115 protein-coding genes and 3 pseudogenes (1 of these 118 cut by a window edge) are annotated in these 114,526 nt (G+C 66.9%); 60 read left to right on the forward strand and 58 right to left on the reverse strand.

Features of this window, described 5'->3' with window-relative positions:
* From RDU83_08635 to RDU83_08665, 7 genes and pseudogenes are all read left to right on the forward strand, one after another.
* Positions 1-959, forward strand: a 959-nt coding sequence (locus RDU83_08635) for an ABC transporter permease (protein ID MDQ7841077.1), incomplete at its 5' end; no start/stop codon positions are given.
* On the forward strand, positions 952-1,824 hold the full coding sequence (locus RDU83_08640; protein MDQ7841078.1) for an ABC transporter permease: 873 nt from the start codon (positions 952-954) through the stop codon (positions 1,822-1,824). The genes RDU83_08635 and RDU83_08640, both read left to right, overlap by 8 nt.
* A 42-nt stretch (positions 1,825-1,866) precedes the next feature.
* Positions 1,867-3,066: a Xaa-Pro peptidase family protein gene (locus tag RDU83_08645; GenBank protein ID MDQ7841079.1), complete on the forward strand. Its 1,200-nt coding sequence runs from the start codon at positions 1,867-1,869 to the stop codon at positions 3,064-3,066.
* Between the two features lie 48 nt (positions 3,067-3,114).
* Positions 3,115-3,415, forward strand: a pseudogene (locus tag RDU83_08650) (tyrosine-type recombinase/integrase).
* A 321-nt stretch (positions 3,416-3,736) separates the two neighbouring features.
* A complete protein-coding gene (locus RDU83_08655) occupies positions 3,737-3,961 on the forward strand; it encodes an addiction module protein (protein ID MDQ7841080.1) in 225 nt (74 codons plus the stop codon).
* Positions 3,958-4,254 carry a type II toxin-antitoxin system RelE/ParE family toxin gene (locus RDU83_08660; GenBank protein ID MDQ7841081.1) on the forward strand — a complete coding sequence of 99 codons (297 nt, stop codon included), beginning with the start codon at positions 3,958-3,960 and terminating at the stop codon, positions 4,252-4,254. Before RDU83_08655 ends, RDU83_08660 begins: the two co-directional genes overlap by 4 nt.
* 175 nt (positions 4,255-4,429) lie before the next feature.
* Positions 4,430-4,723 carry a hypothetical protein gene (locus RDU83_08665; GenBank protein MDQ7841082.1) on the forward strand — a complete coding sequence of 98 codons (294 nt, stop codon included), beginning with the start codon at positions 4,430-4,432 and terminating at the stop codon, positions 4,721-4,723.
* Between the two features lie 100 nt (positions 4,724-4,823).
* On the opposite strand, the gene RDU83_08670 is transcribed toward RDU83_08665, so the two are convergent.
* The 3 genes from RDU83_08670 to RDU83_08680 all read right to left on the reverse strand — a co-directional run bounded on the left by RDU83_08670 (position 4,824) and on the right by RDU83_08680 (position 6,841).
* The gene (locus RDU83_08670) at positions 4,824-5,933 is read right to left on the reverse strand and encodes a hypothetical protein (GenBank protein MDQ7841083.1); all 1,110 of its coding nucleotides are present in this window, start codon (positions 5,931-5,933) and stop codon (positions 4,824-4,826) included.
* 141 nt (positions 5,934-6,074) lie between these two features.
* On the reverse strand, positions 6,075-6,311 hold the full coding sequence (locus RDU83_08675) for a hypothetical protein (GenBank protein MDQ7841084.1): 237 nt from the start codon (positions 6,309-6,311) through the stop codon (positions 6,075-6,077).
* Positions 6,312-6,385: 74 nt separating this feature from the next.
* Entirely contained in the window at positions 6,386-6,841 is a 456-nt protein-coding gene (locus tag RDU83_08680; protein MDQ7841085.1) for a response regulator transcription factor, read from the reverse strand.
* Positions 6,842-6,979: 138 nt separating this feature from the next.
* Between RDU83_08680 and RDU83_08685 the strand changes: the two genes are divergently transcribed.
* From RDU83_08685 to RDU83_08695, 3 genes are read left to right on the forward strand one after another with little or no spacing between them, the layout of a single operon-like run.
* Positions 6,980-7,630 carry a response regulator transcription factor gene (locus RDU83_08685; GenBank protein ID MDQ7841086.1) on the forward strand — a complete coding sequence of 217 codons (651 nt, stop codon included), beginning with the start codon at positions 6,980-6,982 and terminating at the stop codon, positions 7,628-7,630.
* Entirely contained in the window at positions 7,627-9,120 is a 1,494-nt protein-coding gene (locus RDU83_08690) for a histidine kinase (GenBank protein ID MDQ7841087.1), read from the forward strand. The genes RDU83_08685 and RDU83_08690 overlap by 4 nt, the downstream gene beginning before the upstream one ends.
* A 40-nt stretch (positions 9,121-9,160) precedes the next feature.
* Entirely contained in the window at positions 9,161-9,514 is a 354-nt protein-coding gene (locus tag RDU83_08695) for a cupin domain-containing protein (protein ID MDQ7841088.1), read from the forward strand.
* On the opposite strand, the gene RDU83_08700 is transcribed toward RDU83_08695, so the two are convergent.
* The 3 genes from RDU83_08700 to RDU83_08710 are packed head-to-tail and all read right to left on the reverse strand — an operon-like array spanning position 9,468 to position 13,255.
* Positions 9,468-11,051 (reverse strand): DUF4129 domain-containing protein, encoded by a 1,584-nt coding sequence (locus RDU83_08700; GenBank protein ID MDQ7841089.1) that lies wholly within the window; start codon positions 11,049-11,051, stop codon positions 9,468-9,470. The two genes, RDU83_08695 and RDU83_08700, sit on opposite strands and share 47 nt — an antisense overlap.
* Positions 11,023-12,246, reverse strand: a complete 1,224-nt coding sequence (locus RDU83_08705; protein MDQ7841090.1) for a DUF58 domain-containing protein — start codon at positions 12,244-12,246, stop codon at positions 11,023-11,025. Before RDU83_08705 ends, RDU83_08700 begins: the two co-directional genes overlap by 29 nt.
* Positions 12,247-12,277: 31 nt before the next feature.
* On the reverse strand, positions 12,278-13,255 hold the full coding sequence (locus RDU83_08710) for a MoxR family ATPase (protein ID MDQ7841091.1): 978 nt from the start codon (positions 13,253-13,255) through the stop codon (positions 12,278-12,280).
* 93 nt (positions 13,256-13,348) lie between these two features.
* Here RDU83_08710 and RDU83_08715 point away from each other — a divergent pair, with 93 nt between their 5' ends.
* Genes RDU83_08715 through RDU83_08730 form a run of 4 tightly spaced genes read left to right on the forward strand, consistent with a single transcriptional unit; the run spans position 13,349 to position 17,104 of the window.
* Positions 13,349-14,053, forward strand: a complete 705-nt coding sequence (locus RDU83_08715; protein MDQ7841092.1) for an esterase — start codon at positions 13,349-13,351, stop codon at positions 14,051-14,053.
* Between the two features lie 17 nt (positions 14,054-14,070).
* Complete coding sequence (locus tag RDU83_08720; GenBank protein MDQ7841093.1) at positions 14,071-15,027, forward strand: hypothetical protein; 957 nt, start codon at positions 14,071-14,073, stop codon at positions 15,025-15,027.
* Positions 15,024-16,865, forward strand: a complete 1,842-nt coding sequence (locus tag RDU83_08725; GenBank protein ID MDQ7841094.1) for a bifunctional UDP-sugar hydrolase/5'-nucleotidase — start codon at positions 15,024-15,026, stop codon at positions 16,863-16,865. Before RDU83_08720 ends, RDU83_08725 begins: the two co-directional genes overlap by 4 nt.
* Before the next feature lie 14 nt (positions 16,866-16,879).
* Complete coding sequence (locus RDU83_08730; GenBank protein ID MDQ7841095.1) at positions 16,880-17,104, forward strand: hypothetical protein; 225 nt, start codon at positions 16,880-16,882, stop codon at positions 17,102-17,104.
* A gap of 17 nt (positions 17,105-17,121) precedes the next feature.
* On the opposite strand, the gene RDU83_08735 is transcribed toward RDU83_08730, so the two are convergent.
* Genes RDU83_08735 through RDU83_08750 form a run of 4 tightly spaced genes read right to left on the reverse strand, consistent with a single transcriptional unit; the run spans position 17,122 to position 22,004 of the window.
* Positions 17,122-17,607 carry a hypothetical protein gene (locus RDU83_08735; GenBank protein ID MDQ7841096.1) on the reverse strand — a complete coding sequence of 162 codons (486 nt, stop codon included), beginning with the start codon at positions 17,605-17,607 and terminating at the stop codon, positions 17,122-17,124.
* A complete protein-coding gene (locus RDU83_08740) occupies positions 17,604-19,001 on the reverse strand; it encodes a GMC family oxidoreductase (GenBank protein ID MDQ7841097.1) in 1,398 nt (465 codons plus the stop codon). Before RDU83_08740 ends, RDU83_08735 begins: the two co-directional genes overlap by 4 nt.
* Positions 18,998-20,758, reverse strand: coding sequence for an alkaline phosphatase family protein (locus tag RDU83_08745; protein ID MDQ7841098.1), 1,761 nt, complete (start codon positions 20,756-20,758; stop codon positions 18,998-19,000). The genes RDU83_08740 and RDU83_08745 overlap by 4 nt, the downstream gene beginning before the upstream one ends.
* A gap of 28 nt (positions 20,759-20,786) precedes the next feature.
* Entirely contained in the window at positions 20,787-22,004 is a 1,218-nt protein-coding gene (locus RDU83_08750) for an alanine racemase (protein ID MDQ7841099.1), read from the reverse strand.
* A gap of 117 nt (positions 22,005-22,121) precedes the next feature.
* On the opposite strand from RDU83_08750, the gene RDU83_08755 reads away from it, so the two are divergent.
* The gene (locus RDU83_08755) at positions 22,122-22,784 is read left to right on the forward strand and encodes an SdpI family protein (GenBank protein MDQ7841100.1); all 663 of its coding nucleotides are present in this window, start codon (positions 22,122-22,124) and stop codon (positions 22,782-22,784) included.
* 16 nt (positions 22,785-22,800) lie between these two features.
* Positions 22,801-24,444 carry an aldehyde dehydrogenase family protein gene (locus tag RDU83_08760; GenBank protein ID MDQ7841101.1) on the forward strand — a complete coding sequence of 548 codons (1,644 nt, stop codon included), beginning with the start codon at positions 22,801-22,803 and terminating at the stop codon, positions 24,442-24,444.
* Between the two features lie 211 nt (positions 24,445-24,655).
* Here the strand turns inward: RDU83_08760 and aroA are convergent, their stop codons facing one another.
* The 15 genes from aroA to RDU83_08835 form a co-directional block, all read right to left on the reverse strand.
* Entirely contained in the window at positions 24,656-25,930 is a 1,275-nt protein-coding gene (gene aroA, locus RDU83_08765) for a 3-phosphoshikimate 1-carboxyvinyltransferase (protein ID MDQ7841102.1), read from the reverse strand.
* Entirely contained in the window at positions 25,927-26,325 is a 399-nt protein-coding gene (aroH, locus tag RDU83_08770; protein ID MDQ7841103.1) for a chorismate mutase, read from the reverse strand. Before aroH ends, aroA begins: the two co-directional genes overlap by 4 nt.
* Positions 26,310-27,431, reverse strand: coding sequence for a 3-dehydroquinate synthase (gene aroB / locus RDU83_08775; protein MDQ7841104.1), 1,122 nt, complete (start codon positions 27,429-27,431; stop codon positions 26,310-26,312). Before aroB ends, aroH begins: the two co-directional genes overlap by 16 nt.
* 4 nt (positions 27,432-27,435) lie before the next feature.
* On the reverse strand, positions 27,436-28,002 hold the full coding sequence (locus RDU83_08780; protein MDQ7841105.1) for a GNAT family protein: 567 nt from the start codon (positions 28,000-28,002) through the stop codon (positions 27,436-27,438).
* Positions 27,996-29,117: a chorismate synthase gene (gene aroC / locus RDU83_08785; GenBank protein ID MDQ7841106.1), complete on the reverse strand. Its 1,122-nt coding sequence runs from the start codon at positions 29,115-29,117 to the stop codon at positions 27,996-27,998. The genes RDU83_08780 and aroC overlap by 7 nt, the downstream gene beginning before the upstream one ends.
* A gap of 272 nt (positions 29,118-29,389) precedes the next feature.
* Positions 29,390-29,701, reverse strand: coding sequence for a DUF5615 family PIN-like protein (locus RDU83_08790; GenBank protein ID MDQ7841107.1), 312 nt, complete (start codon positions 29,699-29,701; stop codon positions 29,390-29,392).
* The gene (locus tag RDU83_08795) at positions 29,647-29,871 is read right to left on the reverse strand and encodes a DUF433 domain-containing protein (GenBank protein ID MDQ7841108.1); all 225 of its coding nucleotides are present in this window, start codon (positions 29,869-29,871) and stop codon (positions 29,647-29,649) included. Before RDU83_08795 ends, RDU83_08790 begins: the two co-directional genes overlap by 55 nt.
* A gap of 63 nt (positions 29,872-29,934) precedes the next feature.
* A complete protein-coding gene (locus tag RDU83_08800) occupies positions 29,935-30,219 on the reverse strand; it encodes a DUF3024 domain-containing protein (protein ID MDQ7841109.1) in 285 nt (94 codons plus the stop codon).
* 107 nt (positions 30,220-30,326) lie between these two features.
* Positions 30,327-30,677, reverse strand: a complete 351-nt coding sequence (locus RDU83_08805) for a BrnA antitoxin family protein (protein ID MDQ7841110.1) — start codon at positions 30,675-30,677, stop codon at positions 30,327-30,329.
* A complete protein-coding gene (locus tag RDU83_08810; protein MDQ7841111.1) occupies positions 30,655-31,029 on the reverse strand; it encodes a BrnT family toxin in 375 nt (124 codons plus the stop codon). The genes RDU83_08805 and RDU83_08810 overlap by 23 nt, the downstream gene beginning before the upstream one ends.
* A 110-nt stretch (positions 31,030-31,139) precedes the next feature.
* Positions 31,140-31,430 (reverse strand): DUF86 domain-containing protein, encoded by a 291-nt coding sequence (locus tag RDU83_08815; protein ID MDQ7841112.1) that lies wholly within the window; start codon positions 31,428-31,430, stop codon positions 31,140-31,142.
* Entirely contained in the window at positions 31,420-31,728 is a 309-nt protein-coding gene (locus RDU83_08820; protein MDQ7841113.1) for a nucleotidyltransferase domain-containing protein, read from the reverse strand. Before RDU83_08820 ends, RDU83_08815 begins: the two co-directional genes overlap by 11 nt.
* A 146-nt stretch (positions 31,729-31,874) precedes the next feature.
* Positions 31,875-32,189: an integrase core domain-containing protein gene (locus tag RDU83_08825; protein ID MDQ7841114.1), complete on the reverse strand. Its 315-nt coding sequence runs from the start codon at positions 32,187-32,189 to the stop codon at positions 31,875-31,877.
* A 217-nt stretch (positions 32,190-32,406) separates the two neighbouring features.
* Positions 32,407-32,832 (reverse strand): hypothetical protein, encoded by a 426-nt coding sequence (locus tag RDU83_08830; protein ID MDQ7841115.1) that lies wholly within the window; start codon positions 32,830-32,832, stop codon positions 32,407-32,409.
* A gap of 199 nt (positions 32,833-33,031) precedes the next feature.
* On the reverse strand, positions 33,032-34,024 hold the full coding sequence (locus RDU83_08835) for a hypothetical protein (protein MDQ7841116.1): 993 nt from the start codon (positions 34,022-34,024) through the stop codon (positions 33,032-33,034).
* A 410-nt stretch (positions 34,025-34,434) separates the two neighbouring features.
* On the opposite strand from RDU83_08835, the gene RDU83_08840 reads away from it, so the two are divergent.
* Positions 34,435-35,727, forward strand: a complete 1,293-nt coding sequence (locus RDU83_08840) for an MFS transporter (protein ID MDQ7841117.1) — start codon at positions 34,435-34,437, stop codon at positions 35,725-35,727.
* Positions 35,728-35,742: 15 nt separating this feature from the next.
* Here RDU83_08840 and RDU83_08845 read toward each other — a convergent pair whose 3' ends face one another.
* Positions 35,743-36,360 (reverse strand): histidine phosphatase family protein, encoded by a 618-nt coding sequence (locus tag RDU83_08845; GenBank protein ID MDQ7841118.1) that lies wholly within the window; start codon positions 36,358-36,360, stop codon positions 35,743-35,745.
* 116 nt (positions 36,361-36,476) lie between these two features.
* Here RDU83_08845 and RDU83_08850 point away from each other — a divergent pair, with 116 nt between their 5' ends.
* The 4 genes from RDU83_08850 to RDU83_08865 are packed head-to-tail and all read left to right on the forward strand — an operon-like array spanning position 36,477 to position 40,461.
* A complete protein-coding gene (locus RDU83_08850) occupies positions 36,477-37,415 on the forward strand; it encodes an ABC transporter permease (GenBank protein ID MDQ7841119.1) in 939 nt (312 codons plus the stop codon).
* Positions 37,381-38,265, forward strand: coding sequence for an ABC transporter permease (locus tag RDU83_08855; protein MDQ7841120.1), 885 nt, complete (start codon positions 37,381-37,383; stop codon positions 38,263-38,265). The genes RDU83_08850 and RDU83_08855 overlap by 35 nt, the downstream gene beginning before the upstream one ends.
* Before the next feature lie 34 nt (positions 38,266-38,299).
* The gene (locus tag RDU83_08860) at positions 38,300-39,853 is read left to right on the forward strand and encodes an ABC transporter substrate-binding protein (protein MDQ7841121.1); all 1,554 of its coding nucleotides are present in this window, start codon (positions 38,300-38,302) and stop codon (positions 39,851-39,853) included.
* The gene (locus RDU83_08865; GenBank protein ID MDQ7841122.1) at positions 39,850-40,461 is read left to right on the forward strand and encodes a hypothetical protein; all 612 of its coding nucleotides are present in this window, start codon (positions 39,850-39,852) and stop codon (positions 40,459-40,461) included. The genes RDU83_08860 and RDU83_08865 overlap by 4 nt, the downstream gene beginning before the upstream one ends.
* A gap of 215 nt (positions 40,462-40,676) precedes the next feature.
* On the opposite strand, the gene grdA is transcribed toward RDU83_08865, so the two are convergent.
* The 7 genes and pseudogenes from grdA to RDU83_08900 form a co-directional block, all read right to left on the reverse strand.
* A complete protein-coding gene (gene grdA / locus RDU83_08870) occupies positions 40,677-41,129 on the reverse strand; it encodes a glycine/sarcosine/betaine reductase complex selenoprotein A (GenBank protein MDQ7841123.1) in 453 nt (150 codons plus the stop codon).
* Positions 41,130-41,134: 5 nt separating this feature from the next.
* Complete coding sequence (grdC, locus tag RDU83_08875) at positions 41,135-42,610, reverse strand: glycine/sarcosine/betaine reductase complex component C subunit beta (protein ID MDQ7841124.1); 1,476 nt, start codon at positions 42,608-42,610, stop codon at positions 41,135-41,137.
* A gap of 73 nt (positions 42,611-42,683) precedes the next feature.
* Positions 42,684-43,658 (reverse strand): FAD-dependent oxidoreductase, encoded by a 975-nt coding sequence (locus RDU83_08880; protein ID MDQ7841125.1) that lies wholly within the window; start codon positions 43,656-43,658, stop codon positions 42,684-42,686.
* Positions 43,659-43,671: 13 nt separating this feature from the next.
* The gene (grdB, locus tag RDU83_08885) at positions 43,672-44,988 is read right to left on the reverse strand and encodes a glycine reductase complex selenoprotein B (protein ID MDQ7841126.1); all 1,317 of its coding nucleotides are present in this window, start codon (positions 44,986-44,988) and stop codon (positions 43,672-43,674) included.
* Between the two features lie 31 nt (positions 44,989-45,019).
* Positions 45,020-46,291: a glycine/sarcosine/betaine reductase component B subunit gene (locus RDU83_08890; protein ID MDQ7841127.1), complete on the reverse strand. Its 1,272-nt coding sequence runs from the start codon at positions 46,289-46,291 to the stop codon at positions 45,020-45,022.
* A gap of 250 nt (positions 46,292-46,541) precedes the next feature.
* Positions 46,542-46,841, reverse strand: a pseudogene (locus tag RDU83_08895) (ATP-binding protein).
* A gap of 544 nt (positions 46,842-47,385) precedes the next feature.
* The gene (locus tag RDU83_08900; GenBank protein MDQ7841128.1) at positions 47,386-48,996 is read right to left on the reverse strand and encodes a bifunctional shikimate kinase/3-dehydroquinate synthase; all 1,611 of its coding nucleotides are present in this window, start codon (positions 48,994-48,996) and stop codon (positions 47,386-47,388) included.
* A gap of 395 nt (positions 48,997-49,391) precedes the next feature.
* Here RDU83_08900 and RDU83_08905 point away from each other — a divergent pair, with 395 nt between their 5' ends.
* On the forward strand, positions 49,392-49,742 hold the full coding sequence (locus RDU83_08905; GenBank protein ID MDQ7841129.1) for a DsrE family protein: 351 nt from the start codon (positions 49,392-49,394) through the stop codon (positions 49,740-49,742).
* A gap of 234 nt (positions 49,743-49,976) precedes the next feature.
* Here RDU83_08905 and RDU83_08910 read toward each other — a convergent pair whose 3' ends face one another.
* The 23 genes and pseudogenes from RDU83_08910 to RDU83_09020 all read right to left on the reverse strand — a co-directional run bounded on the left by RDU83_08910 (position 49,977) and on the right by RDU83_09020 (position 73,132).
* Positions 49,977-50,420 (reverse strand): hypothetical protein, encoded by a 444-nt coding sequence (locus tag RDU83_08910; protein ID MDQ7841130.1) that lies wholly within the window; start codon positions 50,418-50,420, stop codon positions 49,977-49,979.
* Between the two features lie 121 nt (positions 50,421-50,541).
* Positions 50,542-50,943, reverse strand: a pseudogene (locus tag RDU83_08915) (DUF4143 domain-containing protein).
* A gap of 113 nt (positions 50,944-51,056) precedes the next feature.
* Positions 51,057-51,914, reverse strand: a complete 858-nt coding sequence (locus tag RDU83_08920) for a citryl-CoA lyase (protein ID MDQ7841131.1) — start codon at positions 51,912-51,914, stop codon at positions 51,057-51,059.
* Positions 51,911-53,113, reverse strand: a complete 1,203-nt coding sequence (locus tag RDU83_08925) for a CoA transferase (GenBank protein ID MDQ7841132.1) — start codon at positions 53,111-53,113, stop codon at positions 51,911-51,913. Before RDU83_08925 ends, RDU83_08920 begins: the two co-directional genes overlap by 4 nt.
* On the reverse strand, positions 53,097-53,840 hold the full coding sequence (locus RDU83_08930) for an IclR family transcriptional regulator (GenBank protein ID MDQ7841133.1): 744 nt from the start codon (positions 53,838-53,840) through the stop codon (positions 53,097-53,099). The genes RDU83_08925 and RDU83_08930 overlap by 17 nt, the downstream gene beginning before the upstream one ends.
* Before the next feature lie 2 nt (positions 53,841-53,842).
* Positions 53,843-55,570, reverse strand: coding sequence for a thiamine pyrophosphate-binding protein (locus RDU83_08935; protein MDQ7841134.1), 1,728 nt, complete (start codon positions 55,568-55,570; stop codon positions 53,843-53,845).
* A 17-nt stretch (positions 55,571-55,587) separates the two neighbouring features.
* Entirely contained in the window at positions 55,588-56,607 is a 1,020-nt protein-coding gene (locus tag RDU83_08940) for an alcohol dehydrogenase catalytic domain-containing protein (GenBank protein ID MDQ7841135.1), read from the reverse strand.
* Positions 56,607-57,404 (reverse strand): type I 3-dehydroquinate dehydratase, encoded by a 798-nt coding sequence (gene aroD, locus RDU83_08945; GenBank protein ID MDQ7841136.1) that lies wholly within the window; start codon positions 57,402-57,404, stop codon positions 56,607-56,609. Before aroD ends, RDU83_08940 begins: the two co-directional genes overlap by 1 nt.
* A 27-nt stretch (positions 57,405-57,431) precedes the next feature.
* The gene (locus RDU83_08950) at positions 57,432-57,827 is read right to left on the reverse strand and encodes a cupin domain-containing protein (protein MDQ7841137.1); all 396 of its coding nucleotides are present in this window, start codon (positions 57,825-57,827) and stop codon (positions 57,432-57,434) included.
* A gap of 35 nt (positions 57,828-57,862) precedes the next feature.
* The gene (locus tag RDU83_08955; GenBank protein MDQ7841138.1) at positions 57,863-59,272 is read right to left on the reverse strand and encodes an aldehyde dehydrogenase family protein; all 1,410 of its coding nucleotides are present in this window, start codon (positions 59,270-59,272) and stop codon (positions 57,863-57,865) included.
* On the reverse strand, positions 59,272-60,807 hold the full coding sequence (locus tag RDU83_08960; protein MDQ7841139.1) for a tripartite tricarboxylate transporter permease: 1,536 nt from the start codon (positions 60,805-60,807) through the stop codon (positions 59,272-59,274). Before RDU83_08960 ends, RDU83_08955 begins: the two co-directional genes overlap by 1 nt.
* 12 nt (positions 60,808-60,819) lie before the next feature.
* Positions 60,820-61,263, reverse strand: coding sequence for a tripartite tricarboxylate transporter TctB family protein (locus RDU83_08965; protein MDQ7841140.1), 444 nt, complete (start codon positions 61,261-61,263; stop codon positions 60,820-60,822).
* Between the two features lie 8 nt (positions 61,264-61,271).
* Positions 61,272-62,312, reverse strand: coding sequence for a tripartite tricarboxylate transporter substrate binding protein (locus RDU83_08970; GenBank protein ID MDQ7841141.1), 1,041 nt, complete (start codon positions 62,310-62,312; stop codon positions 61,272-61,274).
* 193 nt (positions 62,313-62,505) lie between these two features.
* Positions 62,506-63,162 carry a site-2 protease family protein gene (locus RDU83_08975; protein MDQ7841142.1) on the reverse strand — a complete coding sequence of 219 codons (657 nt, stop codon included), beginning with the start codon at positions 63,160-63,162 and terminating at the stop codon, positions 62,506-62,508.
* 39 nt (positions 63,163-63,201) lie between these two features.
* On the reverse strand, positions 63,202-65,655 hold the full coding sequence (gene gyrA, locus RDU83_08980) for a DNA gyrase subunit A (GenBank protein ID MDQ7841143.1): 2,454 nt from the start codon (positions 65,653-65,655) through the stop codon (positions 63,202-63,204).
* A 21-nt stretch (positions 65,656-65,676) separates the two neighbouring features.
* The gene (gyrB, locus tag RDU83_08985; protein ID MDQ7841144.1) at positions 65,677-67,584 is read right to left on the reverse strand and encodes a DNA topoisomerase (ATP-hydrolyzing) subunit B; all 1,908 of its coding nucleotides are present in this window, start codon (positions 67,582-67,584) and stop codon (positions 65,677-65,679) included.
* Between the two features lie 109 nt (positions 67,585-67,693).
* Positions 67,694-67,981 carry a hypothetical protein gene (locus RDU83_08990; GenBank protein ID MDQ7841145.1) on the reverse strand — a complete coding sequence of 96 codons (288 nt, stop codon included), beginning with the start codon at positions 67,979-67,981 and terminating at the stop codon, positions 67,694-67,696.
* Positions 67,978-68,304, reverse strand: a complete 327-nt coding sequence (locus tag RDU83_08995; GenBank protein ID MDQ7841146.1) for a DUF721 domain-containing protein — start codon at positions 68,302-68,304, stop codon at positions 67,978-67,980. Before RDU83_08995 ends, RDU83_08990 begins: the two co-directional genes overlap by 4 nt.
* Positions 68,277-69,386, reverse strand: coding sequence for a DNA replication/repair protein RecF (locus tag RDU83_09000; GenBank protein ID MDQ7841147.1), 1,110 nt, complete (start codon positions 69,384-69,386; stop codon positions 68,277-68,279). The genes RDU83_08995 and RDU83_09000 overlap by 28 nt, the downstream gene beginning before the upstream one ends.
* On the reverse strand, positions 69,346-69,612 hold the full coding sequence (locus RDU83_09005) for an RNA-binding S4 domain-containing protein (protein MDQ7841148.1): 267 nt from the start codon (positions 69,610-69,612) through the stop codon (positions 69,346-69,348). The genes RDU83_09000 and RDU83_09005 overlap by 41 nt, the downstream gene beginning before the upstream one ends.
* Complete coding sequence (gene dnaN, locus RDU83_09010) at positions 69,602-70,711, reverse strand: DNA polymerase III subunit beta (protein MDQ7841149.1); 1,110 nt, start codon at positions 70,709-70,711, stop codon at positions 69,602-69,604. Before dnaN ends, RDU83_09005 begins: the two co-directional genes overlap by 11 nt.
* 212 nt (positions 70,712-70,923) lie before the next feature.
* The gene (gene dnaA / locus RDU83_09015; GenBank protein ID MDQ7841150.1) at positions 70,924-72,297 is read right to left on the reverse strand and encodes a chromosomal replication initiator protein DnaA; all 1,374 of its coding nucleotides are present in this window, start codon (positions 72,295-72,297) and stop codon (positions 70,924-70,926) included.
* A gap of 43 nt (positions 72,298-72,340) precedes the next feature.
* Positions 72,341-73,132, reverse strand: coding sequence for an ATP-binding protein (locus RDU83_09020; GenBank protein ID MDQ7841151.1), 792 nt, complete (start codon positions 73,130-73,132; stop codon positions 72,341-72,343).
* Positions 73,133-73,648: 516 nt separating this feature from the next.
* Here RDU83_09020 and rpmH point away from each other — a divergent pair.
* The 21 genes from rpmH to RDU83_09125 all read left to right on the forward strand — a co-directional run bounded on the left by rpmH (position 73,649) and on the right by RDU83_09125 (position 90,080).
* Positions 73,649-73,789, forward strand: coding sequence for a 50S ribosomal protein L34 (rpmH, locus tag RDU83_09025; protein MDQ7841152.1), 141 nt, complete (start codon positions 73,649-73,651; stop codon positions 73,787-73,789).
* Positions 73,790-73,798: 9 nt separating this feature from the next.
* A complete protein-coding gene (gene rnpA, locus RDU83_09030; protein MDQ7841153.1) occupies positions 73,799-74,158 on the forward strand; it encodes a ribonuclease P protein component in 360 nt (119 codons plus the stop codon).
* A complete protein-coding gene (gene yidD / locus RDU83_09035) occupies positions 74,158-74,367 on the forward strand; it encodes a membrane protein insertion efficiency factor YidD (GenBank protein ID MDQ7841154.1) in 210 nt (69 codons plus the stop codon). The genes rnpA and yidD overlap by 1 nt, the downstream gene beginning before the upstream one ends.
* A 21-nt stretch (positions 74,368-74,388) precedes the next feature.
* Positions 74,389-75,099: a YidC/Oxa1 family membrane protein insertase gene (locus RDU83_09040; GenBank protein MDQ7841155.1), complete on the forward strand. Its 711-nt coding sequence runs from the start codon at positions 74,389-74,391 to the stop codon at positions 75,097-75,099.
* Positions 75,096-75,719, forward strand: coding sequence for an RNA-binding cell elongation regulator Jag/EloR (gene jag, locus RDU83_09045; protein ID MDQ7841156.1), 624 nt, complete (start codon positions 75,096-75,098; stop codon positions 75,717-75,719). The genes RDU83_09040 and jag overlap by 4 nt, the downstream gene beginning before the upstream one ends.
* Positions 75,716-76,501, forward strand: coding sequence for a 16S rRNA (guanine(527)-N(7))-methyltransferase RsmG (gene rsmG, locus RDU83_09050; GenBank protein ID MDQ7841157.1), 786 nt, complete (start codon positions 75,716-75,718; stop codon positions 76,499-76,501). Before jag ends, rsmG begins: the two co-directional genes overlap by 4 nt.
* The gene (locus tag RDU83_09055; protein MDQ7841158.1) at positions 76,486-77,262 is read left to right on the forward strand and encodes a ParA family protein; all 777 of its coding nucleotides are present in this window, start codon (positions 76,486-76,488) and stop codon (positions 77,260-77,262) included. Before rsmG ends, RDU83_09055 begins: the two co-directional genes overlap by 16 nt.
* Entirely contained in the window at positions 77,234-78,133 is a 900-nt protein-coding gene (locus RDU83_09060; protein ID MDQ7841159.1) for a ParB/RepB/Spo0J family partition protein, read from the forward strand. Before RDU83_09055 ends, RDU83_09060 begins: the two co-directional genes overlap by 29 nt.
* Positions 78,130-78,723, forward strand: coding sequence for an HDIG domain-containing protein (locus RDU83_09065; GenBank protein MDQ7841160.1), 594 nt, complete (start codon positions 78,130-78,132; stop codon positions 78,721-78,723). The genes RDU83_09060 and RDU83_09065 overlap by 4 nt, the downstream gene beginning before the upstream one ends.
* A gap of 41 nt (positions 78,724-78,764) precedes the next feature.
* Positions 78,765-79,481 (forward strand): DUF554 domain-containing protein, encoded by a 717-nt coding sequence (locus RDU83_09070; GenBank protein ID MDQ7841161.1) that lies wholly within the window; start codon positions 78,765-78,767, stop codon positions 79,479-79,481.
* A gap of 85 nt (positions 79,482-79,566) precedes the next feature.
* Complete coding sequence (locus RDU83_09075) at positions 79,567-80,025, forward strand: DUF4446 family protein (GenBank protein ID MDQ7841162.1); 459 nt, start codon at positions 79,567-79,569, stop codon at positions 80,023-80,025.
* 13 nt (positions 80,026-80,038) lie between these two features.
* Entirely contained in the window at positions 80,039-80,668 is a 630-nt protein-coding gene (locus tag RDU83_09080; protein ID MDQ7841163.1) for a phosphoribosyltransferase, read from the forward strand.
* Positions 80,665-81,765 carry a glycine cleavage system aminomethyltransferase GcvT gene (gene gcvT / locus RDU83_09085; GenBank protein ID MDQ7841164.1) on the forward strand — a complete coding sequence of 367 codons (1,101 nt, stop codon included), beginning with the start codon at positions 80,665-80,667 and terminating at the stop codon, positions 81,763-81,765. Before RDU83_09080 ends, gcvT begins: the two co-directional genes overlap by 4 nt.
* A 45-nt stretch (positions 81,766-81,810) precedes the next feature.
* Positions 81,811-82,197, forward strand: coding sequence for a glycine cleavage system protein GcvH (gene gcvH / locus RDU83_09090; GenBank protein ID MDQ7841165.1), 387 nt, complete (start codon positions 81,811-81,813; stop codon positions 82,195-82,197).
* Positions 82,194-83,570, forward strand: a complete 1,377-nt coding sequence (gene gcvPA, locus RDU83_09095; protein ID MDQ7841166.1) for an aminomethyl-transferring glycine dehydrogenase subunit GcvPA — start codon at positions 82,194-82,196, stop codon at positions 83,568-83,570. Before gcvH ends, gcvPA begins: the two co-directional genes overlap by 4 nt.
* Positions 83,567-85,030, forward strand: a complete 1,464-nt coding sequence (gene gcvPB, locus RDU83_09100) for an aminomethyl-transferring glycine dehydrogenase subunit GcvPB (GenBank protein ID MDQ7841167.1) — start codon at positions 83,567-83,569, stop codon at positions 85,028-85,030. Before gcvPA ends, gcvPB begins: the two co-directional genes overlap by 4 nt.
* Complete coding sequence (locus RDU83_09105) at positions 85,027-85,995, forward strand: threonine/serine dehydratase (GenBank protein ID MDQ7841168.1); 969 nt, start codon at positions 85,027-85,029, stop codon at positions 85,993-85,995. Before gcvPB ends, RDU83_09105 begins: the two co-directional genes overlap by 4 nt.
* A 126-nt stretch (positions 85,996-86,121) precedes the next feature.
* Positions 86,122-86,751 carry a transcriptional repressor LexA gene (gene lexA / locus RDU83_09110; GenBank protein MDQ7841169.1) on the forward strand — a complete coding sequence of 210 codons (630 nt, stop codon included), beginning with the start codon at positions 86,122-86,124 and terminating at the stop codon, positions 86,749-86,751.
* Positions 86,748-86,876, forward strand: coding sequence for a hypothetical protein (locus tag RDU83_09115; protein MDQ7841170.1), 129 nt, complete (start codon positions 86,748-86,750; stop codon positions 86,874-86,876). The genes lexA and RDU83_09115 overlap by 4 nt, the downstream gene beginning before the upstream one ends.
* A 74-nt stretch (positions 86,877-86,950) precedes the next feature.
* Positions 86,951-89,515 (forward strand): magnesium-translocating P-type ATPase, encoded by a 2,565-nt coding sequence (gene mgtA, locus RDU83_09120; GenBank protein ID MDQ7841171.1) that lies wholly within the window; start codon positions 86,951-86,953, stop codon positions 89,513-89,515.
* A 40-nt stretch (positions 89,516-89,555) separates the two neighbouring features.
* The gene (locus RDU83_09125; protein MDQ7841172.1) at positions 89,556-90,080 is read left to right on the forward strand and encodes a tetratricopeptide repeat protein; all 525 of its coding nucleotides are present in this window, start codon (positions 89,556-89,558) and stop codon (positions 90,078-90,080) included.
* Here the strand turns inward: RDU83_09125 and RDU83_09130 are convergent.
* On the reverse strand, positions 90,077-91,189 hold the full coding sequence (locus tag RDU83_09130; protein MDQ7841173.1) for a site-2 protease family protein: 1,113 nt from the start codon (positions 91,187-91,189) through the stop codon (positions 90,077-90,079). The two genes, RDU83_09125 and RDU83_09130, sit on opposite strands and share 4 nt — an antisense overlap.
* A 111-nt stretch (positions 91,190-91,300) precedes the next feature.
* On the opposite strand from RDU83_09130, the gene trxA reads away from it, so the two are divergent.
* Positions 91,301-91,648: a thioredoxin gene (gene trxA / locus RDU83_09135; protein ID MDQ7841174.1), complete on the forward strand. Its 348-nt coding sequence runs from the start codon at positions 91,301-91,303 to the stop codon at positions 91,646-91,648.
* On the opposite strand, the gene trxB is transcribed toward trxA, so the two are convergent.
* Entirely contained in the window at positions 91,645-92,565 is a 921-nt protein-coding gene (trxB, locus tag RDU83_09140) for a thioredoxin-disulfide reductase (GenBank protein ID MDQ7841175.1), read from the reverse strand. The two genes, trxA and trxB, sit on opposite strands and share 4 nt — an antisense overlap.
* Positions 92,566-92,723: 158 nt before the next feature.
* Here trxB and RDU83_09145 point away from each other — a divergent pair, with 158 nt between their 5' ends.
* The 16 genes from RDU83_09145 to RDU83_09220 all read left to right on the forward strand — a co-directional run.
* On the forward strand, positions 92,724-93,053 hold the full coding sequence (locus RDU83_09145) for a MerR family transcriptional regulator (GenBank protein ID MDQ7841176.1): 330 nt from the start codon (positions 92,724-92,726) through the stop codon (positions 93,051-93,053).
* A 155-nt stretch (positions 93,054-93,208) separates the two neighbouring features.
* Positions 93,209-95,116 carry a molecular chaperone DnaK gene (gene dnaK / locus RDU83_09150; GenBank protein ID MDQ7841177.1) on the forward strand — a complete coding sequence of 636 codons (1,908 nt, stop codon included), beginning with the start codon at positions 93,209-93,211 and terminating at the stop codon, positions 95,114-95,116.
* 9 nt (positions 95,117-95,125) lie between these two features.
* Positions 95,126-95,668 carry a nucleotide exchange factor GrpE gene (locus tag RDU83_09155; protein MDQ7841178.1) on the forward strand — a complete coding sequence of 181 codons (543 nt, stop codon included), beginning with the start codon at positions 95,126-95,128 and terminating at the stop codon, positions 95,666-95,668.
* 1 nt (position 95,669) lies between these two features.
* Entirely contained in the window at positions 95,670-96,611 is a 942-nt protein-coding gene (locus RDU83_09160) for a DnaJ C-terminal domain-containing protein (protein ID MDQ7841179.1), read from the forward strand.
* 19 nt (positions 96,612-96,630) lie between these two features.
* On the forward strand, positions 96,631-99,231 hold the full coding sequence (gene clpB, locus RDU83_09165) for an ATP-dependent chaperone ClpB (GenBank protein ID MDQ7841180.1): 2,601 nt from the start codon (positions 96,631-96,633) through the stop codon (positions 99,229-99,231).
* A 21-nt stretch (positions 99,232-99,252) separates the two neighbouring features.
* Positions 99,253-100,761, forward strand: a complete 1,509-nt coding sequence (locus RDU83_09170; GenBank protein MDQ7841181.1) for a fused MFS/spermidine synthase — start codon at positions 99,253-99,255, stop codon at positions 100,759-100,761.
* Positions 100,762-100,828: 67 nt separating this feature from the next.
* A complete protein-coding gene (locus tag RDU83_09175; protein ID MDQ7841182.1) occupies positions 100,829-101,044 on the forward strand; it encodes a DUF951 domain-containing protein in 216 nt (71 codons plus the stop codon).
* A gap of 43 nt (positions 101,045-101,087) precedes the next feature.
* Positions 101,088-104,765, forward strand: coding sequence for a GAF domain-containing protein (locus RDU83_09180; GenBank protein ID MDQ7841183.1), 3,678 nt, complete (start codon positions 101,088-101,090; stop codon positions 104,763-104,765).
* Positions 104,766-104,774: 9 nt separating this feature from the next.
* Complete coding sequence (ychF, locus tag RDU83_09185; GenBank protein MDQ7841184.1) at positions 104,775-105,869, forward strand: redox-regulated ATPase YchF; 1,095 nt, start codon at positions 104,775-104,777, stop codon at positions 105,867-105,869.
* Positions 105,870-106,677: 808 nt separating this feature from the next.
* Positions 106,678-107,586 (forward strand): serine dehydrogenasease, encoded by a 909-nt coding sequence (locus tag RDU83_09190; protein ID MDQ7841185.1) that lies wholly within the window; start codon positions 106,678-106,680, stop codon positions 107,584-107,586.
* 450 nt (positions 107,587-108,036) lie between these two features.
* Complete coding sequence (locus RDU83_09195; protein MDQ7841186.1) at positions 108,037-108,456, forward strand: IS630 family transposase; 420 nt, start codon at positions 108,037-108,039, stop codon at positions 108,454-108,456.
* A gap of 233 nt (positions 108,457-108,689) precedes the next feature.
* A complete protein-coding gene (istA, locus tag RDU83_09200; protein MDQ7841187.1) occupies positions 108,690-110,225 on the forward strand; it encodes an IS21 family transposase in 1,536 nt (511 codons plus the stop codon).
* A complete protein-coding gene (istB, locus tag RDU83_09205; GenBank protein ID MDQ7841188.1) occupies positions 110,225-110,974 on the forward strand; it encodes an IS21-like element helper ATPase IstB in 750 nt (249 codons plus the stop codon). Before istA ends, istB begins: the two co-directional genes overlap by 1 nt.
* An 864-nt stretch (positions 110,975-111,838) precedes the next feature.
* On the forward strand, positions 111,839-111,997 hold the full coding sequence (locus RDU83_09210; GenBank protein MDQ7841189.1) for an SPW repeat protein: 159 nt from the start codon (positions 111,839-111,841) through the stop codon (positions 111,995-111,997).
* A gap of 365 nt (positions 111,998-112,362) precedes the next feature.
* Positions 112,363-113,325 (forward strand): hypothetical protein, encoded by a 963-nt coding sequence (locus RDU83_09215; GenBank protein MDQ7841190.1) that lies wholly within the window; start codon positions 112,363-112,365, stop codon positions 113,323-113,325.
* A gap of 901 nt (positions 113,326-114,226) precedes the next feature.
* A protein-coding gene (locus RDU83_09220; protein MDQ7841191.1) for a hypothetical protein crosses the window boundary here: on the forward strand, positions 114,227-114,526 show its 5' portion. 30 nt of this gene lie beyond the right edge of the window; only the first 300 of its 330 coding nucleotides appear in the window; it begins with the start codon at positions 114,227-114,229; its stop codon lies off the right edge, out of view.

The raw sequence follows: 114,526 nt of genomic DNA on the forward strand, positions 1-114,526 counted from the left end.
AGCCCGTCGGTCTGACGGGCTCGCCCGCCGGCAAGTTTCGCATGCTTCAGTTCGTTGCGCGCCGTCTTGTGGAGGCCCTGGTGGTGGTGTTCCTGGCCCTCACCGTGGTCTTCGCTATTCAGTTCCTCGCGGGCGATCCGGTCAAGCTCTTCCTGCCGACGGACACGACACAGAAAGAGATCGAAGAGTTCCGCGAGCGCCTCGGGTTCAACGACCCCTGGCTGGTGCAGTACGTGCGATTCCTCAGTGGAGCACTCCGCGGTGACTTCGGCAACTCGCTCCGGCAGCAGGAGCCGGCGCTGGGCCTGGTGTTGCTCCGGTTACCGGCCACGCTTTCGCTCTCCGGTGTGGCGATGTTGCTGGCCCTGGCAATAGCAATACCCGTGGGCGTCATCTCGGCGGCGCGGCGCAACTCGTGGTTCGACCACCTAGGGATCGGCGCCACGGTGCTCGGCCAGGCCATCCCAGGATTCTGGCTGGGACTGATGATGATATACGTCTTCTCGGTCTGGCTGCGCGTGCTGCCGACAGGCGGGCGCGGCACCTGGCTGCACTTCATCATGCCGTCGATAACGCTGGCGGCGTTCGTGGCGGCCCGGTTCGCGCGGTTGACGCGCTCGATGATGCTGGATGTCCTCGGGCAGGACTACATCCGCACCGCGCGCGCTAAGGGGCTGGCCCCGATGCGGGTTCTCTACAAGCACGCGCTCAAGAACGCGTCCTTGCCCATCGTCACCCTGCTCGCGCTCCAACTCGGCCAGTTGCTGGGAGGCGCGGTCATCACCGAGACGATCTTTGCCTGGCCCGGGGTGGGGCGGTTCCTGGTGCAGGCGCTGCTGAACCGCGACTTCCCCGTCGTGCTCGTAGGCGTCTTCCTCACCGCGGTCCTGTACTCGGCGCTGAACCTGGTGGCCGACATTGCCTATGCGTGGTTAAACCCAAGGATCCGGTATGAGTAACGCCGCCGTGACCCTGGCACCGGCGCTGGCGGAGCCCCGACGCGCACGGAGGCGGCTGCCCCTGAACCGCTCCGGCGCACTCGGGTTGATCGTCGTCGTGCTGGTAGCGGGAGCAGCGGTGCTGGCTCCACTGATCACGCCCTACGGCCCCGCGGACAGCAACCTGGTCAAAACGTTGCAGCCGCCGTCGCGCGCTCACTGGATGGGCACCGATCAGCTCGGCCGCGACCTGTTTACGCGCATCCTCTACGGCGCGCGGGTCTCGCTGACGATCGGACTGGTCACGGTCGGCATCTCAGGGGTTATCGGGCTCGCCGTCGGCCTCATCTCGGGCTACCTGGGCGGGCTGACCGACGTGATCCTGATGCGGCTGGTGGACGTGCAGCTCTCCTTCCCATTCATCCTGCTGGCGCTCGTCGTAAACGCCATCCTGGGCATTGGACTGCAGAACATCATCCTGACGCTGATCATCACCGGGTGGGTCGTCTATGCGCGCCTAGTTCGGGGCGAGGTGCTGGCGCTCAAGACCCTTGACTATGTGGAGGCGGCGCGGGCGCTGGGGGCTCAGCAGATGCGGATCGTCGTCCGCCACCTGCTGCCCAACCTCTGGACCCCGGTCATAATCCTGTCGTCGCTTCAGGTTGCGCAGTTCATCGTGGCCGAGGCGGCGATCAGCTTCCTGGGGTTCGGCGTGCAGCCGCCCATGGCATCATGGGGCAACATGCTCAACGAAGGGAAGACGTACATCTACAATGCATGGTGGATGACCACGTTCCCGGGCGTGGCGCTGGTGCTGACCGCGCTGGGTGTGAACCTGGTGGGCGACTGGCTTCGGGACACGCTGGACCCTAGACTGGGTCCGTAGGATCACGCGAGAGAACCGCGAGAGAACAAAGGAGGCAACGCGATGCCGTTCGTACCGGCGGAGGTGTTCGCAGACCGACAGCGCAGGGTGCGCGAGTATCTGGCCGAGCACGACTACAAGGCGCTGCTCGTTACCGACCCACACCACTTCTACATGCTCACCGGCTTTCATCTGGACGTGGAGCCGTGGGAGCGGCCGGTGGCCGCGGTAATCCCCTCCGAGGGCGGGCCGTTCTTGGTTATGAACGAGCTCTCCACGCATCACCTGCTGATGGCCCGCGAGCGCGGCAGCCTGCACATCGCCGACTACGCTCTCTACGTGGAGCATCCGCGCGCCGTGAACCGAACCTACACGCGGGACCGCTGGCTCCAGTTGCTGGCCGCGAAGCTGCGGGAGTGGGGAGGGTTCAGGCGCGGCCGGCTGGCGGCGGACCGGATCTCGTCTTTCCGGGGTCTGCGCGCGCAACTCCCCGGGCTGTCCGAGTTCGGCAGCGCCTCGCGGTTCCTGGTTGAGATGCGTCAGGTCAAGTACCCGCAGGAACTGGAGATTATGCGCCAGGCCGCGGGGTTGACCGATTGGGGGCAGGATCGGTACATGGAGACCGTCCGGCCGGGCATGCTGGTGGCGGAACTCGATCTGGAGATCGCCCGGCGCATGGCCGTCGAGGGCGCCGCGCGGTTTCCTCAGGACCGGTTGGAGGTGCGCGTCTGGTCGCTGTCCGGCGCGGCCTCAGCGTCGCCCCACGGCACCGGCGCCGACTGCGGGGCCCGCTTCGAGAAAGGCGACGGCGTGGTCAACATCATCATCGTGCGCCTCAGCGGCCTGGTGGTGGAGAATGAGCGGACCCTGTTCCTGGGCGAACCGCGCAGTGACGTCCAGCGGCGCGCCTACGCCGCGGCCACCGAGGCCAACCTAGCCGCGCTCGAGAAGTTCGTCGCCGGCACCCTGGTTGCCGAGGCGGACGCAGCGGCCCAGCGCGTCATCGAGCAGCACGGCTTCGGCGACCACATCATGCACCGGACCGGTCATGGGATGGGCATCGCCGGCCACGAGTTCCCCGAGGACATGGCGTTCAACTACCGCCCGATGGTGGAGAACGAGGTCTACTCGTGCGAGCCCGGGGTCTACATCTACGGGGTGGGAGGGTTCCGGCAGGACGATACCGTGATCGTCGGCAAGACCGCGCCCGAGGTCATCACACACCGCAGCAAGCGGCTGGAGGATCAATTGGTGCCTGTCTAGCCCGGCAGTGGACCGGACGCTCGACGGGTCGCCACACAAAACCAGGCGCTGAGGGCGCTGCTCCTGTATTGAGCAGGGGTGCGCGTACTCGAGTGCGCCCGGCTTCGCGTGAAGGATGTCGACTTCGCGTCGAACCCGATGGCCGTGCGGGCAGGCAAGGGCGACAGGGATCAGGTGACCGGTCAGCGGCGCCGGCAGCGCAGGGCGTGCGACCTGCCACACCTTCCGCCATTCGTTCGCCGCCCACCTGCTCGAGGATGGGCACGACATCCACACTGTTCAGGAGTTCCTCGGACACCGAGACGTGCGCACGACCATGATATACACGCATGTGCTGAGTCGCGGCCCCGGGGCGGTCCGGCGCCCGGCCGATCGGTTGTCCGGGCCAAAGCGGAGGTGGGATAGCCATTATGGGGCGGCGGCGGGCGAAGGATCTCCCAGGGTTGCAGAGGCATCGCGGGCGCGAAAGAATGGGGACAAAGGGTAACCGGCGTGCTGGAGGGGGTTGCCGCGGTGGCGGCGTACAAAGGAAGCTGGATGGGTTAGGGGGGGGTAGGATGTTCTGCCCAGTTCTTGTTCGCCCCAACCCCCGCGGCGCCAGGCGGGCAGTGGCATACGAAGAGCGTAGACTCGTGCGTGGGCGATGCAGTGCGATTGCGGGGTGGCTGCGATGACGATCGAGGAACTCAAGAAGGAAGTCCTTCGGCTCGCCCCTGAGGCGCGTGCCCATCTCGCCCATGAGCTGCTCAGCAGCCTGGACAAGCTGAGCGCGGCTGAGGTCGAGAAGCTGTGGCTCGAAGAGGCCGCTCGTCGCGATGAGGAGATCGACACCGGCGCGGTCGAGGCGTACTCATTGGACGACGTGTTCGCCCGCGCAAGGGCACGCCGGGGATGATTCGCTCGGTCCTGATCCATCCCGGCGCCGAGGCGGAGATCAACGAGACCGCTGACTTCTACGACCTCGAGAGCGTGGGCCTGGGTGGCGTCTTTCTCGATGAGGTGGAACACGCCATCAGGGGCATCCGCGAGCTCCCCGATGCCGCTCCGCCCTTCGTCGGCCGGGTGAGAAAGCGGGTTCTTGCGAAGTTCCCGTACTCCCTTCTGTACTCCATCACAGATGACGAGATCCGTGTCCTGGCGGTTGCGCATCACAAGCGTCGGCCGTTCTACTGGCGCGGCAGGCGGTGACGAGAGCGGTGGGGGTATGAGAAGAGAGTACGACTTCTCGCGAGGCGTTGGGGGGCGAGCTCGAGTGCGCCCTCCTGGTGAACGGGGAGCAGCCTCCGATAGGACGACGTACCGTGAGTCCGATGCAGTCGACGACGAGCTGACACCTGCACAAATCCGCGAGCTGCGGCGGCGAATGGCGGATCTCGATGACGGCACTCGATACCTGCTCGTGTCACAGATGGGGCCGAGGTTCGCGCTGTACTACAACGTGTCTGACGATGTCTACGTGATGAATGACCCGCGCACTGCGACGTTGTTCAAACGACGCAAGGCCGCCCTCGCGGTGAAGGCGTTGCTGGGAGGGTCGATCCGCATCCTCCGCTGCAAGAGCAAGCGGGTCAACGGCGTTCAGGTCCCCGTGCTGGGCACCACGCGACGTGGTAGGGCGACCGTACGGCGTTCGTCGTCGAACCAGCGTCTGCGGTAGTGTCCCAGCAGGTGTGTAGAATGCCGGGCCCTTGACTAGGCCGGCCATCGTGCTGCGCGAATCATAGCCTGCTGGTTGCGAAGGCCCGCCCCTCTCGCGCCTACCGCCCCACACCCAGGAGCGTCATCACCGTACCCTTCACCCGCACGCGCACGGCCCACTCCTGTTCCCACGCCACCCTCGGGTCGGCCGGCCGCGGCGGGTGCACTAGGTTCAACTCCTGCCCGTATGCGATCATGCGCACCATCGCGCCGTCCGTGCCCCCAAAGATGCCCCTGGGCACCGCGCACTGCGTCGCGGAGGCGGGCAGGAGCACACGCTCATTTGTCCATCGCTCGATGTTCGCGTTTGACAGGTAGTCGAACAGGCCCATCCCCGCGTCGGGCAATTCGGACGAACTCCAGATGATGAAATCGCTGCCCTTGGCGCCAAAGGCGTTGATGAAGTAGGCGCGGGCAGCCTGAATCTGCCTCCACCGCAGCGGGATGCTCGCCTGCGGATCGCCCTGCGCGGACAGGTCGATCGCAGGCATCAAGTCCTGGTTCGGCCCGATCGCGAATCGCAGTCCCGCCGGAACGCCCTCGCCGGTCACCGCATGGTCGCCCTGAAGCGACGCTCCGTCGGGCAGCATCCGGCGGTCGCGCTCGTTGGGCCAGATCGAGTAGCCGGGCTGCGCGCGGGCGCCCCGCTCAGGCGCGAAGCGTCCCTCCCAGACCGCCGCCCAATCCTGAGGCGATGCCCTTGCGAAATCCAGCACGCGAGGCTGCCCTGCGCGCACATCAGCGCCGCAGCCCCAGTAGAACAGCAGTCGGCCCTTGGGCTGCTCCACCTCGCCCGGACCGCGGGCTTCAGGGCCGCCGGTCGCCGGCTCAGCCCTGACCGGCTCCAGCGGCAGGCTGGCTCCCATGCGCATAGCGGCAGGGATGGTTTGGGAGGCCTGCGTGCCCTGGGGGCGCGCGCGGGTGTGGAGGGCCACGTCCACATAGCGCCCGATCGCGGAACGCGTGTTGCCGAACGCGTTCCCTGCCTGACCGCCGGGCGGTACGGGAATCGGCACCGGCACCCCGGGCATTGCGAAGGTGTTGGTCGCCACGTCAATCCACAACTGCGCGATCGGCGGCCTGACTTCTTGCTGCTGCGCGCCAGCCGCGGTAGTCAGTACAAGAAGGGAAACAGCGGTCGCAAGAAGGCGGACAGATTTGCTACGCATGTTAGAACCCCCTGCCGGATCTTGACCTTATAACTACGCAGCCCTGCGCGCTATTCCTGTCTGGGACGCGCCAGAAACCGTCGAGGGCGAGCGGTTGCTCCGCTCGCCCTCGGTTTGGGTCAAAGGACCCCGGCTTGATCTCTACGCAAACCGGGCTTCGGTCGGAAACCACTGGTCGTCAACCTCGGCAAACCGGGCTTCGGTCGGAAACCACTGGTCGTCAGCCTCGGCAAACCTGGCCTCGGTCGGAAACCACTGGTCGTCAACCTGGGCGGAGCGAGCCTCCACCGGCAGAAGCTGATCCTCGGTCGGCAGCAAGTACGCGGATCCCGCGATGAGCGCAATTCCCGTTACCAGAGCAATCAAGGTCTTCTTCATTTTCGTTTCCTCCTTAGAAGTGTGGTTCAGAATCTCTTCTGATGTCATTACACCGCTTCCACGCTATCCGTACATCACACCAACGGCCGGTTGGCGCCTCCGACCTTCGACGGACCGCCTCGATCGGCCGAAAGACCGGCCGGACCCTCGCGGTCATCGCGCGGCTGGCCCCCAACCGCCCGGCGGATCGCGGTAATCAGGTCCCCACCGCACTTCTGCTTGACGACGAAGGCCGCTGCCCCAGCCATCTGGGCGCGCCTGCGGGTGTTGGGGTCGTCGTGAACTGTCAGGATCACGACCTGGGTGTCGGGCGCCGCCACGCGTACGGCGGCCGCCGCCTCGATACCATCCATACCGGGCATGCCGACGTCCATGATCACCGCGTCGGGCGCCAGGTCGGCGGCCAGGCGCAGTGCGGACGGTCCGTCGGCGGCCTCACCCACGACGGCAATGTCCGGCTCCAGCGCGAGCCGCATCCGCAGCCCCTGCCGGACTCCTTGCTGGTCATCCACTACGAGAAGTCGTATCATGGCTACATCAAATAATGCGCGCGCCCGGTGCCACGCGCCTCAGACTCTGGGAGTGGACTCTTGTGGGACCTTGAGCGGCGGTGCGCCTCCGCCCGAGGGACGATGCAGGGGAAGTATTTCGGACAGGAGAGGGCCGCGATGCCGATCCGAATCCTGATTGCCGATGACCACAGCGTTGTCAGACAGGGCCTGCGGATGTTCCTGGGGCTCGACCCCGAGCTTCAGGTGGTGGGAGAAGCCGTGGACGGCGCCGAGGCAGTCCGGATGGCCAGAGAGCTGCTCCCGGACGTCGTACTGATGGACCTCCTCATGCCGGTCATGGACGGGATTGCGGCCACAGAGACGATCCGCAAAGAACTGCCCGACGTCGAGGTCATGGCCCTCACCAGCGTCCTCGAGGATGCCAGCGTCGTGGCCGCGGTGCGGGCCGGGGCGATCGGATACATGCTCAAGAACACCGAGGCCGACGAACTGATCCGCGCCATCAAGGCGGCGGCCGAGGGGAGGGTTCAGCTCTCCCCGGAGGCGGCCGCGCGGCTGATGCGCGAGGTACGAGCACCCCAGAGCCCTGAGGCGCTCACCGAGCGCGAGACCGACGTGCTCCGGTTGATGGCCCAGGGACAGGCGAACAAGCAGATCGCCCGGGCCCTGCACATCGGTGAGAAAACCGTGAAGACGCACGTGAGCAACATCCTGGCCAAGCTCGGCGTGCAGAGCCGAACGCAGGCGGCGCTCTTCGCCGTCCGGATCGGGCTGGTTTCCCTAGACCATCTGGGCGAGGGAACGTGACCGATCGCCTGGCCGCGCTCTTTGGTGCGGCCCTGGACGGGATCGTTGTTGCCGACACCGCGCGCCGTTGCCTCTACGCCAATCCGGCGGTCTGCCAGACGATCGGCTGCGGCCCTGAGCACATGGTGGGTCGCGACGTGCTGACGCTCTTCCCCACCCCCGTCCGCCCCGGCATCCAGGAGGCCATCGAGGCGGCTCTCAAGGGACAGGCGCGCCGCCTGATCTCACCGGTATTGCGCATGGATGGCGAGGAGCACCAAATCGAATCCACCGCGTGTCCCATCTCCCTCGACGGGCAGGAGTTGGTGGCCGTCTTCTTGCGCGACGAGACCGAAACCCAACGCCTGGCCCGGAAGGCGGAGGCCATGGTGCAGATCGTCTCCAGCATGGCGCTGGCCGGATCCCTGGAGGCCACGCTGGATGCGCTGGCACGCACGGTCGTACGCGCGACCGGTGGCATGGCCTGCGGCGTTGTCCTTATGGACGAGGATTCGCAGAGAGTTCGCATGACGGGAACGTATGGGCTCTCGCCCCAGCATGTAGCCGGAATGCGCGCCGCGGTTCGTGCCGGGACTCCTCCGCCAGGCCTGCAGGCGGTACAGACGAAGCAGCCGGTGGTGCGGCTTAACGCCCGCAACGAGATGCTGGCCGACCCGCGCTACGCCCCTGTTCACGACGCCGCGCGCGAGGCGGCGTGGGATGCCATCGTCTCCGTGCCGCTCCGGTACTGGGGGCGCGTGATCGGAGCGCTGAACATGTATTATCCCAGCGGCCGGATCCCCGGACAGTCGGAGGTGGACTTCCTGGCCACCATCGCGGACCAGGCGGCCGCCGCCGCGGAGAACGCCCGTCTATTCGTGGAGGCCCGCGACAAGGCCGCGCTGGAGGAGCGGCAGCGGCTGGCCCGTGAATTGCACGACTCTGTGTCTCAGGCGCTCTATGGCATTGTCCTGGGCGCCCGCACGGCCCAGACATGGCTGGAGCGCGAACCGGCCAGGGCGGCTGAGCCGATGGGCTACGTGCTGTCGCTCGCCGAGGCCGGCCTGGCCGAGATGCGCGCGCTGATCTTCGAGTTGCGTCCTGAGGCGCTCGAGACAGAAGGACTGGTGGCGGTCCTGAACAGGCAGGTGGAGGCCATTCGTGCCCGCCACGGACTCGATGCCCGTGCCGCCTTGCCCGATGAGCCCGACGCCCCGCTCGACGTCAAGGAGGCGATCTACAGGATCGCCCAGGAAGGACTCCACAATATCGTCAAGCACGCGAAGGCCACCCGGGTGGATCTCCGGCTCAGCCGCGATGACGGGGGGTTCTGGGTCGAGTTGGACGACGACGGCCAGGGATTCGACTCGGAGGGGACGTTCCCCGGACACCTCGGCCTGCGCTCAATGCGCGAGCGGGCCGAGCACCTGGGAGGCTCCCTGGGGGTCTCCAGTGCTCCGGGGGAGGGAACACGCATACGCGTCCACATCCCCATCGCAGGCCCCACCTAAACCCCGTCTGGTGGTAGTATGCGGAAGAGGTGACGCAGCCATGGAGATCTTCCGACCCGAGGACGTCCCAGCCGAAGAGCCCGAGAACCTACCCGGGGTCAAGATCCGCTGGGTCATCGACAAGAAGCGCGGCGCAGAGAACTTCGCCATGCGCGTTTTCGAGGTCGCGCCCGGCGCTGAGACGCCGCTGCACGACCATTGGTACGAGCAGGAGATGTACCTCCTCGACGGCCGCGGCGTGATGGTGGGCGAGCAGGGCGAGTGGGCGCTGGAACCCGGCATGGTGATGTGGGTGCCGCCCCACGAGCGGCATCAGATCAAGAATACCGGCGCGGGGCCGCTCAAGTTCATCTGCTGCGTTCCTCAGAAGAAGCCGAACCCGCAGGCTCCGTAGCCGGCGCCGGAGCGGCCGCCTTCGCGCGCTCCAGCGCCTCCTCTGCCTCCCGCACTTCCACTGTGGCCGGACGCCACGTGCCGTAGCGCACCCGCTCATATGCCGCGGTGAGCATCTCTACCTCACCTTCGGCCCCGGGCAGCACCCCGCGCAGCCGCGGTTCGTGCTCGCGCGGCGTAGCCCAGGCATGGCGCGGCGCACCCAAACCGGCGCCGAGGCCGAGCAGCTCGCGGTATATCCGCCGGATCGCTCCAACCGCCGGCGCGGCCGGCCCGTCGTCATCTTCCTGCCGGCGTCCCAGCCGCGGCAGCCGGCCGGCCAGAGCGCGCAGAATTTCACGCACCGACCATACCGACTCGTGATCGTCCTCGTCGGGCCTGCGCTCGCGCCGCCGCCGTAGCACGACGGCAAAGGCCATGCCGACGACCAGGATCGCGATCACGGCCAGCACCATGCCCCACCGCGCGCCTGAGACCACCTGAGGGTGCATCTCGATCTCGCGCAGGCGGCGGATCAGGTCGTCGAAAACCATGGGGGCAGGACCGATCTCAGGTATCTCGCGGCGCGGCAGGCGCGAGAGGATCGCGATGAGCACCCTCACGACAAGGCCCGCCACCACGAACAGCACCACGAACAGCGCCTCTACCACGGGTATCAGCGGCCGGAGCACTACGCCGAGGTACTTGAAGACATCGGCGGTGGCCATACCGGCCATCATGCCCGCCGCCAGCATTATCAGGCCGACGACGCCCGTGATCAGCAGCAACCAGGCACGGCCCGGGACCTGGCTGCGCTCGTCCGGCCGGCTTTGCTCCCAGATGGCGGCCAATCGCGCCAGCGCCAATGCCGAGAGCCCCAGGAAGAAGAACGCCAGCATCATCGGCGGCATCTCGGACCCGGCGGCCGCAAATCCCTGCGCGTCGGCATAGACCACGGCGGCAGCAAAATAGACGACAACCATTCCCACGCCGGTCTTGTACGCCTCCTCGATCTCGATGGCTCCGACGTGACGCGCGCCCAGCACCAGCCCGCGCCACCACAGGCACGCGGCGACGAGCGCGGCGGATGCGGGTTTAGGAACCTCCGGCAGGACATCGTGGGCGGCCTGGAGCAGAATCGCCACCCAGGTGGTATGCCAGAGTGGAAGATGGGAGTAGTACTGCTCATGGACGGCCGCAAACCCCAGAACGGCCCCGGCGCCGACCAACAGGATGCGCGCATGCCGCAGCGAATCGCCGCCGACCGCCCTCCACGGCAGGCTGTCCCGGTCTGCGATCTGCCGGGCCGCCACCTGCGCGCCCACCAGCAGCAGGAACGCCCACCCCGCCGACAGTAGGGGACCGGTGGCGCCGTAGAACCCCCCACCGGCCACGATGAGCCATGGGTAGAGCCAGCAGAACTCCATCACCACGCGTGCGACGGGCAGCAGCCGGCCCACGCCCTCCCAAAACCCGTCGGGACGGCGGGGCGCATCGCGGTGCTCCGCCACGCCAGGAGCACGCTGGCTCTCAGACGAGTCGGATCTCGTCCATCGCACGCCAGCCCGCCTCCCCTCTCACGCGATGCGTGGGAATGCCGAGTTGTGGATCGGCCACCCGATCGCCGATGAGCACCAGGACCGCGCTGTGCCCGGCCTCCTGGAGCCGGGCGATGCCGGCCAGCAGCGGCGAATCTACAACGGCGGTAACGACGATCGCGGTCGTGCCCCACGGAAGCGCCCCTGCCTCGAGCGCCATCAGGTCGCCCAGCGGCATGACGGGAGTGGAAAACACCTTGGCCAGCGCCTCCAGGATCGCCGTAAGGTGCACCGCGCCCAGCGCCGGCGCCAGCCGCACGCGCCGCAGCCCCTCGGGCAGGTATCCGTTTGCGTGCAGCCCGACGGGGATCCCCTGCTCCTCCGCCCAGGCCGCGAGCGACGCCGCGACCATGATGTTGAGCTCCAGCAGCGGGCGGATGAAGCCCCGGTACTCGGCGTACTCGCCCAGGGTGTCCATGTTGAGCAGGATCGCCAGCCGCTGGGTCGTGGTGGACTCGTACTGCCGCGTCTGCAGGCGTCCAATGCGCGCGGTGGCCTTCCAGTGGACGCGGCGGACGGGATCGGTAGTCTGGTAGATGCGCACTCCGATGGTGCGGGTCGGGTCCTCAAGCAGCGGACGCGGCGCGCGGTGGTCGCCGATCGGATGAAGCGCGGGAATCCCCAACGCCTCCAGCGGCACGATCTTGGGATAGACGGTCAAGTAATCGGCCCCCTCCAGGGTGCGGCCCTGCGAGGTGAGCCCGAACAGATCGCCCGAGCGCAACCGCGCCGGTCCCAGCGGGAAGTACCCGCGAGCCATGCAGGTGATGGTGACGCGCCGGCGCACGCGCTCGTACCACCGCAGCGAGAACAGGTGCACCAGGTGCTGGCGACGCTGGCGCAGGCTGGGGATGATGCGGCCGCGCCTGGGCACGACCTCTTCCGGCAGTTCGTCGGTGACCTCGAGCCAGGCAAGAGGGAGCGGCTTGCGGTTGGTGACCTCCAGCGTGAGGGTGATCTCTTCGCCGTGGAACGCTCTCCGCGGTACAAACGATCGGCGGAACGCCACGCTGTGGAGACAGTACCGGTGCGACAGATAAGAGGTCCCGGCGCCCAGCAGCACAACCAGACCAACCAGGAACGGCCCTCCGCTGTGCACGGCGAGGCCGAGGATGAGCAGCAGGATCCCAACTATCAGCCATCCCTGCGAGAACATCTCTGCCTATCCCGCGGCAGGCGCCGTGCCGCTACGGCCGCGCTTCGCGCTCCACGGGTGCCGGCACGCCGCACAGCACCTCGTCTGCGATCTCACGTGCGGTCCGGTCGCGCAACCGCGCGCCGCTGCCCAGGATCAGCCGGTGGGCCAGCACCAGCGGCGCCATGGCCTTCACGTCGTCGGGCAGCACGAACTCCCGCCCCCGGATCGCCGCCAGTGCCTGCGCGGCGTGATGGAGCCCCTGGCTGCCGCGCGGGCTCATTCCCAGTTCGACCTCGGGATGCACCCGCGTCGCCCTGGCGATGGCGACGACGTAGGCCTCCACCGCCGGGCTGACGTGCACGGCGCGGACCGCCTCCGCCATTGCCAGCACGGCGTCGGGAGTCGTCACCGGCTCAAGATCTTCCAGCGGCCGGCCGGTCCTGTAGCGCCGCAGGATCTCCTGCTCGTCCTCTGCCGACGGGTAGCCCAGTGCCAGGCGAAGCAGAAACCGGTCGAGTTGCGCCTCTGGAAGCGGGAACGTGCCCTGCAGCTCCACCGGGTTCTGGGTGGCCAGCACCACGAACGGCCGCGGCAGCGTCCGCGTCTGCCCCTCGACCGTGACCTGCCGCTCCTCCATGCTCTCCAGCAGCGCCGACTGGGTGCGGGGCGTGGCGCGGTTGATCTCGTCGGCCAGCACGATCTGGGCAAAGACCGGGCCCGGCCGGAACTCGAAGGCCGCCGTCCTCTGGTTGAAGAACTCCAGTCCGGTGATGTCCGAAGGCAGCAGGTCCGGGGTGCACTGGATGCGCCGGAACGAGCATCCCAGCGAGCGGGCCAGGGCCTTGGCCAGCATCGTCTTGCCGATGCCCGGGACATCCTCGATGAGGACGTGCCCTTCGCAGAGCACCGCGACCAGCGCCTGCTCGATGACGTCGGGCTTGCCGACGATCACCCGCTCGATGTTGGCGCGCACGCGGCGCGCCAGCGTCGCGACCGAGGCGATCCCCGCAGCGGCCGGCACGTCCATGGGGCGGCCTTCGGCACGACCGGGTGCGGCCCCTCCTGCAGGATGATTTAGGCGGCGGACGTCGAACAGTCGAACAGCAGACCGGAGGCGCCGATGAACCGCGAGTATCACCACTGGATCAGCTCCACCCTGGGCCGGACCATGGAGACGCTGGTCTACGGCCATGCCGGTGCGCCGGTACTGGTCTTCCCTACCACAATGGGTCGGTTCTACCAGTACGAGGACTTCGGTATGGTGGCGGCGCTGGAGCGAAAGATAGACGCCGGATTGATCCAGCTCTTCTGTCCGGACAGTGTGGACGCGGAGTCGTGGTACAACCGTGCGGTGCCACCGCGACAGAGGATACTCCGGCACCTGGACTACGAACGGTACATCCTGGGCGAATACCTCCCGTTCATCCGCAAGCACAACCCCGGACCGTTGCTGGTCACCGGCACCTCGTTCGGCGCCTACCACGCCGCCAACCTGGCGTTCCGCCACCCCTCCCTGGTCGCCAAGCTGGTTGCGCTGTCCGGCCGGTACGACATCAAGGGGTTCCTCGACGGCTACAACGACGATGACGTCTACTACAACTGCCCGCTGGACTTCCTCCCAAGCCTGACCGACGAGACCTACCTGCGTCCGATGCGGCGCATGCAGATAGTGCTGCTCTCCGGCGAGCACGACATCGCACTGGCTTCCACCCGCGCCCTTTCCGCAACGCTCAGCGAGAAGGGCGTGGAACACCAAATGGCCACATGGTGGGAACGCACGCACGACTGGCCGCTCTGGCGGGAGGCGATCCCGCACTACCTGTAGCAGCAGGAGCCCCGCGCATGAACCAGACGCGCAAGATCGGTTTGCTGGTCGGTCACGAGGAGTCGTTCCCTGCCGCGCTGATCGAGCACATAAACCGGCGCGGCGCCGACGGAGTGACCGCGGAGTTGTGCTGCCTGGGCGGAACGCGCCTGGACGATCCACGGCAGTACGCGGTCGTCATTGACCGGATCTCACACGAGGTCCCCTACTACCGTACCTACCTCAAGTACGCGGCGCTGGCGGGCACGGCGGTCATAAACAACCCCTTCTGGTGGTCGGCCTCTGAGAAGTTCTTCGGGACCGCGCTGCTGGCGCGCCTGGGGATCGCGGTGCCGCGGACCGTGGTGCTGCCCAACAAGGCCTACGCCCAGGACGTGGCGCCGGAGTCGCTGCGGAATCTGCAGTACCCGATTCCCTGGGAGCAAATCGCCGAGTACGTGGGCTTCCCGGCGGTGCTGAAGCCCAACACCGCGGGGGGGTTCAAACAGGTCTTCAAGGTCCACTCCCTCGAGGAACTGTGGCGCTGCTACGATCAGAGCGGCCTCCAGACGATGATCCTGCAGGAGTACGTCGAGTTTGACCACTACGTCCGGTGCGTCTGCGTCGGCCGGCGCGAGATCATGCCCATCCGGTGGGATCCGCGCCTTTACTGGACAGAGCGGTACATCGTGGACCACCAGCACCTCACGCCGGAACTGGGCGCACGGGTGGTGCACGACGCGCGCCTGGTCTGCGAGGTTCTGGGCCTGGACATGAATACCGTCGAGTTCGCGATACGGGACAACGTGCCCTACGCGATCGACTTCGTAAATCCCGCGCCGGACTTCGAGCGCGCCCGCATCCGGGACGTCTATTTCGAGTGGGTCGTCGAGAAGATGGCCGACCTGGCGATCGCCTACGCGCGGGGAGCGGAAAGGCCGCCGGGACGGCTGCGATGGGACCGGTTCCTCCGCGAGGCCGGAATCGAGGAGTGAGGCGACCGCCACGGCGCACGGCGCTGGCGCTCCTGGCCGCGCTGGCGCTGCTGGCGACGCCGGCGCTGTGGACCACTGACTCTGCCGCCCCCGGCCCCGCGGCCGCTGCGGCGGCAGGATCTGCCCGTCCTTGGGCCCGCGCGATTGAAACCTTCCCCATCTACGGCCGGACGGTGACCTACGAGGCGCTGCGTGCCGGTACGATCGAGGAGACGGTCTTCGTCCGCGCTGAGGTGGCGAAGCTCTCCTTCGTCAACCAGGGACTGACCGGTCTTGTGGTCGCGGTCAACGGCCATGAGCTGCCGCTGGAGGATAGGCCGGGAGCGGTTCTTGACCTCAGCGGCCTGGTCCGATGGGGACCGAACCGGATCCGCATCGCGGCGCGCGCTCCACCCGGCGCCTCGGCCACCTTCGGCATCGAGATCCCTCGGTTCATCCGCGCGGTGTTCTTCCACACCAACGACGTCCACGGCGCGCTGGAAGGCCTGGCCGCGCAGGCCGCGGAGGTCAAGCGGGTTCGCGCGCACAACCCGAACGCCTACTTCGTCGTCGCAGGGGACATCTTCTCGGGTAACCCGGTGGCCGACCTGACCGCCGGCAGGTCGGTAATCGAGGCGCTCAACGCGATGGGCGTCACCGCGCTGGCCACAGGCAACCACGAGTTCGATCACGGACCGGCAGAGACCCAGTCTCGCAGAAGCGAGTCGGCCTTCCCCTGGCTGGGCGCCAACATCCGGATCGTCAACCGCACGGCAACGCCCATAGCACCCTTCGATCCTTACCTGATACTGACCACCGACCTGGGGCAGCGCGTCGCCCTCTTCGGCCTCACCGAGACGCCGCCGTCCACGCGCCGACAGAACGTCGTCGGCCTGGAGTTCCTCGAACCGGTGACGGTCGCGCGCGTCATGGCCGCGCAGCTGCGGCAGCAGGCAGACCTCGTGGTGGCCGTCACGCATCTGGGCGTGGAGGTGGACCGCGAGGTCGCCCGGGCCGCCGGAGACCTCGACCTCATCATTGGCGGGCACTCCCACACCGTGCTGCGCGTCCCGGTGGTCGAAAACGGAATACCGATTGTGCAGGCCGGCGCCAACAGCCTGTTCCTGGGACGGGCCGATCTGGTCCGCGACCTGACCGTGCGGCGAAGCAGCGTGGTAGCCGCTCTGATAGAGACCAGGGCCCTGCGGGAGGAAGACGCGGCCGTGCGTTCAATCGTGGAGAGATGGAACGCGCGCCTGGCCGCCGAGCTCGACCGGAGGGTAGGCCACGCCGTGGCCCCGCTCGGCCGCGATAACCGTACCACCCGTGATGTCAGCATGGGGAATCTGATCGCCGACGCGACCCGGGCCGCCTTCGACCGGGCCGACGTCGGGATGACCAACAGCGGCGGCATCCGCGCCTCGATCCCGGCCGGGCCGATCACGCTGCGCAACCTGTACGCGGTGATGCCATTCGCCAACTACCTCCTGCTCTTCGAGATCACCGGCGAGCAACTGCGCGAGGTCGTGCGCACGTCGTACTCGCGGCGCAACCAGGTGGACCTCCAGGTATCGGGGATGACCATCCGGTACCTGGTGGACGCGGAGCGCTGGCTGCTCGACGCCGAGATCACCGTTGCCGGCCGGCCGCTGGATCCATCCCGGCGGTATCGCGTGGCCGTCAACGACTACATGGGCACGGGCGGAGGAGGGTATCCCTTCCCTGCCTTCGGCCCGCCTGTTGACACCTCGTCCGGCACCGACGTCCTGGAACTCGCGGCGTTCATCGAGAAGACGCTGCGGGGCGTGGTTAACTACCCGCCTGCCGAGGGTCGGATCCGCGTAGAGGTCAGGCGGTAGATCGTGGGGGGCCGATGCCACCACAGCGGCTGACGGTCCTGGTCAACAGCGCTCCGGTGACGCTGTGGCAGGGCGCTCACGTGAAGGACGCCCTGGTCGGCGCCGCAGGTGGCCGCCATCTGGTGCGGAAGGTCGAGGCCGGCACCCACGTGGTCCTGGATGAGAATGTCGGGGCCGAGGTGGATCTGGGCGGAGCGTTGTACGCCGGGCAGCGGTTGTGCGTCGAGGCCCGCCGGTAGAAGTCTCTCTAAGGTGGTTACCCGGTGGGCGGCGGGGCTGGCGGATTCCAGCCGCTCCCGGGAATCACCCGCGGCCTGTACCCGATCACGTCCACGGTCGTCCGCCCGAGATAGCCCGGGGCGGTCTTGCCCGAGTAGTACAGCGAAATGACCAGGCCCTTGAGCCCGATCTCAATCATTCGCAGCACCGCGCCCAGGGGCCCCCTCCAGCGATGACCGGCTCGGGCCAGAGCCAGGATGAACCGGATGCCGGACGTCGGCTTGAGGGAGAGGATCCGCAGCAGCAGCCGGATATCGGCGACGTCCCCTGGGGGCATGTAGCGGAGCAGGTCGTCCACGTAGCGGACGCACCCGGTGGCGGAGAAGGCCGGCAGTGGCCCGTGGGCCGGGGCCACTATGTCGCCCACCCTCTCCAGGGCCCGTACCTCCCGCGGCGTGAGGATCGGCGTGCGGATCGCGGAAGGCGCCTCCGAAGGCGGTATGCGCGCGGGATCGGAGATCACTCGATCACCCCTTTGAGGATCTCTTCGCTTGCCCTGTGGCTGAGCGCCATGATCGTCAGCGCAGGGTTGATCCCTGGCGCGGCAGGGAAGATGCTCGAGTCGGCGGCGTAGATGTTGGGGAAGCCGTGGAGGTTGAATCCTCCGCCGACCGCGGAGCGCTGCGCGTCCTGGCCGATCGCCAGTCCTCCCATCAGGTGCAGCCCGAAGGTCATCGGGCAGTGCAGGATGGTCCGGGCGCCCACGCTCTCGAGGATCTCCCTGACCGCGAGCAGCCCTGCCTTTCCGCGGCGGACGTCTTCGCCCTCCAGGCGCTTCGCTATCTGGAGCCTGCCCCGGGCATCCACGCTGATCCGGCCGGGAACCGTGTCCTGCACGGCTACCTCTACCGAAGCCAGGTGCCGGTATCGAAGCATGAACGCCTGGAGGCGCGCGCCGATCCCCGGATAGAGCATGGCCACGGAGGTCGGCGGGGCGAAGACGTTCTCAAGCTTGAACCCCGCCTTCCTGAACCGCGGATCGTCGGACTTGCAGGCCTGGAAGGCGCCCTTGTGGGCGTCCACCGGTTCGTCGAACTCGGCGAAGGTCATCAACTGCGGGTGGCAGTAGAATCCCTTGCCCAGCGACGGCAGGCGCTTCTCGAATCCAGAACGCAGCAGGAGGCGCGCGTTGCCCAGCGCGCCGGCCGCTAGGACAACCCTGGGGGCGCAGATCTCTTGAGGCCGGCCGTGGTGGGTGCCGGACAGCCGCACCCCGTCAGAGGAGGGCTCGATGTGCTCTGCCTGAAACCCTGGCCACACCTGCAGCCCCAGCGCCTGCGCCCATCGGATGAAGGTAATAAGGGTGCTCTGCTTGGAGTCGCGCCGGCACCCGTTCAGGCAGGCGATGCAGTCATTCCCCTCCTCTATCGCGCAGTCGGTCTCCCCGCGGCGCAGCGGCGCCCACCTGTATCCTCGCTTCTCGCAGCCCTCGACGAACAGGCGGGCGTTGCGGTTGTGGTGCGTCGCGGGGACCTCCCTGATGTTGAGGCGGCCCTCGACCTCCGCGTAGTGCCGGGCCATCTCCTCCCCGGACAGGAACCCGATCCCGGACGCCGCCTGCCAGGCCGCCCACGCGTGCTCATCAAAGCGGTCGAGCAGGCACTGGTTGACGACCGAGGTGCCGCCCAGGCAGCGGGCCCGCAGGAACGCCATCTCCGCTGTGGTGCTGAGCTCGAGCCCGCCTCCCCAAAACATCCGGGCAGAGCCGTCCATGTCGTTCTCGGGGAAGGTATCCGCGCCGTAGGCGTCGCCGGCTTCCAGCAGCAGACACCGCATGCCCCCCTCCGTCAGATAGTAGGCGATGACCCCGCCGGATGTCCCGGAGCCGACAATGACGCAGTCAAACCGGCCGCTCATGTGCGGAACGCTCGGCGCAACGGGCAGAACGCAGGCACGCGCGCCGCCACCCAGCGGGCGCCGAGCGCGGCAAACGGCAGGACGATGAGCAGCGGGGCAGGGGTAAGCGGCCAGAACGCGCCGGTCTGCAGCACATCGAGATAGTACTTGAAGCCAATGGTCAAATCGGGCAGGTACCAGGCGAAGCTGGTGTTGTAGAGGACGTAGAAGATCCCAATCTGGAACGCCAGCCACCAGGCAACCATGAACGACATGGTGACCGCGTTGACCGCAACCGCCAGCGGTGCCCTGTGGCGACTCAGCACGCCTACGACGATGGCGGCGAGGAGCAGCGCGATCATCGCGTCCACAGTGCGCTCCGTGAAGAACCGCATTATCTGTTCCTCGGTGTTGAACGCGCTCAACGACCACTTGTAGCCGCGGCCGAAGTACAGGCCTTGATAGATCAGGGTGTATACGGCCGTGCCGGCCAGCGGCGCGCGCCAGTCCCAACGGGCTCTGACTACGACGGCCATGTAGGCCGCGAACAGTAGCATGACCAGCAGCGCGATGGGCAACCGTGCCAGCCGTTCACGTGTCAGGCGAGCGGCCTTGACCGAGGCGGCCTGCTTCCAGGTGGCCTCTGTGTCCGCGTCCGCGGCCTGGTACGCTTTCTCGGTCTGACCGGCGGCAAGGGCCTCTCTGGCCTGCTCCAGTTGCAGGTGGGCGAACGGGGCCGCGCCGATCACCCGCGCATACTGGGCATAGCGCTCGCGCAACTGCGCTGCGGCGTCCACCGCGCGTCGGGCGCGCAGGCCCTCCGGCAGGTCAAGCATATCGAAAAGCGGCCGGCCCTGGTTGTGAGCAGGGATGCTCGTACCCAGGAGCACGGCCACGGTGGGCGCTATGTCCGCCTGGGCCGCTTCCGCGTATCGGCCTGGCCGGATTCCGGCCCCGGCGGCTACCAGCGGAATGGTGAGCACCTCCCTCTCCCAGCCGCCGTGCCCGCCGCGTTCCAGCATGCCGTGGTCGCCGGTGACCAGTATGGTGGTGTCGCGCAGATCGAGCGCGGCTACCAGGCGACCGATGCGCGCATCAATCGTGGCGATGGCGTCCGCGTACTCTCGGCTGGCCGCGCCGCGGGCGTGCCCGGCGTTGTCCGGCTCGGCCAGGTGTATGAGCAACAGATCCGGCTTCTTCTCGGCCAGGACGCGCAGCGCCGTCGCCTCTATCTGATCGTCCTGCCGGCGCACGCCCTGCAGGTCGGAGTACGGGTCGCTCGGCCCCTCGATCCCAATGTTGATGTCAACCCCGCGGGCGTAGAGCTGCGGCCACCCGGATCCCGCGCCGACGATTGCCGTGGTGAGCCCCTTGCGCTTGGCCGCCTCGAAGATCGTGTCCACCAGGATGTCGCGTTTGTAAAAGTTAGTTGTGACCCCGTTCTGCTCTTGCCATGCGCCGGTGCCGATGGTCGTCCAGGTGGGATACGAGAGCGAGGGCTGACCGGCGCGCGCGGTGCGCTCTGCTCCGATCTCGCGCAGTCTGTTGATGGCGGGCAGGGTCCTCGAGGCGTCGGCGCGCAGGGCGTCCACCACGACCACCACCACCCGGCGGGAGACCGCGTCGCCCTCCTGGCCCGGCGCAATAGCGCTCAGGTATGGACTCTGGTATTTTGCGACGGCGTCCCAGGAGTAGAGGGTGAGCTGCGGCGCGCCCAGGCGCGCCCACGCCAGCAGGACGATCGGAACGAGCAGCAGGTGTGCTATCTCTTTTCGCACGGTCGCCTCCTCTTGTCGAGTTCGCTCTTCACAACTGGCACCGGCCGTATCCCCGATATGTGGGTGCCCGATGCTCGACGCGGTCTCCGCGGACGAACAGGTACTCGTTGAAGTGCTCGGCAGGCTCGCCTGCCTTGGCATGCCGGAAGAAGACAGGGTCGCCCAAGCCCAGTGTCACTCCCGGCGGGACGCGCAGGGGGGTCTGCACCTCCCCGGCGCCCTCGAAGGGCAGGAGCTTCATCCCCGCGGGCAGGGCAGGCTGGGGCAGCCGATCGCGGCCGGCCTCGCCCGAGGCGATGTAGCCGCCGCCGTGGCAGGTGACGATCCCCGGATCCGGCCGGCGCACAATCTGAAGAGCGAAGAACAGCGCCGGAACCAGATCGAGCCGCGGATAGTAGTCAAATAGGTGGCCGGTCAGGAAGCCCGATCCTGCAGTGACCTCGGTCACGGGGGCCTCTGTCACGGTGGAGAACAGGCTCCCGGTCCCGCCCCCGTTGAAGACCTCGATCCGTATCCCCCGGTCGGCGAGCAGGCCGGCGATGCGCGCCCGCGCCTCAGCCACGCGCGGCACCGAAAGCCGCTTGATCAACCGCCTGGCAGGATTGAGCAGGGGCGAGTGCGGGTTGGCCTCACCCACGCCCGCGATCTGGCCTTCGTAGCCCATCACACCCCTCAGCGACAGGTGCGGAAACGCCGGCACGCGCTCCGCCATCCCAACGACCGCCTCCGAAGTGCGCAGCGGGCTGCGCCGCACTCCCAGGTGCAGCATCCCTCCCAGCGGTCGGTACGAGAGATCCGCCTCGACCACGACGGGGATGATACTCTGCGCCTCCCGGGCAGCGCTGTCGGCCCGCTCCAGGTGCTCCACGCAGTCCACGACGACCGCGGCGCATGGCCGCTCCCGGTTGACCGCCGCCAGGAGCCGCATGTCAGAGTCCTGGACCGTGGGGTAGGCCACCAGGAGATCATCGAAGCCCTGCTCGAGCAGGAACGCGGCCTCCTCCACCGCGTAGGACATCAGTCCGCGGATCGTGCCCTGACCGCGATCTAGGATGTAGCGAATCAGAGCAGGACAGCGGACGGACTTGGTGGCCAGCCGGAGCGTTTTGCCGGCCCGCCGCACCGGAGCGACCATCGTCTCCACGTTGCGGTCCACCGCGTCCATGTCCACCAGCGCCAGCGGCAGTCGTTCGCCGTGGATTGCCTGGGAGTACCTCTGGTAGAGGCCGGCGTCAATCGTGGGCATGGGTTTCCACCCGCTACCAGTTTCCCACCTCCCCGCGGTTCTCCTCTTGTGGCCGATGGGTCTGTTCTTCGTGGGCCTAGCGCCGCAGAATAGGAGGGGGAAAGGGGGGCAACGATCGTGAGGATCTCGTGGAGAAGCGAGGTATTGAGCCTTGCGCTCATCGCGGCCATGCTGGTGCTGGCAGGGCTGACCTGGGGCGCAGCCCCGGAGCGGCTGCCGGTTCACTGGGACATCAAGGGGACGCCCGACCGGTTCGGCGGCAAGGCAGAGGGACTTCTTGCCATCCCGGCAACCGCGGTGGGCATCTATGTCCTGATGCTCGTCCTGCCTCGCTTCGATCCCCGGCGCAGGCACTACGAGCTCTTTGCAGGCGTTTACAACCTCATCCGAACGCTGCTGGTCGCGTTTCTGTTCGCCCTGTACCTGGTAGTCGTGCTCTGGGCGCGCGGAATCCCGGTCCGCGTGGAGAAGATCACGCCCCTGCTGGTCGGCGCGCTGTTAATTGTCCTGGGGAGCTACATGGGTAAACTGCGCTCAACATGGTTCGTGGGAATCCGCACGCCGTGGACGCTTTCCAGCGAGGAGTCGTGGAACAAGACCCACCGGCTGGGGGGAAAGGTGTTCATCCTTGGCGGCGCGGCATCAATTCTGGTAGGGCTACTGCGCTCGGAGTACGCGGTGTGGGCGATGATCGCGCTTCTGGCAGGGGGAATGCTCGCTCTGACGGTCTTCTCGTACATCTGGTGGAAGCACGACCCGAACCGGCAGGAAATCCCGTGACAGGGAGGAGACTGCCATGCGCGAGGGCAGGCTGTGGATCGGCGGCGGGTGGTCCGAGAGCGGAAACTGGGCAGTGGGCCAGGACCCCTGCACCGGTGAGGACGCCTATCGGTACGCGGTAGCCGGGCCAAACGATGTCCGGCAGGCGGTGGATGTGGCCCGCCGGGCCCAACCGGCCTGGGCAGAGAGCTCCTGGTCCACCCGGCGCAGCGTGCTGCGGCGAGCCATGCACTTGATGGTGGATCGCATCGACGAGATATCGGCGACCATCCTGCTGGAGACCGGCAAGCCTCCCTGCGAGTCTGTCGGCGGCGCGGAGATCCCGACCGGCCTTGAGTGCCTGGCATACTACGCGGCGGAGGGGGATCGGGTTTTGCGCCCGCGCGCACTCCGGACGCGCTTCCGGCCCTACTTCTTCGGCAAGTCCGGCCGGGTGTACCGGAAGCCCCTGGGCGTGATCGGGGCCATCACGCCGTGGAACCTGCCCTTCTCGCTTGCGATGGGCGCCATCGTGCCTGCCCTGGTGGCCGGGAACGCGGTGGTCGCCAAACCGTCGGAGTATGCTCCCCTGACCGTCCTGGAGATCGCGCGCGCCTTCGCGGATGCCGGCCTGCCCGCCGGGCTGTTCAATGTGGTCCCCGGCGGCCCCGAGACCGGAGCGGCACTCGTGGCTTCACAGACCGATCGCATCGTGTTCATCGGCAGCGCCGCCACCGGGGCTTCGGTCGCGCGCGCCCTGGCGGATGCGGGCAGGAGGCCCCCGCTGCTCGAGTTGGATGGCAAGGATGCCATGGTTGTCTGCGCGGATGCGGACGTGGCCTACGCGGCGCAGGGCGCGGTGTGGAACGCGTTCAGCAACACCGGACAGCTTTGCTGCTCGGTGGAGCGGGTCTACGTCGTCCGCGAGAGAGCCGAAGCCTTCGTTGATCGGGTGCTACAGGCCACCGCGCGCCTGACAGATCTGGCCGGGTTCACCGAGCACGCGGGCCGCCTGCACGCCCCGGCCACGCACTGGGCCTTCGGCCCGCTGATCAGGGAGTCGGCGCGGCAGAGGGTGCACCGCCACGTTACCGACGCGGTCGAGCGCGGGGCTCGGCTGCTGACCGGGGGCCGCATCCCCGAGGGGCCGGGCTTCTGGTACCCGCCGACCGTCCTGGCCGACGTGACCGATGAGATGCTCGTAATGCGCGAGGAGACCTTCGGACCGGTCCTGCCCGTGGTAGCCGTGGCCGACGAGGAGGAGGCGGTCGCCCGTGCCAATGCGTCGCCCTTCGCGCTGACCGGCAGCGTGTGGACGCGGGACCTGAAGCGCGGGAGGCGACTGGCAGACCAGATGCGTGCAGGCCTGGTCATGGTGAACGATCACGCCTCGGCCTACGCGATGCTGGATTGCCCGTGGGGCGGAAGCGGCTCCGGCGGGTGGGGCCGGCTGCACGGACCCGATGCCCTGTGGGAGGTGACCGAGGCGCGCGCGTGCGTGGTGGACCGCGTACCAACGCCTAAGGTGTGGTGGTACCCATACACGCGGCCGGCCTATGAGTACTTCCGCCGGGGGAACGAGCTGCTGTTCGCCGGGAGGCTGCGCCAGCGGCTAGGCGCCGTCGGCCCGGTCGTCCGCGCGCTCCTGGCCGGCCGACGCCAGCCGGGCCTGGGCGGCTAGGCACGCAGGAGTTCGGCCCGCGGGCCCGTAAGGATTCCCCAGAAGAGAGGAGGACGACCATGGGCATGAAAGGCGCATCAAGGTGTCCGGGGTGTAAAAGTACGCACCTCGAGTACCAGGGTGTGGACGAAACAGGCAGTCAGAAGTGGCGCTGCCGCAACTGCGGTACTCGGTTCACGTTCAAGCCGACGCCGACTGAGACCAAGTAGGGCTAGACAGGGACTGGGCGGAGGTCTTCCAACCGCTCGAAGAAGTCCGGGAAGGTCTTAGCCACGCACCCGGGGTTCGCAATAGCGATCCCCGGAGCCCGCAGGCCGGTGACCGCAAAGGCCATCGCGATGCGGTGGTCATCGTATGTCTGAACCACCGCCGGCCGCAGAGGCCTCGGCATGATCACCAGGCCGTCGTCGCGTTCCTCCACCTCTTGACCCAACCGCCGCAGTTCGGTGGCGGTGGCCGCCACCCGGTCGGACTCGTGGTGTCGGATGTGCGCAACGTCACGTATGCGGGTAGGACCGTCGGCGAAGGGCGCAATCGCGGCCAGCGTCATGGTCTGATCACTCATCTCGGAGAGGTCCGCCTCGATTCCGCGCAGCACCCCGCTGCCCGAGACCTCAAGGAAGTCCTCGCCGCGCACTACCCGGCAGCCCATCTCCTCGAGCAGGTCCACGAAGCGCGCGTCCCCTTGTAGCGAGGATGCTGAGAGCCCCGGCACCCGCACCCGGCCTCCGGTGACGGCCGCGGCCGCGAAGAAGTACGCGGCGGCGCTGGCATCCGGCTCGATGGCGTAGTCGCGCGCGCGGTAGCACCCTCCGGACCGGAAGAAGAACCGCCGCAGACCCTCGCGCTCAACGCGGATTCCAAACGCCTCCATCACGGCCAACGTCATCTCAACGTAAGGGGCCTCCACCAGGCGGCCTTCCAGGACCACCTCCACATCGTCCTGTGCGTACGGCGCCACCATCAGCAGCGCGGAGAGGAACTGGCTGCTGGTATCGCCGCGCACCACCGCGCGTCCGCCGCGCAGGCCGCGGGCATTCACCACGACCGGCGGCGTTCCGCGCTCTGCAACGGCCTCCACACCGAGCATCCCAAGGGCGTCGAGCAGGTCCTGGATCGGCCGTTCCCGCATCCGTTCCGTGCCGTCAATCGTGTACCTGCCGCTGCCCAGACCCACCATCGCCGTCAGGAACCGAGCCGCGGTCCCGGCGCCCCCGACGAACAGATCGGCGCTCTCCGCCGGAATTTCCCCGCCGCGGCCCTCCACGGTCATCAACAGTTCCGGCTGGTCAACTTGAACTGCGAAGCCCAGGCGCCGCAGGCACTCGACCATGACGCAGGTGTCGTCGCTGAACAGGACATCGGTCAGTCGCGACCTGCCGCGGGCCAGCGCGCCCAGCAGCAGGGCCCTGTTGGTCAGACTCTTTGAGCCGGGGATACTAATGGACGCATCCGGGGGAGCCCCCAGAGGATGGATCTCTCTCACGAATCACCGGCGGGGGCCGCGTGGCGGAGGTGAGGGTTGAGGTCGGGCCTTAGCGCCTCGGCTCCGCGCAGGTAGACGTGCGTGATCTCGCCCTGCGACCTGGACGTATTCACCAGCATGAGCACGCGCAGGCACCGCTCCAGCGCGCCCGGCACGGCGATCTCCGTGGACGAGAGGAGCGGTACCGCGGTCCAGCCCATCTGCCGGGCGCCCTCGGCCGGAAAGGCGGCATTGAGGTCGGTCGTCAGCGTGAAGATCACCGCGGCGATTTCGTCTGTTTCAACATCGTTGGCGCGCACCATCTCAGCCAGCAGCGTGCGCGTTGCCTCGCGGATCGCCTCCGCGGTGTTGGACTCCACCGTGATCGCGCCGCGTACGCCTAGGATTCTTGGCACTCTTCGACGACCTCCTGCATCAGGGAGTCAGGAACCTCTACTCCCAGCCGAGCACGGCCGATGCCTTCGGGAAGGGTGCAGTGAATCCTGCCGCCACGCCGTTTCTTGTCCAACTGCATCGCCTCGAGCAGCGGGGCGATGGGGCCGGCCGGCACCGTCACCGGCAGCCCCAGCCGCTCCAGCAGGGCGGCCTGACGGGCTGCGTCCGCCTCCTCCAGCAAACCGAGCCTCACCGCTGCGCAGGCCTCCACGCGCATCCCGATGGCGACCGCGGCGCCGTGCGGGAAGCGGCCGGGGAGCGCTACCTCGATGGCGTGTCCCACCGTGTGCCCATAGTTGAGCGCCTCGCGCGGACCGCGATCGAACTCATCCTCTTCGACCACGCGGGCCTTCAGCGCGGCAGCGCGATACACGATCTCTTCCAGACTCTCGGGGGTGAAATTCCTGGGGGTAAAGCCCTCCAGAATCTCGAACAGCACCCGATCCATCGCCATGCCGTACTTAACGGCCTCGGCCAGCCCAAATCGCAGTTCCGCGGGCGGCAGCGACCACAGCGCGTCGGGGTCGGCCACCACCAACGCCGGCTGGTGGAAGACCCCGATCAGGTTCTTGGCGCGCGGGTGGTTGACCGCCGACTTCCCACCGATGCCACTGTCAATCTGGGCCAGCAGGGTGGTCGGCACCTGCACCAGGCGGATGCCCCGCATGTAGGTGCCGGCGACGAAGCCGGCCAGGTCGCCCACCACGCCCCCGCCCAGAGCAATGAGCGTGTCGTCGCGGTTGAATCCAGCCAGGCTGAGCGCATCGTAGATGCGCGCGACCTGACGGAGGCTCTTGGATTTCTCCCCTGGGGGAACGGTCAACGTTTGAACCGCGAAGTCGCATCCCTCCAGAGACCGCACCAGCGCATCACCGAAGCGGCGCAACACGCCCCGGTTGGACAGCACCGCGGCCTGGCGGCCCGCGCCCAGCCGTTGCATCTCGTGCCCGGTCAGGGAGATCGCGCCTGCGCCCACCACGATATCGTACGATCGGGGGCCTAGGTTCACGCGCACGCGACGACAGGCGACCTCTGAAAGTCGGGCGCTGCGGCTAATCGTCCGCATCAGGCTACCCAGGCCAGGAACGCCGGGCCCGCTGCCACTCCCGCCTGAGCAGGCCTAAGGCAACCCGGTCGTAGGCGCGGTCCGCGGTGGCGTAGGCCTCCCGGAAGACGGCCTCCCTCCGGAACCCCAGGCGGAGGGCAAGGCGGACCATCCGCTCGTTCCCGGACCAGGTGCGCAGGCCGATGCGCCGCAGTTCCAGGGCTTCGAAGAGGTGGTCCACCCACAGCCCAAGCGCCGCCGGTCCAAAGCCCCGGCCCCAGTTGCGCGCCGCGTAGATGCCCACGCCTACTTCCAGCCACTGGGTGCGCTCGTCCACCCAGTAGCGGGAGACGGTGCCGATGGGAGATCCAGCCCGCGTCTCGATTATCATGCGCCTGGGCGGCGAGGCAGCCTCGCGGATCATGGCGGCAATCCGCACGGGCACCCGGCTCAGTTCGTCTTCGGAAGGAGAACCTTCCCACGGCGCATCCCACCTCCACCACGTGCCGCGCGCCATCGTCCGGACCAGCCAGGCGGCGTCTCCTGTCCGGAACTCCCTCAGGTTAACGCGCCGACCGATGATGGTCAGCACCGCCGCACTTCCTCCATGTACCGGTCGAAGGACTGCCTGATGTGCGCCATCGCGTCGCCGCCGAACTTCTCCAAGAAGGCCTCCGCAAGCACGAACGCTACCATCGCCTCGCCCACCACGCCGGCGGCCGGCACCGCGCAGACGTCGCTGCGCACCACGGCTGCCTCCACCGTTTCCTTCGTCCTCAGGTCCACGGAGCGCATCGGTATGCGCAGCGTTGAGAGCGGCTTCATCGCCGCCCGCACGACCAGGGGCTCGCCGTTCGTCATGCCTCCCTCCATGCCCCCTGCGCGGTTCGTCTCCCTGTAGAAACCGCGCGCCGGGTCGTGGAGGATCTCGTCGTGGGCGCTGCTGCCCGGCGTGCGCGCCGCCTCAAACCCAAGCCCGAACTCGACGCCCTTGACCGCGTGGATGGACATCACGGCCGCGGCGATGCGGCCGTCGAGCCTGCGGTCCCAATGGACGTGGCTGCCGAGCCCCGGAGGCAGGCCCAGCGCTACGACCTCGAACACGCCGCCCAGCGTGTCCCCACGCGAGCGGGCCGCGTCAACCGCCGCCTTCATGCGGACTTCGGCCTCGGGATCCGCGCAGCGCACCGCCGAGAGCTCGGCCAGCGTCGGGATCTCCTCCCAGCGAGCGGGACGCTCGCGAATCGCCTCGCCGCCGATCTCAGTAACGTGGCTGAACAGGCGCACCCCGAACTCGTCCAGGAGCCGACCGCAGAGGGCGCCGGCGGCCACGCGTGCGGCGGTCTCGCGCGCGCTGGACCGCTCCAGCACGCGGCGCACCTCATCGAAGCCGTACTTGAGCGCGCCGGCCAGGTCGGCGTGGCCGGGCCGGGGCCGTGTAATGTCCGGCTCGTCCCGGCGCCAGTCGCGGTTCTCAATCCACAGCGCCACGGGCGCGCCGATGGTCTCGCCGCGGATCAGGCCGCCGACGATCTCAACCCGGTCCTGCTCGAGCTGCATCCGGCCGCTGCGGCCGTACCCCTGCATGCGCCGCGCCATCTGGGTGTTGAACCAGCCCTCGTCCACCCGCAGCCCCGCCGGCAGGCCCTCGACGATGGCGACCAGCGCCCGGCCGTGCGATTCGCCCGCCGTCAGATAGCGCAGCATAGTTCCTCCCCCGCTTTGCGATGACTAGATAATACGACGGCCGGACGCCTTACCCTGTGCCCGGGCCACGCGCCCAGGAGGGAGGCGCAGCGTAACCCGCCGCCGTCCTCCTGGGCCTGGTGCTGGGGGCCTTGGGCTACCGGGTGGGGCTGGGGGTGGTACCGCCGTGGGCCACAGCGGTGTCGGTCTAACGACCGGGCGTTGAGCGGCCCGCGGTCGCCACCGCCTGCAAGAGGCCGCCCGTTTCCAAGCGGGTCTGCTCCATCGGCGCGTTAGACCGTGCCTTCAGAGAGCGGGAAGTGAAAGCCAGCCTCCGTCCCGGCGTTGCCGACCGACAGCCAGATGACCTTGGGCGGAGCGCCGTAGAGGAAACTGAGTTGTCGAAAGTCATTGTCCTTGGAGACGATGGCATAACCCTCATGCCGGGCCTGTTCCCAGATCGCCTCGTCTGTCGCGCCCCTCAGGCCAAGCGTGCGGACATGGGCACTGCCCGGATACTCCGGTTCGAGAGCGTGGACCAGCCTGGGGCTCAGGTTCTCGTCCCCGCGAGCCGGCGTTCGCGGGTGGCAGCGAAGGCCAGGCAGGCACGGATGTCCTTCGGCGTGAGGTCAGGAAAGTCGGCCAGGATCTGTGCTTCGGTCATGCCACCAGCAAGGTATTCGAGGATGTCACACGCGGTGATGCGGGTTCCCTTGACGCAGGGTCTTCCGCTCCGCACCCCGGGAGTGACCCCAATGCGATCCTGCCAGCGCATACCCATCTTTGAGCACACCGTCCTGGCGCCCTGTCTGCTGGACGCGCCGGTTAGGTGACCACGCTATCCGAAGAACGCCCCGTAGCTATCTTCCTCGACGACTCGCACCTGGGTGCGCAGGTCGCGTTTCCTCGTCTCAGGGTCGTAGATGTGCCACTTGAGGTCCCGGCGCATCCAATACAGAGTCCACTCGTCACGGGAACGGAAGTACCGGAACCTCGCGACTCCCATGCGTGTCCATTCGCCGGGACGCCCGTCCCAAGGAGGACGCTCTTCGAACACGGAGATGCCATGCCCGTCGATCTCGTAGACGAACCGCAACTCGTCCGCGCATCGTGCCGGCGACATGCGCCGACACAGGTCTCCTACGGTCGCGTCGATCCGTTTCTGTTCGCTCTCGCTAAAGGCCATACGGCAGTCTCCGGGGCCTCGTGTGTCACCTAGCGGCCTGCCGCTCAGTGGCGGGCCGTGCGCGAAGGCGCACGAACCGTCCGCTGCCGCGGCGTGTTTGGCATCGCCCCTCGACGAGTCGTCCGTTCGCGGGCGACCCGCTCTGCCAAGAAGACCTTGAGGAGCGACTGGTACGGAACGTCACGCTGGTTCGCCAATGTCTTCAACTCCGCAAGGAGGCCCGCCGGCACCCGAAGCGAGATCGTCTCGGTCGACGGCTTCAGGTCGGGAAACACCCCCAGCCGGGCTTGGCTCCAGTCCACATACTCCGCCGTGTCGTGCGTCTCCCAGAACGCCCTCTCGTCCGCCTCCGAGGCGAACTTCGGAATCAGCTTAAGCGCGCTGCGCTTGGCCATAGACCCTCCCCTCGCGACGGCTCATCGGCCGGGCCGAAATCACGCGCAGCAACGAACCGCGCAGCGTGAAGGTGACGGCGATTTTCCGGTCAACATCCGTTCGCCCCAAGGCAAAATAGCGGACCTCGAACCCCGAGTGCTTCGGGTCGCCGCTCACGAGCACCGGCCGATTGAAGAACACCTGTTCGGCCTCCGCCTGGGTCACTTGGTGCCGACGCCAGTTCTTCTCAGAGTTCCCCTCGTCCCACTGGAACCCCATGATGCCCGGGAGGAACTCCGGAAGAAGTGCCATCTCTTGCAGTATACGACCATCGTATACGGCCTGCAAGGTCTGCCCTGCCCACCGCCCCATGCCTCCGGACCCTCCCCTCGCGTTGGAGATCAGCCTCGGATTGCGGTTGCGATGCCTAACGCTATGCAGATGACCAGCGCCGCGAAGCGGCGTCTGTCTTGATCCGCGGGTTAGTCCGCTTCGCCTCCGGCCTCCATGCTCCTCATCAGTGCTGAGCACTCAACCCGCAGCACAGGAACATCGCGGTCCGCTATCGCCCACACCAGAGCATCGTCGACGGTCGGATACTCGTGCGTGAGCTGGTTGCGGAAGTCGACGATGCGGCGAGCGCGCGTGATGGATGCGAAGGCATCAGGTGTGACACGTGATAGTGCCGAAACCGCCTCGCCGAGAAGCGCCGCGGTGATCGCGTCGCACGCCTCGATAATGTCGGACAGATAGGCGCGCGCGTCACGCGGCATAGAGCGCCTGCTTCGTGCGTTCGATGTCGGCTGCGATGTAGCGGTTCTTGACCGCATCCACCATCACCAAGCCCACCTCGGTGCCGAGGATGCCTCTGAGCTCATCGAGCAAGCCGAAGTAGGCATCGATGCGAGCGTAAGCGTCCATCGGGCCGAACTCGAGTAGAAGGTCGATATCGCTGTCGCCCGGGCGGAAGTCCCCACGGACAGCAGATCCGAACGCATCGAGGCGCAGCACCCCATGGCGCGCGCATGCCGCTGCGATCTGTGCTCGCTTACTCTCGAGAATTCCGGCCATGACGCACCTCCCACCTCATCGTACCCGCGTGAACTGCGACACGCCAAGGCGACAACCGGCACTCGCGTGCTCGAAGGCCGTAGAACGTGGCGCTCAGCCGCGCCCGCTTAAGGACGGGATCTTCCCCCGAATAAGTGGAAACGGGCTCACGCCACTAGTCTCTCATACTCTTTGGGCGTGTGGTAGCCAATGCTAGAGTGCAGGCGTTGGTGGTTGTAGAGGCGGATGTAGGCCTTGAGGGCCACTTCGAGATCAGAGAATGTCGCGAAGGTCCGGCCGCGGATCCACTCGGTCTTCATGGTGTGGAAGAAGGACTCCACGTGGGCGTTGTCCTGGCAGCAACGGGGTCGGTTCACGCTGCCTACCCACTGCTGATTGATCGCCGTGGGAGGAGCGGTGGCCACCCTGAGGTTGTTGGTGGCCTCGAAGAAGCGATGCACGCCCGGGGCCCGGCGGGTCACCTTCACCACACGGCCCTGGAGTCCCGCCGCGCGAATGAGCCGTGCCGCGCGATTCTCGCTCGCGACGACGCCCCGTTTGTGCAGGGACTTGACCACCCGGGGGCTGCCATATGTGCCGTGGGAGCGGCGATAGATGCGCTCGCTGCGATGCAGGAGCGCGTCGTTGGCCTCCGCTCGCGCGCTCGGATATCCATAGGCTTCAGGGGGGGAGCAACATCTACTTCCTGAGTACGCCACGCCTGACAAGTTCGTTCACGAGCTCGCGAACCTTACGCATGTCAAGAACCGGAGGTCCGCCTGGCCCATACCCCAACTCAAGCCTACCGCCACGCCGGTTGCGCAGGTCCTTGTAGTACGAGAACCACACCGAGTCGACGCGGCCGCGCTTTGCGTGGCTTACCATGAAGACGAAGGGTTGGTAGGAATCACTGGGATCGCCCAGGGGTATGATACCTCTCAGGAACGGCTCCCAGGTCTTGCCGAGTTCCTGAAGCTCAAATGACTTCTCGATGAATCCGCGTTTCCCACAGCCGCACAGGAAGTAGCCCTCCTTGTCGCAGTGATTGCGGATCAGGTCGACGATGTTTGCTGCCCGTCCTCCCGCTGCGCAGCGGCTGCTTGTGCATTGGATCTTCCACGCCATCTTGTGACTCCGTCGGGTGTTCTCTCTGCCGGTCTAACACATTGGAAATTGAGATGCGGGCGGCGTGGCCGCCAGATACAACCATTCTTACCTTAGCCGAGCATCGGCACCAGCCGAATCCGCTCGATCTCCTGGCTAGCGCACTCAGCATGGACCACTCTTAGAGCCGGCTACGAAGTGGTGCGCCGGAGGAGTGGGGTCAGGAAGTGCCTCGTGAGAGCGATGAGCCGGGCACAAGCCGCAGTCCCAGGGCTGCCCAAGCGATGATCGGGGGCAGGAAAAGGAATCCCCAGTAGCCGGTGTATGAGCCGTCCTGATAGGTTCCTGGGGTCCCCGTGAGCACGAGCAGTGCGAGAAGCCCGAGAGTCGTCCCCCCGACAAGCACGCGAAGCCGCGTCTTCCGCAGCGTCCACGCTCCCGCAACCGCCATCATGCAGAAGAGCACGACCACCGGCACCAGCACCGGGGTTGTACTCACCCACCGCACGCATGCGGACAGGAACGCCAGGCCCGGATGGAAGTACGAAGCCAGGAGTCCACCCTGCGTGATCGGGGGAGCAGGATCGCCCTGTGAAACGGCCTGGACTCGGGCGGCGTGCACAGCGTAAAGAGCGGCCCACACAAGAAGGCTTCCGGCCCAGGGAATCCACAAGCGCCTTGCTCTGGCGACGCGGTCGAATGACAGCGCTGCGAGCATGATAAGTACAGGGATGGCTGAGGGCTCTCTTGTCGCCATAGCGAACAGGGCGCTAGTCGCTCCAAGAGCACTGAGCGCCTTCGCCCGCCTGCTGTTGGAGTAGGCCAGCTCAGGGTTCTCTAGCACCAGAACGCAAAGAGCGCCGGCGATGACCACCATGGGCGCCGCCCACATCTCGGTGTATAGAACTCGAGGCGGGTGGAGGATTGCCGCGGTGTACACGACGCCCAGAGCGAAGGGTGTGAGTATGGCGGAAACTGGCCGGAGCAGGGGCGTTGTAGCCGAGTACGCGGCGAGCATGCTAATGCCCGCGAGCACCCCGTACACGAAGCCAATCACAGCTCCGGAGCCGAGTGCTAGCCAGAGGTATGTCAGTAACGGCTGGCGGTAGGTGAGCGGGGAGTAAGTGTTCCAGCGGCCCGGGTTTGAGTTGAACATGTCGTTCTGGGCCCGGTAGAAATCGACGCCCCGCCTAACGCCCTGTAACGTGCCCAAGTAGATCCCCTCGTCAATCAACCTCGGGGTGTTTGGCCGAGGCGCCATTTGAAACAGGGTAACAGTTGTTACGGGCCACGAAGGTCCCCAGACCGTAGGTTGTTTATGGATGGTCGCGGGCACATTGGCCATAAGAACGCTCGAGAGGACAACGACGATTGCGAGAATAATGACCACGGAATGCGCAAGCCGGGCATCATGAGACCAAGCTGACTCGCGATTCGCTTTGCCAGTACTTGGCCATCCGGGTCATGTATGCGCTTGAAGGTCGGGCAACGCCACCTCTCCCTTCTGGGAGCTTGAATCCCGGCCCCGGCCCTGTTCTGTCAGACTATCATTCCTTCACATTCTCCACCTGCGGATGGCGACTGAACAAGGAATGCGGCGTGGCCTGCGTGGAAGCATCGTGCGTGCTCACTCCCGCCCGGCGCATCCTCTACAGTCTCGGCCCCTTCGGTTCCAGTCTGCTCCAGCAGACCGTCCTCCTCTGGGTCTTCTATTTCTATGCGCCGCCGCCGGATCAGGGCCTGCCCCAGCGGGTGGCGCCGGCGCTTCTGGGCCTGGCCATGGGCATTGGGCGTGCCGTGGATGCGCTGGCAGATCCGCTGGTGGCCCACTGGAGCGACCGGCTGCGCTGGCAGATCGGCCGCCGGAGGCCGTTCATCCTGGCCGGCGCGCCGCTGCTGGCGGTCTCGTTCGCGCTGCTGTGGCGGCCGCCTCACGAGGTGGTCTCGGCGGCGAACTTCTTCTTCCTGGCCGCGGTGCTGGGCGCCTTCTTCTTCATGCTGACGTTCGTGCTCAACCCCTACATGGCGCTGCTGCCCGAGGTCACCCAACCCGGAAGGGATCGCGTGGTCACCTCGGCCTGGCAGAGCGCGTTCAGTTTGACCGGCACCGCGTCGGCGTTCCTCGCTTCGTCGGCGCTCGCTGCGCGGGCCGGCTATCCGGCCATGGGGCTGGTGCTGGCGCCGCTGGGCCTGGTCCCGCTCCTTGTGGCAGGGCTGGCAGTGCGCGAGCGGCCGATCGCCGACGCACGAGTTGACTTCTGGCCGGCGATGCGCATGGTCTTCGGCCATCGGGCGTTTCGGATCTTCATCGTGGGGTTTGCGTTGCTGTGGCTCGGGCTCTCGATGGTGAACCTCTCGATGGCCCTGATGGTGACGGTCCTGATGGGCCTGCCCCGGGCGGCGGTCGGCAGTGTGCTGGGCGCGAGCGTGGCCGCAACGCTGCTCGGGCTGCCCGCGGTCGCTGCCATGGCCGGCCGGCTTGGCAAGCCGCGGGCGTTGCTGCTGGCCATGGCCGCGTCCGGCGTGATCCTACCCATGCTGGCATCGGTCGGCCTGTGGCCGGTGCCGTTCGGGCCGGCGGCCCAGGGCTACTTGGTGGCCGCGCTGGCCGGACTGCCGCTGGCCGCGCTGTTCGTGCTGCCCAACGCGATGCTTTCCGACATCACACAGCAGGTAGCCCGGGAGCACGGGCAGCGCCTAGAGGGGATGTTCTTCGCGTTCCAGGGTCTCATCCTCAACGGCGCGACAAGCGTCGCGGCCGCCGCGCTGGGCGCCGTGCTGCAGATCTTCGGATACGCTCTTGGGCTACGGGTGGCGCCTCTGCTGGCTGTGGCCTGCGTGGTCGCAGGAATCGCGGTGTTCAGCCGATTTCCCGAGGGTGAGCAGGGGGCTACCGGGCTAAGGCCCGCCGGATAGGAACCCGCCGCATAGTCACTCGGCGTCCAGGTGCACGGTGCTGTTCAGCGCCGTCACGCGGGGCAGCGGACCGCCTAACTCTATGATGTTGATGCACGCGCCGCCCTGTGCGATCCGGGCATGATGGCCCAGCGGCGCGCCCAGGCACGATAGTAGTAGCGTCTTGTTCACCCCACCGTGGGCGACCACCGCGATGGCCTCGCCCGGATGCCGCTCTGCCAGCAGGTGCAGCGCGGCGACGGCGCGCGCCGCTACCTCCTCCATGGATTCGCTGCCGGGGAGGCGCGACTCGGCGGGCGAGTCGTGCCTCGCCTGAATAGGCCTGCCGTCCCCATCCCTGACCTCTGAGATCAGGCGGCCCTCCCACTCTCCCTGGTCCATCTCCCGTAACTCCGCGACCGCGCGCAGCGGGATCCCGTGCGCGGCGGCTATCGGAGCGGCCGTCGCGCAGGCCCGGCCGAGCGGGCTGGAATACACCGCGGCAAGCGGGACCGCGCCGAGCGCCTCGACAAGCCGCCGCACCTGCTCCTGCCCGCGCTCGCTCAGCGGCGCGTCTAGGGTCCCCTGCAGGCGCCCTTCGGCGTTCCAGGTGGTCTCGGCGTGGCGGATGAGGTAGATCACTGTGGGATGCATTGGGCACACGCTATAATAGCAGGTTCCGTCCTGTTGGCAGCGTATATAATGCCAAATAGTGCTCGCCGCGCCGCGAACTCGGCGCACCACTGGAGGGATGTCGCCTGGCCTCATACTTGGCGCGACGGCTGCTGCTTGCCGTTCCCACCATGCTCGGCGTGCTGCTTGGGGTCTTCTTGCTCATTAGGCTGGTCCCCGGCGATGTCGTAACGCAGATGATCGGGCTCGAGGGGAGTCTCCCTCAAGGACGGGCTGAGGAGCTGCGGACGTTGTTCGGCCTGGACAAGCCCTTGCCGGTCCAGTTCGCGGAGTACATCGCGAAGATCGGTCGGGGCGACATGGGCAAGTCGCTGCGTACCGGCCGGCCCGTTGGGCCGGAGCTTGCCCGGCGCTTCCCGGTGACTGTGCAACTGGCGTTTATGGGCCTGCTCGTCGCGTTGATGATAGGCATCCCGGTTGGGATAACGGCCGCGCTGCAGCGCGGCAGGGCGGGCGATTACCTGGCCACGGGTTTCGTGATGCTGGGACTCTCGGTCCCCTCATTCTGGCTGGGGGTCTTGCTCATACTGCTGTTTGCCCTCCGCCTGGGGTGGCTGCCGCCCACCGGCTACATATCCCCTGCCGAGAACCTGACCGCGAACCTGCGGCACATGGTGCTGCCGGCGCTGTCGCTTGGGATGGTGCTGGCCGCCGCCATCACCCGCATTATCCGGAGTAGCCTGCTCGAGGTCCTGGCGCGCCAGTACATCAGGACCGCGCGCGCCAAGGGGTTGCGCGAGTCGGTGGTCATCCTCAAGCACGGCCTGCGCACCGCGCTGATCCCGGTGGTGACCGTCATCGGCCTGCAGTTCGGCACGCTGCTGGGCGGCACCGTCATCATAGAGCAGATCTTCAGCCTGCCGGGCATTGGCCGATTCGCGCTGGAAGGGATCAACCTCCGCGACTACCCGGTGATACAGGGAGCGGTGCTGTCCATATCACTGTCCTTCGTGCTGGTAAATCTGTTTGTGGATCTCCTCTATGGATTCCTCGATCCCCGCATCCGTTACCAGTAGCTGGTTTCCGGCGCGGAGGGCCGGAGTCGGGCGACGCCTTGCGCGGCACGCGGGCGCCCGCGTCGGCGGCGTCCTGCTGCTTGCGGTGATGATCGGCGCCTTAGCCGCCCCGCTGCTGGCAAAACACGATCCGCTGCAGATCGCGCCGGCGCGCAGGCTGCAGGGCCCAAACTCCGCGCACCCGCTGGGCACCGACATGTACGGCCGCGACACCTTCTCTCGCGTGCTGCACGGCGGGCGCATCTCGCTGTCGGTCGGGGCGCTCTCCGTCGGGCTGGCGCTGGCCGCGGGCGGCAGCGTAGGCGTCGCATCCGCGTTCATGGGTGGATGGGCGGACACGCTGGTCATGCGGCTGTCGGACGTCCTGCTGGCCTTCCCGGCGATCCTGTTGGCCATCGCGCTCCTGGCCTTTCTGGGAGGCGGGTTCTGGAACGTGGTGCTGGCCATCGCCATCGTCTACACCGCGCCGTTCTCGCGCGTGGCGCGGGCCGCCGTGCTCACGGTCCGGCACGAAGAGTACGTGGATGCTGCGCGCGCCGTCGGCGCAGGGGACGTCCGGCTCCTGCGGATGCACATCCTTCCCAACGCGATCGCGCCCCTCATCGTCGAGTGCACCCTGCGCCTGGCGCTGGCTATACTCGCCGAGGCCGCGCTGTCGTTCCTCGGCCTGGGCACCCAACCGCCGGCGCCTACCTGGGGGCAGATGATCGCCGAGGGCCGGGCGGTGATGACCTTCAGCTCGTGGCCGGCAATAGGGCCGGGGATTGCAATCAGCGTGACGGTACTGGGTTTCAATCTGCTGGGAGACGGCATTCGTGACGCGATTGACCCGCACACGCACGGTGCGTAGCAAGACATACTGCAACTCTAGGGAGGGAATCGCAATGCGTACTCTGATTCTGCTGTTATGCGCCGGACTGCTGGCCGCCTCCGGGCTCCAGCCGTCCGCGGCCCAGACCTCGGGGCCGCGCTACGGCGGCACGCTGCGCGCCGGGATGCAGACCGACCCCGTCGGTCTTGACCCGCACCTCACCACGGCCACGTCCAGCCGCAACATGATGGAGAACGTCTACGACACGCTGGTGTCCTACAGCGCGGACGGCCGGTTCGTCCCGAGCCTGGCCGAATCGTGGAGCGCGTCGCCGGACAATCTGGTGTGGACCTTCAAGCTCCGGCGCAACGTGAAATTCCACAACGGGAGGGCGATGACGGCCGAGGACGTCGTCTACACCATCAACCGAATACGCGATCCGAGGACCCGGGCGCCGCGCGCCGGTGACTTTGCGGATGTGGACACGGTGACCGCGCCGGATCCGTACACCGTGGTGTTCAAGCTCAAGAAGCCCTACAGCCCGTTGATCGCCAAGCTCTCCCACTCGGTGTGGGCCGCGATCGTGCCGCGCGAGGTAGTGGAGAGAGACGGGGACCTGCACGCCAACCCCACGGGCACCGGGCCGTTCCGGTTCATCGGCTACACCCCGCAGCAGCGGCTCATTCTGGTCCGCAACGGCGACTACTGGGGCTTCGACGAAACGGGCCGCCGGCTGCCCTACCTCGACCGGATTGAGTTCGTGTTCTTCCCGGACGCGATCGCACGCACCACCGCGCTGCGCACGGGCACGGTGGACTTCATCGAGTACATCCCGTCCTCCGAGGTGCGCGTCCTGCGCGCCGACCCGAACATTGATGTCCTGGGTGGGCCGTCCGCCAACTTCCGGGCGATCTACATCAACAATGCGGTTGCGCCGTTCAACAACGTGAAGGTACGCCAGGCGCTGGCCTGGTCCATCAACCGCAAGGAGATCATTGACACCGCTCTCTTCGGCGTGGGAGGCATGGATGCGACCGCCAGCGTGATCCCGCCGGGCAACTTCTACGCGCTCTCGCGCAACGTCTATGACAAACCCGACATTGACCGCGCGAAGCGGCTGCTGGCCGAGGCCGGGCACCCCAACGGGATAGACGCCGACCTCTACGTGACCAGCACCTACGACTTCCTGCGCACGCCCGCGGAGGTCATCCATGCTCAGGTGGCCAGGGCCGGTATCCGGCTGCGCATCGTGACCGCGGACTGGAGTGTATACCTCCCCACGGTGTTCGCGAAGCGGTACGTGCTCACCATCCTGGGGACCTCGGGGCAGGTTGACCCGGACGACTACGTCTTCAACAACTTCAGGACCGGCGACGCGCGCAACTACGTGAACTTCTCGGACCCGGTGTTCGACAAGCTGGTCGAGGAAGGCCAGACCGTATCCGGCGAGGCGCAGCGCAAGCGTATCTATGAGCAGGCGCAGATGCGGCTGCAGGAGTTGGTGCCGATGGTCTTCCTCTTCCACTCGACGACGTACGAGGCCGTGCGGAAGTCGGTTCAGGGCTTCGAGCACTGGCCGAACCAGTCATACTACGGCCTGCGACGCACCTGGATGGTGGCGCGATGAGATCCGTCACGCGGGCACTGGCACTGGTGCTGGCCGGCACGCTGGTATTCGCCACAGGCGCGCTGGCCGCCCCGAAGCTCGTGGTCAAGGGCGATGCGAAGGCGTGGGCAGAGATCGCTGCCGCGATGACAAAGCTAACGAAGCTCAAGTCCTATCGCGCCAAGGGGACGGTGGCAGGGCCGACGGGTCCCATGGTCACCCTGATGGACGTGGTGAACCCCGGCAGTTTCTACTCGAAGACGACGGTAGGCGGAAAAGTTGTTGAAGTGATCCAGGTCGGGACCGCGGTCCGTATGCGGACCGGAGGGGGGGCGTGGATCTGTGACACGCAGACGCAAGACCAGCTCGGCATGGACCCAGAAAAGATGTGGGGTGAGGTAACCGCATCCCGGGGCCCTGCAGAGACCATCGCGGGCGTCCAGACCCAGTCCTACACCTACGTGTGGAAGAACGACATAATGACCACAAAGAATCGGGTGTTCGTGGCTGCTACGGACGGCCTTCCCCGGCGAGCGCAGGTTCTGGAAGAGGACGGCTCGGTGATGATGGCGACGGACTACTTCGACTTCAACGCGGCGATCAAGATCACCCTGCCCTCGTGCAAGTAGGGCGGTGAATGAGCGGTGGGGGGGGCGTCCCGCCCCCCCCACCGTCGCTACTAGGAGCTCGGCTCCCGTTCCTCCAGGAATCCCAGGATCCTGCGCACGGCCCCCGTCTACGGCCCGTCCTCCGAGGTGCGCGTGCTGCGCGCCGACCCGAACATTGACGTCCTGGCCGGGCCTTCCGCCAACCTCCGGGCTAAGTCACCCAAGTACTTCGGAGGCTAGCTCTTACGTATCTTGTCAAGCACTTCGCTGATCTTCTCCACATCCAGGGCGATTTCCATGAGCCCCAGGTGTTCGGCAGCGACCGCGGGGTCAATCTGCTCCTTGATGACCGGCTCCATAATGTGAAAGACGGGTAACCCCAGCGCAACACCTGCCAGCACCCCCGCCCAACTTGGATCTCCCTTCGTGACGGTCTCGGCATAGAGTCCAGCGCTATCGGCATCGGGCGCGCCCAGCACGACGACGACATCTTTGCCGTGTTGTTCGATGTAGTGCTTGATACTCTCTTGACCCTCCAGGTCAAAGGCGCCGGCCGATGTTCAGACAAAACACTGAGTTTGCGTGATGACCGGCTCGGCGCCGGCGCTCCTCACGCAGGCCTCGATGGCCGGACCCTGCACTCCATCGCGTTCGCCGATAATGATGACCTTCTTCGACTTCAGCAGCATTCTGGCTACACACCTCCTTTGTTCCTCTCCAACAGGAACGACATACCGTCGGCGAGCTGGGTCATGCGTCCCAAGAAGAGGCTCCCCTTCGCCACAAACATAGTGTTGTCCATCTCACCCGACATCATCTTCCTTACCGAGTGCCCCAGCACAGGCACAGCGGAGGCGATATGCCCCTGGGTAGAAGAGAACCCAAGCATGCCGTGCTTCTCAACGAAACGGTCAAGATCCGCGCGTTGGATCTCTCCGCGCAATACCGCAAAGCTGCCGATAATACGGTAATTCGTCCTGGGTACATTGCCGCTTCCCTGTGGCTCGGTGATCTCAGGATTGTGCATTTCCGTGGCGTACTTGTCGATCTGCGTAAACTTGAGTCCCAGCCGGTCTAATGGTTGTGCGATCAACTTGTCGAAGATGGCCTGCTGGCTGGAACCTGAGCCGATCTCGTGTTTTCCTATGGAATCGAGCCGAATGACCGGGCTCTTGCCGTCGTCCAGCCCCACCCTAACCGCGACCGCAGCAATCACGTCCTCCAGGATCGGCATGTCGTGGCGAAGATGACCTTGAAACTTCATCCCGAGCTTGGCAAAGGAACCGCCGGCCACGACAACCACATCGTTGAAGATTCCCGACGCGACTAGGCCCGCGGCCACCACGATGGCATGAACCGTGCCGGAGCAGAACGCCTTGATATCGGCGCCCCCTGCTCTCGAGCACCCGCATAGCTCTCCGATGGCCTTCGCCATGTTGCCGCCGCCCCGGTTATAGCGATCTCCGACCGCCTCCTCGCCGCCCCCCAGGAGAAAGTCCACGGCCTCGGCCTCCCCCGTCGCCGCGACCTGGTGCCGCAACGCCAACGCGCCGGAGGCCCTGACGGACAGATTCTCCAGCAGAATCTCCGCCGTGAGGTTGGGGTCTTCCTCATGCCCGGATCGAACACACCCGACGAGCCGACCGCCTCGATCATACACGGGGAGGGTCACCCCGTCGGCGAGCTGCTGCTCGATGTCGGCCAGAGAGACGCCGTTGCCCAATCTCAGAAGATCCGCGTCCGAAAAGAGGGGATGCTGCCTCAACTTCACGGCGACGTCGCGTACAAAGCCTTCTTCCAGCAAGACCAGTTGGAATTCATCGCAGATCTTCATCATGCCGTAGAACTCGTCTTCGGGCATGATCTCCCCAAAGAGACCCCACCGAGAGCCGTCACGCACAGGATGCTTGTACCAGGGAGACGGAACACGCGTCAGGTCATCAGGATCAAGATTACCAATGAATACCTGGTTCGGTGGGTAGGCGACGGCCTCTTCAAAGGTACGCAGGTGGCTCCGGAACGACTCGAGCAAGGGAGGATCCTTCTTTATCTCCCGCGAGGGTTTGGAGCCGTGACCGGTCAGTCCGGGCACATGGGCCAAGAAATACGAAACTCCCCGCACGACGGGGTTCGCAGGTTGGTGGTTCGCCGAAGAGCTCACAATGTACACCTTCCTGTCGGCCCCGCAAAGGCACCCTAGCTCAGGGCGGCCTGCGCTACGGCCGCGGCCCCACTCGCATCGCCTACGCGTCTATACCTGCCGGTCGAGAGGCATTGGAACTCCAAACCAAACTGCACATCTTGTGCGCCGAGAGCGCGGCGGTCACGCCATCGCCGACGGCGGTTGCGATTTGTCTGTCTGAGCCGTGCCGTGTGTCGCCGGCGGCGAAGATCCCCGGGACAGACGTTTCCAGTCTCTCGTCCACCAACACGTATCCCTTATCGTCCAACGACACCAGGCCTTTGAGATAGCCCGTGTTGGGCTCGAGGCCGATTCGAACCAAGACGCCGCCTACGGGCAATGTTGTTCTCGCGCCTGTCAGGGCATTGACTAACTCCACCTCTCTCACCTGATCGTCGCCCCTGATGGCTTCAAGCCTGGTCCCGCAGCGGATTTGGATCTTGGGATCGGCCAGGGCCCTGTCATGAAGAATCTTCGTGGCCATAACATGAGGCATAATCTCCACCACGATGATCTCAGAGACGAGTCGCGACAGATACAGTGCTTCGCTCAGCCCGCTATCGCCCCCGCCGGCCACCACGACGACACGATCCTTGAACTGCGGGGCGTCGCATACGCCGCAGTAACTCACGCCCTTCCCCAAGAACTCGCTCTCTCCGGCCACCCCCAATTTTACCGGCGACGCGCCACCTGCGAGGATCACGGTGCTCGCCCGATAGGCGACGTCTCCCCCTCGGATGAGCGTGGCCCTGACGGCCTTGTACTCATCGTGCGGCTCGATGCCCTCAACCCGAGCCAGCTTGAACTGCAGGCCGAATTTCATCGCCTGCTTCATCATATCCAGGCCTAGCTTGGCGCCGGAAACACCGTCGGGGAACCCGGGGTAGTTCTCCACCTGCCAGATGCTTCGCATCCCGCCCCCGGCGGCTTCGTCCCCCAAGAGAAGAACGCTCAGGCCACCTCGACTCGCATAGAGGCCCGCCGCCAATCCCGCGGGGCCGCACCCTACGATGATGACCTGGTAATCCTCGTCCATCTCCCGTTTCACCCTACCCGTCGAACACGGTCTGTTTCTCCACGTCGGTCCCCAGGGCGCGCAGCCCTTTCTTGACCAGGCGCAGACGCAACTCCCTCTCGTCGCGCTCCGGCAACGCGGGATTCCCCAGCGGATGCGGGATCGCGACCGCCGGCACGATGCGGTTGGCTCCCACGGTCATTGATATCGGCACGATCGCCGCTATGTGGACGACGGGCAACCCTATCCGGTCGATCTCCTTTGCCAGCGTTGCGCCGCAACGCGTATCGGTCCCTCAGGTTGAGGTCAGGATCACGCCATCGACGCCGGCCGCCAGAAGCCTTTCCGCGATCGCTTTGCCAAACTTCTGCGCGTTGGCCACCGAAGTGGCATTGCCGACCGTGACGTAATACTCGTTGTGAAGATGGCCGATGATGCCTTCTCTCTCCAGGGCGCGCGCCGCGTCCAGCGGCAGTACTCTATCCGGGTCTTCATTCGCGTAAACCGGATCATAGCCGCCGTGACACGTCTGGTAGGCGTCCGCGGTCAGGTCATCCGTACCGGCGATGCTGTACGCGGCAAACTTGGAAGCGCTGGCGGCCTCTATGCGGTCCGGGTTGCCTCGGGGGACAATGCCCCCTGTCGTTACCAGGGCGATGGTCGCCGCACTCAGTTCCTTGATCGCGGGGCTGGGGGGAATGCGCTCAAAGGTGGGCATCCGATACTCGGTCTGAAATGCCTCCCCCTTGAGTTTGGCCAGCAGCATGTCGACCGCTCGCTGCGCTCCGGTTCGCTCGACAAATGCGTTGACCCGTATGCCGCGGGGCAGGTATCCGTCCACCTGGGGAAGGCCGATGGGCTGTCCGAGGCCGAGCTTCCGCACGAAGCCGGCCAGCCTGGGAATCGTCTCTCTCATTCCTTGAACCGAGCGGGGCGCGGGGATCACGAAGACTTCCTTGCGGTAGAGCTCCACCCCAGGGTTCTCCTCGTACATGGCCGTGACCGCCGGCACTCCCAGCCTCCTGCTGACCGCAGTACACGCCGCTCCGCAGGCGATACCGTACCTGCCGGCATTGAATGCCGGGCCTGCCACGAAGACGTCCGGCCTGTGGGGCGCAACGAGCTCCGCGACCGCTTCTGCCGCGGTCTCTATGTTCTCGGCGAAATAGTTGTCACCGCAGACAACCGTGGCGACGATCTCTCCCTCGTCACCCAGCGCCTGCTGTAGGGGGATACCAGGACCGACAGCGCCCTCCTTGACCTGGGGCGGGATGCCGGCTTTGTCTTCGCCTCCTATCTGCGCGAAGAACTGGTTCAAGTAGTGCACCACTCTATAGCGTCCCCGTACCATCCCTATGCCCCCCGCTTTCCCATTGAGATCTCTAGTGCTCTTGCGCGGCCAACCTGCCAAGACCCAGTTGGCAGGTAGATCCCATGATGGCTTGTATCTCCACGCTCAGGGCTCCATCGGCGGCCACACAGCCAACATATCCTCCAGCAATCACCTCCGCCGGCCTCAGGTCTCCAATGACCCGGCCCATAGGGGGCAGTGTGATCACCGCGTTCGCATTCCCGACACTCACCACCGCGTCCGCCTGAGGCACCGTATCTGCCAGCGACTGAGAGCTACCGTCACTGCCCGCGTACTCGTCGGTGATCAGTACGGTCCTGATCCCGTAGTCTTCGATCTTCCTGCAGAGCATCATCACGTCAGCATCGGGATTGCCGAAGCCCTCCTTCGTAATGACCACTCCGTCCGCGCCGAGCAGCTTCACCAGTTTGGCGGCATAGCTTGAAGATCGCTCTTTGTCCGCCAAGGTGACGTTCAGATTGGTGACGACCACGCCGACGAAGTTGAGCTCGCTGCCGTGTCTCCGGTAGAGCTCCTCGATCACGGGATTGTTCAGATGATGGCAGGTCGTGTGCTTGTCGCAGGCTGAGACGCAGTTCCCGCTCACTATCGCGCCATCCAGAACCTCGTTGGGATGGACCAATGTGGGCAGGAGGCTCTTGGCGTCTGCACCGTAGAGATAGGTATCGTGCAACAGCCCCTGTGACAACACGGGGTACACATGGGCAACCCGCGGGAGTGCGGGGTCTATGGCGCCACCCAGCTCGTAGACCTGAACCTCGTCAGGGACCACACCACGACTGGCTTCGCCCAGGTAGGCCGCCGCTCTCAGCCCGGCGAGACGTACCGCCTCTTCGTGCGCATGCCCGGGCAGCCCATCGACGGGATGCAGGATCAGCACCACGTTATTCGTATCGGAGAATGGCGAGTACGCGGCACCCGGACCGGTCATATCGACGAAGCCTTCCTGATAGCCGACGATCCGTCCCACGGTCAGAACGTTGGTCCCCCTGAGCACGTTGGTCCTACCCGACCCGGCGGTCCTCATGCCGCCGGCCATTCCCGGATAGTAGCCCTCTGCGCCGTCCGCCTTGATCCTCGGCTCGATCACGTCCTTGACCGGGATGATCCTCACACTCTCTCCGGGCCGTGCCAGCTCCACATCCGCCACGGCCAGCCGAGGGTCGCGCAGGGCGAGCGCAATCAGCTCGCTCTTGCTCACGTAGAGAATGCCGTTCTCGATACGGGTCGTCTCAGCAAACTGCACGTCCCTGATCTTGATTATCCCCAGCTCCAGCCGCACGATGCGCCTCCTCGTATCAATGGCGCGAGCTCAGTTGACACTCTCCCGGCCCGGGCCCGCCATGGCTCCGACGCCGTGCCCCGCGATGTGTGGCGTTTCCCGACCGGATCACCCGACGTGGTTCCGGAACCACAATAGCCCGACCGGGCAGGCAGCGCAAGGGCTCTGGAAGGACGAGATCGCCGTGCGGCTGAGCACCCTGCGTATTCCGATGAATTCGTCCAGCGATTCCGGGCAGACGGTCGGAGCGTCAGCGACGGCGCGGCAGTGCCTCACCTCCTGGACGTTGATTCTTTGATACGCCCCCTGCCAAGGCCTTGCGCATGGATTCGCCCTTGAGGATGAGTTTGTGCGCGTGGTGTACCAGCCGATCCAGGATGGCGTCAGCGAGCGTGGGATCGGCGATCGTGGCATGCAGGACGTCCAGGATGAGCAGATGGGTCTTGGCGATCCGGGCGATGAGCCGGGGATACGAGCCATCGGTGTGGGTCAGGGCGAGGTCGGTGAGCAAGCGCGGCCCGCGGCAGTACAGCGTGCTGAACCCCTGCCGGCGCCGTGCCGGCGTGTGCGGCCGTGGGGGAGCCAGCGGCGTAGTAGGCCGGGCCGCGGACGTTGGCATGGGGTCCGAGCGGCAGGACCTCCTGTGTGTCGAGTAGCCGGTGATCAAGCCCGGCCTCGAGGATCGACTTGACGCTGCGGCTGGAACGGCGTGTCATTGAGACGATCCCTCAAGACCGCCAGCTCCTGATTCAGCTCCGCCAGGCTGAAGAAGGTCCGGTGCCGCAGCGGGGCGAGGACCCACCCGGGGCATGGCGGTGGAGTTGGGGCCTCTCGGGATCCGGACCAACGCCGTCGCGCCGGGAACCACCCTGGCGGAGCGGCTCGCCGGCACCCTGCTAGGGGCGCCGGAGGCCCGCGCGCGGGAGTCGTCGCGGATTCCACTCCGGCGCATCGCCGATCCAGAGGATGTCGCCCGCGCGGTCAGGTTCCTGGCATCACCGGACGTGCGGCACCTCAACGGCGTGGTCCTGCCGGTTGATGGCGGCCTGCTCGCGCGGTCGCCCCAGCCATATCTGGCCAGGCCTGCGCGGCGTCTAGTCCCCGGCGCCGGTCGGAGGGGCGTGCTCCGTAATCACACACTCCACGAGCTCGATCGGAACGTCGCCCCGAACCTCCCCCTGCCCGATCTCCACGGGAAGAATGAAGCGCAGGCGCGCTCCCTGACGCTTCTTGTCGCGCCACAGCGCCTCCACCAGGCGGGCCGGTGCTACGCCGGAAAAGTCTATGGGGAGACCGAGCGCCCGCAGCAGCGTGGTCTGGCGGGCTTCCAGCGACGCGGGAGCGAGCCCCATCGCCACCGCGACCCGTGCGGCCAGCGTCATCCCGATCGCCACGGCTTCGCCGTGGGTGTACCGGTGGAACCCTGTCGAGGATTCGATCGCGTGTCCGAAGGTGTGCCCGTAGTTCAGGAGCATGCGGCGGCCCACCCCCTGCTCATCCTCTTCCACGAAGAGGGCCTTAATCCGGAGGCACCGCGCCACAAGCTCCGGCAGGCGGCGGCTGTCCGCGTCCAGCAGTTCGGAGGCATGGGTCTCAATGAAGGTAAATAGATCTGCATCTGCGATCGCACCGTACTTGACGGCCTCGGCCAGGCCTGCCCGAACGGACCGCACCCCGCTTCCACCGACGGCTGCCACATCCACGACGGCCAGGCGCGGGTGGAGGAGGAACCCGATGAGGTTCTTGGCCCGGAAGTGGTTGAGGGCCACCTTGCCGCCGACGCAACTGTCGAGCTGCGCCATGAGCGTGGTTGGAACGTGCGCGACGGGAATGCCCCGCATGTAGGTTCCGGCCACGAAGCCGCCCACGTCGAGCACCTCCTCGCCGCCCATCGCAATGAGACATCCTGTCCGATCTATCTGCTCACGGACGAGGCGGCCGTAGAGCCCCCCGACGCTCTCCCAGGTCTTGACGCTCTCCCCGGAGGGGACCTCGATCAGCACCGGGTCCAGGCCCGCTCCCTGCAGCGCATCGCAGACCTGCTCACCGTGCCGGCGGACCGCCGCCGGGGATGCCAGGATGCCTACCCGACCCGACAGGCCGGCCTCGCGCGCGTAGTATCCCAGGAGACCAAGAATCCCCGTGCCGACGATGGCACGGTAGGATTGGGCCTGGCCGGGGTTGACCTCAATCGAGGAGACCGGCTCCCGTTCTGCGAGAAACGCAAGGATCCTGCGCACCACGCCATCCACGTCCTCGCTGGAGACATCCACCACCAGGTCGGCGGAAAGGTACTTCGGGCCGCGCCGGGCCCACAGGCGCTCGATGTTCTGCGTTACATTGCCCTTCAGGAGCGGCCACTGGTCGGCCTGTCCAACCCGGCGCGCTATGGCCTCCGGAGAGGCGACGAGCGCGATGAGCCACCCCCAGGAACGCAGGGACTGGAGGTTGCTCTCCCTCTCCACCACGCCGCCGCCGGTGGCGACCACGCCCGGCGTCTGCGTGATCTCGGCGATCAGCGCCTCTTCAATGGCCCGGAAGTGGGGCTCGCCGTGACGCTCAAAGATTGAGGAGATTGACGCATCTTCGCGGCTCTCGATCGTCTCGTCCGTGTCCACGAATGGCAGGCCGAGGGTGAGCGAGAGCTGTCGGCCGACCGCGCTCTTTCCGGTGGCCGGCATCCCAATCAAGGCGATGTTCCTCACGGCGAACACCCTCCCGGACAGGGGCCCCTGCGGCCCTCCGCGTCAAGGGGCCCCGTTGTTGCGAGAGAGTATACCATCAAGGGACCGCGTCCGCTCGGGTCGCGGCGGGGAAGCGGCATGCACGGTGGAGCCCCAGTAGACCAGCGTGTACTGGCCGAGCATCAGCCCAAAGGCGCCCTGGCGGATGCGCGGGGCGTCGCGTCCCAGACCGCGTCGGTCGAGACCAGGTACGCCAGCGTTTCACGGCGGCCCCCCCTTCACCGAGTGGTCCGGCCCTGGCAGGATCGAGCCGTCCGGCGTAGGGGACTTGGGGTCGCCGGTGGAAGATGTGCTAGGATCCGGCGCACGCCCCAAGGAGAGCACCGCACGCCGTCGTCCGCCGAGGAGGTCCCTGAATGGAGCGCAAGGTCGTGGTGCTGGTGCGGCAGGCAGGACTGGGAAGAACGCAGCCCCCCGACCACGAGTTCGGCCTGGGGATGTTCGATCGCTTCCTGCATGCCGTTGAGGGCCAGGCAACCAGGCCCAGAGCCATATGCTTCTACACCGAGGGCGTCAAGCTGGTTTGCGCGGGCTCGCCGGTAGTGGCGGGGCTGCAGCTCCTCGCGGGCATGGGAGTACGCCTGGCAGTGTGCGGAACATGCCTGGCGTACTTCGGCCTCTCAGACAGGGTCGCGGTCGGAGAAGTAGTCGGAATGAATGACATAGTCGGCCTGCTGATGGAGGCCGACCACGTCATCACGGTGTAGGACGATAGTAAGAGCGCGCTACGACTTCTTCTTCGCCTTCTTCTTGGCGCCCCCGGCCTTGCCGCAGCACTTGGATGCCTGGGTGGTGCGCCTCACAGCCATTACGCTCCTCCTCCTCAATAACCTGGGTGTTCTGCCCCACTGTGTTCGCCATTCATGGGCTGGAACCTGCGGGTCGTGAGGGTCTTCCAAGGAAGATACTCGTCTGGAGCCAGCCGGCTCATGCGCTCCGTCTCAGGGGACCCTTACCTTCTGCGACAGGATCGCCTTCGGCTCAATATCCTTGTGGGTGATCGGCTCGATACCGCCGCTGTAGACAACTACCTCGTACTCCCCCGGCGCGAGGCCGGCGAGGTTGGCCTCAATCCGAGAGGAGCACATGCAGCGGCATCCATCCCCGGTCCAGTACTCGGTCAGGGCGATCCGCCCCTTTTGGACCTGCCTTCGGACCACGACCTTCCGGCAGCACTGATGCGTACCTGCTCTGGTGTAGCGGATACCGCTGCCGATGACCTCGATCGTCGCCCCAATGGTCTGGAACCCGGCGCGCGTCTTCGAAGGCATGCCCGTCTCTGTCTCGGCGCAGCCGGTCACGCGGAACGAGAACGAAGGTTCAGGTCCGGCGCTCGCGGCGCCGAGGATAGACAGGGTCGCGAGCAGTGCGATCATCATTCTCATGGTGGAATGTCCCCCCAGGCATCGCTTTGGTCATCACCTGACCTCGCCATGGCTGGCATCGCAGCGCACGGCGACATATCACCTTCCTTGTCTGGATGCGCGACTAGAAGCGATCAGAGGCGAGCCCCAGGAGCGCATGCAAGAGGCCGCTATCTCGCAGGAACACTTTGGGCGACTTCACCTGGCGCTTCTTGAGGTTCTCATGCCAGGGCTGGAGCTGCCGTACCATGAACAGGCCCGTGAGGACGTCAAGGTAGCGGCCGGAATGGTGATCCCCTGCCGAGGAAGATCGCGCTCGAGACAGGTCAGGATGAACTGTTGGCGCCAGACGTAGCTGGCCCGATCTGAGCGCGCCAGGTAGGCGGGCGGGAATGGGACGCCTATCGGCCAAGACTCGAAGGACCGGAAACAGGTCGGGCCGCCGCCGGATCTCGTCGATCACCACGACCCCCCGCAGGGGCGCAAGTGCCGTCATCGGCTCGGCGAGCCGCGCAAGATCCCTGGGGTCTTCGAGGTCGAAGTGTGCTGGCGGCCCGGGGGAACGATCTCGCGCGCCAGTTTCGTGGTGTTCGGTCCTCGCGGTCCACACCTATTCCCGATGGGTATGCTGCTACCGGGCAAGGTTTAGGCCTGTCCTCAGGTGTGCCCCGGAAGGTCTCTCTTCGGGGCGCCCGTGTAAGTGTAGCCAGACTCGGGAGGGACCGGCCCTTTGATGCGGCCGCCCTGCTGGCTCTGCTCCCAGGCGTGGGCCAGGATGCCCGCTGCGCGCGAGAGCACGAACAGGCCGCGGCCCAACGGCGGCGGGAAGCCCAGCTCGCAGAACACCACCGCGGTGACGCCGTCAATGTTCATGGGGATCCGCCGGCCTTTGCGCCGCTCCAGCTCCGCCTCGACCGCGCGGCCGATGCGCGCGAACCGACCCGCAACCACGCCGTCCCTCGCCGCCTGATCCACCAGCGCCAGCAGGCGCACGGCGCGGGGGTCCACCGGGTGGAACCGGTGGCCGAAGCCTGGGATGAGCCTGCCAAGTCCGCGGCTCGCCCGCTCGACCTCGTCGCGCACCGCTTCTTCCAGCGAGCGCTCCCCGCAGGCGGTCGCCACGTCCGGCGATGGTTCCCCGCAGGCCGCCGCGATCGCCCCATAGAGCTCCATGCACTGCTGCCCTGCGCCGCCGTGGATATCGCCCAGGGCGTTTACCCCGGATGCCACGGCGTTGTTGAGGGGGAGCCCGCAGGTGACCGACATCCGGGCGATGGCAATGGACGGCGCCTGCGGCCCGTGGTCCACCGAGGCCACCAGCGCGGCTTCTAGAAGCGCGGCTTGGGCCGGGGATGGCAGGTCGCCCCGCAGCAGCAGCCAGATCATGGCAGGAAATGATATCGAGCCGATGAGTTGCTCGATAGGGTATCCCCGCACGCCTATCTGACCAGGGGCGATATCAATTATCGCCGTGCGCCACCAGGCCCGGAGTGGGTCCGCAGGCAGATCCGTCATATCGCGCCCTCCCGCTGGAACCCGGCGATCTCGTCGTCGGTGAAGCCCAGGCCCCGGAGCACCTCGCCGGTGTGCTCACCCAGACGGGGAGGCGGACCGTCCACGTCGGGCCGGCATCCCGACAGCCTGAACCCGGCCGTTGTGACCGAGATATCTCGGCCGGCTCCCGGCACCTCATCAAACTGCCGCACCAGCCCACGCTCTGCGACCTGCGGGTGGGCCAAAACCTCCGGAACCGAGAGCACGCGCCCTGCCGGCACCCCGGCCTGGTTCAGCAGGGGCTCCCACTCGGCCGCCGTGTGAGAGGCCAGGGCAAGCTCGATCTCCGCGGTAAGGGACGCGCGGTGGCGCAGGCGGTCCGCGCGCAGTGCAAACCGGGGGTCACCTGCAAGGTCGGGACGCCCCACAACCCTGCAGAGGGCCTCGAACTGCTCCTGCTTGTTGGCGGCGATGTTGAGCAGGCCGTCCTGGGTTAGGAACGCACCCGACGGGCTGGCCGTAAAGTTGTCGTTGCCCATGGGTTGGGGCTGCTCGCCGGCGATCAGGTAGTTCGAGACGATCCACCCCATGGACACCAGCGTGGCCTCGAGCATGGAGACGTCTATGAACGCGCCCTGCCCGGTCTGCCGGCGGGCGACCAGGGCAGAGGTGATCGCAAACGCCGCGGTGAGTCCGCCGATTGTGTCGCATATCGGAAACCCGGCCCGCAGCGGCCCGGACTCCGCGTCCCCGGTGATGCTCGTCACGCCTGAGAGTCCCTGGATGATCTGATCGTAGGCCGGGTTGTCGCGAAGCGGACCATCGCTGCCGAATCCCGAGATGGCGCAGTAGATCAGAGCGGGGTTGATGCGGGCAAGGGTCTCGTACCCGGTGCCCAGGCGCGTCATAACCCCTGGCCGGAAGTTCTCGACGAGGACATCCGCACCGGCGACCAGCCGCTCAAAAACAAGCCGGCCTGCTGCCTGCTTGAGGTTTACCGTTACCGACCGCTTCCCGGCGTTCTGGGCCATGAACGACGCGCCCATCAACCGCTGGTTCAACTCCGGGTCCGCGCCGAGCTGGCGCGCCAGGTCGCCGGTCCCAGGCACCTCGACCTTGATCACGTCGGCACCCACCAGCGCGAGCTGGAACGTGCATAGGGGACCCGCCAGCACGTTGGTGAGATCGAGGACCCTGGTGCCCTCAAGCGGACGCGCCACGGGTGGCCATCCTCTTGTCGAAAGGTTGGCGGTCGCCGCCCAGGGCGCTGGTCAGGCCCGCCGCCGCCCGCAGCAGCGCCGCGGACATCCGCCGCACCTCCTCGGGACGGAACCGGTAGAGCGGGCCGGACAGCGACAGCACGCCGACGAGCTCATGCTCCACGCCGAAGACCGGACAGGCGACGGCCGCGGTCTCCGGGTTGCGCTCACCGAAGGAGGCGGCGATCAGGTCGCGGCGGACGGCTGCGAAGGACGTGCCCCTGGCCCCGCCGAACGCCAGCAGCACCCTTCCCGCCGCCCCGCGGTCCAGCGGGAGGTGGTCGCCCTCGCGCACGTGATCGCGGATCGGCGCCGGGGAGTCAACGCGGTGGAGGCACACACGCACAGCCCCCTGGCGGACGTAGAACGAAGCGCTCTCACCGCTGCCGTTCGCCAGCTGGCGCAGGACGGGCACGACACGATCGGCCAATCGAAAGGACCGCTGGTACAAACTGCCCAGCCGCATGGGCGTGGGACCCAGACGATACCTGCCGTCGCCCACGCGCCACAGATAACCGTACCGCTCCAGCGATCCGCAAAGGCGCAGGATGGTGCTCTTGTACATTTTGGTGCGCACCGCCAGAGCGGACAGGCTGAGGCTGTCCTCGTCCTCGCGAAACGCATTCAGGACGGTCAGCGCGCGCTCCACCGCCGCCACCCCTTTTGCCTTGCCGGCCACCGCCTTCATCCTCACATCCGGTAGATGTCGTTGATGTCCCAGTGGCCGGCGGTCGGCACCGGATCGTTCACCATCGGCACGTCAATGACCGTGGGCCTTCCGGACCCCAGCGCCGCCGAGAGGGCCGGGGCCAGATCGTCGGCCCGCTCGACCTTCACTCCGTCGACCCCATAGGCGCGTGCCAGCGCCGCGAAGTCCGGGCTGTATGGCTGCCCGCCGCACTGGAACTCGCAACCGAATGTCCGGCCGTAGTGCGCCCCCATCAGGCCGGCGATCGTGCCGTGGGCGCTGTTGTTCATCACGACCCAGGTTACCGCGATGCCTCCCTCCACGGCGGCCGCGAGCACTGAGGGGTTGGCGCTGAACGCGCCGTCGCCCACCATGGCAAGGCATGGAACATCGGGCCTGGCGAGCTTCGCGCCCAGGACCGCTGCCGGACCATATCCCATGGTCGCCAGGCCGCTGGGCGGCAGGTGAGTGCGCGGCAGGTAGATGGGGAACTGCTGCCCCACCCCGTTCTTGTTCCAGCCCACGTCGGTGACCAGGATTCCCTCCCGGGGAAGAGCGGCCCGGACGTCGGCCAGGATCCGCTGCGGGGCAAGCGGTACCGAGTTAGACCGCGAAGGTCCGACCAGCCCTTCCAGCCAGGCCTGCCGCTCCGACTGGATGCGGACAAGCTCTGCGTGACCGCCCACTCCGCCCGGCGCCAGCCCTCGCAGCGCCGCCAGGACCGCGGTGAGGCCGGAGCGCGCATCTGTCACTGCCCCGATGACGGCAGGGAACGAGCGGCCGATCTCCTGGGGGTCGATGTCGAGATGGATGAGCTCGGTCGGGGGAATCGCGAAGGTGAACCGCGGATCCCACGAGCTGGAGTCGGCCTCGGCGAACCGGGTCCCTACCGCCAGGATCAGGTCGGCCTCGCGCGTCACACGGTTGGTCAGCTCGGTCCCCCAGAACCCGGTCATGCCGAGGATGAGTGGGTGGTCGTCCGGCAAAGCACCCTTGCCCATCAGCGAGTAGGCGACAGGCGACCCGAGGTGCTCGGCCACCAGCCGCAGCTCCTCCGAAGCCCCTGATGAGATCACGCCTCCGCCCGCGTAGATGACCGGGCGCCGGGCGGCCAGAAGGCGCCGGGCGATCTGCGCCGCGACGGCCGAATCGAGCCCTGGCGGCACCATCGGAGCCGGGGGATGAGGCGGGGGGCCTTCCGCCGGCGCCGAGAAGACGTCCATGGCCACATTCACGAGCACCGGGCCCGGCCGGCCGCTCGTGGCCAGGCTGTAGGCACGCGGCAGGATGCGACTGAGCCCGCGCGGATCCGCCACCCTCCAGGCCCGCTTGACGAAGGGGCGGAAGACCTCCCACTGATCGCCGTCGGTGTGATACTGGATCTCCTGGTGCGGGTGGCGGCCGTAGAAGTAGCCGGGCACGTCGCCCGCGATCACGAGGAGCGGGATCGAGTCCAGCGCGGCGTTCGCTACCCCGGTCGCGGCATTCGTGAGCCCGGGACCGAGATGCGTGAGGAGGATGCCGCAGCGTCCGGACGCGCGCGCGTAGCCCTCAGCCATGTGCGCCGCGATCTGCTCGTGCCGGGCCATCACGAAGCGCACGCGGCTGTCGGAGAGCGCATCCAGCACCGCTATCACCGTGTGGCCGCACAGCCCGAACACGTACTCGGTGCCCGCGCCCTCCAGGAACCGTACGATCTGGTGCGCGACGTTGTGCTGCTTGGATCCCATCGATACTACCCTCCGAGCTAGGTGACGCGGATGACTGCCTTTACAAACCGGGACTCGGCCGCTGCCTGCAGGGCGGCGGCCGCCTCCTCAAGCGGGAACTCGGCCTCAACGAGATGGCCCGCCCGCAGCCCGCCCTCGACGAGGTTGAGCGCGCGGCGGAAGTCGTCGGGATGATCGTAGATCAACGAACCAACCAGCTCTATCCCCTCGCGGACGAAGTGCAGCGGCGAGAACGCCACCTCATCTGCGCCCAGCCCCAGAAGCAGGACGCGACCTCTTCGTGGAACCGCCCGGATGCACCATGCAGCGCCGGCCGCAGCCCCCGAGCACTCGAAGACCGTGGCTGGCTCGCCGGTCTCACGCATGCGCGCCGCGATTTCTCTACCGGCCTCCTGGCTCATCACCACCGCCTCGGCCGCTCCCAGACCACTGGCCACCTGGACCCTCCTGGGGTCAAGGTCGAGCGCGGTGACCGAGATGCGCGCGGCGCTCATCAGATGCGCGAGCAACAGCCCAATGGCGCCGCACCCGAGAACCACGGCGCGGTCTCCCGGAACCAGCCCTGAGGCCGCCAGGGCGTGCACCGCCACCGCGAGCGGCTCGGTCAGCACCAGGTCGGGGTCTGGGATGTCATCCGGCGCCACCCAGGCGTGGCTGGCCGGTATGGACGCGTACTCCGCGAAGACGCCGTCCTCGTTGACACCCAGGACGCGCTTGTTGGGGCAGACGTTGCCGTGGCCGCGCCGGCAAATAGGACAGGTTGTGCAGGGGATGTTGGGCTCGACCACAGCCCGCCGGCCCACAAGCCCAAGAGAGACGCCGTCGCCGACCGCGGCGATCCTGCCTATCGCCTCGTGTCCCAGGATCATGGGGTAGGGCGCCTGCCGGTGGCCGGCGTAGAGATGCACATCTGAGCCGCAGATGCCGACCCGCTCAACCCGGACCAGCACCTCGCCCTGCCGCGGGGTTGGGATCGGCACCTCGTCCAGGCGCAGGTCTCGCGGACCGTGCAGTCTCGCTGCCCGCATCTTGCTCATCACGACCCTCCTGTCACGGTCTCACCCTCCGGCCCGAGCCCGACGGCGGCGAGGAGCCGCTTGGCGATATCCAGCCCGATCTGGCCTGGAGCCGAGGCCGCTATCCCAACCGCGAAGGTCAGGTCGGAACCGAAGTATCCCCCTCCGATCCGGCTCATAGCGCCCACGGCTCCCATTGACATGAGTATGCATGGGATCTCAAGGAACGTGCTGCGGGCCTCCAGCCCGGCCTCCAGCAGCACCAGGACGTCCTGTGGGGCGCGCGGCATGACTGCCACCTTTGCGACGTCTGCCCCTGCCTCCTGCATCGCCCGCATCGAATCCAGGAGGGCTGTGGCCGGAGGCGTGGCGCCGAAGTCATGCCACGAGCGGATGACCGCGGCCCCGGATCCGTGGGCGGCGGCCGCGGCTCTCTCTGCCAGGGCCGGTGCCGTGGCCATCTCGATGTCCACCAGCGCGGCCAGCCCGGTTGACGCCGCGGCCTCAAGTATGGCCAGGCGTTGCGCCTCATCCTGGGGACGGGCCCCACCCTCTTCATGCCGCCGGTTGGTGAAGATCAGCGCGCAGCGCGCGGCTGCGGAGATCGCTTCGAGCAGCAATGGTGTCTCGTCCGGGCTGAGGTCTGGGATGAAGTCGGCGCGCCACTCGACGCAGTCGGGTCCAAGCCCCCCAAGGCGCGCCGCCTGCGGAACCAGCGCCGCGCGCTCCGCCGCGGTCAGCGGCACGCATGTCAGTACCGCCGGCCCGCCGAGTGTGCGGTCACCTATCCGAACCGGCCGCCTGGCCTCCAATCGCATAGCGCTCGCCCTCCCACCGGGCTGCCGCTACCGCGCGGGGTTCTCTCCCGGCGGTGTATAGGCCCACAGCAGCACGAGCGGCTCGGTGCCGGTGTTGACGTGCTGGTGCTTCAGGTCCTTGGGCACGAAGATCATGTCGTGCGGGCCGAACGGCTGCCGGTTGCCGCCGGCGTCGACCGCCTCCCCGCTGCCCGAGAGGACCACGTTGATCTCCTCAGATCCTGGGTGCTCGTGCATCGAGCTCGACTCACCCTGCGGGAAGACGGTGATTCCCGCGACCAGGAACTCGGAGCCGCAGAGCTCCCCGTCGACGGTCCGGAACACCTTGCGGCGGAACCCCGGGTCGTCGAGGCCGATCCAGGACTGCTTGCCCTCGGTGAACGTGCGGATCACCTTGACGCCGGCCTGCTGCTTGACGCCCATTGCGCACCCCTCCTTGTCACAATCCCATGAACATATCAGTCGGCGGGCATCCCATAGAACTCGCCGAAGAGCTCCTGCTCGGACGGCCGATCCTCGGGAATCGGGCGGCTCACCCAGGTGGTGTTCATGTAGTGCTTGAGGTGGATGTTCTCCGAGGTGATGTTGCCGCCCCAGGTCCCACACCCGAGGCTCGATGTCATCGGCATCCCGTTGTTGAAGGCGCCGGCGTTCGCCTTCGACTGTGGCTGACGCACCATGATCCGGCTCACCGGCGCGACGCGCGCCAGCCGGTCGATGTGGTCGTCGTTGAACGAGTAGATGCCGCAGGAATGGCCCTTGCCGCCGACCTCGTAGATGGCCCTGACCATCTCGAGCGCCTCGTCGAAGCCGGAGTAGCGGAACAGCGAAAGGACCACGCCGAGCTTCTCGGAGCTGAACGGGCTGTGCCGCCCGATGTCGGTCTGCTCGACAATGAAGAAGCGCCGATCCGGAGCGACCTCGAAGCCGGCCCGTTCGGCCAGTTTCTGGGCCGAGATCGCGATCGTGTCCGGCGTCCGGTGGCCCTCGTCGTCCCAGAGGATCGCCCGCAGCTTCGCCGCCTCCTCGGCCGTGGCGAGGTGGCCGCCCTCCGCCACGAGGCGGTCGCGCAGCGCCTCGTAGATTCCGGCGTCGACGACGAGATTGCCGTCGGCCGAGCAGCCGGAGCCGAAGTCGGACATCTTGCTGATCCGGGTATTCCGGGCCGCCTCGGCGACGTCCGCGGTCTCGTCGATGACCATCGTCGAGTTGCCGGCGCCGACGCCATAGGCCGGCGTCCCGGAGGCGTACGCGGCCTTGACCATATCGCGCCCGCCGGTCGCCTGGACCATATCGACCCGGGTCATCAGGTACTGGGCGGCGGGGATGCTCGGACGCTCGACGCACTGAAGGAGGTCGATCGGAGCCCCTTCGCGGGCCAGGGCGCGGCGCATGATCTCGACCGTCTCGCGGGTGGTGTTCTTGCTGCGCGGGTGCGACGAGAAGATGACCGCGTCCCGACACTTGATGGCGAAGATCCCGACGCCGGGCGGCGTCAGCTCTGGGTTGGTGGTGGGGACGAGCGAGGCAATGAGACCCACCGGCTTGCCGTACTTGACGATGCCCTTCTCCGGGAGTTCCTCGATGACGCCGATGCTCTTCTGCCGCAGGACGTCTCGTAGGATTCCCATGACCTTGAAGCGTTTCCCGACCCGGCTCTCGGGGTCGCCGATGCCGCTCTCCTCAACACCCATGTGGGCGAGGCGCGTGAAGGTCTTCTCGTTCGCGACCGCCCACGCCACCGCCCGGCAGAGCCGGTCCACCTGTTCCTGGGTGGCGCCTTCGAACGCCTGGAGCGCCGCGCGCCCGCGCGCCACGAGCTCGTCGACATGAGCGGTTTCTTCAGGAGTGATCGGTCGAGGCGACATCATGCACCCTCCCTCTTTCCCAACCGCAACCGCCCCAGCAGGCCCCGCAGGGCCGCGGAGGACGGCAGACGAGGCACGAAGGCGGAGAGCATCATGATCGTAAGGACCAGGCTGATGGGATTGGTGACCAGTTCCAACAGGAAGGCGGGCACGCTCCCGCGGACCGACAGGATGGCCCTCCTGAAGTTGATGTCGGCGAGAGGGCCCAGAATGACGCCCAGCACCATGGGGCCGACCGGGTAGTCGCCCAGCTTCATGAAGTACCCCAGGATGCCGAACCCGATCATCCAGAAGACGTCGTAGATGTTGTTCTGGATGGCGTACGTGCCCACCACCGAGATCAGCGCGATCATGGGCATCAGTATCTTCTTGTTGACGTTGACGAGCTTCACGAACGGGCGGACCGCCATCAACCCGAAGATCAGCAGGAAGACGTTGGCCAGCGCGTAGGACGCCGCGATGAACCAGAACAGGTCCGGCATCTCCACCATGAGCAGGGGCCCTGGGCGCAGCCCGTGGATGAACAGCGCGCCGATGAGCACCGCGGTGACCGCGTCGCCTGGGATCCCCAGTGTGAGCATGGGGATGAGCGCCCCCCCAATGGCCGCGTTGTTGGCCGTCTCCGGAGCAATGACGCCCTCGATGGCGCCCTGCCCGAACGGCCGTGTGGGTTTGCGCACGGTCCTCTTGGCATGATCGTACGCCAGCAGGGCCGCGATCTCCCCGCCGGTTCCCGGCAGCGCGCCGACCATGATGCCCAGCACCGACGTGCGCAGGCTGAGCGGTAGAAACCGCAGCACGAGCGCCCACGACGGCAGGATGCGGCCCACCTCGGGGATCTTGATCTGAGGCACGTCGCCGCGGCCGACCCTGCCCAACTGGTAGAACACCTCGGACAGCCCGAACAGGCCGATGAGGACCGCGATGAAGTGCACGCCGCCGATCAGCAAGGGCAACCCGAAGGTGAACCGGCCCTCGCCCGTCACGGGATCCATGCCGACCAGTCCCACCAGCACCCCGCCCGCGGCCGCTATGAGCGCCCTCGGCATGGACTTGGCACCCAGCCGGCTGACAAGCGACAGCCCCATCGCCACCAACAGGAAGTAGTCCCTGGGCGCGAACTTCAGCGCGAACTCGGAGATGAGCGGGCCGGCCACCACCAGGGCCACGAGGCCCAGGACTCCGCCGATAAACGACTGCACGGTCGAGAGCCCGATGGCCATGCCGGCCTCGCCGCGCTGTGCCATGGGATAGCCGTCGAACCCGGTGGCGACGGCCGACGGCGTCCCAGGGATGTTGATCAGGATTGCTGAGCGCGATCCCCCGTAGACGCCGCCCGCATAGATCCCCAGCATCATCGCCAGGGCCGGCTTGGTGTCCCACGCATACGTCATGGACACCAACAGCGCCGTGGCCATGGTCACCGACAGCCCGGGGACCGCGCCCACGATAATCCCCCCCACCACACCCAGGGCGGAGAGCGCGACGTTCTGTGGAGAAAGGAACTCCCGGAATGCCTGCAGCGCCAGTTCGATGACCGCGCCTCCTTAGGGCAGAATCACCAGGAACACCTGCCGGAACACCACGAACGTGACGGCCACGGCCACGGCCGCTATGAGTACTGACTTCCACCAGGCGGCCGCGCGCAGCCACAGGAAGGAGACCGCCAGGTACAGGAACGATGCGCCCACGAAGCCCAGCTTCCGCAGCACCACCCCGTAGAGGATGGCCATCAAGGCCGCGATCAGGGCCGTGGAACGAACAGCCCCGCCGTCGGAGGCCGCCGCTGGCTCTCCTGCCGTGCTTTCCCTCCATACAAGCAGGGCGCACAGCAGCAGGACCAGGGCGACCAGGGCCGGGAAGACCCCGGGCGAGCCGGGGTCATGTCCGAAGTTGGACATCCGGCTCGCCCGGTGGAACACGAACCCCGCCAGCACAACAATACCTGCCGACTGCAGGCGCGTGGACAGCCTCCGGCGATCAGCCGACATCGCCGGTCCTACTTGCGGGCAGGCCTGGGGATTCCGAACATCTCCGGCGACTTCTGGGTCGCCTTGGCATCGTGGAGCAGCCAGGCGGTTACGGACTGCCACTGCTTGACCCACCGCATCGCCTCGTCGCCCGAGAGGTTCAGCGGCACGGCGCCGATGAGGTCGAGGAACTCCCGGGTATCCTCAGAGGCCACGGCCGGCCTGAACGCGTCGGCCAGCCGCCGCACCGCGGGCGCGGGCGTTCCCTTCTTGACCCACACGCCGAAGAACGGTCCCCACGGCAGGTAGGGACGGTACTCGGGCATCATCTGGCCCAGGGCCGGGACGCCGGGAGCGACGTCCGCGGGCACGTTGTCTATGACGGCAAGGGCCCGCATCCGTCCGGCGCGGATGTGCTCGGCCACCGCCGCCATGACCGATACGTGGAAGTCAATGTGCCCCCCCAGAAGCGCCGGTATGGCAGGACCGTCACCATCAAACGGGATCGGGTTGAACTTCACGCCGCTGACCGCGGTCATCATTGCCCCGACGACGAAAGGCACGCCGCCGATTCCCGTGGAGCCGGCCTTGATCTGTCCGGGCTGCTGCTTGGCCAAATGGATCAACTCGGTAAGATAGCGCAGTTTAGAGTCGCTTCTCACAACCACCACAGGGATGCTGCGCGCGAACAGGTTGATCGGCTCGAACTCATCGAAGTTGCGCGGCGAGAGATCTAGGACGCCATAGATCGTTGGGTTCTCGGCCGCGTAGAGCAGCGTGTAACCGTCTGCCCGCTGGTCGAAGACGTACTGCATGCCCACGGCGCCGGAGGCGCCGGTCATGTTGCTGAGCACGACTCGCTGGCCCAACGCTCTCTCGGCCAGCGGGGTTATCCTGCGCGACACCCGGTCGGTGGTCCCCCCGGCGCCCCACTGGATGATCCCGGTGATGCTGCGCTCCGGATAGACCTGCGCTCTGGACGGAACAACCATAACGCCCCACGCCAGCGTCACCACCAGCGCCGGGATGAGCACGAACTTCAAGAGCCTGGAAGCCGCCTCTGCGTGCATCTCGTCATCCTCCTTCGGGCGAATCGATTCGAGCGAATCGGTCGCACTCTACCTGGCACTAGACCCCTGCATACTACTGTGCAGAACTCCATTCTAAAATCTACGGCCCGGCCGGCCTCCCTGTCAAGGCCCCATGTCTGGGCCTTGGAGCAGTAGCAAGAGGGCGGTGTCTCGGTATCGCGGGGGTATGGGGTCAGCCGCGCTTGGGGCATGGGGGCGGGGCCTGCCTGATGCGCGCCAGGTCGGCCACCAGCGTCCAGACCGCCAGATACCCGAACAGGGCCGCGGAAAACCCTCGAAAGAGAGACACCGCGCCCGGGCGGAAGCCGGCGGCCTCCATGCGCGCCACGGCCAGGTGCCCGCCGTCCAGCGGAAGCAGCGGAAGCAGGTTGGATATCCCCACGCTCAGGTTGAGGGCGCCCGCCGCAGCCGCAAGGGAGCGTGGTCCTCCTCCGTCCGCGCTGTTCAGAAGCGCCAGAACGGAGAGCAGCCCGCCTACCTGCATGCGGGCGGTCTGTCCCGGTAGGAGCACCGGCGCCGGCACGCGGGCGGCCTGGCGCAGCAGCAGGCCTGCGGCAATGTTGGCCAGCGGCCCGGCCAGCAGGACCGGAACGCGCCGGGCCGGAGGAAGTCGGTCCACGTCAATCGCCGCGAACCCGCCTAGCGGGAGCGGCCGCAGAGTCACATCCACGCCGCCGACCTTCCGGCGCAGCAGGGGCGGCCCGAAGCCGACCCCTACCTCGCGCACCTCGCCCCCGGCGCGCCGGGCGGCGAGCGCATGGGCGAGCTCGTGCAGCATCACCGTTCCGCCGATTATGCCCGCAACCCTGGCCCAGCGTGCCCAGCCCATCTTCTCCTCCGCTACTCCGCCCGTTCTACTCCGCCCGTTCTACTCCGCGGCGTCCTTCGCCGCGACTCGCGCCACGGCCGCGACGCGGTCACCGGCCTCCAGCCGCATCACCGCGACGCCCTGCGACTGCCGGCCGTGCGCCGTGATCTCCCGAACGGTGATCCGGTTGACGATGCCGTTGGCGGAGATCAGTAGCAGTTCGTCGTCGTCGTCCACCGCCCGCACCGCGGCCACCGGACCTTTCTTGCGGGTGGTCTTGATGTTGATCACCCCAATCCCGCCGCGGCGCTTCAAAGGATACTGCGAAAAAGGCGTGCGTTTCCCGTATCCGGCCTCTGTTACGGTCAGCAGGGCGAGGCCCTCGCTGCTGTCGGCAACCCCCACAACGCTGTCATCGCCCTTCAGCCGGATGCCGATCACGCCGCGGGCGGTTCGCCCCATCTCGCGCACCTGGCCTGCCTTGAACCGGATCGCCCGGCCCAGCCGCGTGGCCAGCGCGATCTCGGTCTCCTTCTGGATATACCTGACGCCCACGAGCTCGTCGTCGCCCGCGAGCGTGATGGAGAAGATGCCGGCCCGCTTGGCGTTTATGAACTCCATCAACCCGGTCTTCTTGACCATGCCGCGGCGCGTCGCCATAAACAGCGTCCCCGCCTCCTCGAAGGAGCGGAGGGGTATGATGGCGTTGACGCGCTCACCCTGTGAGACGTTGATCAGGTTGACCACCGGCAACCCCCGCGCGGTGCGGCCGGCTTCGGGGACCTCGTGCGCCTTGATCCGGTAGACCTTGCCGCGGTTGGTGAAGAACAACAGGAAGGCATGGTTGGTGGTCACCGCTATCTGCTCGACCACGTCTTCCTCGCGCGTGGCCATCCCGGTTACGCCCCTGCCGCCCCGGCGTTGCACCCGGTAGGTTTCCAGGGGCTGGCGCTTGACGTAGGTGTTGCGGGTGAGCGTGATTACCACCTCGGTATCGGGGATCAGATCCTCGGCCCCGAACTCCTCGGCCTCCTTGCCGGTGATCCGGGTGCGGCGGGGGTCGGCGTAGCGCTCGCGCGCCGCCATCAGTTCCTCCCGCACCGTGGCCATGATGAGCCGCGGCCGCGGGGAGGTGGCGTCCGCCAGCATCTCGTTGAACCGGGCGATCTCTTTGAGCAGCTCCTTGTACTCCGCCTCTATCTTCTCGCGCTCCAGCGCGGTCAGGCGCTGTAGGCGCATCTCGAGGATCGCCTCGGCCTGCGCCTGGCTCAGCTCGAACTGCGTCATCAGGCCCGCGCGCGCCGCGGGCACGTCCTTCGCTTTGCGGATGAGCGCGATGATCTCGTCCAAGTGCCTCAGCGCGACCTTGAGCCCCTCTAGGATGTGGGCGCGTTCCTCGGCGCGGCGCAGCTCGTACTGGGTCCGGCGGATCACCACGTCGCGCCGGTGCGCGAGGTAGTAGCCCAGCATCTCCTTGAGCCCCAGTTGCCTCGGGGCGCCGTCCACCAGCGACAGCATGATCGCGCCGAAGGTGACCTGCATCTGGGCGTGCTTGAAGAGCTGGTTCTTCACTATCTGGGGGTTGGCGTCGCGCCGGAGCTCGATCACCACGCGCAGCCCCCTCCGGTCCGACTCGTCGCGTAGGTCCGCGATGCCCGCCAGCTTCTTCCGGCGCACCAGGTCGGCGATGCGCTGGACGAGCGCCGACTTGCTTACCATGTATGGGATCTCGGTCACGACGATGGCGATGCGGCCGCCGCGTATCTCTTCCATTGCCGTCTTGGCCTGCACCGTAATGCTTCCCCGTCCCGTCGTGTACGCGGAGCGGATCCCGTCCCTTCCCAGGATGACGCCGCCGGTGGGGAAGTCGGGCCCCTTGACGATCTTCAGCAGTTCTTCGATGGGCGTCGCGGGGTTGTCAATCAGCGCAACCAGCGCGTCCACGATCTCGCCCAGGTTGTGCGGCGGGATGTTGGTGGCCATGCCGACCGCGATGCCGCTGGCGCCGTTTACCAGCAGGTTGGGCAGCCTGGCCGGCAGAACCGTCGGCTCCTTCAGGCTCTCGTCGAAGTTGGGACGGAAGGAGACGGTCTCCTTGTCCAGGTCGGTCAGCAGCTCGGCGGCGGCGGGCGACAACCGTGCCTCGGTATACCTCATGGCGCCTGCCGGGTCGCCGTCGATGCTGCCGAAGTTGCCTTGGCCGTCCACCAGCGGATATCGGAACGACCACCCCTGCGCCATCCGCACCAGCGCGTCGTAGATCGGCGCGTCCCCGTGCGGGTGGAGCTTGCCCATCACCTCGCCCACGATGCGGGCGCTCTTGCGGTGCGGAGTGTCGGGCCGCACCCCCAGCTCCGACATGCCGTAGAGAATCCGTCGCTGTACCGGCTTCAGCCCGTCGCGCACGTCGGGCAGCGCCCTGCTCACGATTACCGACATGGCGTAGTCGAGGTAGGAGGTCCGCATCTCCTCCTCGATCGGCCGCGGGACGATCCTCAGTTCTTCGGTAGCCATAGGCGTGGGGTCGGCGCGCTCCTATATGTCCAGGTTCCGCACGTCGCGCGCGTACTGGATTATGAACTGCTTGCGGGGTTCGACTTCCTCTCCCATCAGCGTTTTGAAAACCCACTCGGCGGCCGCCGCGTCCTCGAGGTCCACCCGCAGCAGCGTCCGCGTGGCCGGGTTCATCGTGGTCTCCCAGAGTTGCTCGGGGTTCATCTCGCCCAGCCCTTTGTAGCGCTGCACCTCGGCTTTGGCCCCCCGGCGGTCGAGCGCCTGCAGGGCCACCTGGCGTCCCTCCTCCGAGTAGGCGTAGGTCTTCTCCTTGCCGCTCCTGATCAGGTAGAGCGGCGGCTGCGCGATGTAGACCTTTCCGTGCGTTATGAGCTCTTTCATGTAGCGGTAGAAGAACGTGAGCAGCAGCGTGCGGATGTGATTGCCGTCCACGTCGGCGTCGCACATGATTATGACCCTGTCGTAGCGCCTCTTTTCGAGAGAGAACTCCCCTCCCACCCCGGTGCCCAGAGCGGTGATGATCGCGCGAATCTCCTCGTGCGCGATCATCTTGTCCTCGCGCGCCTTCTCGACGTTGAGGATTTTGCCCTGGATCGGCAGGATCGCCTGGAAGTTCCGGTCGCGGCCCTGCTTGGCGGTCCCGCCCGCGGACTCGCCCTCCACTATGTACACCTCGCAGAGGTTAGGGTCGCGCTCCACGCAGTCGGCCAGCTTGCCCGGCAGTGTGCCCACCTCGAGGGCGCTCTTGCGCCGCACCAGCTCTCGAGCATTCCGCGCGGCCTCGCGGGCGCGCGCGGCGTTCAGCACCTTCGCCACGATCCGCTTCGCGTCCGGCGGGTGGGTGATCAGGAACTCCGCTAGCGCGTCGGAGACCGCGGACTCGACAATTCCCTTCACCTCGGTATTGCCGAGCTTCGTCTTGGTCTGTCCCTCGAACTGCGGCTCGGCCATCTTGACGCTGAGCACGGCGGTCATGCCTTCCCGCATGTCCTCGCCGGCCAGCGACGGGTCGCTGTCGCGCACCAGCGAGGCGCGTCTGGCATAGTCGTTGATGGAGCGCGTCAGGGCCGAGCGAAACCCGATCAGGTGCGTGCCGCCTTCGGGCGTGGGGATCGTGTTCACGTACGTGAGCATGTGCTCAACGTAGCTATCGGTGTACTGAAGGGCCACCTCCACCTCGACGCCGTCGCGCTCGCGCCGGGCGTGCGCAATCTCGGAGATCTTCGCCTTCGTCCGGTTGAGGGCCGCCACGAGTTCCTTGATCCCGCCGTCGTGCTTGATTGTCGCCGCGCGGCCGGTGATCTCGTCGGACAGGTGGATCTCCAGGCCCGCGTTGAGATAGGCGATGTCTTCCAGGCGCTTGACCACAACGTCGAATGCGAACTCGGTCGCCGTCATAACCTGCGCGTCGGGCTTGAACGTCACCTTGGTGCCGGAGGGCTGGGGCGCTCCGCGCGTCCACGCCAGCGGGCCCTGCGTCCTGCCGCGCGCGAATCGCTGGCGGTGTGTCTTGCCGTCTTGGTAGACCTCGACCTCCAACCACTCGGAGAGGGCGTTGACCACCGAGACCCCGACGCCGTGCAGCCCGCCGGAGATCCTGTACCCGCCCCCGCCGAACTTGCCGCCGGAGTGCAAGGTGGTCAGCACCACCTCCACTGCGGGCTTTCCTACCTTAGGCACCTTGTCCACGGGAATGCCCCGGCCGTTGTCCAGCACGGTGGCGCTGCCGTCGGCGTGGAGGGTGACGTCAATGCGCGTGCAGGCCCCGGCCAGGGCCTCGTCCACCGAGTTGTCCACCACCTCGAAGAGGAGATGGTGCAGCCCGTCCGGACCGGTGCTCCCAATGTACATGGCGGGGCGCCGCCGGACACCGTCCAGCCCCTCCAGAACCTGGATATGCTGGGCGGTATACTCTGGGGTTTCGGCCATCAATTTACGCTCCACTCAAGCAAACAGGCACACGCCTCAGCGCGCATGCCCACTCCCTATTCTATCCCTGGAATGGTCCGGGTGTCAACGGTGGAAATCCTCGTCCTGACTATCTCTCCGCCGTTTTCCGCCGCCGGATTCTGACCAGGCTGCCTATCCTGTCGGCCACGGTGGACGGGGCCGTCTGAGTTGGAATCAGGCGGGAGGCCGTCACCACGATCGCCCGGGCCGACGGCAGAAGTCCTGGTTCTGCCAGGCGGCCGGCATCCGCGGCCCGCGTGAGCAGGCTTCGGCCCGCGGAAGACCGCCGTAGCCCCCGCGCGTCGAGAATCGCCACTACCTCGCGCACGTCCACAACGGTGTCCCCACCCAGGTAGACGAACAGCCCGGTGCTCACCGTACCTCCCCTCGGAGCGGCTCACGCCCGGGCAGTCTCCGCCGCGCCACCGGAGACACGTCGGTGATTGCCCCCTCGCCCAGCTCCCGCGCCAGGGACGCCACGATCTCTGCGCGCCTCAGCCGGATCTCCGCTCCGGCCGCCTCGTGGGTCACCCCCACCAGCAATCTCCTGCCCCGCAGGGTAACCGGAGCGCTTACCCCTGCCAGCGCCCGGCCTGCGATCCGCGGCCATATCTCCCGGGCAGTTGCAAGGTGCATCGCGGGCTCGATTCCCAGCGCGCGGGCGGCCGCTCTTAGAACCTCTCTAATCGGGACGACCATGCCGCCTCCGCCACCGCGCCGGCTTCCACCGCCAGAACCCTCACCGGCCGGGCCGCCTGCGGCAACGCGGTGGAGGTCAGCATCACCTGTCCCTCTTCCGCCAGCCCCAGGATTCGTCTCTGCCGGTCCTGATCGAGCTCCGAGAGCGCGTCGTCCAGCAGGAGAACCGGGCTCTCGCCCATCTCGGCTGCCATCACGCCGCGCTCGGCCAGCCGAACCGCCAGCATGGCCGTCCGCCATTGTCCCTGCGACCCGTTGGCTCGCAGCGCGACGCCCTCAAGCGCCAACTCCACGTCGTCGCGGTGGGGTCCTGACAGCGTGGTCCCCCGCCTGATCTCATCGGCGCGCAGGCGCGCCATTTGCGCCCGTGCTTCGTCCTCTCGGGATTCGTCCGTTTCTCCGGGCCAGGACGGTCGGTAGACCACGCTGAGCGTGCCCTCCCCTCCCAGGCGGCCAAACCACGCTTCCGCCTCGGGCGCCATGCGCCGCATGTACCCGAGGCGGTGCGCCGCGATCCTCACGCCAAGCGCGACCATCTGGGCGTCCCAGGCTTCCGTGCCGCCGGGCACCCCGCGCCTCAAGTGGGCGTTCCGTTGCGCCACCACCCGATGATACCGGTGCAACGCGAAGAAGTAGGCGGGGCTGATCTGCGCCAGGGCCACGTCCAGGAGGCGGCGCCGCCCTGCCGCCGGGCCGCGTACCATTTCCAAGTCCCACGGTGCCGCCAGGACGACCGCCAGGCGGCCGAGCACGCTCCCTCGCGGGGTGGGCGCGCCGTTCACCCGCATCTGTGAGGTCAGGCGCCCGTCTTCCACCGCCAGCGTGATCTCGATCTCTTCTTCGCGTCCCCGCCGGGAGATCTGTGCCCGCACGCGGGCGGCCGTCTCGCCCCCCTGGATTGCCTCCTCCTCGCGCGCGGTCCGGTGAGAGCGTCCCGTCGCCACAAGGTAGACGGCTTCCAGCACGTTGGACTTGCCCGCGCCGTTGCGGCCGACGAGCGCAGTAATGCCGTCGTCGAACGCGATGTCCGCTCGGGAGTAGTTACGAAAGGCTCGGATCCAGAGGCGCCGGAGTCGCGGCATCGTCTGCAACTGCAATGGCCAGGGTAGGCCCTCCCTGCACGGCGACCTGGTCCCCGGCGGTCACCCGGCGGCCACGCTTCGTCTCAACCTGCCCGTTGACCAGCACGCGGCGCGCCGCGACGAGTGTTTTGGCTTCGCCGCCGGTTCCCACCACGCCGGCCCACTTCAGCAGCGCGCCGAGGGTGATGGTCCCGGTGTGGATCCTTACCGTGCGATCACGTGGCAACGCGGACCGGCGCCAGAACGTACGTGTAGTCGCCTCCCCCGGCAGGGCGCAGCGCGCCCGGGCTCAGCGGTCCGGTCAGCTCCAGTATCAGCTCGTCCGCGTCGAGCACCGACAGACACTCGATTAGGTACCTGGCGTTGAAGGCGGTTGCGATGACTTCGCCCTCAGAGGATACCTGCAGGCGTTCTTCGGACCGGCCGTACTCGGGCGTGTTGGAGGCAAGCGTCAGCGTGTCCCCCTCGGCCTGAAGCCGAACCACGTTGGCCGAGTCCCGGGCGGTGAGCGCGACGCGGCGCACGGCGGCCAGCAGCCGCTGCGTACCGACGGTCACGCGCTGCTTGTAGCCCTGGGGGATAACCTGCTGGTAGTTCGGAAAGGGCCCTGGAATCAGGCGGCTGACCATCCTGGCCCCCGGCATGGTGAACAGGATCTGGTTCTCCGCCAGGGAGATCTCCACCTCGCCCTCGGCGCTCCCAAGGGCGCGCGTCAACTCACGCATGGTCTTGGAGGGCACAATGACGCCTATCTTCTGCGATGCCGGGTTGGCGAGCGCGGCGGTGCGCAGGGCGAGTCGGCCGCCGTCGGTGGCGACCACGCGGACTTCCTTCCCGTCCAGCACAAGGTAGAGCCCTGTCAGAAACACGCGCGTGTCATCGGTGGAAACGGCGAACTCGGTCTGGCGCACCATGGTGCGCAGCAGCCCGGCGTCCACGCTGGCCACCGGAGCAGCCTCGGGCTCGGGCATCAGCGGGAAGTCCGACGCGGGCAGCCCAAGAAGGTCGTAGGTAACTCTCTCGCACTGGACCTCGACTTCGGTCCCTCCCTCCACAACCTTCACCTGCACAGGCGCCTCGGGGAGGTTCGAAACGATCTCGCCGAAGAGCCGCGCCGGAAGCGTTATCGCGCCTCCCTTCTTGACCTTTGCGGGCACCTCGGTTTGTATACCGTGGTCCAGATCGGTGGCGGCCAACTTGATCGCATCCTTGCGCGTCTCGATCAGTATGTTGCTCAGGATGGGCATCGTGGCGCGCGAGGATACCGCGCGGCCCACCAGGGCAACTGCCTTGCTTAGATGCTCGTGCGCACAGGTGAACTGCATGCGCGCCTCCTTCTATTCTGTATTGTAATTAAAGAACAGTAGTAGTAGTAGGCGGTGTGCACTCTGTGAACAACCGCCCGGGCCTCCTGGGAGAGGAGCGTTGCGGCCTCATGACGTCCTGGACGGCGTGGGGACATCTCGCGGCAGCGCGAGGCCGCGCGTACGCCACGCCCTTCAGTTGTCCACACAGTCCCAAATGCGCTCACAGGATATCAACCTTGCCGTTGAAGGTCTTCCATCAGGCGTTTGATGCTGGCCGCCAGATGGGCGTCCCGGTGAAGTGCTTCGCGCACCCGATGGCACGCGTGCATGACCGTTGTGTGATCGCGGCCCCCGAACTCTTCCCCGACGCGCGGCAGCGAGGCGTCGGTGATCTCTCGAGCCACGTACATGGCCACCTGGCGCGGGAAGGCCACGCCCTTGGTGCGGCGCTTGGCGCGCATCTCTTCCACCCGCAGGCCGAAGAACTCCGCCACCGCCTGCTGGATGGACTGGATTGTCACGACCCTGGCGCGCGCGGGAGGCAGTAGATCGCGCAGCACGTCCGCGGCCAGCTCCACGCCGATGGGCGAGCGGGTGAGAGAAGCGTACGCGACCACGCGCACCAGCGCGCCTTCCAGCTCCCGGATGTTCGTGTGGATGCGCTGAGCAATGAACTCCGCGACCTCTCCGGGCACGGAGAGCCCGTCACTCTCGGCCTTCTTGCTCAGGATGGCGATGCGGGTCTCCAGGTCGGGGGGCTGGATATCGGCGATCAGCCCCCACTCGAAACGGCTCCGGAGACGGTCCTCCAGCGTAGGTATCTCCTTAGGCGGACGATCGGATGAGATGATGATCTGGTGGTTGGTCTCGTGTAGCGTGTTGAAGGTGTGGAAGAACTCCTCCTGCGTGCGCTCCTTTCCCGCCAGGAACTGGATGTCGTCTATGAGCAGGACGTCCACGCTGCGGTACCGCTGCCGGAACTCCAGGGTCTTGTCGTCCCGGATCGAGTTGATCAACTCGTTGGTGAACTTCTCGCTGCTGACGTAGGCGACCCGCGCGATGTCCGCGCCGCGGAGCACCCGGTGTCCGATGGCCTGGAGCAGGTGTGTCTTGCCCAGGCCCACGCCGCCGTAGATGAACAGGGGGTTGTAGGCCCGCGCAGGCGACTCGGCCACGGCCATCGCCGCCGCGTGGGCGAACCGGTTTCCGGCCCCCACGACGAACGTTTCAAAGGTGTACTTGGGCGAGATGTGGAGCCCTTCGGGAACGCGGGATGGCGTAGTAGAGCCCGGGGCCGCGAGTCGGGGGGCCGGAGCTGCGGGACTTGGCGCCGGCGCCGCCGGCGCGGCCTCGACGACCGAGATGCGCACGCCCACATCGCGTCCTACCACGGCGTGCAGCGCCCGCCGGATCGTGTCCGTCAGCCGCTGTTCCACCCAGTCCTTCGCAAAGCGGTTTGGGACGGCGAAGTGAAAGGTGTCGTCCTGGAGTCCGAGGGGACGCATCACCCGCAGAAACGATTCGAGGGTGGGCTTGTTGAGCTGCCCCTCTATTCGTCGCAGGGCTTCCGTCCACAACTCGGCTGGGGAGACTTCGATCGTCACGGCCGGCTCCTCTCTCGATGCGCGATGCCCAACGGTCGCTCCATTAGGACTTGAAGATCTCGTCGAGGAAGGCAATGCCCTCCTCCGTGAGGGTGCGCTTCCCGCGCCCCTTCCCCGTTGCAAGCTTGAGGGTTTCCAGGGACTGAAGCTCACGGTACGCGGTGCTGTGGCTGATGTCGAGCTCCTTGGCGATCGTCGTGGGGCCCACCGCGCCCAACTCGGCGACCAACAGCAGCACCTTCTTCTGCCGCGGGGTGATCGCCGGGGCCCGGCGAGCTTCTGGCTCCGGGGCCATCTCTGGAGCGGACGGCTCCTGCTGTATGCGCAGCGTGACCACGGTGCCGTGGTCCAGGTTGTCCTCTATGGACAGCGATCCGCCCAGAAACTGCATCTGCTCCCTTGCCACCGGCAGCCCGCTGCCAACGCCGCGGATGAACCGCCGCATCTCGGCGGAGGCGGTGGAGAACCCCGGCACCACCGCGCGCTCCTTGTCGGAGATCCCCGGCCCCTGATCGGCGATGCGAATCGTGTTGCCGTCATCGAGAACGGTGACCGTGGCGTTGTGGAAATAGGCGTGTATCAAGTTCTCAACGATCTCCTTGATGACAACAAACGGCACCCGTCCCCCGCGTTCACGTGACACAGCATACGTGCGCGCCGCCAGCTCGCCGACGAGCGCGTGAAAATCGTCCCCGCGCAGCGAGATAACCCGCGGAGCCGCCAGGGGCGAGTCGTAAACCGCCAGGCGCACCTCCGACTCGGCCTCGTCACCCGCAGGCAGCGGCGCGACGCGCCGCTCTTCGATCAGCCGCGCGATGATCTCACGAATGGACATCGAGTCCCCGCTGCGCTCGGTAGTGGTTGGCCGCCACCGCGCAGACTCCTACCCCACAGACCTCCGGGCATCGGATTTCACGCCCACCCCTGGACGGTCACTGGAACGGCAAGGGTGTGGACAACACGACCCGGACAGACAAGGGGTTCGCGCTGCCGCGCCCCGCATCCTCTGTCCGAGGCCAACCCGAAAACCGGCGACAGCAAGGGGGCCTGGACGTTATCCACAGGTGTGGAAAACCCTGTGGATAAGAAAGGGCGTTCCGGGGGCATTTTCGCGCATCCGCCGGTGAACCGGGGGTCTGGTCCGGGTTCGGTTCACGCGTTCGCGGTCAAAGATGTGGACAGAGGCAGGGGTTATCCACAGGGTATGCGCAGGGCAATGGCCTCGCGGGGGGTGGCGTCGGCGCGTGGTTCCCGCCACGACGTGGGTGCCGCGAGGGACCTGCTGGACGCCGCGTTGCCGCGGCATGGGGGCTGTGCTATAGTAGGCCTGCTCTGTGGCGGAGGTTCCCAAGTGAAGCGCACATTTCAACCAAAGAATCGGAAGCGCGGGCGCGTACACGGCTTTCGCGCGCGCATGAGCACCCCGGGCGGGCGCCGGACGCTGAAGCGTCGGCGGGCTAAGGGAAGGCACCGGCTGACCGTTTCCGGGTAGGGCGCCGTGGTGCCCACCCACAGGATTGGCCGGCTGTCCCGAGAGGAAGAGTTTCGCCGCGTGTATCGCGAAGGATCCCGCTGCACGACCGCGCTCCTCGTCCTGCACGCCCGGCCCAACGGCACGGAGTGCGTGCGCCTCGGGCTGGTTGTGAGCAGACGGTTCGGCGGCGCCGTTGCGCGCAACCGCGTCCGGCGGCGGCTGCGTGAAGTGATCCGAGCCGAGCGCGGGCGCATACGCATCGGGGCCGACGTGGTGGTGGTTCCGCGCCGGGTAGCCGCGGCGGCGAGCTTCTCCGCTCTTCGCGGTGCCGTGGGCGTGGCGCTGGTCCGGGCCGGGATGGGCGGCGCGGCGGAGGAAAGTGGCTGATGACGCGGATCCTGCTGTCCTTGATTGCCGGATACAGACGGTTTCTCTCCCCCCTGTTGCCGCGCGCGTGCCGTTTCCATCCCTCCTGTTCTGAGTACGCGGCCGAGGCAATTGAGCGCCACGGCGCCCTGCGGGGGCTGCCGCTGGTGGCGCGGCGAATCACCCGCTGCCATCCGTTCCATCCCGGTGGATACGATCCCGTTCCATGATGGGCATGAGGAGGATATCGCGTGTTTGATGCAATCGTGACGCTGCTGCAGAGCGTGCTCCAGGCCTTCTACGGCGTCACCCAAAACTATGTGGTGGCGATCGTCCTGCTGACGGTCGCCATCAAGCTGGCCCTGCATCCCCTGACGCGGAAGCAACTTGGGTCCATGAAGGCGATGCAAACCCTCGCGCCGCAGATGGAGGTCCTGCGGCGCAAATACAAGGAGGACCCCAAGCAACTGAACGTCGAGGTGATGAACCTCTATCGCGCGAACAAGGTAAACCCGCTGGGGGGGTGCCTGCCCCTCCTGCTTCAACTGCCGGTGCTGTACGCCCTGTTCGCGCTCTTAAGAAAGCCGGGCCTGTTTGGTGGAGAGAAGCTGTTCGGGCTTTCCCTGGAGGCCCACCCCTGGCCGGTCCAGGTACTCCTCGACCACCCACTGCTCATCCTTATCCCGGTACTGAGCGGCCTGACCACCTATTATCAGCAGAAGATGTCCATCACCGACCCACAACAAGCCAAAATGTTCATTTTTATGCCGATTATGATTGCGTGGTTTTCTACCCAATTTCCGCTCGGCCTGTCCGTATACTGGATCTCTTCGACCGTCGCCTACATCGTGGAGTACTTCATTGTAGTCGGGGCGCCCCGGCCGGTGAAGGTGGCCCCGCCCCGGCAGCCTGCCTCCGCGGCGAAGGGTAAGCGCAGGTCCGGGGCAGGGGACGACCGGTGACCACCGCGGAGGCCGCGGGCCGCACCGTTGACGAGGCCGTTCTGAAGGCGCTCGCCCAACTGGGCGTCGCACGGAGCGAGGTGGAGGTCGAGGTCCTCCAGGAGCCCAAGGCCGCCCTGCTGGGCTTCGGGGGGAGAGAGGCGCGCGTCAGGCTCACCGTGCGGCCCGGCGCAGCCGACGCCCTGGGCTCGCTAACCACGGAGATCGTCCGGCTCATGGGATTCCCGACCACCGTTACCGTCGAGGAGACCTCCGATGGCCTCATCGCGGCCCTGCAGGGCCGAGACTTGGCCGGGTTGGTCGGCCGGGACGGCCGCGCGCTGGACGCGCTGGAGCTGATTGCCGGCCTTCACCTGCAGCGGCTGCTCGGCCGCAAGGTCTACGTGAGCGTGGACGCCATGGGATACCGCGCGCGCCGGGAGCGGGAGGTGCAGGAAGCAGCCCTCCGTGCCGCCGAACGCGCGGTCAGTGAAGGCGCGCCGATCGCCCTGGAGCCGATGAGTGCCCGGGACCGGAGATCTGCCCACCTGACGCTCAAGGACGATGTCAGGGTCACTACGAGCAGCCTAGGAGAAAACGACGCGCGCCATGTCGTGGTCCTGCCGCGCACCGGGGAGTGACCCTGCCACTCACCCGCCTGCAGTCAGGCGCCGCACTGCTCGGCATCTCGCTATCTCCCACCGCCCTTGACCGATTCGAGCGTTTTCTGCAGCAGTTGCTCTCATGGAAGGAGCGGCTGAACCTGACCGCGGCCGCCGGCGCCGACCAGGTGGAGGGCCTGCACTTCCTGGACTCGCTGCTGCCGCTGTGGGCCTGCGCCGTGCCGCCCGGCTGCAGGGTCGTGGACGTGGGGTCGGGCGCCGGGTTCCCCGGCGTTCCAATGAAGATCGTCCGGCCGGATCTGCGGGTTGTGCTGGTTGAGGCCTCCCGGCGGCGCGTTGCGTTCCTTGAGCACCTCCGCGGCGCGCTCGATCTTCCGGACATTGAGGTCCGGTGGGCGCGGGCAGAGGCACTCGGCCACGAGCCGGGCTTTCGCGAGGCATTTGGCCTGGCAGTCTCCCGCGCGGCCGCCCCGCTGGGCGCGACCTGCGAGCTCACTCTCCCGCTGGTGGAGCCCGGAAGCGCGGCAGTCCTACTGCGGGGCCCCAAGGTCACGGAGGAGGTAGGCTCAACCGAACGGCTCCTGGAATCGCTGGGAGGGGCCGTTGAATCCTGCGCGCGCTGCATCCTCCCAACGACCGACCGGCATCGCGCGGCCCTGGTGCTGCGCAAACTGCGCCCGACACCACCAGAGTTCCCGCGCAGCGGACGCCGCCTGGGCACCGACCTGCCGCGCGAGGGGGAAGGACCGACCACGGCGGCGTTGAACCGTCCACCAGAGGGGACGTGCGACGGATCATAGCAATAGTCAACCAGAAAGGCGGCGTCGGCAAGTCCACGACGGCCGTCAACCTGGGCGCGTGCCTGGCGGCCGAAGGATACCGGACGCTCTTGGTGGACCTGGACCCGCAGGCCAACGCCACGAGCGGGTTGGGCATCGAGAGGAACCCCTATTCCGCCTCCACATACGACGTGCTGATGAACGGCGCGGCCCTGGAGGACGTGGTTGTGGTCGCGGAGGTTCCCGGGCTGTACGTCGCCCCCAGCAGCATCCACCTGGCCGGGGTCGAGGTTGAGCTGGCGGGCACGCAGGGACCGGAGTCCAGGCTCCGGAACGCGCTGGGGCCGGTGGACTACCCACTCATCCTGCTGGACTGTCCGCCGGCAATGGGACTGCTGACAATCAACGCGCTTACCGCAGCAACCGAAGTCCTCATCCCGATTCAATGTGAGTACTACGCGCTGGAAGGGCTGAAGCAGCTTCTCCGCTCGATCGAACTGGTGCAGAGGCACCTGAACCAGGGCCTCGAGATCAGCGGGGTGCTGCTGACGATGTTTGACTCCCGGACCAACCTCTCCGATCAGGTGGCCGGTGAAGTCCGGCGGTTCTTCGGCGAGCGCGTCTATCAGAGCGTCATCCCGCGCAGCGTGCGGCTGGCCGAGGCGCCCAGCCACGGCAAGCCGATCACGCTGTACGACCCAGGATCGCGCGGCGCCCAGGCCTACCGGGCGCTCTGCCAGGAGGTGATACAGCGTGGCCGACACCGAACGCCAGGCCCCTGACCCGGCGCCCCCTCACCGGCGCGCTCTCGGTCGTGGGCTGGGCGCCCTGATCCCTGGGGCCGGACCAGAGGCCCCCTCCGGGGCCATCGAGCTGCCCATCGACAAGATCCGGCCCAACCGGATGCAGCCCCGCGTCGGATTCGACGAAGAGTCGCTGGCAGAACTGGAGGCATCCATCCGGGAGCACGGTGTTCTACAGCCCGTGCTGGTACGGCCCCTGCCCGACGGCTACGAGCTGGTCGTCGGAGAGCGCAGGTGGCGGGCGGCGGCGACCGCCGGGTTGAAGACTGTGCCTGCCCTGGTGCGTCACCTGGACGACCGCGGAGCCCTGGAGGCAGCGCTGGTCGAGAACCTGCAGCGCGAGAACCTCAACCCGATGGAGCGCGCCACCGCCTACCGGCGACTGCAGGACGAGTTCCACCTCACCCAGGAAGCCGTGGCCCGCCGGGTTGGCAGGAGCCAGCCGTCGGTAGCCAACACCCTGCGCCTGCTGGCTCTTCCGCCGGAGGTTCAGGCCTCACTCACGGCAGGGCGGATCACAGAAGGCCATGCCCGGGCCCTGCTGGCGATAGAAGACCCGCGCCGCCTCCTTTCCGTCTGGAAGGAAGTGGAGGCAAAAGGCCTCTCAGTCAGGGAAACCGAATCCCGGGCACGCACCCGCGCTATTTCACGTGGAATACCGGCGCGCGCCCACCAAGAGGCAGGAGAGATTAATATTATACAACAAAAGCTTCAAGACGCGCTGGGAGCCCAGGTGCGTCTGCGCCTGCGGCGGAACGGATCAGGCGAGATCAGGATCGCCTTCTACACGCCCACGGACCTGGAGCGGCTCCTGGATGCGTTGACGCGGCGAGGAGGAGGGGCCCGATGACGGAGGACTCCCTGCGGCTGCCCGCGCGCGATGAGGCCTGGGCCCTCCTGTGCGAGTGGACGCCTACCCCCAACTTGCGCAAGCACATGCTTGCCGTGGAGGCCGCGATGCGCTTCTATGCCAGGCATTTCAGCGAGGACGAGGACCTCTGGGGCCTGGTGGGCCTCCTTCACGACATGGACTACGAGCGTTTTCCCTCCCGGGAGGCCGGGCATCCCCTCCGGGGAGTCGAGCACCTGCGGGCGGCAGGATACCCCGAGGTTGTGTGCCGGGCGATCCTTTCCCACGCCGACTATACGGGGGTGCCCAGGCAGTCACGCATGGAGCACACACTACATGCCTGCGACGAACTGACCGGGTTCATCGTAGCGGTGACGCTTGTCCGGCCCTCGCGTAGCCTCGACGACGTGGATGCCGCATCCGTTCGTAGGAAGATGAAGGACAAGGCGTTCGCCCGAGCGGTGAACCGGGACGAGATGTTGCGCGCCGCGGAGGCACTGGGCGTGCCGTTCGAGGAGCACGCCGCGCAGGTGATAGCGGCGATGCGTGAGGTCGCACCCGAACTGGGCCTGGCCGGGGCGCCGGGCTAGCGTGCGCACATACGGAGCCTGCATGCGAGGAGAGGCCTGACGTGGAAGGCACGATCGTCAACGCGATAGCCGTTATCGCCGGAGGCCTGGTGGGGGTGGCCCTGCGCCACCGGTTTCCCGAGCGGGTGCGCGAGACGGTCATGGCGGGCATCGGCCTGTCCACCCTGTTGATCGGGTTTCAGATGGCGCTGCAGACCGGAAACGTGCTCATCGTCATCGTGAGTCTCGTGCTGGGGGGAATCATCGGAGAGGCGATCCACATCGAGGAGGGCATCGAAGCGCTGGGGCGCTGGGCCGAGCGGGTGTACGGAGCCCAGACACAGGAGAGCACCGTGGCCGCGGCGTTCGTCACGAGCAGTCTCCTGTTCTGCGTCGGGCCGATGACCGTGCTCGGCGCGATCCAGGACGGGTTGGGGCAGACGCCCGTGCTTCTCTACACGAAGTCGCTCCTGGACGGCATCTCAGCGGTCGCCATCGGCGCGGCGCTGGGGGCCGGCGTGCTGCTGTCGGCGGGCACCGTGCTGCTCTACCAGGGCGCGCTGACGCTGGCGGCGGGCGCGGTGAACAGCGTCATGACACAGGAGATGACGCGCGAGCTCACCGCCACCGGCGGCGCCTTGATCATCGGGCTGGGCCTGGGAATCCTCCGGCTCCGCAAGATCCGCGTTGGGAACCTGCTGCCGGCGCTGGTCATCTCCGTACTGCTGACGGCCGCGTTGCCATACCTGCGGGTTCTGACGCGCGCAGCGGGCCTGTAGGCGGCGGGCCGTTCGGGCGGGCAACAGGAGGTAGGCAGGACGGCGTGGAAGAAAACAGTCCCGACCCTGGAGGCGAAATCCGGCGATGCCCGTGACCTTTGATTCCCTGATTCCATACATGCTTGTGGCTACCGGAGCACTGGTGGCCGCGGTGGTAGCCATGGGGCTGCGGCTCCGAAGGCTCTCGCAGCATATTGCTGCCGCGGGCGGTGACCCCGCGTTCCTGGAGCGGGTGGCGGCGCTCCAGCGCGAGGTGGGCGCCGCGTCCCGTCAGATTGAACACCTGGGGGGCCGGGTGGACCGCCTGGGCGAGCAGGCCCAGCGCAGTATCCAGCACACCGGATTGGTAAGGTACGATGCGTTCAAGGAGATGGGGGGGCACCTGAGCTTCAGTCTGGCGTTGATGGACGCGCGCCGGGACGGGGTCGTGCTGAGCGTGCTCAACGACCGCGACGGGGCGCGCGGATATGCCAAGCCCGTGACCGGTGGACGGTCAACCTACACCCTATCGGAGGAAGAGCAGCGCGCGATCGGCGACGCCTAGGCGCGCGGCCGTCATGGTCTTCACCAACAGACGAGACGCAGGCCGCCACCTGGCCGCGGCTCTCGACCACCTACGGGGCCAGGACCCGGTGGTGCTCGCGGTGCCGCGCGGCGGCGTGGTGGTGGGATGGGAGGTCGCCGCACGCCTGGGCGCCCTGCTGGATGTGATCGTGCCGCGAAAGCTGCGCGCGCCCTACAACCCCGAGCTGGCGATCGGCGCGGTGGCCGAAGGCGGCGCGGCGGTGCTGGACGAGATGGCGCACGGCGTGAGCGCTGCCTACCTGGAGCAGGAGACCGAGGCGCAGCTCGCGGAGATAGCCCGGCGCGTCAAGGCCTATCGTGGAGGCCGGCCGCTTCCCTCCCTGGAGGGGAGGACCGTCATCGTTCTCGACGACGGCATTGCAACCGGCGCCACCCTCATCGCGGCGCTGCGCGCGGTGCGCGCCATGGCCCCGGCCCACCTGGTGGCGGCCGTGCCGGTTGCGCCGCCCGAGTCGGTCGCCCGCATGGCCAGGGAGGCGGACGAGGTGGTCTGCCTGAGCGCCCCCGAGTTCTTCCAGGCGGTCGGGCAGTTCTACGAGGACTTCACCCAGGTGGAAGACGCCGAGGTGGTTGCGATTCTCGCGGAGGGACGGCAGAAGTGACGGATGGCGCGGCCCTGCGCCGCAGTTCGCTCTATGAGGCCCACCGGGCCGCCGGCGGCCGGATGGTGCCGTTTGCGGGATGGGAGATGCCCGTGCAGTACGCGGGCCTGGTGGAGGAACACCTGGCGGTGCGCACGCGCGTCGGGCTCTTCGACGTGTCGCACATGGGTGAGGTCCAGATCGTGGGGCCCCACGCGCTTGCGGCGGTGCAGAGGCTTATCACCAACGACGCCCGGCCCCTGGCGGTGGGCCAGGGGCTGTACACCCCGATGTGCAACCCTGAAGGCGGGGTGATTGACGACCTAATCGTTTTCCGCACGGCCGACCAGGAGTACCTCCTCGTCGTGAACGCCGGCACCCATTCCAAAGATCTGGCCTGGATCCAGGAGCACGCCGCGCCGGCGGTGGTGCGAGACATATCCGACGGGGTGGCGCTCCTGGCCCTACAGGGACCGAGGGCCGAGGCGGTGCTGGCGGACGCGTCCGGAACCGCTCTTGCCGGCCTGCTGCCGTTTCACCGCCTCGATGGGGTTGCGGTGCAGGGTGTTCCGGTGGCGGTCACCCGTACAGGATACACCGGCGAAGACGGTTTCGAGATCGCCTCGCCATGGGACGCCGCGCCCCGAGTCTGGGAGGCACTGATCGAGGCTGGGCGACCGCACGGGCTGGTTCCGGTTGGGCTGGGCGCCCGCGACACGCTCCGCCTCGAAGCCGGTATGATGCTCTACGGACAGGACATTGACGAGACAACCTCCCCGCTTGAGGCGCCCCTGGCCTGGACGGTGAAGTTCAACAAGGAGGAGTTCATAGGAAGGCCGGTGCTGGAGCGGCAGCGGCGGGAGGGCGTGGCGAGGCGCCTGGTCGGATTCGAGGCAGGTGGACGGGCGATTCCACGGCACGGGTGCGAAATCCGCGTTGCAGGGGAACGCGCCGGCACCGTCACCAGCGGAACGTTCTCTCCCTCCCTCCGCCGCCCGATCGGCATGGGCTACGTGCCGAGGGCGGCGTCCGCGCGGGGAGGCGGCCTCGAGATCGAGGTTCGGGGCTCACCCGTTCCTGCCCGAGTGGTCAGGCTTCCGTTCTACAGGCGCGCATAGAGACCAAAAGAAGACCAAACCGAGAATCAAACCGAGAGGTGAGGCATGTTCCCGACCGATCGAAGGTACACGCGTGACCACGAGTGGGCCCAGAAGGAGAACGGTAGGGTCCGCATCGGAATAACCTCATTCGCCGCGGAACGGCTCAGCGACATCGTCTTCGTCGAGCTGCCCAAGGAGGGCGCCGAAGTGATTGCCGGGCAGGCGTTTGGGGCGATCGAGTCCGTCAAGGCGGCCAGCGACCTCTACGCGCCGGTCTCCGGTAGCGTCGTCGAGGTGAACCAGGCGGTGATTGACGGCCCCGAAGCCCTCAACCAGGACCCGCACGGGTCTGCCTGGATGGTCGTCATGGAGATGTCCGCGCCCGAGGAGTGGGACCAACTCCTGGACTCTGAAGCATACACGGCGCTGGTAGGGGCAGAGCAGACATGAAGCCCGCTTCCGGATGGCACCCGCACAGATACCTGCCGCACACCGGCGCCGAGATAGAGAAGATGCTGCGGGTCGCCGGCGTCGCGAGTCTGGAGGATCTGTTCGCGGAGATCCCCGCGGACATCCGGATGAAGCGGCCGCTGGAACTCTCCCCGGCCCTTCCGGAGGGAGAGCTGTTGGCCCACCTGCAGCGACTCGCGGACAAGAACGCTCACGCAGACCGTATGATCAGCTTCTTGGGCGCCGGCGCCTACGACCACGAGATTCCCAGCGTGGTCTGGCGCCTGGCGGGCCGGGCCGAGTTCGTGACGGCCTACACGCCATATCAGGCCGAGGTGATGCAGGGAGAGCTGCAGGCGGCCTACGAGTACCAGACGATGCTCTGCGAACTGACCGGCATGGAAGTGGCAAACGCCTCGATGTACGATGGCGCCAGCGCGCTCGGGGAGGCGGCGGTGATGGCCCGCGACCTGACCGGCCGCAACCGTGTGTTGACCTCGAGCGCGGTGCACCCCCACTATCGGGAGGTGCTGCGCACCTACACGCGCCACCAGGGAATCGAGGTGGTCGAGGTTCCGCACCGCGACGGGGTGACGCCCGTCGGGGAGATCCGCGCGGCAGCCGGGCCGGAGACCGCGGCGGTCATTGTGCAGTCACCCAACGTCTTCGGGTGCATCGAGCAGAGCTCGGCCCTGGCGCAGGCAGCGCACGAAGCCGGGGCGCTGTTGATCGCCGCGGTGGCCGAGCCGATCAGCATGGGCCTGCTGCGCCCGCCCGGCGACTACGGCGCCGACATCGTGGCCGGAGAAGGCCAGCCGCTGGGCAACCACCTCAACTACGGCGGCCCGTATCTGGGGATGTTCGCGGCGCGCCGGGAGTTTGTCCGGCGCATGCCCGGCCGCCTGGTGGGGATGACCACGGACCGCGACGGCCGCAGGGGGTTCGTCCTCACCATTCAGACGCGCGAGCAACACATCCGGCGCGAGAAGGCGACCAGCAACATCTGCACCAACGAGGCCCTGAACGCCCTCGCAGCTGCGGTCTACATGGCCGCGCTGGGTCCTACCGGAATACGCCGCGTGGCCGAGGTGAACGCCCGGCGGGCGCACTACGCGATGGAGCGACTGACCGCGCTTCCAGGGATCAGTCGGGCGTTCGCCGCCCCGGTCTTCAACGAGTTCGTGGTGAGGACGCCACTGCCGCCCGAGCAGCTAAACGCGCGCTTGGGCGAGCGGGGATTCCTGGGAGGCCTGGCGCTGGGGGCCTGGTATCCGGAGCTGCCGGACGGCTGGCTCGTCTGCGTCACCGAGGCGCGCACCCGAGGGCAGATTGACGCGTTTGTGGAAGCCGTGAAGGAGACGATCGCCCGATGACTATGCCTGTGATCTTCGAACGCAGCGTGCCCGGCCGCATCGCCTCGGCCCCACCCGCCCCGGACGTGCCGGAGGCGCCGATGGAGACGATCGTCGGGGAGGAGCATCTCCGGGAGACCCCGCCGGCCCTGCCCGAGGTGAGCGAGCTCGACCTCGTGCGGCACTACACGCGGCTCTCGCATCGGAACTACTCCGTTGACGCGGGTTTCTATCCGCTCGGGTCGTGCACGATGAAGTACAACCCAAAGGTGAACGAAGACGCTGCAGGACTGGCGGGGTTTGCCCGGCTTCACCCCAACACGCCCGCGCCGCTGGCGCAGGGCGCGCTTGAACTCCTGTGGCGCCTCGAGCAGATGCTCTGCGAGATCAGCGGGATGGACCGGGTCACCTTCCAGCCGGCGGCCGGAGCGCACGGGGAGATGACCGCGCTCATGATGATCCGCGCGTATCTCGAGGACCGCGGCGAGCGCCGCACGCGCGTGATCGTGCCCGACTCGGCGCACGGCACCAACCCGGCGTCCGCGGCCATGTGCGGGTTCGAGGTCACCACCGTGCGCAGCGACGCCCGCGGGAACATTGACCATGCCGCCCTGCGCCGCGCCGCCGACGGCTCTGTGGCAGCCCTGATGCTGACCAACCCCAACACCCTTGGGCTCTTCGAGGAAGGCGTCTGCGAGGTGGCCGAGATAGTGCACAACTGCGGCGCGCTGATGTACCTCGACGGCGCGAACTTCAACGCGATGCTGGGCATCACGCGCCCGGGCGACCAGGGGTTCGACGCAATGCACATAAACGTGCACAAGACCTTCGGCACGCCCCACGGCGGCGGAGGCCCAGGCGCCGGACCGGTCGCGGTGAAGCGTCTGCTCGAGCCGTACATGCCGGCCCCGACGGTTGAGCGCGAGGGCGACCGGTTCCTCCTCGACGGCGACAGGCCCAAGTCCATCGGCCGCGTGCGCGCCTTCAACGGCAACTTCGGGATCTTCGTGCGCGCCTACGCCTACCTGCTGGCATACGGGCCCCTGCTGCGCCAGGTGTCCGAGGCGGCGGTGCTCAACGCCAACTACCTGCTGGCACTGCTGAGGCCCCACTTCGATCTGCCCTATGACCGGCGGTGCATGCACGAGTTCGTGCTGTCGGGCCGGAGACAGAAGGAGCAGTACGGGATCAGGACGCTCGAGATGGCCAAGCGCCTGCTCGACTACGGATTCCATGCGCCTACGGTCTACTTCCCGCTGAGCGTGAGCGAGGCGATCATGATAGAACCGACCGAGACCGAGAGCAGGCAGACGCTGGACGAGTTCGCCGACGCGATGATCCGCGTGGCCGGGGAGTGCGCAACCGACCCCGAGACCGTGCGGAACGCGCCGCACAGCACCGTTGTGACGCGCCTCGACGAGGTGGCCGCGTCCCGCAAGCTCAATCTGCGGTGGGCCGCGGGAGGGAGGAGAGGCTCATGACCGCGCCCGCGCTCGGCCGGCTGCCTGGACTCGCCGACATCCAAGACGCGGTCGCGCGCATCGCGCCCTACGCGCGCCGCACCCCGGTTCACCCGTGGGACGAGCGGCAGGGGATCTTCTTGAAGCTGGAGAGTCTCCAGCCGACAGGGTCATTCAAGGTGCGCGGGGCCGCGAACCACCTCAGCACGGTCGCAGGCAAGGTGTCGGGCGTGGTCACCGCCTCCTCCGGCAACCACGGGCAGGCGGTCGCCTACGTGGCTGCGCGCCTGGGCATGGCGGCAGTCGTCGTGGTGCCGGAGACGGTCCCCTTGGTCAAAGCCGGCGCGATTACCGGATACGGGGCCGAGCTGGTCCGGTGCGGAACCACCATGTCGGAGCGGTACGACATGGCGACGCGCCTGGCCCAGGAGCGGGGGCTCCACATGGTGCCCTCGTTTGACGACTTCCTCGTGATCGCCGGCCAGGGGACCTGCGGTCTCGAGATCCTGGAACAGGTCCCGGACCTGGCAGCGGTGGCGGTGCCGGCCAGCGGCGGAGGGCTGCTCTCCGGCGTGGCGTTGACTATTAAGGCGCTGCGGCCGCAGGTGCGGATAATCGGCGTGGAGCCGATCAATGTGGCCAGATTCGCGGCATCGCGGGCAGCCGGGAAGCGGGTCTCGGTGCCGTCGGTGGACACCGTTGCCGACGGACTCCGCGGGCAGAAGCCCGGAGAGTTGACCTGGGAGGCCACCTGTCGGGCAGTGGATGAGTTCGTGGCCGTGGACGACGCCGCCATCCTGGAGGCGGTCCGCCGCCTCTGCGTGGAGGCGCACCTGGCAGTCGAGCCGTCAGGCGCCATTTCCGTGGCGGCGCTGCTGGCAGGCCTGGTCAAGCACCGTCCGGCCGTGGCTGTGGTCAGCGGCGGCAACCTGGATCCGGCGCTCCTGGCCAGTCTCCTGACCAGTCTCCCGGCCCGTCCGGGCTAGTAATCACGCGCCCGAGCAAGCTAGGGCGCGTAGGCGGCGCCAAACCGAACTACCGTACGTTTGTTCGCCTTTCCCCAAGGTTGCTATGCGAACAAGTGTTCGCTATGGTTGGGGCGGAGGTGACGCATGACCAAACCCCTGACCACCAGGCAGCACGAGATCCTCCGCCACGTAGCGACCAGCATTCGCCGAACCGGCATCGTGCCGTCGGTGCGCGAGATCGGGCATGCGCTCGGTATGCGGTCGCCCTCCACCGTGCACCAGCACCTCTCGGCCCTGGCCCGCAAGGGATTTCTGCGCCGCGACGGCGACCGGATGCGGGTGCTCGAGATCACCGACCGCACGCCGTTGAAAGAAGGAGAGGAGGCCGTTCACCTGCCTCTTATCGGACGCGTGTCCGCGGGCATGCCGGTGCTTGCGGAGCAGCACGTTGAGGACATGATCCCGATCCCCAGGAGTTTTGTCGGGTGGAACGACGAGAGCTTCCTTCTCACGGTGCGGGGAGACAGCATGATCGGCGCAGGGATCTTCGACGGCGACCTGGTGATCGTCCGGTGCCAGGCCACCGCCTCCTCCGGAGACATCGTCGTTGCGCTCCAGGGTGAGGAGGCCACCGTCAAGCGGCTGGCCGTGGAGGACGGCGGGCCGTATCTGCGGTCGGAGAACCCGGCCTACGCTCCGATTCGGGGTGAGTTCGAGATCCTGGGCAAGGTGGTCGGCCTGCTACGGCGCTTCCCAGCCGGGGGGCTGTCATGATGCTGGCCGCGGCTCCCGAGCGCACCTGGGCGCGTTTCTGGGACGACCGCCGGGCCGTCCGGCTGAAGGTGCTCCTTCTCATTGGGTGTATCCTGGCCGCGGCCGCGCTGGAGGCGCCCTGGTAACTGGTAAGTCGTAGACCGTGGTCGCAGGCCGCAGGGCGCCGTGCGCCGGAGGGAGAAGATGAGCGGCAGGCCCTATGCCCGCCCCGGCCCGTGAGACTGAAGATACCTTCTGGCTGCAGCCCCTGGCCACGCTGGCAGCCGAGCTCCGCGCGGACCCCTCCGGGCTGAGCGGCGCCGAGGCCTCTGCCCGCCTGATCCGCCACGGCCCCAATGTGCTGCGCCCGCACGGGCAGCGGGTCCTGCTCGTCGAGTTCCTGCTGCGGTTTCGCAATCCGCTGGTGATAGTGCTGCTGGTCGCCAGCGGGATCTCCGCCCTCACCGGCGACGCCACCAGCTTCTTCATCATCAGCGCCATCGTGCTGATGAGCGTGACCCTGGACTTCGTGCAGGAGCACAGGGCCGGTCGCGCCGCGGAGCGGCTGAAAAAGTCGGTCGCGGTGCGCGTCACGGTCCTCCGCGACGGCGCCCCCACGGATATTCCGGCAGAACGGGTGGTGCCCGGCGACGTAGTGATGCTGGCCGCCGGCGACCTGGTGCCTGCCGACGGACGCGTGCTGGAATCGCGGGACCTGTTCGTGAACCAGGCGCTCATGACCGGCGAGCCGTACCCGGTGGAGAAGCATCCCGGCGACCTCACGGGGAACGTGGGGATGGCCGGGGCCGAGAACGCGGTCTTCATGGGCACCTCCGTGATCAGCGGCAGCGGCCGCGTCCTGATCTGCCGCACCGGAGGGGCCACCGCGCTGGGGGAGATCGCCGATACCCTTAGCAGGCAGGCCCCACCGACCGCGTTCGAGCAAGGGACCCGCCAGTTCGGTCTGCTCATCATGCGCCTGACCGTCCTGCTGGTGCTGTTCGTGTTGATGGTGAACACGCTGTTCCACCGGCCTCTCTTGGAGGCGTTTCTGTTCGCCGTCGCCCTTGCGGTAGGTCTGACCCCGGAACTGTTGCCCATGGTGGTCTCGGTGACCCTTTCCAGGGGCGCGCTGCGGATGGCCGAGAAGAAGGTCATCGTGAAGCGGCTGGCCGCGGTCCAGGACCTGGGCAGCATGGACGTGCTGTGCACCGACAAGACCGGAACGCTGACACAGGCGCGCATCCATCTGGAGCGCCACCTGGACGGGCTTGGGCGTGAGAGCGCTCGGGTGCTGGAGCTCGCCTACATCAACAGCGTCTTCGAGACCGGCCTGCGGAGCCCGCTGGACGAGGCGATCCTGGAACACACCGAGATTGACGTGCGCGGCTGGGCGCGCATAGACGAGGTGCCGTTCGACTTCGAGCGGCGCCGGGTCTCGGTGCTCGTGGAGCGGGGAGGGGAGAGGCTCCTGGTGGTCAAGGGGGCCCCAGAGGACATCCTGCGCCTCTCAACCTCTTACGAGGGGGACGGTCCGACGGATCTCCGAACGATGGACCGAGCGGGGATGGAGCGGATTCAGGCCCTGTTCGACTCCCTGGGTCGCGAAGGGTTCCGGGTCCTGGGAGTGGCCTGGCGAGCGGTCGGCGCCGACCACCCCCACGCGGTGGTGACCGACGAGACGGAGATGGTCTTCGCGGGCTTCGCGGCCTTCCTCGACCCGCCGAAGGCCAGCGCGGCCGAGGCGCTCCGCCGCCTGGCGGAGTGCGGGGTCACGGTCAAGATCGTCACGGGCGACAACGAGCTCGTCACCCAGCACGTCTGCGCGCAGCTCGGGCTAGCGGTCACCGGTGTGCTGCTGGTCACGGAGATCGCAGCGATGGACGACGACGCGCTGGCGGCCCGCGCCGGGGCGGCCAACCTGTTCTGCCGCGTGAACCCGGCGCAGAAGAACCGGGTCATCCGCGCGCTGCGCGCGCGCGGACACGTGGTGGGCTACCTGGGAGACGGCATCAACGACGCGCCCTCGATGCACACCGCGGACGTGGGCATCTCCGTGGAGGGCGCGGTGGACGTGGCCAAGGAGGCCGCGGAGCTGATTCTCATGGAGCAGGACCTGGGCGTTCTCCACGACGGGGTCATGGAGGGCCGGCGCACATTCACCAACGTCATGAAGTACATCATGATGGGCACCAGCTCCAACTTCGGGAACATGTTCAGCATGGCCGGGGCATCCCTGGTGCTGCCCTTCCTCCCGATGAGGCCGGCGCAAATTCTACTGAACAACCTGCTCTACGACCTCTCCGAGATGCCCATTCCCATGGACAGCGTGGACCCCGAGGACCTGGCCCACCCGCGCGCGTGGGACATGGGCTTCATCCGCAAGTTCATGATGGTGGTGGGGCCGGTGAGCTCGGTCTTCGACTTCCTCACGTTCTACGTTCTGCTGGCGGTGTTCAAGGCTCACGAGGCCCTCTTCCACACGGGGTGGTTCGTGGAGTCGCTCGCCACGCAGGTCCTGGTCATCTTCGTCATCCGCACGCGCGGAAATCCATTTCGCAGCCGCCCCCACCGATTGTTGGCAGGCGCTTCGCTGGGCGCCGTCGCGCTGGCGATCGCCCTGCCGTTTACGCCCATCGCCGGGAGATTGGGGTTCGTGCCGCTGCCGCCGGTCTTCTTCCTGGTCCTGGCAGGGTTGGTGCTCGCCTACCTGCTTGCCGTGGAAGTGGTAAAGCGGTGGTTCTACCGGCGCCTGGCCGCCCGGCCCGCGCCCCGCAGGGCCTGAACGCGCCGGCGCCGAACATTCCCCGAGGGGAACGATCTCGTTGACGGGCGAATCCGCTTCCACGCACATGGCGCAAGGGGAGGTCCACCTCGAGGCCGGCGAGTGGCCCGAGGCCGAGGCCGCCTTTTGCCGCGCCGTGGAGGCCGACCCATCATCGGCGGCCGCGCTCAGCAAGCTCGGCGTGGCGGTCGCGCACCAGCGCCGCCTGGAAGAGGCGGAGCAGGCATTCGCCCGCGCGGTTGCCGTGGACCCGCGATACGCGCCCGCCTGGAGCAACCTGGGCAACGCCTACAGAGAGACCGGGCGACTGGAGCAGGCGCTGGAAGCCTACCAGCGGGCGGTCGCGCTGGACCCCGACTACTGGATCGCCCACCAGAACCTTGGCGGGCTCTACAAGCAGATGGGCCGCACCGGTGAGGCGATCGCCTCTCTGCGGCGGGCTACGCGGCTGTCGGCAACCAGGGCGCTACGCGGCTCCCGGCCTGCCGGAGGCCGCCGGATCGGTTGCGGTGGCGCCTCGGCCGCGGCGACAATCCTCGTGGCCGCCGCGGCGCTTCTGCTCTAGTCCTCCGCGCCGCCCCGGAGCCGCAGCACGTGCAGGAGGTCGCTGCGGGTCACGATTCCCGCCAGCTCGCCGCGGCCGTCGAGCACCAACAGGCGGCCTATCCCCGCCTGCATCATGCGCGCGAGCGCATCGTAGGCGGAGTCATCCACGAGGACGGTCTTCAGCCGCTCGCGCGGCGTCATGACCTCGCGCACGGCGACCTCGGCCCGTCGGTCGCTGGGAACCGCGGCCACGTCCTGCAGCGTCACGATTCCGACAAGGTGATCGCCGTACACGACCGGGAACCCGCCGTGTTTGTGCGGGAGGAAATGGTCGGCAATAGCGTGCTCCACGGTGAGCGACGGCTCTACGGTGTGGAGGTCGCGCGTCATGATCTCGCCCACCCGCACGCCCCCCAGACCCTGGCGGAGCACCACCTGCTGGTAGGACGACTGCGCCCCGGCATCAAGGAACCATCCGATGAGCACCAACCACAGGCCCGTGATGAGGCTGCGTGAGAGCACGACCAGCCCGGCGACGATGAACAGCACGGCGACCACCTGCCCGGTGCGGGCCGCGATGCGGGTAGCCCTGGGCAGGTTGTTCGATCTGCGCCAAAGCAGGGCGCGCAGGACGCGCCCACCGTCGAGAGGGAACCCCGGGATCATATTGAAAACGCCCAGCATCAGGTTGACCACGACCAAGTACCGGACGATGGTACCCAGAGCCCGATCGCCGAGGACCGGCGAGACGGCGTAGAGCGCGGCGGCCAGCGCCAGGCTCGTCAGGGGGCCGGCGATCGCCACCAGGAACTCGGCCCGGGGCGAGGGCGGTTCTTCGGCAACCTGCGCCACGCCCCCGAAAAGGAAGAGCATGATGGCGTGCGTCCGCATGCCGAAGCGACGCGCGGTCAGCGCGTGGCCGAACTCGTGGGCCAGTACCGAGGCGAACAACAGCACCGCGGAGACGATGCCCATGGCCCAGTAGGTGTTTTCGTCGAAGCCCGGGGACTGCTGTGGGTAGTACGATCCGGCGAGGGACCATGCCACAAGCCAGACCGCGATGAACCAAGTGTAGTTTATGGTAACTGGGATTCCTAGCAGGGTCCCCAACCGCAGCGCGCCGCGCATCACGCACCTCCTGTGGACATGATACCGGGAATACCCTAACCTGAGGAGCGGTTATCGGATTTGGCGGTCAGGATCCCCAAGCCGCCCTAGACTCGTTAGGAGGACCACAGAATGGCCAAGCCCGTGGCAGTGACCGAGCAGACATTTGACACGGAAGTCCTGAAATCCGAGCTGCCCGTCCTGGTGGACTTCTGGGCGGAGTGGTGCGGCCCGTGCCGCATGGTTGCGCCCGTCGTGGAGGAACTGGCCGGCGAGTACGCAGGGCGGGTCAAGGTCGCCAAGGTGGACGTGGACAGCAACCAGAACTTGGCCATTCGCTACAAGGTCATGGGCATACCCACGCTCGCGGTTTTCAAGGGTGGAGAGATGATAGAGCGGATGGTGGGCTTCATGCCCAAGCCCGAGATGAAGCGGCGGCTCGATGGGGCCCTGGCGGCCGATCCCAAGAAGAGCAGCTAGGCCATCTGGCCGTGCAGCCAGCGATCGACGTCAATCGCGGCCCTGCAGCCAAACCCCGCGGCGGTGATCGCCTTCCGGTAGGTGGGGTCGTGCACGTCGCCTGCGGCGAATACCCCATCGACGCTCGTGTGTGACCGTTCTCGCAGCCTGATGTAGCCGGCCTCGTCGAGGTCGAGCTGCCCCCGGAAGAGGGCCGTGTTGGGCTCGTGGCCGATCGCTACAAACACGCCGGCGGCTTCAATCTCGGTTCGCTCGGACGTCTTCACGTTTCGGAGCCGCACGCCGGTTACAGCCTCGCCGCCCAGGATCTCTTCGACCACGCTGTTCCAGACGAATGTGATCTTGGGATTGTGCGCGGCGCGCTGCGCCATGACCTTGCTGGCCCGCAACTCGTCCCGGCGGTGTACCAAGAAGACCGACCGGGCCAGGTTGGCCAGGTAGAGGGATTCTTCCACGGCAGAGTCGCCTCCGCCGATCACGACCACGTCCCGGTTGCGGAAGAAGAAGCCGTCGCAGACGGCGCATACGGAGACCCCGCGGCCCATCAGTCGCGACTCCCCGGGCACCCCGAGTAACTTTGCCGAAGCGCCGGTGGCCACGATGACGGCCCGGGACTCGAACCGCCGGTCTGACCCCACCGTGATTCCGAACGGCCGCCGACCGAACTCCACCGCGGTCACGTCCTCTGAGACGAACTCGGCCCCTACCCGCTCGGCCTGCTTCCGCATCGACTTCATCAACGCGGGCCCCAGTATCCCTTTCGCGAACCCCGGGTAGTTCTCCACAATCGTGGCGGTCGTGAGCTGCCCGCCGGCCACGGATCCCTCGATGACCAGCGGCGCCAGGTTGGCGCGGGCGGCGTATATGGCCGCGGTGAGGCCGGCGGGTCCGCCGCCGAGGATTGTGATGTCGCGCATATCCTTAGCGTATCACGCCGGGACTGGGGCAGGCCATACGCCCCCAAAACCGCCTTCTGGGTATTGACATCCAGCAAAGAGTTAACAATACTATTGTTAGGGTTCTTGATATGAACGCTAACACCCAGGGCCGTGAGTACGGGCCGGGAGGTGGCAGGGTGCGGGAACGCAGGGATACCCGGCCGGTTTACGTGATAAGCGTGGCGGCCGAGATCACGGGGCTACACCCCCGCACACTGCGCATCTACGAGATGAAGGGCCTGCTCGCACCGGTCCGGCGCAACCGCATCCGGTTGTACTCGGACGACGACATCGAGCGGGTGCGCGTCATCCGGCGGTTGATCGAGGCCCACCGGCTGAACCTGGCCGGGGTGCGGCTGATACTCGAGGTGGTTGAGAGACTGGAATACGGCGATGATGAGCGCGTTGAGAGCACCGTGCAGTGGCTGGTCGAACGCATACTAGATATTCCGCAGGGAGCCTTTTAACGAGATGGTGTCCCTGCGGGAATGAACAAGAGAAAGGACGCAACTACTGCCGGCGCGAGTTGTGCTACGGCGCGTTTCAGCGTACCATCCCGCTGCCGTCCGAGACGAAGACCGTCAAGGTAGAGGTCGAAGGATAACACGAGGGGAGATCTCACATGGGTAAAGTTGTCGGCATCGATCTGGGAACGACCAACTCGGTAATCGCCGTGGTCGTCGGTGGGGAACCGCAGGTGATCTCCAATACCGAGGGCAGCCGGCTTACGCCGTCGGTGGTCGCGTTTACGAAAACCGGCGAGCGGTTGGTCGGCCAGATGGCCAAGCGCCAGGCGATCCTTAACCCCGAGAACACGGTCTACTCGATCAAGCGATTCACCGGACGCCGGTACGCCGAGGTGGAGTCCGAGCGCAAGATCGTGCCCTACAAGGTTCAGGAAGGACAGAACGGCATGGCCGTCGTGCACATCCCGGCCTCCGGCAAGACCTTCACGCCCGAGGAGATCTCCTCGATGATCCTCCAGAAGCTGAAGACCGACGCGGAGGCCTACCTCGGCGAGAAGATCACCGAGGCGGTCATCACCGTGCCGGCCTATTTCAACGACTCGCAGCGCACCGCGACCAAGCACGCCGGCGAGATCGCCGGATTGAAGGTCCTCCGGATCATCAATGAGCCGACCGCGTCGTGCCTGGCCTACGGCCTTGACAAGAAGGGCTCCGAAACGGTCCTGGTATTCGATCTGGGAGGCGGCACCTTCGACGTGTCGATCCTGGAGATTGGCGGCGGCGTCTTCGAGGTCAAGGCGACCTCCGGCGACACCCACCTGGGCGGAGACGACTGGGACGAGCGAATCGTAAATTGGCTGGCCGACGAGTTCCGCAAGCAGCAGGGCATTGACCTGCGGCAGGATCGCCAGGCGCTCCAGCGGTTGCGCGAGGCGTCCGAGCGTGCCAAGGTGGAACTCACCACGGTCGTTCAGACCACGATCAATCTGCCCTTCGTCACCGCCGACGCGACCGGCCCCAAGCACCTTGACTACGTTCTCACAAGGGCCAAGTTCGAGGAGCTTACCGCCGATCTGGCCGAGCGCTGCATAGGGCCGGTTCGGCAGGCCATCTCCGACGCGCGGCTCACGGAGCGCGACATCAACGAGGTGATCCTGGTCGGCGGAGCGACCCGCATGCCCATGATCCAGGAACTGGTCCGGCGGCTCACCGGCAAGGAGCCCAACAGGGAGGTTCATCCCGACGAGGTCGTGGCCGTGGGAGCGGCAATTCAAGCGGGCGTGTTGGCGGGCGAGGTGCACGATGTGGTGCTGCTCGACGTCACCCCGCTCACGCTGGGGGTCGAGACCCTGGGCAGCGTCATGACGCCCATGGTGACCCGCAACACGACGATTCCGACACGCAAGACCGAGAGGTACACCACCGCCGCCGACGGGCAGACGCAGGTCGATATCCACGTCCTGCAGGGCGAGCGCCCGATGGCCCGCGATAATAGGACGCTGGGCCGTTTCGTGCTGGACGGCATCCCTCCGGCTCCGCGTGGAGTGCCGCAGGTCGAGGTGACCTTTGACATAGACGCCAACGGCATCCTGCACGTGACCGCCAAGGACACCGCGACCAATCGCGAGCAGTCCATCAAGATCACCGGTACCTCGACGCTGGTCAAGGACGAGGTTGACAAAATGGTGAAGGAGGCGGAACGCTTCGCCGCCGAGGACAAGGCCAAGCGCGAGGCCGCCGAGGCGCGCAACCGCGGCGATTCGCTCGCCTATCAGGTTGAGAAGCTGCTCAAGGACTCCGGGGACAAGATCTCGTCCGAGGAGCGCGCGAAGGTCGAGGAGGCGCTCAAGGAGTTGCGCGAGGCGCTGAAGGGCGAGGATGTGGCGCGCATCTCGAGCGCGACCGACGCGGTGCAGCAGGCGTCCTACAAGATGAGCGAGGAAATGTACAAGGCGACCGCGGGCGCCCCTGGCGGCGCCGCCCCTGGTGGGGAAGCGGCAGGCGGAGGGGCGCCTCAATCCGGGGAAGACGTGATTGACGCCGAGTACAAGCCGAGCCAGTAGGAAGCGGCGATGGGTGACGAGCGTACCATAAACGGGGAGACCAACGGGGAACCGATCGCGGGGCCCGAGGCGTCTGGAGAGAGCGTGGAGGCGCTCCGGGCCGAGGTCGCGCGTTTGACGCAGGAGACGGATCGCAACCGGCAGCAGTTCCTGCGCGCGGCCGCCGATCTTGAGAACTACCGGAAGCATGCGGCACGGCAGCGCGAGGAGGCGGTGGCCTCCACCCGACGCGCCCTGCTGGCCGTGATCCTGGGCGTGGCGGACACGCTGGAGCGCGCTCTGGCGCACGCCGGAGGCGCGGGTGCGGAAGCAGCGGCCATTGCAGACGGCATCCGCCTGGCCCACCGCCAGGTAAGCGAAGTGCTCTCGAGGATGGGTGTCCGGCCGATGGAGGCGCTGGGCAGGGAGTTCGACCCGCGCTTCCACGATGCGGTCGAGGCCGTGGCCGCCGGCGGGTGCGCGTCGGCCGGAACCGTGGCCGCGGAGATCCAGCGCGGGTACATGCTGGGCGAAGAGGTACTCCGCCCGGCCCGGGTGAGGGTGGCGCAATAGGGTGGAGTTCAAGGACTACTACAAGACGCTCGGCGTCGAGCAGGGGGTTGACCAGAAGGCCGTCAGCCGCGCCTTCAGACGCCTGGCGCGCGAGTCGCACCCCGACGTCAACAAGCGCAAGGGAGCCGAAGACCGGTTCAAGGAGATAAACGAGGCGTACCAGGTTCTGAGCGACCCCGCGCGCAGGGCGCAGTACGACCAGGTTTACGAGGCCTACAAGAGCGGCGGTGTGCACTGGCAGGACGTGTTCGGCCGGCCCTCCGGGGGCCGCGCGACCCCGGGTGGGGTTACGTTTACGGTAGAGGGCGGGTTCGAGGATCTCTTCGGCCGCGGTGGCGGCTCCGGAGGAGGTTTCAGCGACTTCTTCCAGCAACTGTTCGGCGGGTTGGGAGGAGCGGCGGGCCAGCCACACGGCGCGGCACGGCCCCGCCGGCGCACCGAGGTTCCTGTCGAGATCACGCTCGAGGAGGCCTTCGGCGGCGCGCAACGGAGGATCGAGATGCCGAGATCCGGCCAGCGGGTGGACGCTGTGATCCCGCGCGGGGTGCGGTCGGGCCAGACCGTGAGGTTGCCCGGCGCAGCCGGCGGGGCGGATCTCTACCTGAAGATCCAGATCCTCCCGCACCGGCTCTTCGAGCGCACCGACGACGACCTGACCGTGGTGCTGCCGACTACGGTCAGCGAGGCGGCGCTGGGCGCCGAGATCCAGGTGCCGACGCTAGAGGGTGCCGTTACGATGCGCGTGCCGCCCGAGACCCAGAACGGCCGGCGGCTCCGGCTGAAAGGCCTGGGCATGCCCCATGCGCGCGGTGAAGGCCGCGGCGACCTGTACGTGAAGGTGAACGTCGTAATACCCACGGGGCTCTCGGCCAGGGAGCGCGAGCTCTTCGGGGAACTGGGTGGGGCGCGCAGCGAGGATCCACGCAAGGGACTGTTCTCGTAGGAGACGGACGGAGATGGCAATGCGATTCGACAAGCTCACGGAGAAGGCGCAGGAGGCGCTGATGGCGGCCCAGCAGGCCGCCGCGGCGCGTGGTCATCAGGCGTCCGACCCCGAACACCTGCTGCTGGCGCTGACCGAACAGCCCGAAGGGTTGATACCGCAGTTGCTGCTGCGCCTTGGGGCGGACCCCCGCGTCCTGCGCACCCGCCTGGTCGCCGACCTGGAGCGCCGGCCGCGCGTAGAGGGCGCGCCGCCCGCTGCCGGGATCGTCCTCTCGCCGCGCCTGGCGCGCGTGCTGGAGGCCGCGCAGAGGGAGGCCGATCGGCTCACCGACGAGTACGTCAGCACCGAGCACCTGCTGCTGGGCCTGCTGGCGTCGCACGCCGGAGAGGCCTCCCGGCACCTCTCGGAGATGGGCGTCACGCCGGAGGGCGCCTACAGGGCCCTCGGGGAGATCCGCGGACAGCAACGCGTCACCGATCCCAATCCCGAGAACAAGTACCAGGCGCTGGAGAAGTACGGTCGCGACCTGACGGCGCTCGCGGCGTCGGGCAAACTCGACCCGGTCATCGGACGCGACGACGAGGTCCGCCGCGTGATCCAGGTCCTCAGCCGCCGCACCAAGAACAACCCCGTGCTCATCGGCGACCCGGGCGTCGGCAAGACCGCCATCGCCGAGGGCCTGGCACAGCGGATAGTGAAGGGCGACGTGCCCGAAGGGCTCAAGTCCAGGCGCGTCGTGCAACTGGACATGGGAGCGCTGGTCGCCGGGACCAAGTACCGGGGTGAGTTCGAGGATCGCCTCAAGGCGGTACTACGCGAGATCGCCTCCGCCGAAGGCCAGATCATCCTCTTCATTGACGAGCTGCACACGGTGGTCGGCGCGGGCGCGGCCGAGGGAGCGATTGACGCGGCGAATCTGTTGAAGCCGATGTTGGCGCGCGGCGAGCTGCACGCGATCGGCGCCACCACGCTCGACGAGTACCGGAAGCACATAGAGAAGGACGCAGCGCTGGAGCGGCGTTTCCAGCCGGTGCTCGTGGGCGAGCCGTCGGTGGAGGAGACGATCAGCATCCTGCGCGGCCTGAAAGAGCGTTATGAGATCCATCACGGAGTTCGGATCACCGATCCCGCGGTCATCGCCGCCTCGACGCTCTCCGACCGGTACATCAGCGCGCGGTTCCTGCCCGACAAGGCGATTGACCTGATGGACGAGGCGGCCAGCCGACTTCGCATGGAGATTGACAGTAAGCCCGCGGAGCTGGACGAGGTGGATCGGCGCGTCATGCAGCTCGAGATCGAGCGCGAGGCCCTGCGCCGCGAGACCGACCCCGCCAGCCGGGAGCGCCTGCAGCGGCTCGAGGAGGAGCTGGCGTCGCTGCGGGAGCGATCTGACGCCCTGCGGGTGCAGTGGGCGCAGGAGAAGCAGGCGATTGCCGCGATCCGCGAGACCAAGCAGCGAGTGGAGGAGTCCCGCCGCCAGATCGAAGACGCGGAGCGGCGTGCCGATCTGGAGGCCGCGGCGCGGCTGCGATACGGGACGGTGCCGGAGCTGGAGCGCCAGATGCGTGAACAGGAAGAGCGCCTGCGGACGGTTCAGGCCGGCGGGCGGCTGCTCAACGAGGAGGTCACCTCTGACGAGGTGGCAGAGGTGGTCGCGCGCTGGACGGGCATCCCGGTGCAGCGGATGCTGGAAGGCGAGGTGGCCAAGCTGCTACACCTCGAGGAGCGGCTGCACGAGCGGGTGATCGGTCAGGACGAGGCGGTGAGCGCCATCGCCGACGCGATCCGGCGGGCCAGGGCCGGCCTGAAGGATCCCCGCCGTCCTATTGGCGCCTTCCTGTTCCTGGGCCCCACCGGCGTGGGTAAGACCGAGTTGGCGCGCGCCCTGGCAGAGCAGCTCTTCGACGACGAGGACGCCATGGTGCGCCTGGACATGTCGGAGTACCAGGAGCGGCACACCACCAGCCGGCTCGTCGGCGCGCCCCCGGGCTACGTGGGATTCGAGGAGGGCGGGCAGCTCACCGAGGCAGTTCGGCGGCGGCCCTACCGCGTGATCCTCTTTGACGAGATCGAGAAGGCGCACCCGGACGTGCTCAACATGCTGCTTCAGGTCATGGAGGACGGCCGGCTGACCGACGGTCACGGCCGGACCGTGGACTTCAAGAACACGGTCATCATCATGACCAGCAACCTGGGCAGCAGGCACCTGCAGGGACTGGAGGCCCCGGACATCTCCTCGTACGAGATGGCCCGGATGCTCGTGCTGGGCGAACTGCGCAAGGCCGTCCGCCCCGAGTTCCTGAACCGCATAGACGAGATCATCGTGTTCCGCCCTCTCTCCGAGGAGCAGCTCGTCGAGATCGTAGGGCTGCAGGCCGCCGCGCTGGCCCGGCGGCTGGCGGTGCACGGCATGGGCATCGAGGTGACCGAGGCGGCGAGAAGGCACCTGGCCAAGGAGGGGTACAGTCCGGATTTCGGCGCCCGCCCCCTTCGCAGGCTGATCCAGCGGGAGATCGAGAACGTCGTCGCCCGCAAGATTCTCTCCGGAGAGCTGCGTCAAGGCGAGACGGTGCTGGTGGACTACAAGGACGAACGCCTGGTGTTTGCCGCGCTATAATTGGGCGACATCTGCGGGGAGGTGAGCGCCATCCTTGAGGTCACGGTTTTCGTCAGCGGCGGCGTGCTGCTCGCGCTGGAGATCATCGCCAGCCGGGTACTTGCGCCCTACTTCGGCAACTCGATCTATGTATGGGGCAGCCTGATAGGCGTCTTCCTCACGGCGCTGAGCGTGGGCTATGCCGTGGGCGGGCGGATCGCCGACCGGTTTCCATCACACGGCCTGTTCTCGGGGATCGTCTTCCTGGCCGGGCTGCTGACCGTCCCAATACCGATCCTCGCAACACCGGTGCTTGACGCGGTCGCCCGCGCCGACCTGGGGCCGCAGCTCAACCCGCTGGTCGGATCCATGGCGCTGTTCGTGGTGCCCAGCATCGTGATGGGCATGGTCTCGCCCTTTGCCGTGAGGCTGCGCGCCCAGGCCGTGGCCACGGTAGGGCAGACGGCCGGCGCGCTCTATGCCATCAGTACGGTGGGCTCGATTACCGGGACGCTGGCGGCGTCGTTCGTACTGATCAACTACTTCGGGGTTCGCGCCATCATCCATATCCTAGGGTTTACGCTGATGGCAATGGCCGTGATCGGATGGTTGGCCGCCCGGCAGCGGCCTGCCGCGGCGCTGGGCGCGGTGCTGGCGGTTCTGCTGGCAGCCGGGGTCACGGGGGCGTCACCCGCTCCCTCACCTACGCTGGTCTATGCACGCGACACCGTCTACCACCGGGTTACCGTTTCAGACGAGGGCACGGTCCGGTATCTCAAGCTGGACAACTACTGGCAGAGCGCCCTCGACCGCGAACGGCCGCAGCGCACGGTCTTTGCCTACGCGGACTACATGCACCTGCCCTTGATCTTCGTGCCCCGGCCCTCGCGTGCCGCGTTGATCGGGCTCGGCGGGGGCACGATCCCGGCCCGCTACGTGGCCGACTACCCCACGGTAACGATGGACGTGGCCGAGATAGACCCCGAGGTGGTGACGGTGGCGCGGCGCTTCTTCGGCGTGGCGGACAGCGACCGCCTGATTATGACCGCGCGCGACGGCAGGCTGCACCTGCGCCTCGCGCAGGCGCGGTTCGACATCATCCTGACCGACGCCTACCTGATTGATACCATTCCCTTCCACCTGGCCACCCGCGAGTTCTTTGCGCTTACCCGCTCCCGGCTTGCGCCCGGGGGCGTGGTTGCCTCCAACATAATCGGCGCCCTGGACGGCCCGAACAGCCGGCTTTTCCGGGCGATCTACAAGACCATCCGCCAGGTCTTCCCCACGGTCTACGTCTTCCCGGTGGATTTCGGGCGCTACGGCGCGCCGGACTCGCTGCGCAACATCATCGTGATCGCGACCGACGCGCCGGCGATGCCGCCCGCGGAGATCAGGCGTCTGGCGCAGGCGCTGGTGGACGCGCGGCGGGTAACCGTGGACCGGTTCCTGAGCGCGGCCGGCGATCTTTACGAGGCGGTCATCCCGACCGCCGACGTCCCAGCGCTCTCCGACAACTTCGCGCCCATTGATGCGCTGATACCGACTCGATAGGCCGGGAGTTGGGCACAACGGTAGTGCGACGAGATGCCCTGGTTGCCGGACAGGAGGTCTTGGCGCCATGCCGGTGCTGAAGATCGTCCTGGGGGACGTCGTGCGAATGCGCAAGACCCATCCCTGCGGGAACGACCAGTGGGAAGTAGTGCGTCTTGGGGCTGACATAGGGGTTCGGTGCCTGAAGTGCGGCAGGAGGGTCCTGATGCCGCGCGTGAAGTTCGAGCGCCGGATTCGGACCTTCATTCGGCGCGGCCCCGGCTTCGCCGAGGTAGGCCCGTAGGGGAACGAGCGTGGCGCGCTGGATCTAGGGTGAGGGCTGGATATTGAGTACGGGATCGCGGTATAGGGTTGCATACCCGTGGGCGGTCGCGGCGGCATCCGCCGCAGCGATGGCCGCGGCGCTGTCCACCGCGGCCTGGCCGCCGCCGCAGGAGTTCGCGCTGCTGTGCATGGCAGGGGTGATCGCCAGCGCGCTACGCGTGCCGATGCCCGCGGGCGGCTACCGGAGCCTGCGGCCCGCGGTGGCCGCTGCCGGTATCGGGCTCTTCGGCGCCCCCCCGGCCGCGGTTGCCCTGGCGGTCGGCGCGGTGCTTGGGGACGGCGTCCTGCGCCAGCGCCCGCTGCGCGTCACGCTGTTCAACGCTGCCCAGGCGACCCTGGCCACGCTTGCGGCCGGGAGTGTCGCGGCCCAGGTTCAACCCGGTTTCGCCGGATGGACCGGCCCTCTTCCCCCTGTGCGCGAGAGCGTGGCCCACGCGCTGGCAATCCTGGCGGCGGCAGCGGCTTTCGCCACCGTTTCCTCCGTGCTGGTGAGCTGGTACATCGCCCTGCGGCGGCGACGGGCGTTCGCAGGCGTGTTGGGAGCCAACATTGGGGTTGAGACCATCAACACGTTCCTGCTGTTTGGGTTCGGTTCGATCACCGGGTTGGTCATCAACGGCAACCTGCCGCTGCTTGCGCTGCTGGTCGCGGTTCCGGTGGCGATGGTCACGGCCGTGCTGGTGCTCTCCACCGGCGGGAGGCAGGCATCGGCAGAACTGGAGGCGCTTCACGCTGCGGCCCTGGAGATCGGCCGCTCTGAGACCCCGGACGAGATAACGCAGGTTGTGGCAGTGGCCATGGACAGGCTGGTGGTTTCGGATACGGCGATGACATGGCTGCGCCGGAGCGGTGAATCCGGGGCCATCCCGGTTCACGGCGGCGGCCCCGAAAACGGCGAAGCGGTAGGCCAGATCGAGCTGGCCGGGCTGGTCGCGGAGGTCATGCGGTCCGGCCGGCCGGTGCGATCCGGCAACTATGAGCGCGATCGCAGGCGCAACCCGCGCCTCCGGCCGCTCGCCGGCACGGGTGCGGTGCTTTCTGCGCTGGTCGTCCCGATGGCCGCCGCCGGGGAGGTCTGGGGCGCCCTGGCCTTTGCCGAGGGCGAGCGCCACCACTTTACCGCCCGGCACGAGTATCTGGCCGCTACGCTGGCAGGATACGCCGCGGTGGCCATGCGGAACGCGCACCAGATCGAGGAGGGCCGGCGCCAGGGGGAACGGCTGGTCGCGCTCCAGCACCTTGGGTTTGCTCCGAGCGCTACGCTCGACATTGACGAGGCGTGCCGGTTCCTGGTGAGGCGGTCGGCGGAGGCGCTGGGCGCAAGGTACGCGCTGCTGGCGCTGTACGATGGAGTGCGCCGCGAACTGCACGGGCAGGCAGCGTACGGCACGGATGAGGAAGAGCTGAGGCGGCTACGCGTGGGCATGGATGCCGAGCCAGGGGCGCTGCGTGAGGCGGTGCGCGCCATCCGTGAGCGCCGTTCCATTGCCTGCGCCATTGGCGACGACGATCAGGTGCCGGCCTGCCGCTGTCCGGTGCTCCTGGCTCTACCCGAGGGCCGCCACGCGCTGACCTCGCCCATGACCCACCAGGGCCGTCCAGTGGGAGCCCTGACCGTGGTGCGCAGTGAGCCGCGCCCATTCTCCGCGGCGGAGGCCGCCATTATCGAGGCGACCGCGGTCCAGGGAGCAGCGGCGATTGAGAACGCCCGTGCGTGCGCCGCGTTGAAGGTGCGGAATGGCCGCCTCCAGGCGGCCGTCGAGGTGTTCGGCCAGATGGGTAGGGCCGCTGACCTGCAGGCCATCTTCGCGCTGGTCGCGGAGGGAGCGCGCGACCTGTTCGGCACAGGCCGCTGCATGCTGCTGGCCTGGGACGGCCAGGGCCCCATCAGGGAGGCGCTTGGGGCCGGGTTGTCCGACGAATCCCATCGTGCCGTGGTCGCGCGCATCCAGGACGGCCGCAGCCGGTACACCGCACCGGGGGCCCGGCCGCACGTGATGGCCGGCCTGCCGGCAGGTCCAGGGGGGGAACCAACACGGTCCGCCGTCCTCTTTCCGCTCAGGACCAACGCGACATTCTTAGGGCTGATGACGCTGGTCTACGATGACGAAGGCGGAGGCATCTCTGCCGACATGGAGATGGCCGCGGCGTTCGCCGACCAGGTGGCGGCTGCCATGGCACGGATGGCTCTTCAAGTTCATGGCGAGCGGCGCCTCGACGAGCTTGTGCTGATGAACCGCATCGTCGGGTCGGTAAGCGCTTCGCTGGACCCCGTTGAAGTGTGCCGTATCGCGGTGTCCGAACTCGCCGACGCGGTGGGAGTTGCACGCGTCACGATTCATCGCCTGGAAGGTGCGCTGCTGCGCTTGATCGCGCAGGTCGGTTCCCCCGACGCACCCGCAGAGATCCCGGTATTCTCAGGGATCAGGGGGCGCGTGGTCCGCAGCGGCCGCCCCGAGTTGGTCGCGAACGTGCGCGACGACCCAGACCACATCTCCAGCAGCCCAGATACGGTCAGCATGGCCGCCGTGCCGGTCGTCCTGGAAGGCGTCACCACCGGCGTTCTCACAGCGGAGGGCACCGGCGCGCGCCCGCTGACACCGCACACCTACGAGTTCCTGGCCGAGTTCGCCGGGCAGTTGAGCATAGCGGTGAGGAACGCCTCTCTCTTCGAGGACCTGCGCAGGACGCACGACGAGCTGCAGGTGCTGTTCGAGGCCGCGAAGGCCGTAAGCGGCACGCTTGATCTTCGCACCGTGCTGGACAGCCTGGTCTCGGTCGCCTGTCGTGCATTCGGCTACGAGAACGGCGCGCTGCTGATGGTGGACGCCGCCACGGGAGAGCTCGTCGTGGAGGCGGCATACGGGTACCAGCGTCCCGTGGTCGGGGTGCGCGTGGCCGTAGGGACAGGGATTAGCGGGTGGGTGGCCCGGACCGGCAGCCCCCTCATGGTGGACGACGTCAGTACGGACCCACGTTACAACCAGGTGGACAACCGGGTGCGCTCTGAGATGGCCGTGCCGCTCATCGCCGAGGGGAAGGTGCTGGGCGTCTTCAACATCGCGAGCACGCGCCTGGCGGCCTTCGGACCGCGCGACCTGCACCTGTTGGGCACCCTGGCCTCCTACGCGGTCGTGGCGATCCAGAACGCGCGGCTGTACGAGCAGGCCCAGCGCCTCGCGATCACCGACGGCCTCACCGAGCTGTACAACCACAGGTACTTCTACGAGGCGCTCGAGCGGCTTCTCGAGCGGGCCCGCCGGGACGCGCAGCCACTCGCCATCATCATGGCCGAGATAGATCGGTTCAAGCACCACAACGACACCTACGGACACAAGAGCGGGGACGAGGTCCTGCGTACGATCGCAGGGCTGTTGCGGCGCGGCAGCCGGCCCTCGGACGTTGTCGCGCGGTACGGCGGCGACGAGTTCATGGTGGTGCTGCCCGGCGCGAGTGGGGCCGCGGCGTACGAGACGGCCGAGCGCCTGCGCCGTACGGTTGAGACGTATCCTCTCCTCGCCAACGGCGATATCATAACCAGCATCACCATGAGCGTGGGGGTGGCGGCCTTCCCGCAGGACGGCACGACGGCCGGCGCGCTGGTCGAGGCGGTGGACCGCGCGCAATACCTCGCCAAGCGGTCCGGAGGCAACAAGGTCCACGCGGCCCACGAGGCCTGACGGGCTACCATGGGCCTGGCGCTGGGACTGGTTGGCCTTCCCAACGCCGGGAAGTCCACTCTCTTCAACGCGCTGACCCGCGCCGGCGCAGCGGTGGCCTCCTACCCGTTCACAACGATAGAGCCCAACCTGGGGCAGGTGGCAGTTCCGGACCCGCGCCTGCAGGCGGTGGCCGGGGTGATCCACCCTGCCCGCACGGTGCCGGCGACCGTTCGATTCATTGACATCGCAGGACTCGTGCAGGGCGCCTCCCGCGGCGAAGGGCTGGGCAATCGATTCCTGGCCCACATCCGCGAGGTGGACGCGATCGTGCACGTCGTCCGCTGCTTCTCCGACGCCGCGGCACCCCTGGATGAGGCCGGCCTGTATCCGGTGCGCGATGCCGAGATCGTGGAAACGGAGCTGGCGCTGGCCGACCTCGAGACCGTCGAGCGGGCGCGCGAGCGGGCGGCGACACGGGCCAAGGCCGGAGAGGCGGCCGCGCGGGAACAGGGGGCGGTGCTGGCACGCATCGCGGCCGCGCTGGCCGAAGGCGTGCCCGTGCGGCGGCAGCCGCTTTCGGACCCAGAGCGCGCCCTGGCCCGCGAACTGCGCCTGCTTACCGCTAAGCCCGTCATCTACGTTGCCAACCTCGATGAGCGCCTCCTTCCAGACGGAGGGCCCTCGGCGGCGGCGCTGCGCGCGCTGGCCGATCGCCAGGGCGCCGCGTTCATCGGTTTGGCCGCACGCCTGGAAGCCGAACTCGGCGACCTGCCCCCGGACGAGGCCCAGGCATACATGGCCGCGACGGGCCTGGAGGAGCCCGGCGCCAACCGGTTGATACGCCTGGGATTCGCCACGCTGGGCCTGGTGAACTTCTGCACGGTGCTCTCGAACGAGGTGCGCGCGTGGCCGATCCCCAAGGGCACAACCGCGCTTTCGGCCGCCGGCGAGATCCACACCGACATGGCGCGCGGGTTCATCCGGGCAGAGGTGATTGCCTGGGATGCCCTGGTCGCTGCCGGCAGCATGCACGCGGCGCGCGAACACGGCGCGGTGCGCACCGAGGGTCGCGACTATCAGGTGGCCGACGGGGACGTGATCACGTTCCGCTTCGCGGTGTAGCCTCGGGCGTCGCCGCCCTTTGATTTGGGACCGCGCTCCCTCCGCCCGGTAGTGGGTCAATTTGATGGGTGACCCCCTCTTGAAAAGGGCAAGAAGCGTCCTCTCGTTCTTGTCGAGTGGCTGGATTCTCATTCTGGCCGTGGTTGGCAAACCCTCGGTCAGATAGAACGCGCCTCCGAACCCCTTCATTGTCGGTCGGTGGGCTGGTTAGTTTTGGAGAACGAGACCTGTAAGGTTTTGGTGCCGCACATCGCCGGGGAGAAGAACGGCGATGCCGTCCTTCTTGGTTGTGGGGACCTGACTATTCCAGCACGTGCGATTGTGAAGCTGACTGTCTTGAGGGAAGCGTGACTACTACTTGTCCTTTCCCTTCCCCGGGTGCGGTACTCGTTCAACTACCGTGGTGTTCGGACGCTTCCGTGCGTCTTCCACGGGGATGAATTCTCCCGTCTTGGCATCGCGTCCACGCAGACTGCTTTCGGTCGGCTTCTTAGACATGAGGTGAACCTCCATGCGTTGGGTTTGGGCTAGTCAGAATCCCCACACTATGTCATACTCAGATTATGCCAAACCGGTCAAGCAAAACACAAGACCCCAACAGCATTGCTGCCTGGATCGTCCAGCAGACTGCTCAGGCGGTCAAAGAGGGCAAGGACCCCTTGGCCGTCGAACTCGGCCGGCGCGGGGGACTGAAGGGCGGGAAGGCGAGGGCGGAGAAACTTTCCCCGCAGAAACGTCATGCTATAGCCAAGAAAGCTGCTCGCGCTCGCTGGCAAAGCCCAAGAGGATAACGGGGGGCCTGACTGCCATGGTTGAACCGGTCGCGCCAGCTGCTCACACTAGCTCGAACAAGATCATCGAGCAGCAATTGGATTCGCGCGTTGACGCGCTTGAACGCGTCCTTGGTACAGACGTTTTGGCGTTCTCTGGGCTAATTCTTGCTCGCTCTGACGACCTGGTTCGCGAGGCGGTCGAAACCAGAGATAACAAGAAGACGAAACTTGTCGTCGTTCTTGAAACGGCAGGAGGCTATATCGAGGTAGCCGAGCGAATCGCTAACACCTTGCGTCGTCACTATCAGTATGTGGACTTCATCATTCCGAACGCTGCTATGTCGGCGGGTACGGTTCTTGCGATGTCTGGCGATGCCATCCACATGGATTATTACTCTGTATTGGGGCCGATTGACCCTCAAATAGAGCGTCCGGGTAGCCCTGGATTCGTACCTGCTCTGGGCTATTTGATTCAGTTCGAACGTCTTGTTGAGAAGTCCAACAGAGGGACACTTACTACAGCCGAACTGGCCTACTTGGTACAGAGGTTTGATCCAGGCGAGCTTTACCTATTTGAACAGGAACGCGAATTGTCTATATCGCTATTGAAAGAGTGGCTAGTCAAGTACAAGTTCAAGAACTGGAGTATCACACAGACGCAGCAAAAGAGTGTTACCCCCGAAATGAAGATGGATAGAGCGGCAGAAATAGCGCTGAGGCTGAATAATACCGAGAGGTGGCACTCTCACAGTCGTGGAATCCCAATGGAAGTGCTTCGTAGGGATCTCAAATTGCAGATAGAGGATTTTGGCGAGAGTGAACCCTTGAACAAGGCCGTTCGGGAATATCATAAGTTACTGACTGATTACATGATGCGGATTGGAGCGACCTGGGCAATTCACAGGTATCAAGATCATTTTGTCTCTTCAGCCGTGAGGGAATAGCCATGCCTTCTCAGCCTGATGTCAAGAAAATCCTGGACCGTAACCCTCGTGTGAACAGGAAGCAATTTGAGGAAGTAATAGCCTTGTTGGGCTTCCTGCGTGACAATGGGGTTAGGGCAGCTCAGTACAATATCAAGTCTCCATTCAGTCGTTACGAAGGTATTCGACAGAGGAAACAAGGCACCCCGCCCGTTCCAAGTACAGACTGAGAGTTTTCGTCCTTCCTTGACAGTGCTTGGGCGGTCAAGCATAATGAGGGTGTGAACCGGCTCTCCCTTGAGGAACGAACTCGCGTAGTTTCGGCCTTGGTTGAGGGTAATTCCATCCGGGCCACCTGCCGTATGACCGGAGCGGCCAAGGGCACGGTCCTCCGGCTCCTATTGACCCTTGCATAAGTAATGGGACGATGATATCTTCCCATGCATGAGACCACACGGGAGTCCCGCAGAGTTGGAAGCACGGCGGCGCCGGGCCGTCGCCCTCCTCGTGAACGGGCTGGGCGTCCGGGAGGTCGCTCGGCAGATTGGCTGCTCCCCGACGTCCGTCAGCCGCTGGCAGGCCGAGGTCCAGGCCGGGGGTGCGGACGCGCTCCGGGCGAAGCCGCCGCCGGGTCGCCCCCCGCGGTTGACTGCCCGACAGCGGGGGAAGCTCCTGAAGCTGCTCCTCAAGGGCGCCCCAGCCCACGGGTTCAGCACCGACCTGTGGACCTTGCCCCGGGTGGCCGCGGTCATCGCCCGCACCTTCGGGGTGACGTACCACCCGGCCCACGTCTGGAAGATCCTCCGCAGGGAGGGGTGGAGCTGCCAGAAGCCCGAACGGCGGGCCCGGGAACGGGACGAGGCGGCGATCCAGCACTGGTGCGGATTCTGAGGCAAATCGATCACCTGTTCTGATAATCCCCGATCACTCGTTCCAGCCTGAAACCGATCACCCGTTCTGATAAATCCCGATCACCTGGTCTGGGAATTCCCGGACACCCCGGGGGACCTGAGCGACGCGGCGCTGGACCCCATTCGGCCAGAGGGTCTTCCCGGCGATCCCCCAATTCCTGAGCAAACCACACGGAGGGGGCTGGGAGACCGATGGCCAGGCGGAGGGTATCGATGCGCAAGATCAAGGAAGTGCTGCGACTTCACTGGGGCTTGGGCCTGAGCATGCGTCAGAGCGCCCGGAGCCTGTCGGTGGCCTCCAGCAGCGTGAGCGACCTGGTCCAGCGGGCTAAGGCGGCGGGCCTGGGATGGCCGCTGCCGGAGGCGCTGGACGAAGCAGAACTGGAACGTGCGCTCTACCGGGGGAACCAGGGGCGGCCGCGCCGCCGGCCGGAGCCGGACTGGGCCGGCCTGGACATCGAGCTGCGGCGCAAAGGGGTCACCCTGGAGCTGCTCTGGATCGAGTACAAGCGCGAGCAGCCCAGCGGCTACCAGTACGCGTCCTTTTGCGCGCACTACCGACGGTGGCGCCAGCGGCAGGACGTCGTGCTGCGCCAGCCCTACCGGGCCGGGGAAAAGCTGTTCGTGGACTATGCCGGGCCGACGATGCCGATCGTTGATCCGCGCACGGGCAGCGTTCGAGAGGCCCAGCTCTTCGTGGCGGTCTTGGGCGCGAGCAACTACACGTATGCCGAGGCCCAGTGGGCGCAAGATCTGCCCTCGTGGATCGGCGGCCACTGCCGGACGCTCGCGTTCTTTGGCGGGGTACCAGAGGTGGTGGTGCCCGACAATCTCAAGGCCGGCGTACGGCATCCGTCCTGGTACGAACCGGACCTGAACCCGACCTATGCGGACTGGGCCGCGCACTACGGCACCGTCGTCCTGCCGGCGCGGCCGCGACACCCGCGGGACCGGGCGAAGGTCGAGGTGGGCGTGCAGATCGTCGAGCGCTGGGTGTTGGCGGTCCTGCGGCACCGCACCCTCACCAGTCTTGGGGAGGCCAACGCGGCGATTGGGGAGCTGGTGGACCGGTTGAATACTCGGCCGTTCAAGAAGCGGGACGGCTCCCGCCGGATCCTCTACGAGACGCTGGAGAAGCCGGCGCTGAAGCCGCTGCCGGCTCATCCCTATGAGTTCGCCCAATGGAGGGAGGCCAAGGTGAGCATCGACTACCATGTCGCGGTGGACGCGAATTACTACAGCGTCCCCTACCAGCTCCTCGGCGAACGGGTCGACGTGCGGCTTACGGCAGGGACCGTCGAGGTGTTCCGCCAGGGCCGGCGGGTCGCCAGTCACGCTCGGGCCGCGGGCCGCGGCCAGTACCAGACCGACCCGGCCCACCGGCCGCTGGCCCACCAACGGTACCTCGACTGGACGCCCTCGCGCCTCGTGCGTTGGGCGGCGACGGTCGGTCCGCACACGGCCACGCTCGTCGAGACGATCTTCCGGGAAAAGCCGCACCCCGAGCAAGGGTATCGGGCTTGCCTGGGCATCGTGCGGCTGGGCAAGCACTACCCCCACGAGCGGATGGAGGCGGCGGCGGGGCGGGCGCTGGCTTTTCATGCCCACTCCTACCGCAGCCTGAAGTCGATGCTCGAAAAGGGACTCGATCAGACGGACCTCGAGCTCAGCCCGAACGTCCCGCCCCAGCCTCCGCACGCGAACGTCCGGGGCGCCCTCTATTTCGCCGACGAGGAGCGTGGACACTGATGCTGACCCAACAGACCCTTCAGACCTTGCGGGAGCTGGGCCTGACTGGCATGGCGGACGCCTACCAGGCGCAACTGCAGGACCCCGACCTCCACGCCCTCTCGTTCGACGAGCGCCTCGGGCTGCTCGTTGACCGGGAGTGGAGCGCCCGCCAGACCCGGCGACTCACCCGCCGGCTCCAGGAGGCCAAACTCCGCCTCCCGGCCGCGATCGAGGACATCGACTACACGACGCCCCGCGGTCTCGATCGTGCCGTCATCCGCACCCTCGCCGACGGCCGCTGGCTGCATGAACATCAGAGTCTGTTGATCGTGGGCCCCACGGGGGCCGGCAAGACGTTTCTCGCCTGTGCCCTGGCCCACGCGGCCTGCCGGCTGGGCTTCACCGCTCGGTACTACCGGGTCCCACGCCTCGTCGGCGACCTGGCCCTCGCCAGAGCCGACGGCTCCTATCCGCGCCTGATGGCCAGGCTCGCCAAGACCGACCTGCTGGTGCTCGACGACTGGGGCCTGGCCGTGCTCGCCGCCGGCGAAGCCCGGGATCTCCTGGAGGTCATCGATGACCGGTGTACGACGCGCTCCACCCTCGTCGCCAGCCAGCTCCCGGTCGAGCACTGGCACGCCACCATGGCCGCCCCGTCCATCGCTGATGCCGTCCTGGACCGCCTGGTGCACACCGCGCACAAGATCCACCTCAAGGGCGAGTCCATGCGCAAGGTGTGCGCGAAGGCCAAGCCGCAGGGGGGATAGCCAGATGCCTCCCCGCCGGCGAGAAACCGCGCGACGGCCTTCTCAGGGGCTTGAGCGCTCGGCTCCCTCAGGCTCGCAGGCATGTCCCAGGCTCAGAGGGCCACCAGGAGGCCGGCCACCTGGGCTCGAACAACAGGCACCCACAGGGAGGTGAGGCGTCAAGAAAACCGCCGGCGTCGCTTCGCTCCGACCCGGTGATCGCGATCCTCGGATTGGGTGATCGGGAATTATTGGAGCGGGTGATCGGATTGACCCTGGACTGAGTGATCGAATTCGCTGGAATGCGCAGTCAGACGCGGGGAGGTCGTTGGGTGTGGGAATCGTGGCGCCGGGAGGGGGATTCCTGGCTTACCGCAGTGGCCGGTGGTGCGACTGGCGGTCGCCTGAAGTCGGGCAAGTTCGACCCCCAGCGACGGCTGGGATCGAGCCGGACGGCCCTCCGTTACCGCCTCGGCAGATCGGTCATGCGGTCAAGCAGTCGTGCCTCGAAGGCGCTTTCTTTCCTCACGATCTCATCGCGCCCAGAGCCCGCGCCTCGCGTTGGCAGGCCCGGAACATCTCTGCGTACTTCACGTTCGGCGGGAGACTTTGGGCACGGCGCACTACGTCAGGAGCTTCGCCAACGCTCTCGGCAAGATGCGGTGATGGAAGCAGGAGACCGAACGGATGGTGTGGAAAGACGCTCATGCGTGAACCAGTGATGTAGACTGAAGGTCGAAGTCAGGACCCAATCGCATAGGTCCACTAAGGTATTGGCAGAGGGGCTGACCGCCGCGGTTCGGCCCCTTTCGGTTGTTCTGACCGGCGTCTGGCGGAAAGGCGCACTCACGACAGGCGGACAACGACGCAAAGGAGGGAATGCGCATGCAGGTCAAGTGGGTGCACATCGTCCTTGGTCTCTGGCTGGTTGTCTCCCCATTCTTGCTGAACATCACGGGTGCCGGTCGATGGAGTAACATCATCGTCGGTATCATCATTGCCGTTCTCGCGTACACGTCGTCCAAACAGGAGACAGGCGTCTGACGCTTGACTCTTCGCGGGGCGAGGACCAGGGCGTGAGGGGCATCCGGACCCAGCAGTTGCAGGTTCGGTGAAGTGGCCAAAACCGCATAGCACACAACCGGCATTGGCAGAGGGGCTGACCGCCGTGGTCAGGCTTTCTGCATAGAGGGGGGCAGCGAGACGGGCTCCTCGGGCCCCGCGGGATTCGGGACCGCTTGCCGGCGGGCGCTCACGATGTGTGGCCATAGATGCATACGTGCCGTTGAACAAAGGGGGTAGCCAACGTGCTCGCAGCAACACAAATCGCGCCGGTCGAAACCCGTCTTGAGCTTCTCTTGGGACAGATTTCGCTACTCCAACGGCTCGTAGAGGAACAAGATTCCCTCATGGCAGGCAAGGTGGACGCAGAGGAGTCGCGGAGAAGGCTTTTCGTCGCCAACCGGATCAATGAACTATGTCAGCAGCTTGAGCTGGATTGCGCCGAGATCCTGCACGGGGAGCATTGGGTGAGAGATCTCAAGACGGTCCGCGCGTTGGCCGAGTCGGTTCTACGAGAGAACCCGGTTCTGCAGGTCCAGAGCTCCCTGCATGTCATCAGGTCAGACGAGATGCCGGACCGATATGTTCTCAGCCGGAATCGCCGCCGGGAACTGAGGAAGGGGTTCGGCCTTCATCAAGGGACAAGGAATGATGAGGGCCCCTCGGTGGTCATTGCCTTCACATCGTCGGCTTATGAGCAACTGTGGCACGCCCACACGGTTGATGAATACACCGTTGTCCTGGACACCCGGTTTGCCGGCCGTTACATCGATGGCAAGGCATGCGAGCTGACAGCACACGACGAGGAACTCCTTCACTTCTGGCCCCATACCTATCACGCCCTTGCCAATCGGGGAACATGCTCGGGGCGGACGTTCACGCTCAAATATCCGCTTGGGGTAAGCATCTGGCTGCCTGCACTGAAGCTCACCGGTACGGAGCGGGGACGGGCTGAGGTGTGCTCTGTTCGCTGGGAGCAGGTGGGGAGACACATCCTCATTCGGCGCTTCCACGTCAAAGACTCCTACCACAGGTACACTGTCAACATCGCTACCCTTGCCTCCCGGGCGCAACTGAGGCTGCCATGCGACGAGAACGGGTACTTCTATGTGATTGACGGCTGCGTCGCGGCCCGCCGTGGGACTGGCGAGGTGACTGCGTCGACGAACGACCTGATCGTAGTTGCGCCGACGCGCGCACTCCGCATTCGGGCAGGTGCGCATGGCGCTCGCCTCTATTGGGCCTCAGACATCGTGTACGATCCCAGGCGAAATCACCGTCCAAGGTCCGAATTGCTTCCCTGTGACTAGGGCCGCCTCCAACCACATGTCGAGCGAGCGATTGGAGGTGCATGCATTATGGTACGGTGGGGGCTCGGTCGCGACCGACACACAGCGCCGGTGTACTTCACCCAAGAGGGCATCGCACAGGCGAACGAACGCCTGCGGCGTCTGAAGGAGCAACTCCGATCCCTCTCTGCGCAGACTAGGGATGAGGGCGATTCGTTCGACGAGGCCGAAGATGAGGGGATGATCAAGTTCTCGGCCATCCAGTTGGAGCGCGCTACTATCGAGGCACGGATTGCCGATCTGGGCGCGATGCTCGCACAGGCGGAGGTCATCAAGCCCGCCCGTGCGACCAATGCCGTAACCCTTGGCATGCCTGTGAGAGTGGTCGACCTCAGAACCAAACGGGCGTCCACATACTTGGTGGTTGGGCCAGCAGAGGTCGACCCCGACAGCGGCCGCATTTCCTACCTCAGCCCGGTAGGTCGGGCCTTGCTGGGGCGTCCAGTTGGCGACGTAGTGGTCGTCGATGCGCCGAGAGGTCGGGGCAGGCTGCGAATTGCGGGTGTTGGGCGCTCATGGCTTCGTCGGACCCCTGTGCAACGTCGTGAGCCGAGGCACAGAGCAACCCGTTCCAGCCTCCCTCGTCGGCGCGTTCGGAGACCCCTGGCGCGATCTCGATAGAGATGGGGCGTAACAAGACCCCATCTCCGAGGGATCAATAGTTGAGTACAGGCGCTGCCGGGCGTGGTCGGGTAGTCGGCCTACTGTCGAGGTGGTCGGCTATGTTCCGAGCTTACTGGCACGGACGGTTGCGGGAAGTCGGCTGGAAGAGTCCGGAAATCAAGTCAGGGGTAGAGGGAGGACCCACACGGTACTGTTCATGAAGCAGTGATGTCACAACACTTCAGGGAGGTACTGAGCGATGGTTAAGCATGTAGTATGGGGTCTGATTATCGGGGCAGTCATCACACTGATTATCGGCTTTGCGTGGGGTGGTTGGACAACCAGGGGCACTTCCCTACAGCGGGCTGAAGAGGCTGCCTTGGCGACTCGGGCGGCAATCTGCGTCGCCCAATTCATGAAGCAACCGAACGCTCAAGAGAAGCTGAAAGAACTAAAGGATATAAGTTCCTGGGAGAGAGCCGCCTTCATTGAAAAGGGCGGCTGGGACAAAATGCCCGGGGAAGAAGAGGCTAGTCATACTGTAAGCCGAGCATGCGCC

The sequence above is a fragment of the bacterium genome (assembly GCA_031082185.1).
In the GTDB taxonomy this organism is placed as follows: Bacteria; Sysuimicrobiota; Sysuimicrobiia; order Sysuimicrobiales; family Humicultoraceae; genus VGFA01.

Coding starts and splice junctions, on each gene's coding strand:
- ychF (MDQ7841184.1), top strand. CDS start 104,775: ATGGGCCTGGCGCTGGGACTGGTTGGCCTTCCCAACGCCGGGAAGTCC.
- RDU83_08715 (MDQ7841092.1), top strand. CDS start 13,349: ATGAACCGCGAGTATCACCACTGGATCAGCTCCACCCTGGGCCGGACC.
- RDU83_08855 (MDQ7841120.1), top strand. CDS start 37,381: ATGGATTCCTCGATCCCCGCATCCGTTACCAGTAGCTGGTTTCCGGCG.
- RDU83_08970 (MDQ7841141.1), bottom strand. CDS start 62,312: ATGCACGCAGAGGCGGCTTCCAGGCTCTTGAAGTTCGTGCTCATCCCG.
- RDU83_08810 (MDQ7841111.1), bottom strand. CDS start 31,029: ATGGGGCGGTGGGCAGGGCAGACCTTGCAGGCCGTATACGATGGTCGT.
- aroD (MDQ7841136.1), bottom strand. CDS start 57,404: ATGCGATTGGAGGCCAGGCGGCCGGTTCGGATAGGTGACCGCACACTC.
- dnaN (MDQ7841149.1), bottom strand. CDS start 70,711: ATGCAGTTCACCTGTGCGCACGAGCATCTAAGCAAGGCAGTTGCCCTG.
- RDU83_09075 (MDQ7841162.1), top strand. CDS start 79,567: ATGCCCGTGACCTTTGATTCCCTGATTCCATACATGCTTGTGGCTACC.
- RDU83_08800 (MDQ7841109.1), bottom strand. CDS start 30,219: ATGTCGCCGGCACGATGCGCGGACGAGTTGCGGTTCGTCTACGAGATC.
- RDU83_09000 (MDQ7841147.1), bottom strand. CDS start 69,386: ATGCCGCGACTCCGGCGCCTCTGGATCCGAGCCTTTCGTAACTACTCC.
- RDU83_08820 (MDQ7841113.1), bottom strand. CDS start 31,728: ATGGCCGGAATTCTCGAGAGTAAGCGAGCACAGATCGCAGCGGCATGC.
- istA (MDQ7841187.1), top strand. CDS start 108,690: ATGCGCAAGATCAAGGAAGTGCTGCGACTTCACTGGGGCTTGGGCCTG.
- RDU83_08675 (MDQ7841084.1), bottom strand. CDS start 6,311: ATGAAGAAGACCTTGATTGCTCTGGTAACGGGAATTGCGCTCATCGCG.
- RDU83_09115 (MDQ7841170.1), top strand. CDS start 86,748: ATGATGCTGGCCGCGGCTCCCGAGCGCACCTGGGCGCGTTTCTGGGAC.
- RDU83_08720 (MDQ7841093.1), top strand. CDS start 14,071: ATGAACCAGACGCGCAAGATCGGTTTGCTGGTCGGTCACGAGGAGTCG.
- RDU83_08950 (MDQ7841137.1), bottom strand. CDS start 57,827: ATGGGCGTCAAGCAGCAGGCCGGCGTCAAGGTGATCCGCACGTTCACC.
- RDU83_08670 (MDQ7841083.1), bottom strand. CDS start 5,933: ATGCGTAGCAAATCTGTCCGCCTTCTTGCGACCGCTGTTTCCCTTCTT.
- RDU83_09190 (MDQ7841185.1), top strand. CDS start 106,678: ATGGTTGAACCGGTCGCGCCAGCTGCTCACACTAGCTCGAACAAGATC.
- RDU83_09080 (MDQ7841163.1), top strand. CDS start 80,039: ATGGTCTTCACCAACAGACGAGACGCAGGCCGCCACCTGGCCGCGGCT.
- RDU83_08955 (MDQ7841138.1), bottom strand. CDS start 59,272: ATGTCGCCTCGACCGATCACTCCTGAAGAAACCGCTCATGTCGACGAG.
- RDU83_08640 (MDQ7841078.1), top strand. CDS start 952: ATGAGTAACGCCGCCGTGACCCTGGCACCGGCGCTGGCGGAGCCCCGA.
- trxA (MDQ7841174.1), top strand. CDS start 91,301: ATGGCCAAGCCCGTGGCAGTGACCGAGCAGACATTTGACACGGAAGTC.
- RDU83_08660 (MDQ7841081.1), top strand. CDS start 3,958: ATGATTCGCTCGGTCCTGATCCATCCCGGCGCCGAGGCGGAGATCAAC.
- RDU83_08685 (MDQ7841086.1), top strand. CDS start 6,980: ATGCCGATCCGAATCCTGATTGCCGATGACCACAGCGTTGTCAGACAG.
- RDU83_08860 (MDQ7841121.1), top strand. CDS start 38,300: ATGCGTACTCTGATTCTGCTGTTATGCGCCGGACTGCTGGCCGCCTCC.
- RDU83_08905 (MDQ7841129.1), top strand. CDS start 49,392: ATGGAGCGCAAGGTCGTGGTGCTGGTGCGGCAGGCAGGACTGGGAAGA.
- RDU83_08805 (MDQ7841110.1), bottom strand. CDS start 30,677: ATGGCCAAGCGCAGCGCGCTTAAGCTGATTCCGAAGTTCGCCTCGGAG.
- yidD (MDQ7841154.1), top strand. CDS start 74,158: ATGACGCGGATCCTGCTGTCCTTGATTGCCGGATACAGACGGTTTCTC.
- RDU83_08880 (MDQ7841125.1), bottom strand. CDS start 43,658: ATGGACGAGGATTACCAGGTCATCATCGTAGGGTGCGGCCCCGCGGGA.
- RDU83_08750 (MDQ7841099.1), bottom strand. CDS start 22,004: ATGCCCACGATTGACGCCGGCCTCTACCAGAGGTACTCCCAGGCAATC.
- RDU83_09175 (MDQ7841182.1), top strand. CDS start 100,829: ATGCCGGTGCTGAAGATCGTCCTGGGGGACGTCGTGCGAATGCGCAAG.
- RDU83_08940 (MDQ7841135.1), bottom strand. CDS start 56,607: ATGAGCAAGATGCGGGCAGCGAGACTGCACGGTCCGCGAGACCTGCGC.
- RDU83_09065 (MDQ7841160.1), top strand. CDS start 78,130: ATGACGGAGGACTCCCTGCGGCTGCCCGCGCGCGATGAGGCCTGGGCC.
- RDU83_08730 (MDQ7841095.1), top strand. CDS start 16,880: ATGCCACCACAGCGGCTGACGGTCCTGGTCAACAGCGCTCCGGTGACG.
- RDU83_08645 (MDQ7841079.1), top strand. CDS start 1,867: ATGCCGTTCGTACCGGCGGAGGTGTTCGCAGACCGACAGCGCAGGGTG.
- RDU83_08830 (MDQ7841115.1), bottom strand. CDS start 32,832: ATGGCGTGGAAGATCCAATGCACAAGCAGCCGCTGCGCAGCGGGAGGA.
- RDU83_08740 (MDQ7841097.1), bottom strand. CDS start 19,001: ATGAGCGGCCGGTTTGACTGCGTCATTGTCGGCTCCGGGACATCCGGC.
- RDU83_09105 (MDQ7841168.1), top strand. CDS start 85,027: ATGACCGCGCCCGCGCTCGGCCGGCTGCCTGGACTCGCCGACATCCAA.
- RDU83_08935 (MDQ7841134.1), bottom strand. CDS start 55,570: ATGGGATCCAAGCAGCACAACGTCGCGCACCAGATCGTACGGTTCCTG.
- RDU83_08965 (MDQ7841140.1), bottom strand. CDS start 61,263: ATGTCGGCTGATCGCCGGAGGCTGTCCACGCGCCTGCAGTCGGCAGGT.
- istB (MDQ7841188.1), top strand. CDS start 110,225: ATGCTGACCCAACAGACCCTTCAGACCTTGCGGGAGCTGGGCCTGACT.
- gcvH (MDQ7841165.1), top strand. CDS start 81,811: ATGTTCCCGACCGATCGAAGGTACACGCGTGACCACGAGTGGGCCCAG.
- dnaK (MDQ7841177.1), top strand. CDS start 93,209: ATGGGTAAAGTTGTCGGCATCGATCTGGGAACGACCAACTCGGTAATC.
- RDU83_08680 (MDQ7841085.1), bottom strand. CDS start 6,841: ATGATACGACTTCTCGTAGTGGATGACCAGCAAGGAGTCCGGCAGGGG.
- RDU83_08910 (MDQ7841130.1), bottom strand. CDS start 50,420: ATGAGAATGATGATCGCACTGCTCGCGACCCTGTCTATCCTCGGCGCC.
- RDU83_09130 (MDQ7841173.1), bottom strand. CDS start 91,189: ATGCGCGGCGCGCTGCGGTTGGGGACCCTGCTAGGAATCCCAGTTACC.
- RDU83_08695 (MDQ7841088.1), top strand. CDS start 9,161: ATGGAGATCTTCCGACCCGAGGACGTCCCAGCCGAAGAGCCCGAGAAC.
- RDU83_08845 (MDQ7841118.1), bottom strand. CDS start 36,360: ATGCATCCCACAGTGATCTACCTCATCCGCCACGCCGAGACCACCTGG.
- gcvPA (MDQ7841166.1), top strand. CDS start 82,194: ATGAAGCCCGCTTCCGGATGGCACCCGCACAGATACCTGCCGCACACC.
- RDU83_08655 (MDQ7841080.1), top strand. CDS start 3,737: ATGACGATCGAGGAACTCAAGAAGGAAGTCCTTCGGCTCGCCCCTGAG.
- trxB (MDQ7841175.1), bottom strand. CDS start 92,565: ATGCGCGACATCACAATCCTCGGCGGCGGACCCGCCGGCCTCACCGCG.
- RDU83_09210 (MDQ7841189.1), top strand. CDS start 111,839: ATGCAGGTCAAGTGGGTGCACATCGTCCTTGGTCTCTGGCTGGTTGTC.
- RDU83_08760 (MDQ7841101.1), top strand. CDS start 22,801: ATGCGCGAGGGCAGGCTGTGGATCGGCGGCGGGTGGTCCGAGAGCGGA.
- RDU83_08815 (MDQ7841112.1), bottom strand. CDS start 31,430: ATGCCGCGTGACGCGCGCGCCTATCTGTCCGACATTATCGAGGCGTGC.
- RDU83_09020 (MDQ7841151.1), bottom strand. CDS start 73,132: ATGTCCATTCGTGAGATCATCGCGCGGCTGATCGAAGAGCGGCGCGTC.
- RDU83_08995 (MDQ7841146.1), bottom strand. CDS start 68,304: ATGGTCGTCCCGATTAGAGAGGTTCTAAGAGCGGCCGCCCGCGCGCTG.
- mgtA (MDQ7841171.1), top strand. CDS start 86,951: ATGCCCGCCCCGGCCCGTGAGACTGAAGATACCTTCTGGCTGCAGCCC.
- RDU83_08975 (MDQ7841142.1), bottom strand. CDS start 63,162: ATGGGCTGGGCACGCTGGGCCAGGGTTGCGGGCATAATCGGCGGAACG.
- lexA (MDQ7841169.1), top strand. CDS start 86,122: ATGACCAAACCCCTGACCACCAGGCAGCACGAGATCCTCCGCCACGTA.
- gcvPB (MDQ7841167.1), top strand. CDS start 83,567: ATGACTATGCCTGTGATCTTCGAACGCAGCGTGCCCGGCCGCATCGCC.
- RDU83_08930 (MDQ7841133.1), bottom strand. CDS start 53,840: ATGAAGGCGGTGGCCGGCAAGGCAAAAGGGGTGGCGGCGGTGGAGCGC.
- aroB (MDQ7841104.1), bottom strand. CDS start 27,431: ATGCGGACGATTAGCCGCAGCGCCCGACTTTCAGAGGTCGCCTGTCGT.
- RDU83_08920 (MDQ7841131.1), bottom strand. CDS start 51,914: ATGACGGATCTGCCTGCGGACCCACTCCGGGCCTGGTGGCGCACGGCG.
- RDU83_08665 (MDQ7841082.1), top strand. CDS start 4,430: ATGGCGGATCTCGATGACGGCACTCGATACCTGCTCGTGTCACAGATG.
- gyrA (MDQ7841143.1), bottom strand. CDS start 65,655: ATGGCTACCGAAGAACTGAGGATCGTCCCGCGGCCGATCGAGGAGGAG.
- RDU83_08865 (MDQ7841122.1), top strand. CDS start 39,850: ATGAGATCCGTCACGCGGGCACTGGCACTGGTGCTGGCCGGCACGCTG.
- RDU83_09215 (MDQ7841190.1), top strand. CDS start 112,363: ATGGCAGGCAAGGTGGACGCAGAGGAGTCGCGGAGAAGGCTTTTCGTC.
- RDU83_08795 (MDQ7841108.1), bottom strand. CDS start 29,871: ATGCGCTGGCAGGATCGCATTGGGGTCACTCCCGGGGTGCGGAGCGGA.
- clpB (MDQ7841180.1), top strand. CDS start 96,631: ATGCGATTCGACAAGCTCACGGAGAAGGCGCAGGAGGCGCTGATGGCG.
- aroC (MDQ7841106.1), bottom strand. CDS start 29,117: ATGCTGCGCTATCTGACGGCGGGCGAATCGCACGGCCGGGCGCTGGTC.
- RDU83_08705 (MDQ7841090.1), bottom strand. CDS start 12,246: ATGTTCTCGCAGGGATGGCTGATAGTTGGGATCCTGCTGCTCATCCTC.
- RDU83_09155 (MDQ7841178.1), top strand. CDS start 95,126: ATGGGTGACGAGCGTACCATAAACGGGGAGACCAACGGGGAACCGATC.
- RDU83_08710 (MDQ7841091.1), bottom strand. CDS start 13,255: ATGGACGTGCCGGCCGCTGCGGGGATCGCCTCGGTCGCGACGCTGGCG.
- gyrB (MDQ7841144.1), bottom strand. CDS start 67,584: ATGGCCGAAACCCCAGAGTATACCGCCCAGCATATCCAGGTTCTGGAG.